The sequence below is a fragment of the Bacteroides gallinarum DSM 18171 = JCM 13658 genome, assembly GCF_000374365.1.
GTDB classification, from domain to species: domain Bacteria; phylum Bacteroidota; class Bacteroidia; order Bacteroidales; family Bacteroidaceae; genus Bacteroides; species Bacteroides gallinarum.
In genome coordinates, this window is the sequence record NZ_KB894117.1 from 1 (window position 1) to 115,343 (window position 115,343).

The 115,343-nt window shown below is 47.5% G+C and carries 110 protein-coding genes and 2 pseudogenes (1 of these 112 running past the window's edge); 72 read left to right on the plus strand and 40 right to left on the minus strand.

What is annotated here, in order from left to right:
- Nucleotides 1–70: 70 nt before the first annotated feature.
- The 10 genes from C233_RS0102825 to C233_RS23980 all read right to left on the minus strand — a co-directional run bounded on the left by C233_RS0102825 (nt 71) and on the right by C233_RS23980 (nt 8,106).
- Nucleotides 71–868, minus strand: a complete 798-nt coding sequence (locus tag C233_RS0102825; protein WP_018665972.1) for a helix-turn-helix domain-containing protein — start codon at nt 866–868, stop codon at nt 71–73.
- Nucleotides 869–931: 63 nt separating this feature from the next.
- Nucleotides 932–1,597 carry a flavodoxin gene (locus C233_RS0102830; protein WP_018665973.1) on the minus strand — a complete coding sequence of 222 codons (666 nt, stop codon included), beginning with the start codon at nt 1,595–1,597 and terminating at the stop codon, nt 932–934.
- Nucleotides 1,594–2,595 (minus strand): aldo/keto reductase, encoded by a 1,002-nt coding sequence (locus C233_RS0102835; RefSeq protein ID WP_025068771.1) that lies wholly within the window; start codon nt 2,593–2,595, stop codon nt 1,594–1,596. The genes C233_RS0102830 and C233_RS0102835 overlap by 4 nt, the downstream gene beginning before the upstream one ends.
- A gap of 3 nt (nt 2,596–2,598) precedes the next feature.
- Complete coding sequence (locus C233_RS0102840; protein ID WP_018665975.1) at nt 2,599–3,174, minus strand: flavodoxin; 576 nt, start codon at nt 3,172–3,174, stop codon at nt 2,599–2,601.
- Between the two features lie 10 nt (nt 3,175–3,184).
- A complete protein-coding gene (locus tag C233_RS0102845; RefSeq protein ID WP_026314706.1) occupies nt 3,185–4,285 on the minus strand; it encodes a carboxymuconolactone decarboxylase family protein in 1,101 nt (366 codons plus the stop codon).
- Nucleotides 4,286–4,597: 312 nt separating this feature from the next.
- Nucleotides 4,598–5,605, minus strand: a complete 1,008-nt coding sequence (locus tag C233_RS0102850; RefSeq protein WP_018665977.1) for an inorganic phosphate transporter — start codon at nt 5,603–5,605, stop codon at nt 4,598–4,600.
- Between the two features lie 15 nt (nt 5,606–5,620).
- Complete coding sequence (locus C233_RS0102855) at nt 5,621–6,268, minus strand: DUF47 domain-containing protein (RefSeq protein ID WP_018665978.1); 648 nt, start codon at nt 6,266–6,268, stop codon at nt 5,621–5,623.
- A gap of 11 nt (nt 6,269–6,279) precedes the next feature.
- Nucleotides 6,280–6,921 (minus strand): DedA family protein, encoded by a 642-nt coding sequence (locus C233_RS0102860; protein ID WP_018665979.1) that lies wholly within the window; start codon nt 6,919–6,921, stop codon nt 6,280–6,282.
- Between the two features lie 92 nt (nt 6,922–7,013).
- On the minus strand, nt 7,014–7,553 hold the full coding sequence (locus C233_RS0102865; protein ID WP_018665980.1) for a hypothetical protein: 540 nt from the start codon (nt 7,551–7,553) through the stop codon (nt 7,014–7,016).
- A gap of 127 nt (nt 7,554–7,680) precedes the next feature.
- Nucleotides 7,681–8,106, minus strand: a complete 426-nt coding sequence (locus tag C233_RS23980; protein ID WP_018665981.1) for a hypothetical protein — start codon at nt 8,104–8,106, stop codon at nt 7,681–7,683.
- A gap of 346 nt (nt 8,107–8,452) precedes the next feature.
- Between C233_RS23980 and C233_RS0102875 the strand changes: the two genes are divergently transcribed.
- From C233_RS0102875 to C233_RS22215, 4 genes are all read left to right on the plus strand, one after another.
- Complete coding sequence (locus tag C233_RS0102875) at nt 8,453–9,259, plus strand: KilA-N domain-containing protein (protein WP_018665982.1); 807 nt, start codon at nt 8,453–8,455, stop codon at nt 9,257–9,259.
- 637 nt (nt 9,260–9,896) lie between these two features.
- Nucleotides 9,897–10,880: a DUF3575 domain-containing protein gene (locus C233_RS23190; RefSeq protein ID WP_241217489.1), complete on the plus strand. Its 984-nt coding sequence runs from the start codon at nt 9,897–9,899 to the stop codon at nt 10,878–10,880.
- Nucleotides 10,877–11,935 (plus strand): DUF6562 domain-containing protein, encoded by a 1,059-nt coding sequence (locus C233_RS0102885; protein WP_018665984.1) that lies wholly within the window; start codon nt 10,877–10,879, stop codon nt 11,933–11,935. Before C233_RS23190 ends, C233_RS0102885 begins: the two co-directional genes overlap by 4 nt.
- 76 nt (nt 11,936–12,011) lie before the next feature.
- Nucleotides 12,012–14,261, plus strand: a complete 2,250-nt coding sequence (locus C233_RS22215) for a DUF6562 domain-containing protein (RefSeq protein ID WP_128081911.1) — start codon at nt 12,012–12,014, stop codon at nt 14,259–14,261.
- A gap of 510 nt (nt 14,262–14,771) precedes the next feature.
- On the opposite strand, the gene C233_RS23985 is transcribed toward C233_RS22215, so the two are convergent.
- A complete protein-coding gene (locus C233_RS23985) occupies nt 14,772–15,101 on the minus strand; it encodes a hypothetical protein (RefSeq protein ID WP_128081912.1) in 330 nt (109 codons plus the stop codon).
- A 461-nt stretch (nt 15,102–15,562) separates the two neighbouring features.
- Nucleotides 15,563–16,768: an ROK family transcriptional regulator gene (locus tag C233_RS0102900; RefSeq protein WP_018665987.1), complete on the minus strand. Its 1,206-nt coding sequence runs from the start codon at nt 16,766–16,768 to the stop codon at nt 15,563–15,565.
- A 272-nt stretch (nt 16,769–17,040) separates the two neighbouring features.
- Between C233_RS0102900 and C233_RS0102905 the strand changes: the two genes are divergently transcribed.
- The 10 genes from C233_RS0102905 to C233_RS0102950 are packed head-to-tail and all read left to right on the plus strand — an operon-like array spanning nt 17,041 to nt 32,229.
- Nucleotides 17,041–17,958 (plus strand): dihydrodipicolinate synthase family protein, encoded by a 918-nt coding sequence (locus C233_RS0102905; RefSeq protein ID WP_018665988.1) that lies wholly within the window; start codon nt 17,041–17,043, stop codon nt 17,956–17,958.
- Between the two features lie 13 nt (nt 17,959–17,971).
- Nucleotides 17,972–19,162, plus strand: coding sequence for an AGE family epimerase/isomerase (locus tag C233_RS0102910; RefSeq protein ID WP_018665989.1), 1,191 nt, complete (start codon nt 17,972–17,974; stop codon nt 19,160–19,162).
- 6 nt (nt 19,163–19,168) lie between these two features.
- Nucleotides 19,169–22,156 carry a SusC/RagA family TonB-linked outer membrane protein gene (locus tag C233_RS0102915; RefSeq protein ID WP_018665990.1) on the plus strand — a complete coding sequence of 996 codons (2,988 nt, stop codon included), beginning with the start codon at nt 19,169–19,171 and terminating at the stop codon, nt 22,154–22,156.
- An 11-nt stretch (nt 22,157–22,167) separates the two neighbouring features.
- The gene (locus C233_RS0102920) at nt 22,168–23,916 is read left to right on the plus strand and encodes a RagB/SusD family nutrient uptake outer membrane protein (protein WP_018665991.1); all 1,749 of its coding nucleotides are present in this window, start codon (nt 22,168–22,170) and stop codon (nt 23,914–23,916) included.
- 36 nt (nt 23,917–23,952) lie between these two features.
- Entirely contained in the window at nt 23,953–25,614 is a 1,662-nt protein-coding gene (locus C233_RS0102925) for a glycoside hydrolase family protein (protein WP_018665992.1), read from the plus strand.
- Between the two features lie 5 nt (nt 25,615–25,619).
- The gene (locus C233_RS0102930; protein ID WP_018665993.1) at nt 25,620–27,338 is read left to right on the plus strand and encodes a glycoside hydrolase family protein; all 1,719 of its coding nucleotides are present in this window, start codon (nt 25,620–25,622) and stop codon (nt 27,336–27,338) included.
- Between the two features lie 7 nt (nt 27,339–27,345).
- Entirely contained in the window at nt 27,346–28,899 is a 1,554-nt protein-coding gene (locus C233_RS0102935; RefSeq protein ID WP_018665994.1) for a PKD domain-containing protein, read from the plus strand.
- 58 nt (nt 28,900–28,957) lie between these two features.
- On the plus strand, nt 28,958–30,478 hold the full coding sequence (locus C233_RS0102940) for a hypothetical protein (protein ID WP_026314707.1): 1,521 nt from the start codon (nt 28,958–28,960) through the stop codon (nt 30,476–30,478).
- 22 nt (nt 30,479–30,500) lie between these two features.
- The gene (locus C233_RS0102945) at nt 30,501–31,733 is read left to right on the plus strand and encodes an MFS transporter (protein WP_018665996.1); all 1,233 of its coding nucleotides are present in this window, start codon (nt 30,501–30,503) and stop codon (nt 31,731–31,733) included.
- 19 nt (nt 31,734–31,752) lie between these two features.
- On the plus strand, nt 31,753–32,229 hold the full coding sequence (locus tag C233_RS0102950; RefSeq protein ID WP_025068773.1) for a NanQ anomerase/TabA/YiaL family protein: 477 nt from the start codon (nt 31,753–31,755) through the stop codon (nt 32,227–32,229).
- 125 nt (nt 32,230–32,354) lie between these two features.
- Here the strand turns inward: C233_RS0102950 and C233_RS23195 are convergent, their stop codons facing one another.
- From C233_RS23195 to C233_RS22225, 4 genes and pseudogenes are all read right to left on the minus strand, one after another.
- Entirely contained in the window at nt 32,355–33,311 is a 957-nt protein-coding gene (locus tag C233_RS23195; protein ID WP_154656050.1) for a hypothetical protein, read from the minus strand.
- A gap of 1 nt (nt 33,312) precedes the next feature.
- Nucleotides 33,313–34,287, minus strand: coding sequence for a P-loop NTPase family protein (locus C233_RS0102960; RefSeq protein ID WP_018665999.1), 975 nt, complete (start codon nt 34,285–34,287; stop codon nt 33,313–33,315).
- Between the two features lie 19 nt (nt 34,288–34,306).
- The gene (locus C233_RS0102965; protein ID WP_128081913.1) at nt 34,307–36,778 is read right to left on the minus strand and encodes a hypothetical protein; all 2,472 of its coding nucleotides are present in this window, start codon (nt 36,776–36,778) and stop codon (nt 34,307–34,309) included.
- Between the two features lie 340 nt (nt 36,779–37,118).
- Nucleotides 37,119–37,778, minus strand: a pseudogene (locus C233_RS22225) (recombinase family protein).
- Nucleotides 37,779–38,549: 771 nt separating this feature from the next.
- Between C233_RS22225 and C233_RS0102980 the strand changes: the two are divergent.
- From C233_RS0102980 to C233_RS22230, 7 genes are all read left to right on the plus strand, one after another.
- Nucleotides 38,550–39,653, plus strand: a complete 1,104-nt coding sequence (locus tag C233_RS0102980; RefSeq protein WP_018666003.1) for a DUF3575 domain-containing protein — start codon at nt 38,550–38,552, stop codon at nt 39,651–39,653.
- Between the two features lie 15 nt (nt 39,654–39,668).
- Nucleotides 39,669–40,529 (plus strand): FimB/Mfa2 family fimbrial subunit, encoded by an 861-nt coding sequence (locus tag C233_RS0102985; RefSeq protein ID WP_025068777.1) that lies wholly within the window; start codon nt 39,669–39,671, stop codon nt 40,527–40,529.
- A 44-nt stretch (nt 40,530–40,573) separates the two neighbouring features.
- Nucleotides 40,574–41,521: a fimbrillin family protein gene (locus tag C233_RS0102990; protein WP_018666005.1), complete on the plus strand. Its 948-nt coding sequence runs from the start codon at nt 40,574–40,576 to the stop codon at nt 41,519–41,521.
- Nucleotides 41,522–41,548: 27 nt separating this feature from the next.
- The gene (locus C233_RS0102995; RefSeq protein WP_026314708.1) at nt 41,549–42,478 is read left to right on the plus strand and encodes a fimbrillin family protein; all 930 of its coding nucleotides are present in this window, start codon (nt 41,549–41,551) and stop codon (nt 42,476–42,478) included.
- A 20-nt stretch (nt 42,479–42,498) separates the two neighbouring features.
- Entirely contained in the window at nt 42,499–43,347 is an 849-nt protein-coding gene (locus C233_RS0103000; RefSeq protein WP_018666007.1) for a hypothetical protein, read from the plus strand.
- Between the two features lie 115 nt (nt 43,348–43,462).
- Nucleotides 43,463–44,470: a fimbrillin family protein gene (locus C233_RS0103005; protein ID WP_051089628.1), complete on the plus strand. Its 1,008-nt coding sequence runs from the start codon at nt 43,463–43,465 to the stop codon at nt 44,468–44,470.
- 14 nt (nt 44,471–44,484) lie between these two features.
- Nucleotides 44,485–46,014, plus strand: a complete 1,530-nt coding sequence (locus tag C233_RS22230) for a fimbrillin family protein (protein WP_018666009.1) — start codon at nt 44,485–44,487, stop codon at nt 46,012–46,014.
- A gap of 336 nt (nt 46,015–46,350) precedes the next feature.
- On the opposite strand, the gene C233_RS0103015 is transcribed toward C233_RS22230, so the two are convergent.
- The 4 genes from C233_RS0103015 to C233_RS0103030 all read right to left on the minus strand — a co-directional run bounded on the left by C233_RS0103015 (nt 46,351) and on the right by C233_RS0103030 (nt 50,941).
- Nucleotides 46,351–47,370 (minus strand): hypothetical protein, encoded by a 1,020-nt coding sequence (locus tag C233_RS0103015; RefSeq protein ID WP_018666010.1) that lies wholly within the window; start codon nt 47,368–47,370, stop codon nt 46,351–46,353.
- A gap of 14 nt (nt 47,371–47,384) precedes the next feature.
- Complete coding sequence (locus tag C233_RS0103020; RefSeq protein WP_018666011.1) at nt 47,385–50,078, minus strand: phage terminase large subunit; 2,694 nt, start codon at nt 50,076–50,078, stop codon at nt 47,385–47,387.
- A 3-nt stretch (nt 50,079–50,081) separates the two neighbouring features.
- On the minus strand, nt 50,082–50,516 hold the full coding sequence (locus tag C233_RS0103025) for a DUF5675 family protein (protein WP_018666012.1): 435 nt from the start codon (nt 50,514–50,516) through the stop codon (nt 50,082–50,084).
- Nucleotides 50,517–50,707: 191 nt separating this feature from the next.
- Nucleotides 50,708–50,941: a hypothetical protein gene (locus C233_RS0103030; RefSeq protein ID WP_018666013.1), complete on the minus strand. Its 234-nt coding sequence runs from the start codon at nt 50,939–50,941 to the stop codon at nt 50,708–50,710.
- A 386-nt stretch (nt 50,942–51,327) separates the two neighbouring features.
- On the opposite strand from C233_RS0103030, the gene C233_RS0103035 reads away from it, so the two are divergent.
- The 24 genes from C233_RS0103035 to C233_RS0103155 all read left to right on the plus strand — a co-directional run bounded on the left by C233_RS0103035 (nt 51,328) and on the right by C233_RS0103155 (nt 72,097).
- Entirely contained in the window at nt 51,328–52,461 is a 1,134-nt protein-coding gene (locus C233_RS0103035; RefSeq protein WP_005807062.1) for a site-specific integrase, read from the plus strand.
- A 205-nt stretch (nt 52,462–52,666) separates the two neighbouring features.
- Entirely contained in the window at nt 52,667–53,359 is a 693-nt protein-coding gene (locus C233_RS0103040) for a hypothetical protein (RefSeq protein WP_008781591.1), read from the plus strand.
- Nucleotides 53,360–53,559: 200 nt separating this feature from the next.
- Nucleotides 53,560–53,934 (plus strand): helix-turn-helix domain-containing protein, encoded by a 375-nt coding sequence (locus tag C233_RS0103045; RefSeq protein WP_008781592.1) that lies wholly within the window; start codon nt 53,560–53,562, stop codon nt 53,932–53,934.
- Nucleotides 53,912–55,012, plus strand: coding sequence for an AAA family ATPase (locus C233_RS0103050; protein ID WP_005807066.1), 1,101 nt, complete (start codon nt 53,912–53,914; stop codon nt 55,010–55,012). The genes C233_RS0103045 and C233_RS0103050 overlap by 23 nt, the downstream gene beginning before the upstream one ends.
- A 105-nt stretch (nt 55,013–55,117) precedes the next feature.
- Entirely contained in the window at nt 55,118–56,005 is an 888-nt protein-coding gene (locus C233_RS0103055; RefSeq protein ID WP_005807068.1) for a toprim domain-containing protein, read from the plus strand.
- A 246-nt stretch (nt 56,006–56,251) separates the two neighbouring features.
- Nucleotides 56,252–56,707, plus strand: coding sequence for a hypothetical protein (locus C233_RS0103065; RefSeq protein WP_005807070.1), 456 nt, complete (start codon nt 56,252–56,254; stop codon nt 56,705–56,707).
- 1 nt (nt 56,708) lies between these two features.
- Complete coding sequence (locus C233_RS0103070; protein ID WP_005807072.1) at nt 56,709–57,032, plus strand: DUF4134 domain-containing protein; 324 nt, start codon at nt 56,709–56,711, stop codon at nt 57,030–57,032.
- A gap of 49 nt (nt 57,033–57,081) precedes the next feature.
- Nucleotides 57,082–57,459, plus strand: a complete 378-nt coding sequence (locus C233_RS0103075; protein ID WP_005807074.1) for a DUF4134 domain-containing protein — start codon at nt 57,082–57,084, stop codon at nt 57,457–57,459.
- Nucleotides 57,460–57,471: 12 nt separating this feature from the next.
- Complete coding sequence (locus tag C233_RS0103080; protein WP_005807076.1) at nt 57,472–57,768, plus strand: hypothetical protein; 297 nt, start codon at nt 57,472–57,474, stop codon at nt 57,766–57,768.
- 104 nt (nt 57,769–57,872) lie between these two features.
- Nucleotides 57,873–60,578 (plus strand): TraG/VirB4 family ATPase, encoded by a 2,706-nt coding sequence (locus C233_RS0103085; protein WP_005807078.1) that lies wholly within the window; start codon nt 57,873–57,875, stop codon nt 60,576–60,578.
- A gap of 11 nt (nt 60,579–60,589) precedes the next feature.
- Nucleotides 60,590–61,069: a DNA-directed RNA polymerase subunit alpha C-terminal domain-containing protein gene (locus C233_RS0103090; RefSeq protein WP_005807080.1), complete on the plus strand. Its 480-nt coding sequence runs from the start codon at nt 60,590–60,592 to the stop codon at nt 61,067–61,069.
- Nucleotides 61,070–61,074: 5 nt separating this feature from the next.
- Nucleotides 61,075–63,612: a hypothetical protein gene (locus C233_RS0103095; protein ID WP_005807083.1), complete on the plus strand. Its 2,538-nt coding sequence runs from the start codon at nt 61,075–61,077 to the stop codon at nt 63,610–63,612.
- Nucleotides 63,609–64,334 (plus strand): hypothetical protein, encoded by a 726-nt coding sequence (locus C233_RS0103100; RefSeq protein ID WP_005807085.1) that lies wholly within the window; start codon nt 63,609–63,611, stop codon nt 64,332–64,334. Before C233_RS0103095 ends, C233_RS0103100 begins: the two co-directional genes overlap by 4 nt.
- A gap of 18 nt (nt 64,335–64,352) precedes the next feature.
- Nucleotides 64,353–65,111, plus strand: a complete 759-nt coding sequence (locus tag C233_RS0103105) for a DUF5045 domain-containing protein (RefSeq protein ID WP_005807087.1) — start codon at nt 64,353–64,355, stop codon at nt 65,109–65,111.
- A 21-nt stretch (nt 65,112–65,132) separates the two neighbouring features.
- Nucleotides 65,133–66,266 carry a hypothetical protein gene (locus C233_RS0103110; RefSeq protein ID WP_005807089.1) on the plus strand — a complete coding sequence of 378 codons (1,134 nt, stop codon included), beginning with the start codon at nt 65,133–65,135 and terminating at the stop codon, nt 66,264–66,266.
- Nucleotides 66,267–66,308: 42 nt separating this feature from the next.
- A complete protein-coding gene (locus tag C233_RS0103115) occupies nt 66,309–66,701 on the plus strand; it encodes a hypothetical protein (RefSeq protein ID WP_005807091.1) in 393 nt (130 codons plus the stop codon).
- Between the two features lie 6 nt (nt 66,702–66,707).
- Nucleotides 66,708–67,322 (plus strand): conjugative transposon protein TraK, encoded by a 615-nt coding sequence (gene traK, locus C233_RS0103120; RefSeq protein ID WP_005807093.1) that lies wholly within the window; start codon nt 66,708–66,710, stop codon nt 67,320–67,322.
- Nucleotides 67,323–67,334: 12 nt separating this feature from the next.
- Nucleotides 67,335–67,724 carry a hypothetical protein gene (locus C233_RS0103125; RefSeq protein ID WP_005807095.1) on the plus strand — a complete coding sequence of 130 codons (390 nt, stop codon included), beginning with the start codon at nt 67,335–67,337 and terminating at the stop codon, nt 67,722–67,724.
- On the plus strand, nt 67,721–68,866 hold the full coding sequence (gene traM / locus C233_RS0103130; RefSeq protein ID WP_005807097.1) for a conjugative transposon protein TraM: 1,146 nt from the start codon (nt 67,721–67,723) through the stop codon (nt 68,864–68,866). Before C233_RS0103125 ends, traM begins: the two co-directional genes overlap by 4 nt.
- 14 nt (nt 68,867–68,880) lie before the next feature.
- Nucleotides 68,881–69,234, plus strand: a complete 354-nt coding sequence (locus C233_RS0103135) for a hypothetical protein (RefSeq protein WP_005807100.1) — start codon at nt 68,881–68,883, stop codon at nt 69,232–69,234.
- On the plus strand, nt 69,231–70,010 hold the full coding sequence (locus tag C233_RS0103140) for a DNA-methyltransferase (protein ID WP_005807102.1): 780 nt from the start codon (nt 69,231–69,233) through the stop codon (nt 70,008–70,010). The genes C233_RS0103135 and C233_RS0103140 overlap by 4 nt, the downstream gene beginning before the upstream one ends.
- Nucleotides 70,011–70,056: 46 nt before the next feature.
- Nucleotides 70,057–70,908 carry a conjugative transposon protein TraN gene (gene traN, locus C233_RS0103145; RefSeq protein WP_032534606.1) on the plus strand — a complete coding sequence of 284 codons (852 nt, stop codon included), beginning with the start codon at nt 70,057–70,059 and terminating at the stop codon, nt 70,906–70,908.
- Nucleotides 70,905–71,417, plus strand: a complete 513-nt coding sequence (locus C233_RS0103150) for a hypothetical protein (RefSeq protein ID WP_005807106.1) — start codon at nt 70,905–70,907, stop codon at nt 71,415–71,417. The genes traN and C233_RS0103150 overlap by 4 nt, the downstream gene beginning before the upstream one ends.
- 8 nt (nt 71,418–71,425) lie before the next feature.
- A complete protein-coding gene (locus C233_RS0103155; protein ID WP_005807109.1) occupies nt 71,426–72,097 on the plus strand; it encodes an Lcl C-terminal domain-containing protein in 672 nt (223 codons plus the stop codon).
- A 48-nt stretch (nt 72,098–72,145) separates the two neighbouring features.
- Here C233_RS0103155 and C233_RS0103160 read toward each other — a convergent pair whose 3' ends face one another.
- The gene (locus C233_RS0103160; protein WP_005807111.1) at nt 72,146–73,138 is read right to left on the minus strand and encodes a nucleotidyl transferase AbiEii/AbiGii toxin family protein; all 993 of its coding nucleotides are present in this window, start codon (nt 73,136–73,138) and stop codon (nt 72,146–72,148) included.
- Nucleotides 73,135–73,854, minus strand: coding sequence for a DUF6088 family protein (locus C233_RS0103165; protein WP_005816027.1), 720 nt, complete (start codon nt 73,852–73,854; stop codon nt 73,135–73,137). The genes C233_RS0103160 and C233_RS0103165 overlap by 4 nt, the downstream gene beginning before the upstream one ends.
- A gap of 151 nt (nt 73,855–74,005) precedes the next feature.
- On the opposite strand from C233_RS0103165, the gene C233_RS0103170 reads away from it, so the two are divergent.
- The 3 genes from C233_RS0103170 to C233_RS0103180 all read left to right on the plus strand — a co-directional run bounded on the left by C233_RS0103170 (nt 74,006) and on the right by C233_RS0103180 (nt 77,432).
- The gene (locus tag C233_RS0103170) at nt 74,006–76,192 is read left to right on the plus strand and encodes a type IV secretory system conjugative DNA transfer family protein (RefSeq protein ID WP_005807115.1); all 2,187 of its coding nucleotides are present in this window, start codon (nt 74,006–74,008) and stop codon (nt 76,190–76,192) included.
- Nucleotides 76,189–76,722 carry a glycoside hydrolase family protein gene (locus C233_RS0103175; protein ID WP_005807116.1) on the plus strand — a complete coding sequence of 178 codons (534 nt, stop codon included), beginning with the start codon at nt 76,189–76,191 and terminating at the stop codon, nt 76,720–76,722. The genes C233_RS0103170 and C233_RS0103175 overlap by 4 nt, the downstream gene beginning before the upstream one ends.
- A gap of 320 nt (nt 76,723–77,042) precedes the next feature.
- A complete protein-coding gene (locus C233_RS0103180) occupies nt 77,043–77,432 on the plus strand; it encodes a WG repeat-containing protein (RefSeq protein ID WP_018666016.1) in 390 nt (129 codons plus the stop codon).
- Nucleotides 77,433–77,497: 65 nt separating this feature from the next.
- On the opposite strand, the gene C233_RS0103185 is transcribed toward C233_RS0103180, so the two are convergent.
- From C233_RS0103185 to C233_RS0103265, 14 genes and pseudogenes are all read right to left on the minus strand, one after another.
- Nucleotides 77,498–77,866: a hypothetical protein gene (locus C233_RS0103185; RefSeq protein ID WP_005807120.1), complete on the minus strand. Its 369-nt coding sequence runs from the start codon at nt 77,864–77,866 to the stop codon at nt 77,498–77,500.
- 33 nt (nt 77,867–77,899) lie between these two features.
- The gene (locus C233_RS0103190; protein WP_005807122.1) at nt 77,900–78,172 is read right to left on the minus strand and encodes a hypothetical protein; all 273 of its coding nucleotides are present in this window, start codon (nt 78,170–78,172) and stop codon (nt 77,900–77,902) included.
- A 7-nt stretch (nt 78,173–78,179) separates the two neighbouring features.
- Nucleotides 78,180–78,458, minus strand: a complete 279-nt coding sequence (locus C233_RS0103195; RefSeq protein WP_005807124.1) for an RNA-binding protein — start codon at nt 78,456–78,458, stop codon at nt 78,180–78,182.
- Nucleotides 78,459–78,989: 531 nt separating this feature from the next.
- Nucleotides 78,990–79,433 (minus strand): JAB domain-containing protein, encoded by a 444-nt coding sequence (locus C233_RS0103210; protein WP_005807125.1) that lies wholly within the window; start codon nt 79,431–79,433, stop codon nt 78,990–78,992.
- A gap of 422 nt (nt 79,434–79,855) precedes the next feature.
- Nucleotides 79,856–81,586 carry a ParB/RepB/Spo0J family partition protein gene (locus C233_RS0103215; RefSeq protein ID WP_005807126.1) on the minus strand — a complete coding sequence of 577 codons (1,731 nt, stop codon included), beginning with the start codon at nt 81,584–81,586 and terminating at the stop codon, nt 79,856–79,858.
- Between the two features lie 45 nt (nt 81,587–81,631).
- Nucleotides 81,632–81,890, minus strand: a pseudogene (locus C233_RS22235) (hypothetical protein).
- A 392-nt stretch (nt 81,891–82,282) separates the two neighbouring features.
- Nucleotides 82,283–82,780, minus strand: a complete 498-nt coding sequence (locus C233_RS0103230; protein ID WP_005807130.1) for a GNAT family N-acetyltransferase — start codon at nt 82,778–82,780, stop codon at nt 82,283–82,285.
- A complete protein-coding gene (locus C233_RS24735) occupies nt 82,777–82,965 on the minus strand; it encodes a hypothetical protein (protein ID WP_244149050.1) in 189 nt (62 codons plus the stop codon). Before C233_RS24735 ends, C233_RS0103230 begins: the two co-directional genes overlap by 4 nt.
- A gap of 230 nt (nt 82,966–83,195) precedes the next feature.
- Nucleotides 83,196–83,735, minus strand: a complete 540-nt coding sequence (locus C233_RS0103240; RefSeq protein ID WP_005807134.1) for a GNAT family N-acetyltransferase — start codon at nt 83,733–83,735, stop codon at nt 83,196–83,198.
- 2 nt (nt 83,736–83,737) lie between these two features.
- Entirely contained in the window at nt 83,738–84,358 is a 621-nt protein-coding gene (locus C233_RS0103245) for a CatA-like O-acetyltransferase, family 2 (protein ID WP_005807135.1), read from the minus strand.
- 22 nt (nt 84,359–84,380) lie between these two features.
- On the minus strand, nt 84,381–84,635 hold the full coding sequence (locus C233_RS0103250; protein WP_005807137.1) for a hypothetical protein: 255 nt from the start codon (nt 84,633–84,635) through the stop codon (nt 84,381–84,383).
- Between the two features lie 7 nt (nt 84,636–84,642).
- On the minus strand, nt 84,643–85,398 hold the full coding sequence (locus tag C233_RS0103255; RefSeq protein WP_005807138.1) for a ParA family protein: 756 nt from the start codon (nt 85,396–85,398) through the stop codon (nt 84,643–84,645).
- Between the two features lie 234 nt (nt 85,399–85,632).
- The gene (locus tag C233_RS0103260) at nt 85,633–86,046 is read right to left on the minus strand and encodes a single-stranded DNA-binding protein (protein ID WP_005807140.1); all 414 of its coding nucleotides are present in this window, start codon (nt 86,044–86,046) and stop codon (nt 85,633–85,635) included.
- Between the two features lie 766 nt (nt 86,047–86,812).
- Nucleotides 86,813–88,042, minus strand: a complete 1,230-nt coding sequence (locus C233_RS0103265; protein WP_227250250.1) for a hypothetical protein — start codon at nt 88,040–88,042, stop codon at nt 86,813–86,815.
- Nucleotides 88,043–88,054: 12 nt separating this feature from the next.
- On the opposite strand from C233_RS0103265, the gene C233_RS0103270 reads away from it, so the two are divergent.
- From C233_RS0103270 to C233_RS0103280, 3 genes are all read left to right on the plus strand, one after another.
- A complete protein-coding gene (locus C233_RS0103270; protein ID WP_005807145.1) occupies nt 88,055–88,963 on the plus strand; it encodes an IS1595-like element ISBbi1 family transposase in 909 nt (302 codons plus the stop codon).
- A gap of 69 nt (nt 88,964–89,032) precedes the next feature.
- A complete protein-coding gene (locus C233_RS0103275; RefSeq protein WP_005807148.1) occupies nt 89,033–89,578 on the plus strand; it encodes a BRCT domain-containing protein in 546 nt (181 codons plus the stop codon).
- 220 nt (nt 89,579–89,798) lie between these two features.
- On the plus strand, nt 89,799–90,623 hold the full coding sequence (locus C233_RS0103280; RefSeq protein WP_004295324.1) for a class D beta-lactamase OXA-347: 825 nt from the start codon (nt 89,799–89,801) through the stop codon (nt 90,621–90,623).
- 202 nt (nt 90,624–90,825) lie between these two features.
- On the opposite strand, the gene erm(F) is transcribed toward C233_RS0103280, so the two are convergent.
- Nucleotides 90,826–91,626 carry a 23S rRNA (adenine(2058)-N(6))-methyltransferase Erm(F) gene (erm(F), locus tag C233_RS0103285; RefSeq protein WP_018666020.1) on the minus strand — a complete coding sequence of 267 codons (801 nt, stop codon included), beginning with the start codon at nt 91,624–91,626 and terminating at the stop codon, nt 90,826–90,828.
- 137 nt (nt 91,627–91,763) lie between these two features.
- Here erm(F) and C233_RS0103290 point away from each other — a divergent pair, with 137 nt between their 5' ends.
- The 4 genes from C233_RS0103290 to istB all read left to right on the plus strand — a co-directional run bounded on the left by C233_RS0103290 (nt 91,764) and on the right by istB (nt 96,305).
- Complete coding sequence (locus C233_RS0103290) at nt 91,764–93,050, plus strand: IS1380-like element IS613 family transposase (RefSeq protein ID WP_005805709.1); 1,287 nt, start codon at nt 91,764–91,766, stop codon at nt 93,048–93,050.
- A 12-nt stretch (nt 93,051–93,062) separates the two neighbouring features.
- Entirely contained in the window at nt 93,063–93,254 is a 192-nt protein-coding gene (locus tag C233_RS24740) for a hypothetical protein (protein ID WP_005816016.1), read from the plus strand.
- 701 nt (nt 93,255–93,955) lie between these two features.
- Nucleotides 93,956–95,536 carry an IS21 family transposase gene (gene istA / locus C233_RS0103295; protein ID WP_005829261.1) on the plus strand — a complete coding sequence of 527 codons (1,581 nt, stop codon included), beginning with the start codon at nt 93,956–93,958 and terminating at the stop codon, nt 95,534–95,536.
- Nucleotides 95,523–96,305, plus strand: coding sequence for an IS21-like element helper ATPase IstB (gene istB / locus C233_RS0103300; RefSeq protein WP_005824105.1), 783 nt, complete (start codon nt 95,523–95,525; stop codon nt 96,303–96,305). The genes istA and istB overlap by 14 nt, the downstream gene beginning before the upstream one ends.
- Before the next feature lie 446 nt (nt 96,306–96,751).
- Here the strand turns inward: istB and C233_RS0103305 are convergent, their stop codons facing one another.
- Together C233_RS0103305 and C233_RS0103310 are read right to left on the minus strand one after the other, a co-directional pair.
- Nucleotides 96,752–97,393, minus strand: a complete 642-nt coding sequence (locus C233_RS0103305; protein ID WP_005816011.1) for a hypothetical protein — start codon at nt 97,391–97,393, stop codon at nt 96,752–96,754.
- A gap of 99 nt (nt 97,394–97,492) precedes the next feature.
- Nucleotides 97,493–97,717, minus strand: a complete 225-nt coding sequence (locus C233_RS0103310) for a DUF7688 family protein (protein ID WP_005807178.1) — start codon at nt 97,715–97,717, stop codon at nt 97,493–97,495.
- Nucleotides 97,718–98,080: 363 nt separating this feature from the next.
- On the opposite strand from C233_RS0103310, the gene C233_RS0103315 reads away from it, so the two are divergent.
- Nucleotides 98,081–98,920 carry a phosphoribosyltransferase gene (locus C233_RS0103315; protein ID WP_005816009.1) on the plus strand — a complete coding sequence of 280 codons (840 nt, stop codon included), beginning with the start codon at nt 98,081–98,083 and terminating at the stop codon, nt 98,918–98,920.
- Here C233_RS0103315 and C233_RS0103320 read toward each other — a convergent pair.
- Nucleotides 98,915–99,583, minus strand: a complete 669-nt coding sequence (locus C233_RS0103320) for a M23 family metallopeptidase (RefSeq protein ID WP_025068802.1) — start codon at nt 99,581–99,583, stop codon at nt 98,915–98,917. The two genes, C233_RS0103315 and C233_RS0103320, sit on opposite strands and share 6 nt — an antisense overlap.
- Before the next feature lie 218 nt (nt 99,584–99,801).
- Between C233_RS0103320 and C233_RS0103325 the strand changes: the two genes are divergently transcribed.
- The 16 genes from C233_RS0103325 to C233_RS0103400 all read left to right on the plus strand — a co-directional run.
- Entirely contained in the window at nt 99,802–100,560 is a 759-nt protein-coding gene (locus C233_RS0103325) for a DUF4099 domain-containing protein (RefSeq protein WP_005816006.1), read from the plus strand.
- 12 nt (nt 100,561–100,572) lie between these two features.
- A complete protein-coding gene (locus C233_RS0103330; protein ID WP_005807182.1) occupies nt 100,573–100,797 on the plus strand; it encodes a hypothetical protein in 225 nt (74 codons plus the stop codon).
- Nucleotides 100,798–100,822: 25 nt separating this feature from the next.
- Nucleotides 100,823–102,322, plus strand: a complete 1,500-nt coding sequence (locus tag C233_RS0103335; RefSeq protein ID WP_005816005.1) for a hypothetical protein — start codon at nt 100,823–100,825, stop codon at nt 102,320–102,322.
- Nucleotides 102,323–102,326: 4 nt separating this feature from the next.
- Nucleotides 102,327–103,478 carry a toprim domain-containing protein gene (locus C233_RS0103340; RefSeq protein ID WP_005807184.1) on the plus strand — a complete coding sequence of 384 codons (1,152 nt, stop codon included), beginning with the start codon at nt 102,327–102,329 and terminating at the stop codon, nt 103,476–103,478.
- Between the two features lie 12 nt (nt 103,479–103,490).
- The gene (locus tag C233_RS0103345; RefSeq protein WP_005816004.1) at nt 103,491–103,979 is read left to right on the plus strand and encodes a PH domain-containing protein; all 489 of its coding nucleotides are present in this window, start codon (nt 103,491–103,493) and stop codon (nt 103,977–103,979) included.
- Nucleotides 103,960–104,655: a hypothetical protein gene (locus C233_RS0103350; protein WP_005807186.1), complete on the plus strand. Its 696-nt coding sequence runs from the start codon at nt 103,960–103,962 to the stop codon at nt 104,653–104,655. The genes C233_RS0103345 and C233_RS0103350 overlap by 20 nt, the downstream gene beginning before the upstream one ends.
- 11 nt (nt 104,656–104,666) lie before the next feature.
- Nucleotides 104,667–105,350: a hypothetical protein gene (locus C233_RS0103355; RefSeq protein ID WP_005816003.1), complete on the plus strand. Its 684-nt coding sequence runs from the start codon at nt 104,667–104,669 to the stop codon at nt 105,348–105,350.
- Between the two features lie 12 nt (nt 105,351–105,362).
- A complete protein-coding gene (locus C233_RS0103360) occupies nt 105,363–106,028 on the plus strand; it encodes a hypothetical protein (RefSeq protein WP_005816002.1) in 666 nt (221 codons plus the stop codon).
- A 24-nt stretch (nt 106,029–106,052) separates the two neighbouring features.
- Nucleotides 106,053–106,883, plus strand: coding sequence for a M23 family metallopeptidase (locus tag C233_RS0103365; RefSeq protein WP_018666025.1), 831 nt, complete (start codon nt 106,053–106,055; stop codon nt 106,881–106,883).
- Between the two features lie 23 nt (nt 106,884–106,906).
- Nucleotides 106,907–107,191, plus strand: a complete 285-nt coding sequence (locus tag C233_RS0103370) for a hypothetical protein (protein ID WP_025068803.1) — start codon at nt 106,907–106,909, stop codon at nt 107,189–107,191.
- A gap of 7 nt (nt 107,192–107,198) precedes the next feature.
- Nucleotides 107,199–108,995, plus strand: a complete 1,797-nt coding sequence (locus tag C233_RS0103375; protein ID WP_005816001.1) for a hypothetical protein — start codon at nt 107,199–107,201, stop codon at nt 108,993–108,995.
- Between the two features lie 25 nt (nt 108,996–109,020).
- Nucleotides 109,021–111,405 (plus strand): MutS N-terminal domain-containing protein, encoded by a 2,385-nt coding sequence (locus tag C233_RS0103380; RefSeq protein ID WP_005816000.1) that lies wholly within the window; start codon nt 109,021–109,023, stop codon nt 111,403–111,405.
- A gap of 4 nt (nt 111,406–111,409) precedes the next feature.
- Nucleotides 111,410–112,960 (plus strand): glucosaminidase domain-containing protein, encoded by a 1,551-nt coding sequence (locus C233_RS0103385; RefSeq protein WP_005815999.1) that lies wholly within the window; start codon nt 111,410–111,412, stop codon nt 112,958–112,960.
- On the plus strand, nt 112,957–113,148 hold the full coding sequence (locus C233_RS22245) for a hypothetical protein (RefSeq protein ID WP_005815998.1): 192 nt from the start codon (nt 112,957–112,959) through the stop codon (nt 113,146–113,148). The genes C233_RS0103385 and C233_RS22245 overlap by 4 nt, the downstream gene beginning before the upstream one ends.
- A gap of 79 nt (nt 113,149–113,227) precedes the next feature.
- Complete coding sequence (locus C233_RS0103395; protein ID WP_005815996.1) at nt 113,228–113,839, plus strand: hypothetical protein; 612 nt, start codon at nt 113,228–113,230, stop codon at nt 113,837–113,839.
- Between the two features lie 5 nt (nt 113,840–113,844).
- Nucleotides 113,845–115,343, plus strand: partial view of a zincin-like metallopeptidase domain-containing protein gene (locus tag C233_RS0103400; protein WP_005815995.1) — the 5' portion only. 190 nt of this gene lie beyond the right edge of the window; only the first 1,499 of its 1,689 coding nucleotides appear in the window; its start codon is at nt 113,845–113,847; its stop codon lies beyond the right edge, outside the window.

The following is a 115,343-nucleotide window of genomic DNA, read 5'->3' on the forward strand; positions in this document are numbered from 1 at the left end:
AAGATTGTGTGAGAAATTACAGGAATAGGACTATAAAAATGGCATATGAAGTGAGTATGCTCTATCATCTTCATATGCCATCTTGATTTTTAGGGACATTTACTGAATATCCCTTCTTGAAACCTACGTCCACGATGACGTCCTTGACCTTACGTCTCTGATGGACGATCATCTCGTGCGCCACTTCCAGCCGCTTGCGGATAATCCACTTCTGCGGGGTATCGTCGCTGACCTTTTTGAAGTCGCGCTTGAAAGTGGTCAGGCTGCGTCCGGTATAATTGGCCAGCTCCTCCAGCGAGAGGTCGTACATGTAGTTCTCGTTCATGAAGTCCAGAATGTCGATCTTCCACGGGTCGGCGAAGTCGAAGAGCGAGGCGTAGACGTTCCGGTCGGTATGAAGCACCGTGTAAAGCCCCTCGATGAGTTTGAGTTTCAGCCACGACTCTTGAGGCTGTTCGTCCGTGTCAAACCACGGATTAAGAGACTCGAACAGGCTCGCCACGTCCGGCCGGTGCGGCATCTTCATCACGCTGACCTTGCTCCTTTTTATCTGCTGCGGAACCTCTGCCGGGTCGAGCTTCTTGTAGAAGTCCAGCAGGAACTTGCGGTCGAAGAAGAGGGCGATGGACTGGTAGGTTCGCGTCTGCTTCGAGCAGTACTTGTTCATCGAGATACGGTTGTCCCGCCGGATGAAGACGCATTCTCCCTCGCGCACCACGGTCTTGCGCCCGTTCTCGAACAGTTCCAGTTCCCCGGAACAGATATACACCAAGTGGTGGGCCTTCACCTTGGCCTCGTGTACCGTGTCCACATCTTTCTTGAGATAAAAAAAGATATTGGAATAGTTTATGATGTCGTTCTCGCTCATGACAAACTCACTTTACAGATTGCAAAAATACTAAAATCCAGCATTATAGACAATCCTGCCAACTCATCTTTCCTTTCCACCTGCCATACCGATCCGCTCCAGCCAGTCGGACAGCAGAGCACGTGCCTGGTTCGTCTGGGACGAATATACCTGCAATGCCTCCGTCAGCAGGGCTTCCGGGCAGATACGGTGTGCGTCCGCAACGGTCTGGTCGATGCCGCTGCTGGCCGTCGAGCAGACAAGTGCCAACGTCTTGCCCGCCAGTTTGTCCCGGTGCTTGTGCAGGAATCCTTGTGTCGGGGTGGACATGCGCGCTCCCCACAACGGGTAGCAGAGGAACACGGCATCATAGTCATCGAAACTTTCGACCGTCGTATCGATTTCCGGGTAGATACCCGAATTTTCGATGGCCGCAAGCTCCTCCCTGTAACGCTGCGCCGTGGCCGAGTAATCGGGATAAGGGACAGCAGGGACGATTTCGACCATCTCCCCGTCCACCAGTTCCGCAAGGTCTCTGGCAATACGCTCGGAATTACCGCTCCATGAGTACCAGACTACGAGATAATTGCCCGTGATTGTTTCGGGATTGTCAGGGTCATCGGAATCTCCCGGCTGCGAAGGAATCTCCGTGTCGGGATTTCCGTTGTCGATTTCCGGTTCATCGCTGTCACAGGCAGCCATACCGACAGCCAGCACGATGGACGCAAAGAATAAAAAGAACTTTTTCATGATTTCTCCATATAATTCCTTAATCCGAACACGATGTCCTCGTCCGTGCGGTTGCCGTGGATTTCAATCCGGGCGAGCGCCGCCTCGATCTCGGCAAATTCGTCGGCGGTCAGTTCCACGCCGGCGGCTCCGAGGTTTTCCAGAATGCACTCCTCCTTGCGGGAACCGGGGATAGGGACGATGAAAGGTTGCTTCTCCAGCATCCACGCCAGCGAGATTTGCGCGGGTGTGGCCTCGTGGCGGGCGGCGTATTCACGGAGCAGGTCGAGCAACCGACGGTTGGCGCGGATGTTCTCATCCGTGTAGCGCGAGATGGAACGGCGCACGTCATCACCCTCGTATTTCTGTCCCTCCGTTATCCTGCCCGAAAGGAAACCTCCGGCAAGCGGGCTGAACGGCACGAAGCCGATGCCCAGCTCCTCGCACACGGGAAGCACCTCGGTTTCCACGGAGCGCTCCATGATGGAATACTCGCTCTGTATGGCCGTGAGCGGCGTCACGGCATGAGCACGGCGGATTTCATCCGGGGTGGGCATGGACTGTCCCCACGCAAGAATTTTGCCCTCGCGTATCAGTTCGCCCATGCAGTCGGCCACCTCTTCCGGGGTGACGACACGGCTGACGCGGTGCTGGTAGTAGAGGTCGATGTGGTCCGTTCCCAGTCGCCGGAGCGACGCCTCCAGGTGCTGCCGGATTTCTGCCGGGGTGTATTCCTGCGGCACCAGCCGGTCTCCCTCTATTTTCGGGCCGCCAAATTTCGTGGCGATGACCACCTTGTTGCGGAAAGGTGCGACGGCTTCACCCAACAGTCTCTCGTTATCCCCCGCGCCGTATCCTTCGGCCGTGTCGAAGAAGGTGCACCCACCCTGCTCGTAGGCATAACGGATCAGGCGGACAACCTCCTGCCGTTCGGGAACGGCCCCGTAACCGTGACTCATGCCCATGCAGCCGTAACCCACGGCTGAAACTTCCAGCTCTCTTAATTTTCTATATCTCATAATTTATTTCTTGTTTAGGTTTATTTGTTCCAACCATTTTCTCACTTCATCATCAAACCCACCGCGGCTGCCGTAGAGCGACAGACCTTTCGAAAACCCGGCACGCGGGGCCAGCTTTTTCATGTCTGTAAAACTGCTTCCTGCACCGCCGCCCCCGTGCGTGACGAACGGAATAATCCGTTTTCTGGAAAGGTCATGACCGGAAAGGAATGTCTTTACCGGCGGGGCGATCGTTCCGCTCCAGATGGGCGAGCCGAGGAAGATGATGTCGTAATCGGCGATGTTGTCCATTTTCTTTTTCAACGGACGTACACGGTTCTCACGCTTGTCGGTACGGTATTCTTCCACGCAGGCGGAATAGTCCGTGGGATAAGGGTTCTGCAACTCGATTTCGAATAGCTCGGCCTGTGTTTCGGATTGAATCTTTTTTGCCACCGCCTCCGTGTTGCCCGACCATGAGTAATAGACAACGAGTATTTTCTGCGGTCTCATGCTCTTTGAAGTGTCTTGTTGCGCAGCGGCTTCACCGTATCCGAATACCGCCAGCACGAGCGATAAAATAATTCCTATAATTCTCATATACTTGTATTCATTTGGTTGCTTCTTTGTATTCGGAATCGGTAACGGGTGTCGTCCATGTCGCGTTGCTGCCGTCCTTCATGTTGGAGATGGCGACATGCACGAACCGGGAATCGGGTGCCGCCCCGTGCCAGTGCTCTACTCCGGCAGGGATGTTGACCACGCTGCCGGCGGTCAGTCTCTGTGCAGCTTTGCCGCGCTCTTGATAATAGCCTTCCCCCTCGGTGCAGAGCAAGACCTGCCCTAACGGATGAGTGTGCCAGTTGGTACGTCCGCCCGGAAAGAATGTAACTTGCGCTATACCGTACAAGTTCTCTATTTCATCCGGCATGACGAGCGGTTGTACCTGTACCTCCCCCGCAAAGTAGGCTCCGGAACCGATGTCCCCCTTTCCGAACATGGCGTCACTTCGTCCCGGAGCTTCGCCTTCGAGTATCTTCAGTGCGTTTTCCGCGCGGGCTATTCCGGCGGCAGGACGGACTGTCTCGATAAGTTGCCGGAGCTGGCTGTCCGAGACGCCCGTGTTCCGGCACATGCTGATATGCGACTGCAGCATCGGCTCCACGCCGGGCATGGCTGTCAGGGCGGCTACCGTGGCCAGTTCCCGATCCGAGTGGCTCAACACGCCCCGGTGGAAAATGTCCGCGAAAAGGTGTTCTTTCAGGAAACTCTCGATGCCCGGAGCGAAGGCATATACGCCGGCAGGTGCTCCGGATTCCGCTTTCGTCAGCTCGCCGAGCGTCGCCCTGCCCAGTTCATACTTGCCTTCCGTGGGGACGGCCCGCGGCTCCTCGCCGACAGGATCGGTGATTCCCGCCGCTTTACGTTCATCCACGACCTGCATGAAGGTCGTCAAGCCCTGAAGACTGCGCGGGAAGCCGCAATAGGCATACATCTGGATAAGAACCTCCTTGATTTCATTGATTGTCAGTCCGGATTCCAATCCCTCGTTCAGTGCCGTTTTCAGCACGTCCAGATTGCCGGTCGCCGTGTTAGCGGCAATAAGAACAATCGAATGTTGTCTCGAATCCAATTTTTCCATTGTCTGTGACCTTAAATTACCGGTACCGAGACTTACCAGCCCCAATACCAACAAAACTATTCCCTTCATAACTTCTGTTTTTTGTTGCAAAGGTAGGGGGATAATTTCCAACGGACTTTGCTGTAAAGACCTTTTTACTTTGCCTTGAAGTCCATTTTCAAATTATATATGCCTATACGGTATTTCAATGGAAAAAGACATGAAGTCACGGCCGGAGAAGATAGCGGCCTTCACGGGAAGTAACGAGAACGGATAATAAAACAGGCTGCCTGAACTTTGCAGACAGCCTGTTTTACTCGTACTGCCATTCGAAACCTTTTCGAATGGGCGGTTCCCTCAAGAGGCAAAAAACTTATCGAACAGCCTCCTTCTAAACGAAAGTTATCCGAACAGGAGATAAATCACCGCGGCCAACAGGGCACTGACCGGGATAGTCAGCACCCAGGCCACTACCAGGCTCCGGGTTACTCCCCAGCGGACCGCCGACAGGCGCTTGGTAGCACCCACACCGATGATAGCCCCGGTGATGGTATGCGTGGTGCTGACAGGGATTTTGAGAAATTCCGTCAAATAAAGTGTGAAGGCCCCGGCCGTTTCCGCCACCACCCCTTCAAGGGGCGTCACACGGGTGATACGGTTCCCCATTGTCTTGACAATCTTCCAGCCCCCGGACATGGTTCCGAGCGATATGGCGGTGAAGCAGGAGAACGCCACCCAGTTGGGCAAATCCTCGATGCTATCGATGCCCATGCCCAATCCCTCGGAGTGGGAGCAGATCAGGGCGGCGGCAATGATACCCATCACCTTCTGCGAGTCGTTCAAGCCGTGCCCGATACTGAACAGGGCGGAGGAAGCGAGCTGCAATCTCTTGAACCACACTTCGGCCGTGTGGGGACGGGCCCGGCGGCACAGGTGGAGTACCAGCAGGGTGAAACCGAAGGCCATGACCATACCGATAACGGGAGCCAGGAAGATGAACGCCGCGATTTTCAGGATGATGCCCGCCTGGATGGACTGGAAACCGCTGGCCATGATGGCCGCCCCGGCAAAACCGCCGATAAGCGTGTGCGAGGAGGACGAGGGGATGCCCTTCCACCAGGTGAACAGGTTCCAGAGAATGGCGGCAACCAGCCCGGAAAGGATGACCGGTAAGGTTATGTATTGCTCGAACACCGTCTTGGAAACGGTGTTGGCAATGCCGAAACCGCCGATGATGTACTTGGCAATGAAGAACGCCACGAAATTGAAGAACGCCGCCCACAGGACGGCCTGGAACGGGGTGAGAACCTTGGTCGAGACGATGGTGGCGATGGAGTTGGCCGCGTCGTGAAAACCGTTGATATAGTCGAACAGCAATGCCAGGACGATGATTATTACTAACAATTCCATAGGAGACCGTTCCGTTTAGGCATATTTGACAATCAGGTTTTTCAGGGCCTTGCCCACACGTTCGGCGGCATCCGTCGTTTTTTCCAGCTCCTGCATCACTTCCTTTATCTTGATAATCTCGATACAGTCCTTTTCTTCCCGGAACAGCCGGGTGATGAACTGCTCGTAAATATCGTCCGCGCGGTTCTCCACCTCGTGCAACCGGAAACAGTAGTCACTCAACCGCTCCGGGTCCTTCCTGAAGGTTTCCAGTTCCTCCACGGCCCCCACGATACACGAGGCGGCCTGTCCTATCAGGCCGGCAAGCTCCTTGCCGCTTTCGGGAATGGTGTCGGGATTGTAAATAGTGATGCGTTTGGAAGAACTGTTGATGTAGTCCGTCACGTCGTCGATGGAAGCGGCAAGGTCGTGGATATCCTCCCGGTCGAAAGGGGTAATGAACGTCTTGCCGAGTTCCTTGAAGATCCGGTTTATCAGCCGGTCTCCCTCAAGTTCCACGTCCTTGATCCTCCGGTTGTATTCAGCCCTTTTCTCCGAGGAAACGTGCCCGAGGCTTTCGGTCAGCAGTTCGGAAGCGGACAACACGGTGTGTGACAAGTCCCGCAACATCGGAAAGAATTTGACCTCTTTGGGGACGAAACAGTTTAACAGCGAATTTTTCATAATCGGATTTTCTATTTGTTATTTTTCAGTTTGACTCTCAATACTTCAATCACTCCCGGCAGCAGGGAAACGACGATGATGGCCACCAGCAGCAGGTGCAGGTTATCCTGTACCACGGGGAGGTCGCCGAAGAAATAACCGGCAAGGCAGAACAGGCCTATCCACAACATGCCGCCGACAAGATTGTACAGCATGAAATAATAGTAATTCATTTTTCCCATGCCTGCCACGAATGGGGCAAAAGTACGCACGATGGGGACAAAACGGGCGATGATAATAGTCTTCCCGCCGTATTTCCTGAAAAACTCGTGTGTCTTTTCCAGGTGGCTCTGCTTGAAAATCCTGGAGCGGGGATTGCCGAACAGCCTTTCCCCGAAGAAACGGCCGATCATGTAATTGCAGGAATCGCCCAAGACGGCGGCTGCAAACAGGATAAGCATCAGCAGCCCGACGCGCAGGGGGACATCGGGCATGGCCGTGACGGCCCCCGCCACGAACAGGAGTGAATCTCCCGGAAGAAACGGCGTCACCACCAGTCCTGTCTCGCAAAAGATGATAAGGAACAGGATGGCATACGTCCAAAGGTGATACTCCTGCACAATGCTTACCAGATACTTGTCGATATGCAGGATAAAATCAATTAGAAACTCCATAATGCTATCTTTCAGTATTGTTATGGCTAATGGTATTTCCTAAATGCCAACAAAATAATGACAATCGATTTTTTCTCGTGATCCGGTGGCAATCAGAAATTGCCGGCCTGCAGGTTGTCGAGGAACGCCTCCGCCTCGTTTCCCGTGTAGTAGAAGATGGAAGATGCGGTCTCGTAAGTGTAAGGGACGTACCGGGACAGTTGCACGGCGGCAAACCTGCGGTCCCGGGAGGCCATGTAATCCAACCTCGCGTTCCCCTCCGTTTTCACCGCTATTCCCTTGGGGGATGCGAAATCTTTCGTTTCAAGTATCGCGCGCAAATCGGACAGCCTGTCCGCGCTCAAGAAACGGCTTCCTTTCTTCACCACGCTGCCGGTCGGTGCGTAAATCAGATGCTTGCTCCCTTTCAGCAGCCGGATAAAGCCGACAATGGCAAGAAGGGAGCCGCAGACCAGTGACAACGGGCCTAAAACAGAGGACGCGTCGTCCGTTTTCAGGGAATAAAGCAGGACAACGGCCCCTGCCACGCAGAGGAAGACGGATACGAGGACGGATGAAATATCGGTAGTTTTCTTAATATCGGGGTGTGCCGTCGAAAACAATGTTTCGGCAGCGGAAGTAACTTGCTCCATAATATGATTGAGTTTTTATTTTTTGCTTGTTTAAATGTTTGATTGTTCGCGGAAAAAAGGGTATGTACCTTTCAATTTCGGGCACAATCCACCCTTTCATAAAGTAAAAACGGCAAAAAATAAAACGCTAAATAAGGATACGCCTCATTCCGAAGATATAATGGTCGCAGGCATCGTTCCAACTGAAACAGCGGGACGTGTCATACACATGGGTATGGCTGCAAGTCAGGTTAGCCATGCAAACCGCCATATTACGTAACAAGAGCCTGAAGGAATGAAATGTTTTGAAGGATGTAAACCGATATATGCTTTTTACCGGCGCGTTAATGCGCCAAGGCATGTGGTGGATTTCGCCGGTGATATCGGACAGTCTTTTCTCTTCACTATTCAGGATATAGACCTCCATATCGGTTTCCCTGTCGGCACCCTCGGTCAGGGCCGGTATGCCGCACTCCCTCTCCGTTGAGACATCGCCGGAGGGGGTATGCACTGACTTGCCGTAAAACAACACGACCGACAGCATCAACAATATGACTGCTATATACCCTTTCATTCTATTCTTTTACGGGGTACAAAATTAGTAATTAGATGGAAAATATTCCGTTTCTTATGATAAATTTAACAAATCTGAAAAACACTCTCTCTGAACATACCTCTTCCGATGGGAAAATGCTCCCATAAGCGGGTACAACTAATTTGTACAAGAACTCCCCAAAAGTATAGTTTTCAACACAAAAAGAGGTGATATCATGGAAACCAAGATAGAGGCGGCAAACCGGATCGCAAGGTATCTTTCAATATTAACATTGGACTTCCAGTCGTAAATAGTTCTTTTCAAGGGAAATAATTTAATGAATTGTAGTACCTTTACAACGAGAATCGAATAATTATCATATAGAATGGCGAAAATCATAGTAAAAGACACAAGTGTTACGGTTATATCAGTTAACGAGAATGACTATATCAGCTTGACAGACATAGCGAAATACAAAAGCGATGATCCGACTGCGGTCATCGGAAACTGGCTGCGTAACCGAAATACGATAGAATATCTTGGTATTTGGGAGAGTTTATACAACCCGGATTTTAAACCCCTCGAATTCGAGGGGTTTAAAAAGGAAGCCGGCCTAAACGCCTTTACCTTGTCGCCGACAAAATGGATAAACGCGACAAACGCAATAGGAATACTATCCAAATCGGGGCGCTACGGCGGAACTTACGCCCATAAGGATATAGCGTTTAAATTTGCGAGTTGGATTTCCGTCGAGTTTGAACTGTATATTATAAAAGAGTTCCAACGGCTGAAGACCGAGGAGCAACGGCAACTCGGTTGGTCTGCGAAGCGGGAACTGTCGAAAATCAACTACCGCATACACACCGATGCCATAAAGCAAAACCTTATCCCGGCAGAGGTTACACCGGCACAGGCAAGTATCATCTACGCCAACGAGGCAGACGTGCTGAACGTGGCGATGTTCGGCATGACTGCAAAGCAATGGAGAGAGGCAAACCCGGATTTGAAAGGAAATATCCGGGACTATGCCACTATCAACGAGCTTATATGTTTGTCGAACATGGAAAACTTAAATGCCGTGTTCATCGAGCAAGGTATATCACAAGGTGAAAGGCTTGTAAAACTCAACCAGATAGCCATTCATCAAATGGGAGTACTGGAGAGCGGCGGCGAACGTAGGCTGTTAAAATAAAACACATGAAAGAATTGTAAACTGGGCAAGCCATTGGACAAGTGGAGATTGGTGCAAAGGAAAGAAAAAGTACACCAAAAATTGTGTCGGGTATGTAATGAATAAAGAACAAAAGAGTTCCTGGCGAAATATAAAGCAGTTTTCCCAAAGACTGGAAGATGCCCAACTATCTCTAAAACGATACTTTAGGAAGAAAAAATCATAAAAAGCCACAGCTAATCCAAATAAAAGCACTATCTTTGCAGTAAGGTATGGCGTATGCTGTACCCGTACATAAGTTTATAAAAAGAGGCGTTATGTCTTCTTCTTGTGTGATTAAAGCTTAGGAAACTGTAAATCACGAATGCAAGAGTTGGCGTAATGGTCTCCACGCATATGGCGTGGGGCTGTTATTACCATATCTTCATTCAAGGGTATTCCTAAGCACCCAATCACAGAGATGTGGCATACAGTTCCACGCTTCTGTGTATAATTAAGAACAAAAAGGTCTTCGAGGAACTGGAACGACTGCATTGACAGCGTATGCAAAAACCATGTTCCTCTAAATATAATAACGGACTCCAGGCAGGGAATGATCGTATTCTTTGCCTGGAGTCCGTTGTTTTATCTCGCAATCATCTACTTAATCAATAAATCCATGAAAATCAATAAAAGAAGTATAATACTATTGTTCTTGTTGTTCAGTATGGGTGTCGTGTATTTTTCGTGGGACTGCCTGAAATCGCGGATAGAAAACTCGGAATTACAAGGTAAGGATGAGGTAATAGCCATATTGGAGGAAGAAAGTAGACGGGCAGCCGATCGCCATTCCGACACGTATCCAGATAACCGTGCCGCAAAGTTGAAACAACTGAATGACGGTAAAGTATGGCAGCAGATGAACAATCTCTTTTTCGACCGTATGCGAAATGCTCATGCCGCGTTCATCACCTGCAAAAGGGAAATACCGCTCGTACCGGAGACTGTAACCGTCATTCCCGACACGGTAGCCATCGAGCCTGAACCCACCATCGAGGCCGTGGCGGTAGTCCCCGATACCGTGACGGTCGCAGAGACCATTGTTCCAAAAGCAGAAGAATGGACGCGCCACCTGCACCTGAAAACTAATATAGCAGGTTTGAGCATGGCTATCGCCAACGTTGCTGTCGAAGTGGATTTGGCGAAACATTGGTCATTCACGCTCCCCGTGTATTACTCGGCATGGGATTATTTCAAGTCCACTATCAAGTTCCGCACGTTTGCCGTCCAGCCGGAGTTGCGCTATTGGCCGTCGGGGGACAACGGCAAATTCTTTGCCGGAGCACATTTCGGGTTGGCATACTACAATTTTACCGCCAACGGCGATTACCGTTATCAAGACCATGACAGAAATACTCCCGCTATCGGCGGTGGAGTAAGTGTCGGCTATCGGCTGCCTATCAGCAAAGATTATCGTTGGAGAGTGGAATTTTCAATTGGAGCCGGTGCATATTCGCTGTATTACGATAAATTCCACAACACCCCGAACACGAAAGACGGACTTATGGTAGAGAGCGTGAAGAAGACCTATTGGGGTATCGACCAGGTGGCGGTGTCATTCTCGTACACGTTTGATTTGAGGGAGAAAGGAGGCAAGCGATGAAAAAATTACTATACCTGATTATATATCTGCCGTTGATATTGTTGACTGCCTGTGACGTGCACGAGTGGCCAGAATTGCCGGAGCGTATGCCTTTGCATTTGAAGTTGAGCTACGAAAAGGACATGACTGTCTGGGAACATTTGCACGACGGGACGGACGTAATTGAACAGGGGCTGAGTGAAATATATGATAATTGTCGTGAATATGGTAAAATACGCTATATCATACGTGCCTATCCCATGTCGGGGCAACAGCGCACGGTGCAGGAGCATACCCAGGAGTTCGTATTTACAAAAGACATCGGAGAAGGTTACGAACATGACGTGACACTTGAATTGACACCGGGCAACTACAACATCATGGTATGGTCGGATTTGGTAGAAAGCGACGACAAAACTCCATATCATGATGCCAGCGACTTTGCCGCAATTAGCTTACAGGGCGACCATGAGGGCTGTAATGACTATCGTGATGCCTTCCGTGGTACCGGCAATATATCGTTGACGGCAAATGTTTCGGAACGAGTTGCCCCCACGCTTGAAATCACCATGCAACGCCCGCTTGCCAAATTCGAGATCGTCACGAACGATTTGGCAGAATTTATTGAAAAACAAACGCTGAGTATGGCCTCCCAGACCAACGGGACAAAACTTGCACCCAAAGAAGAACCGGCTACAAAAGTCCTTTTTGAAGATTGCAAAGTCGTGTTCTATTATATCGGGTTCGTGCCCGACACTTACAGTATGTTCACAGACAAACCGGTGAACTCCTCCACGGGGATAATGTTCCAATCTTCTTTGGAAAGGCTGACTACCGAAGAGGGTACATTGGGATTTGATTATGTATTCGTAAACGGCAAAGCGTCGGCGGTAACGGTACAGATCGGTATTTACGATAACGCAGGTACACAGCTTTCCCTGACAGGGCCGATAGAAGTGCCGCTTCAAAGGAGTCATCATACCGTTCTGCGTGGCAGGTTTCTGATGTCGGAGGCTTCGAGCAGTGTAACCATTGATCCCGGTTTCGACGGAGACCACAACTTGATTTTCCCTTGAATTGAATTTAGAGGTAGAAATGGATTGAAAAACAATTAAATAAACCTTTTTTGTTTAACAATAAACAGTTGAAAAAATGAACAGACATTTATTTTTTGGTGTGTTTGCGGCAGTCGGTATGCTACTGGCAACATCATGTTCGAAAGACGAACTGGGAACAAACCAATCGGGTGGTAATGAAGCGCGAATGACATTCGCAATCGGTCTTGAAAACGGTATAGATGTTCGCACCCGTGCCATCAGCGACGGTACAAGTGCGGACAAATTGGTGTATGCTGTTTACAACGAATCCGGCGAACTGATTGAGGGGCTTACCGGTTTCACTGACGGGCAGGTAACAAAGGAGAACGCATTCAGCAGTGGCAGTCTGACAGAGAACGTGACGCTCACTTTGGCCAAGGGACAGACTTACACGGTAGCATTTTGGGCGCAAGATGCAGATTGCAAGGCTTATAATACGAGTGATTTGACAAATATCACGGTAGACTATACCGGAACGAATAACGACGAGACGCGCGATGCGTTTTTCAAGGCTGAGACGTTTACAGTTACAGGGGATGAAACCATCAATGTAACGTTGAAACGTCCTTTTGCCCAGATTAATGTAGGCGTCACGCAGAACGATTGGGATGCTGCCGTTGCCTCTGGTATTGAAGTCAAGCAATCCAAGGTTGTTATCAAGAATGTTGCAACTACGATCAACCTGCTGACGGGAGCGACAAGCGGTTCACAGGAAATTACATACGCCCTTAATGCAATCCCCGAAGAAGAATTGAAGGTTGATACAGACAATGACGGTGAGAAAGAAACCTACAAATGGCTTTCCATGAGTTATATTCTGGTGGCCGACGAGAGTGGGGACGGTACAAGCCCGGCCACTTTGGAAAGCCTGGAATTCACCTTCAAACCCGAAACAGGAAACGAAATTGTTTTCAGTGAAGGTTTGAATAGCGTTCCTGTACAACGGAACTGGAGAACAAATATTCTCGGCCAGATATTGAGCAGTGATGTTCAATTCAATATAATGATTGATCCTGCCTATGATGACGATAACAACTTTTTCCTTGCGGGCGATGCCGAAACCTTGCGCCAAGTAGCAAAAACTGGCGGCTCTGTTACGCTGACAGAAAATGTGACTTTGGAACAGCCGCTTGTCGTGTCTGATGGAGTGTCGATGGAAATTAACCTCAATGGAAAAAACATCAGTAATGAAACTGGGATATGGAATGATGATAATTCACAGTGGTCGCTTATCGAAGTCAAGGGCGATCTTGTTATCAAAGGGAACGGTACATTGCAGGCTAAAGAAAACGATTGTTATGCCGTGGATGTGAAAGATGGCGGAAAGGTGATTATCGAGGGTGGAAATTATGTAGGGAATATTTCAGCGGTCTATGTCCATACGGGGACGGCAGAAATCAATGGCGGAACTTTCAGCATACAACAGACAGCTTCCGCTGGCAGTGAATATGCATTTGTTATCAATCTCTTCGATAAAAATCGTGAGAATGGCACGGCTTCTGCTGTAGTAAGGGGTGGAACATTCATTAACTTCAATCCTGCCGACTGTGCTGCCGAAGGTGAACATACCAACTTCGTGGCTAACGGTTATTCTTCGGTAAAAGTCAGCAACGATCCGGAGACCTATGAGGTCGTGAAAGGTGTAGCGGTAAGTTCCGTTGAGAATATTTCTGATGCCATTACCCAAGCCCTGCAAACCGAAACGAAGACCATTTATACCACTGCACCTCTTACCTTCTCGAAAGATACTAATATAGATGGACAAGGCGTTGCTATTGAGGGTTCTCCGGTGTATTTCAATGGGAATGCAACGGTTAAGAATATGGTATTTGCCAATGGTAACAATGACCAAGGAAAAGGTTCAGCAGTTTATGTAACTGCCGGAACGAGCAAGAAGATTACATTCGAGGGTTGCACGTTCACAAATGCCGAATGGGATGCTATCCAGTTGACGGATAAAGATATCGAATCGGTCACCATCAAGGATTGCACGTTCAAAAATACGGTTAAAGGCAATCGTTACATTCATCTCGAATTGAGAAACGGCGATCAGTACGCTGAAAATGCTTCTGCTAAATTGACTATAAGCGGGTGTACTTTTGAGAATATAACAAAAGATTATTGTTATGATTCAGCTATCACAATTACCGGGTTCAAATTCACAAACATGACCCTTACAAATAATACAGTAAAAGGTGCTGTTCCCGAAACGTTGAATAGCGATGTTATCTGGATATGTGACGGAAATAATTTCGGCAGCCTAATGTCTACAGATGATATTAGTAAGGCGTTTACTGTAAAGTAATATTACAGTTAAACTGAATTAGAAAATATAAATCAGAAAGTGGCGATCATAAACAATATGGTCGCCATTTTTTGTTATTCTATTATTCAACGTGTTCTGACAGCGACCGTATCCGGCTGTTTTTCTTATTACGACATTATCGTAAGCAATGAAACAGACGGTTGCGATAGTAAACAGCCAGATGCAGAGCAGACATATCCACATGAACAGGCAGCCATGACGGGAACGGTACGCCCACTGTATGCAATATAAAGGTATATCTTTACATACGATACCAGAACTTCCCGAAGTCTCTTTAGACGAACCGGAAATACCTTTTCCCCTCTGTTTCCGACCGAAGACATAGTCCTTCAGCAATAAAACTGCAAAACTGCCTCTTGAAATTCTAATCCTACAGCAACACACCCAGACCGACCAAGGCATGAGTAACTTTGCCGGCTTTTGATCGAGCTGGTGCAGAGCATGATGTGCCGTAACCAAACACGATGTTTGGAACTTTCGTCAGCCCGATTACAACAAAGTAGGCAACCGCCAGTCGCGGTACACGCACTTTTGGCCCTTGGAATCAATGAACACTTCGACGTAGTGGTCAGCATACCCGTGCAGCCAATCTTTGTTTTGTTCGAACCATTCGGGAACAACATAGTCGGATGCTTGACCACTTGGAAGGAAGTATGATAGCACGCCACTTGTGATAGCTCCGAGTTGCGAGTTGCTCATGAACGAGAGCGACACCACTTTGGCGTTGTCCTCCCCACCCATCGTATGCCCATTTGCATCGAGTTTGGGGCGACCTATCACGTATTCATCCGAGGTGGAGGTTATCTGTATGTGGTACATACGGTGATCTTTCCGCGGCTCGTTGCGAAAACCTTGCAACCTTTGTTTGTCGTTATCGTAATAATATGAATAAATTAGCTTGTCTTCTTCGTTACAATACCTGGACGTGAATTGATTGTTGTCATCACTTTCATGTATTCCCTTATTGGGAATCCCCGAGGAACGATAGTATATTATGAATTTAAATTCAAACATTATGACAGATATAGATTTCACAAGAAAACTTGACGAATATAAAAATAAATCAGACGAAGAAGAAATCTTGCAGTTTCTCTCAGATTTCTGGAGTATTAAGCCTGATAGTAATGGTGTGTTCACTTTGGTAGCAAAGTACCAAAAGGCGAAAACAAGATTGTTTCATACTTTTAAACTCATCGGTTGGGGAACGGCCAGCACAAAGGGCGAGGCCGCCCGTCCCGACGAGTGTAAAAATTCAGTAAGCCGATGTAGCGAATCTGTTGTTATAGTACGGAGAGAGGTGTTAGTATACCTAAAAAATTATCTCTTGCTAATAAACATGCTCCAATGACTCCTGCTTTGTCTTTCAAATCTGAAATAATAATATTAACATCCTTGTTCACTAAGTTAAGGGTGTATTTTTTCACTGATGTTTTAAGTGGTTGTAAAAGATAATCATTAGCTTTTGATAATTCTCCCCCAACAATTATAAGCTCCGGATTTAGTAAGTTTATTATATTAGCTAGCTGCTTTCCTAATTTTCGTCCTATATCCTCTATCAAATCCAGGCATAACGGATCTTCATCATTATTTATTGCCGAAATGATATCATTTAATGTAATTGTCTCGAATTTTGATAATATAGAGCTTTTTCCTGATTTAATTTCTTCAATAAATCTTCTATATAATGCGGCACCGGATATTTCTGTTTCAAGGCACCCTTTTTTACCACAGTGGCAAAGAATTTCATTGTTATAGATTTGAAAATGCCCGAATTCTCCTGAAAAACCGGATTTTCCGGTAATAATTGTACCGTTAATCACAAAGGCCATCCCTATTCCCCAACTAATATTAACATATGATACGTTATTGTATTTGTTCATATTCCTTCTATATAGTTCTCCGTACAGCATGGCTCTTGTGTCATTTTCTATTGATACAGGATGACCTAATTTATCTTCAAGGACTTCACGTAATGAATCCTCAAGAAAGGAAAACAGGCTATAACTTCTCCCTTCAAATGGATTTACTCTACCAGAGATATTGAGATTGATTCCTAACAAACGGGTTGTATTGATGTTTGTTTTCTGGATGAAATTTTTTATATGCCAGCATAACTTAATTAGAGAATCGTTTGTGTTTCGTACGGGGTAATCTATGATTTCCTCCTGTAATATTTCTCCACAAAAATCCGATAATCCAATATTTATATTGTCTCTTTTTATATTAACCCCAATGAAAAAACCGGCTTGAGGATTTAAGGTGTACATTACCGGAGGTCTCCCTTCCGCTTTTTCCAGTTTACCTAAACTTATTATATATAGTTCTTCTTGTAGTTTGTTGATAATTTTAGTTGCAGTAGGAAGACTTATATCCAGATCCTTGGCTATCTGCGGTATGGTTATTGTTTTTTCTGAGACTAAATGGACAAGCACATCCCTTAATGTCTCTTTTCTGCATTTTATATTAATTTTATTTAGCTTATCCATAAAAAATGTATTTGTTGAATGCAAAGATATATATTATATAATAAATACAATCATAGAATAGCAAATATTACATTATTTAGTTATAATAATGTAAATAGTTTAATTAATATATTTATTAAATAAACGGTATTTCGCTATTTTTTATGTTATATATCATATTTTCCCTATTTAAAAAAAATAAATGCAACATCGTTGATAAAACACAATAAAGTTTTTTGGTCACTTTTGTTTAATCCTTCACTTTTGTTCCGTAATCATAAATAAAAAATGATATGGAAAAAATTGTTGGATTAATTGATGCGCCTTTTACTCCGTTTTACGAAAATGGAGAGGTAAATTACGAGCCGATTGAGGTTTATGCAAAAATGTTACAGAAGAACGGCCTTCGGGGAGTGTTCATTAACGGTTCTTCCGGCGAAGGGTATATGCTTACGGAAGAAGAACGTATGAAACTTGCCGAGCGTTGGGTTTCCGTAGCACCGGCGGATTTTAAGGTTATTGTCCACGTGGGCAGTTGTTGTGTCAAAGCGAGCCGTATGCTGGCAGAGCATGCGCAGAAGATTGGAGCCACAGCTATCGGGGCAATGGCACCTCCGTTCCCCAAAATCGGCCGTGTGGAAGAATTGGTGAAATACATCGAAGAGATTGCGGCAGGTGCTCCTGAGCTTCCTTTCTATTACTATCACATCCCCGCCTTCAATGGCGCTTTCCTGCCTATGGTCAAATTATTGGAAGCGGTCGACGGTCGGATACCCAATTTTGCCGGTATCAAATATACTTTTGAGAGTATGTATGAGTATAACCAGTGCCGACTTTATAAAGACGGCAAGTATGATATGCTTCACGGACAGGACGAAACGATTTTGCCTTGTCTTGCCATGGGTGGCGCACGAGGAGGAATTGGCGGTACTACCAATTACAATGGTAAAGAATTGGTTGGAATCATCGACGCTTGGAATGCAGGAGAACTTGAACTGGCACGTGAACGCCAGAACTTCTCACAGGAGGTCATCAATGTTATTTGCCGTTTCCGCGGGAATATCGTAGGTGGTAAACGTATAATGAAACTCATCGGACTCGATTTAGGCAAGAACCGGACTCCTTTCCAGAATATGACGGACGAAGAGGAAAAACGAATGAAAGCAGAACTCGAAGCTATCCATTTTTTTGAACGTTGCAACAAATTCTAAAACCTGATGAACAATGAATGTAACGGATTATTTAACCTCATGGTCGGTATCCTATCAGCATGATTTCACCGAGAACATTATGCCTTTTTGGATGAAGTACGGTCTCGACCGTAAGCATGGCGGAGTATATACCTGCATTGACCGTGAAGGCCGTTTGATAGATACCACTAAGTCTGTATGGTTTCAGGGACGCTTCGGGTTTATTGCAGCCTATGCCTACAATAATATGGAGCGGAATCCCGAATGGTTGGCCGCATCCAAGAGTTGCATAGACTTTATTGAGAAACACTGTTTCGATACCGACGGGCATATGTACTTCGAAGTTGCCGGAGACGGTACTCCATTGCGTAAACGCCGTTATGTCTTCTCCGAGTGCTTTGCCTCCATTGCCATGTCGGAGTACGCCATTGCTTCCGGAGATAAGGCATATGCCGAAAAAGCTTTGGCGCTTTTCAAACGTATACAGAAGTTCCTTTCCACCCCCGGTTTTCTGGAACCTAAGTATTTGCCTGCACTGCAAACCCGCGGACATTCCATAACGATGATTCTTATCAATACGGCATCCCGTGTCCGCGCTGCCATTTCCGATCCGATTCTTGACACGCAGATTGACGATTCGCTTACGGCTATTCGTAAGTATTTTATTCATCCCGAGTTCAAAGCCCTGCTTGAAACGGTAGGGCTGGGTGGAGAGTTTATCGATACTTGCAACGGACGCACTATCAATCCGGGGCATTGCATCGAGACAGCCTGGTTCATTCTGGAAGAAGCCCGTTACCGTAATTGGGACAAAGACCTGGTGCAAATGGCTCTTCAAATCCTCGACTGGTCTTGGGAATGGGGCTGGGATAAAGAATACGGCGGTATAATCAACTTCCGTGACTGCCGCCACTTTCCGGCACAGGACTATTCGCAGGATATGAAATTCTGGTGGCCTCAGACCGAGGCTATTATTGCCGCCCTCTATGCCTATCGGACAACTCATGATGAAAAGTACCTTGCCATGCACAAGCAGATAAGCGACTGGACATACGCTCATTTTCCCGATAAGGAATACGGTGAGTGGTACGGTTATCTGCACCGTGACGGTACAGTCGCTCAATCGGCGAAAGGCAACCTTTTCAAAGGACCTTTTCATATTCCTCGGATGATGATAAAAGGGAATATCCTTTGTAATGAAATTTTATCCACAAATTTATTTTAACAAATCATGAAAACACACTTTCTAGTTATAATTGCAATATTCATCCCTATTATAACTTTTGCTCAAGAACAAAGAAACATAACAGGAAAAGTTATTGATTCATTTAATGAGCCTATCATAGGAGCCTCAATTCTTGAAAAAGGAACAGTAAACGGGACTGTTACAGATTTGGATGGCAACTTTAATTTAACTGTATCTCCAAAAGCCACTCTTGTTTTCAGTTACATTGGTTATGAAACTCAAGAAATAGACATTGCTGGTAAATCTTTTCTTAAAATCATATTAAAAGAAGATACCGAACTGTTGGAGGAAGTGGTTGTTGTCGGTTATGGTGTTCAGAAAAAGTCAAGTATGACCGCTTCTGTAGCTTCTATTTCAAGTAAAGAAATTGTTAAACAAACTTCGTCTAATGTAGCCTCTGCATTACAGGGGCGCACTCCGGGTGTCGATGTGATTCAACAAGGAGGTATTGCCGGTGCAGATGTAAACATCGTTATTCGTGGTGCTGCAACATTCGGTTCAACCGAACCTCTGTATGTCATTGATGGTGCTTTCAGCAATGCCGGTCTTTCTTCCCTTAACCCTAATGACATTGAATCCATTGAAGTGTTGAAAGACGGTTCTGCTGCTGCGATTTACGGCTCTCGCGCAGCTAACGGTGTTGTTTTGATTACAACAAAAAAAGGTAAACAAGGAAAGCCGATTATTGAAATTGACGGTTCCTATGCTTTCCAAACTCCTACAAATATTCCTAATTTCTTGAATGCTTCTCAATGGCGTGAATTTGCCAATAAGGTAGCTGACAACAGTGGTCTTGCTCATGCTCCTGAAAATGATAATCCTACAAATCCTAATCAAAATACAGATTGGGCAAGAGAATGGATTCAGTATGCTCCAATGTGGAATTTGAATGCAGCTATTTCTGGTGGTGGTGAAAATGCAACATTCAATACAAGTCTTGGTTATCTGGATCAGACCGGTATGACTATCTATTCAGATTATAAACGCTATAATTTCCGTGTAAATTCTTCTTTCAAGAAGGGTATCTTCTCTTTACAGGAAAATTTAGCCATCACTCATCGTGATAAGACTCCTACAACCGCATTTAATATCTCACTTCCTACTCTTCCTATTTATGATGAACAAGGCCGTTTAGTTTCTGGTGGTGCAGATTATTACATCAATCCAGAAGATGGCCAGTCTCAAAATAAGATTGCTCCTCTTTATTATACAGACCGATACAATAAGGTTACTGACGTGATTGGATCATTAAGTGCTTCTCTGGATTTGTATAAAGGCTTGAAATATAAAATTACATTTAGTGGTAACTATAGTAATTCACATAACTATACCCATACTCCAGAATACTATTCTAAGTGGAACGAAGACGGTACTCCAGATACTGATTATGGAAATACACGTAACAGTATTTCAGAAAGCCGTGGAGAAGAATGGAACTATACTATTGATAACTTGCTTACTTATAATAATACTTTCGGCCGTCATACCATTGATGCGTTATTGGGTACCAGCTGGATGAGAGAATACTATCGTTCTATGAGTTTATCAACCATCAATGATTTAGGCGGTACAGAAATTACCGGTTTCTCAAATGTAGATGGAAAGATTTCGGCAGGTGATACAAATGCCGCACTTCTTTCATTCTTTGCGCGTTTCAACTATGATTATGATAACAGATACTTACTTTCATTGAGTGTTCGTCGTGATGAATCATCCAAGTTTGCCAAAGACTGTAGAGTTGGTTATTTCCCTTCAGTTTCTGCTGGTTGGAATGTACATCAGGAAAAATGGTTCAAGAATAAGGTAATGAGTAAATTGAAACTTCGTGCAAGTTACGGTGAACTTGGTGCTAACTTCCTTGATCCTTATAGTTTTGACAATATTGCTTTCGGCCCTATTCCTCATACATTTGGTGGCGTACGTTTTACCAATGGACGTGCTGCTTATTTGAAGACAGCTGATTTGAAATGGGAAACGGCTAAGACAGCTGATATTGGTTTGGAATTTGGTTTCTTAAATAATGAGTTGACTTTCCAGATTGACTATTTCTACAAGAAAAACGTTGATCTGTTGGCCCAGATTGATTTGAACCTTTCTTCAGGTCAGATTTTTGAGATCAACAGTTCAAGTGAAAAACCTTATGTAAATACAGCTTCTGTAGAAAATAAGGGTTGGGAGTTCATGGCAAACTATCGTAAACAGATTACAAAAGACTTCAGCATTGATGCAACATTCAACCTCAGTACATTGCAGAATAAGGTATTGGCACTAGGTGAAAATGTACAGCCTATCACTTCTGGAGCTATGTCAAGTTACTTCAATGACTCTCCTTCAATTACTATGCCGGGCCATCCTATCGGTTCTTTCTATGGTTATACCATTGATGGTTTTGATGCTGACGGTAATTTCATTTTTACAGATACAGACAAGAATGGTATAGTTAATGCAGAAGATAAAGTTATTATTGGTAATCCTATTCCTGATTTTGATTATGGTTTGAATTTATCAATGACTTATAAGGATTTTGACTTGACAATGTTCTTCCAGGGTGTATATGGCAATGATATATTTAATCAGATGAAATATACTTATTATTTCGACTATTCGAATAACTGCGTAACCGACGTATTAAATGCCTGGACCCCTGAAAATAAGAATACAGGTATTCCTGTTATGAAAACAGACAATACTCGTGGCGGTAACTCTTTACCAAGTACATTCTATATTGAGGATGGTTCTTATCTCCGACTGAAGAATTTCCAGATCGGTTATAATTTCCCAGAGAAGATTCTTAAGAAGATCGGTTTCAACCGTCTGCGTCTGTATGCTGGTATTCAGAATTTGTTCACCATTACTGGATATTCAGGATATGACCCTGAAGTAAGCTCAAATGCTTTGTTCTCTCGTGGTATAGACTCTTCTTCTTATCCTAATGCTAGAACATATACTTTTGGTTTTAACGCTTCATTCTAAATACTGATATTATGAAAATAAACAATAAAATAGCTATAGTTTTATTTGCCGGCAGCCTGATGTTTTCCGGTTGTAGCGATGTTTTTGATGAACTTGCCATCAACCCTAACCAGCCAAGTATGGGAGCATATTTTACCTCTCCTTCAGCTGTAAATGACGCCGTAGTGACAATGTACGGATATATCCAGACACAGCGTTGTTTGGGAGCTTCAGGCTCTAAAACCCAAATTATTCGTTCCGATGAAGCTTCTTCCAATTCGGATTATGCGAAGCCTGGTATGTTCGGTGCAGACCTGAATGCAAGTTACTATACAATCGAACAACCTTATACTCTTATGTATACCACAGCTTCACAAGCAAGCTTTATCATTGAAACAATTGATAATGTAGATTTTGGGAATCAACAGGAGTTAAAGAATGCCTATATCGGTGAAGCATATTTCTGGCGTGCCTTTGCACATTTCTATTTGCTTACCAACTATCGTCAGGTATCTCCTATCAGACACACGCCTCAGGATGCTTCCGATTATGTTCGCCCAACCGAAGTACCATCAAGCGTGTGGGATTTTATAATTGAGGATTTGAAGCAAGCTAAGGCATATCTTCCTAATAAAGGCTTTTGGGGTAGCGATGATGCTGGTCGTGTGACTAGAGCTTCAGCTGCGGCATTGCTTGGTAAAGCTTATCTCTATAGAAGTGGTATTGAACATTTCTATGGTTCTGAAACTACGACTTATTATTCAGAAGCTGCAAGCGAGTTTAATGAGATTATTAAGGGTACTTATGGTACATATGAACTTGCTCCGGAATACTCTTATAATTTTGACATTGCTCACGAAAATGATGCAAATCCAGAATCAATTCTAGAAATCAACTTCTTGGGTGACGTCGACAATGCAGGATTTAATCCGGGTACAGCAACTTCTGGTCTGGCTTTTGATTCACGTGGCCTTTTATTGCCGGGTGCAGGTGTTGGTTATGAAGGTGTAGTTCATAATTGGCTATATAATGAGTACGTTAACTCAATTGATAAGAACGGTTTCACAGATATTCGTATGTTCTCCACATTGATGTTTGATGACCGTAAACCGGAAATCAAGCTACATCAGGATGCGCAAGGCAATCCTATCCGTTTGGAAGGCCCAGGTGGAAAACATTGGGAAGATCTGTATCCTGAGGTTAATGGAAAAGAAGGTTTCCAGACTCAATCAAATACCTTGGCTTATCCGTTTAAAGCCGGAATAAAGAAAGGGGTTGATTTCTCCATGCCTATCCAAACAAATGCTGACGGAAGTGTAAAATTAACGGGTGTAGGTGCCGGAGTTAAGGAATACGTTTACAACCAACCTCGTGCAAACGGTATGAACTGGAGATATATCCGATATGCAGATGTTCTTTTAATGTATGCAGAAGCTGTCATTAATGGTGGTACACAGGGTGAAAAAACACCTTTGGAGGCAATCAATGAAGTTCGCCGTCGTGCAGATATGGCAGACCTGACCAATGTAACTATGGATGACATTAAACATGAAAGAATTCTTGAATTTGCATTGGAAGGCCATCGTTTCTATGACTTGTTACGTTGGGGTGAATTGTCCAGCCGTTTCAAACAGTTGCAGAACGAAGATCTGAACTTTAAGAAGTTTGTAAGTGAAACTGATTTCCAGGGATTCGTTACAAACAAACACGAATGGCTCCCTATTCCTATTAATGAAATGAACTCTAACCCTTATATAGAATCAAACAATCCAGGTTATTAATAATTTATGAAAACACAATATATTGTATCATCTTTAATGCTGGCATTTTGTTTCAATGCCGCTACTCAGGCTCAAACAAAAATATCAGCTAATGGGATAGAACTTCCTGCCCAATGGCCACCCCGTTATGAGGTGCCCGCTAAGGCTCAGGATATGCCGGTGCCATATTTGCAAAAAAAACCGGATGTTATACCGGTTAATGTGGGCAGACAGTTATTTGTTGACAATTTCCTGATTTCAGAAACAAATCTGGAGCAGGTTGCACATCAGCCTAATTTTTATGAGGGCAATCCGGTTCTTCAGCCTGATAAGGAATGGGAAAAAACTATCGAAGGTGCTCCTTATGCTTCTCCATTCAGCGATGGTATCTGGTATGATGAGAAAGATAAAAAATATAAAATGTGGTATCTGGCGGGAGCCGGTTCTATCCATAAACAGGATAAACAGACATTTTATACAGGATATGCTGAATCTGAGGATGGTAAACATTGGACAAAGCCTGTTCTTGATATTTATGAACAAACCAATATAGTAGACACATGCAATCGAGATGCAGCTACTATATGGCTGGATAAATTTGAGAAAAATCCGTCAAAGAGATACAAGATGTTCAACGTTGAACGTCGTCCTACTGACAGACGCTGGCAGTTTGTCCTTAAATACTCAGCCGATGGTATACACTGGTCTGATGGCGTAGCACAGTCTGGTGACCTTTATGACCGTTCATCTGCTTTCTATAATCCATTTAGAGGCGTATGGGCATTGAGTATGCGTTATGGTACTCCTGTTTCATCACGCTCCAGATCTTATCTTGAAAATGCAGACCCGGAACTTGCCGTAAGTTTTGCTCACAGAACGAACAGAACCACAGCTGATAAAAATATTGTATTCTGGTTTACCCCAAGTGATAAGGAGCCTCGCCATCCGAGGTTCCCAGAAGTAGATCCGGGTATTTACAATTTCGATGCAATTGCCTATGAAAGCATTATGCTGGGTATGTATAGTGTATGGCAAGGCCCTGAAAATAATGTTTGTGCCGAGCACGGAATTCAAAAGAAAAATGAAGTATTCCTGGGTTATAGCCGTGATGGATTCCATTTCTCTCGTCAGTCATTCAAACCTTTCATGGGCGTAAATGAAACAGAAGGAGCATGGAACTGGGGTAATATGCAGTCTATTAATGGTGTACCTTTAATTGTTGGTGATTCCCTTTATTTTTATTCCAGTGGACGTCGCTTGAATAAGATAATGTGGGATAGCTATACTTCTACAGGCCTTGCCATATTGCGTCGTGACGGTTTTGTCTCTATGCGTGCGGGTAAGGAGGAAGGATTCCTGACAACAGAGAAACTTTCTTTTGATGGTAAATACTTGTTCGTTAATGCTGATGTGAAGAATAAGAAAGCTTCTTTGGCCGTTGAAGTTTTGGACGAGAATGGAAATCCTATAGAAGGATTTACCCAGAAGGAATGTATTGCGCTTAAGAAAGTGGACAGTACAAAACAGCAAATTGTATGGAAAAAAAATAAGGATCTTTCTTCCCTCGCAGGAAAAAATATCCGTTTGAAATTCTATGTAAAGAATGCTGACTTATATGCATTCTGGATTTCTCCTTGGAAAAGCGGTGAGAGCCGTGGTTATACAGGTGGTGGAGGTCCTGGACTCTCTGCTGATGGCATTGATAAACCAATAAAATAGGTTAAATGAAACTGCTTAAATATTCATGCTTCATTATCGCTACAGTTGTTGCTTACAGCTGTAGTGACGATACTCCCAGCAATACGGAACCGGGAACACCGGAAAGCCTGACTCCTGGTGAACCTGAAGAACCGGAAGTTCCTTCTGATCCGAATTTGCTGTATAATGGTATTAAACTTCCTGAAGCATGGCCTCCGATTCGTTCCTATACATCAGATATAGAAAAAGGTATGTCACCTTTCTATTTGGAGACCAAGCCTGAAGTGATAAACATTTCAGTTGGAAGACAGTTCTTCGTGGATGATTTTCTTATTAAATCAACGACGTTGAAAAGAGTTTACCATTATCCGGAATTGTATGCTGGCAATCCTGTCTTAAAGGCTGATAAGACTTGGGAAATGACAGGAACAAAAGGAGCTTCATTTGCCGCACCTTTCAGTGATGGTGTATGGTATGATGAAAGTGAACAGAAGTTCAAGATGTGGTATATGGGTGGTGGAGGTTCCTATTCAGTTAATGGTGCCGGGGTCATGTGTTATGCAGAATCTACCGATGGTATTAACTGGACGAAACCGGAGTTATCCATTGTGAAAAAGACTAATATCGTAGATTATAATTCAGATCGTGATGCTTCTGTTGTTTGGATTGACAAGCAGGAAGAAAACAGCTCAAAACGTTATAAGATGTTTCTTGTTGAAAGGGTTGATTCCAAATGGAGATATACCTATAAAACTTCTGCTGATGGAAAGACATGGCGTGAAACGGCCAATTCAAAAGATATTGCAGACCGCTCAACGGTGTACAAGAATCCTTTCCGCAACAACTGGGTTTTCAGCATGAGACATAATGTGAGAATCAATGCTTCGAAGCTTGTTCGTGCCCGTGACTATAATGAAAATGACGATCCTGTTGCAGGAACTAAGAATGCAGAAGCAAAATTGGATGCATTCTGGTTTGGGCCCTGGCCAAATGAACTGCATCACCCATCTTATCCGGATGTAGTTCCTGCTATTTATAATTTGGATGCTACTCCTTATGAAAGTCTTATGCTCGGTTTCTTCTCAGTATGGGCTGGACCTGAAAATGATGTATGCGCCAGCGATAATGTAATAAAACGTAATCAGGTTATGGTTGGCTACAGTCGTGACGGATATAGCTGGTATCGAGAAGATATGAATCCTTTCATTCCTGTGAGTGAGAATGTTGCTGCCTGGAATGCAGGTAATGTACAGTCTGTAGCAGGTTCTCCGTTGATTGTAAATGACAAGTTGTATTTTTATGTCAGTGGCAGACGCCTTGAAAATGGTAATGAAATTACGACAACCGGTCTGGCTACATTAAGACGTGATGGATTTGCTTCAATGACAGGTAACGGAGAATTGACGACCAATAAACTTCAATTTGATGGCAAGTATTTCTTTGTCAATGCAAAGATTACCGGCTCGTTAAAAGTTGAGTTATTGAATAAGAATGGTGAGGTAATTAGTGGTTTCTCAAAAGATGATTGTAATCCGATAACAGGTGATAGTACTAAAAAACTCGTGACATGGTCTTCGAGCCAATCACTGGATTCTATCCAAGGAAAAAATATTATTGTTAAATTCTATCTTGATGGCGGTGACTTATATTCCTTCTGGATTTCTACAGATGAAGCCGGAACGAGTAAGGGATATACAGGTGGAGGTGGACCTGGTTTCAACGTTAACGGTCAAGATAAAAAATAAATGAGATATGAAAAAAATATTTTACTTCTTAACAATCGGTCTATTGTTGCTCTCTTCATGTAAAGATGACGATACCGTATATAACACCGCTGCAAGAGCAGCTTTTGAATATGTTGAAAATACGTATATGATTGGTGATGCCATTCAGTTTACAGATAAGTCTGTTCCTTCTGAAGGCAATACTATTGTGGCCTGGGAATGGAAGTTCGGTGATTCTGATGATAGTAAGTCTTCCGAACAGAATCCTTCCCATACGTACAATGCCAGTGGAACATTCACTATTACCTTGACAGTTACTGACAATAACGGTTTGAAAGCTAAGGCTTCTAAGGATATTACAATTTTGGATCCAGATAAATTAATTAATATTACCTGGCAATCTCCATTGTTGGGCGCAATTGAAAGTACGGTTTCTCCGGCTCTTTCCGCTGACGGTAAAACAGTGTACGCTATTGCTGACCAGTCTGCCGATAATGCTTATGACGTGCAGCTAAAGGCGTACGATGTAGCTTCCGGTGCTGTTAAATGGTCATTTAATGTAAATGATGCATTGGCTGCAAACAATTCAGGTGGTGGAGTAAGGTTGATTTATGCAAGTCCGGCTGTAGGAACCAATGGTGATATTTATGTTGTTGCACGTGACTTGAAAAATTCTGGAACAGCCCGTAAGTCATTCTTGTTTGCTGTATCTTCAAACGGCTCATTACATTGGACGTATGGATTTGGTATTGATGCTAACTTAAACTATGTAACACCTGCTGTTGATGCAAACGGTTATATCTATATAGGTCATACAACAAACTCTCCTTATGCTGTTACTGTCCTGAATCCATCTGATGGTTCGTTGGTTAAACAGATAAGTGTTCCCGTAGGTATTACTTCAGGTTTGTCTGTATCGAAAAATGGAGAAGTTTACTTCTGCTCTTCTTCTGCCGGCTTATATGGCTATGACATAAATAGTGGTTCACAGAAATTCAACTATAATCCATATACTGGTGTCAACAGTACTATTACAATAGATTCAGATGGTACCATCTATACTGTAGGTAAAACATCAGCGGGTGGTGCTGTTTGTGCAACTAATCCTGACGGAAGTGAAAAATGGAAAGTAGAACTTCCTTCTCCAGTCAATTATGGCGGTGCCGTTATTGGTGAAGACGGTACAATATATGCAACAGGCGGTAGTGTGATTGCTGACCAGGAAACTGGTGGTATTGTAGCATTGGACAAAGACGGTAATCTCAAATGGCATTTTGCAACTGCTGAAAGTGTAACAAACTGTGTACCTATGGTAGATAGCCGTGGATATATCCATTTTGTTACTGATGATGCGGTTTACTATATTGTTAAACCTGATGGAACGGCTTATGCTTCACTGAAAGTAGGAGAAAAATCAAATTCATCCCCGGTTATGAATGCAGACGGAAATGTTCTGCTGAGCGTGGAAACTGAAGCTGGTGTTTCTGCCGTATTGAACCTTTCTACAGGTGCTTCTTCTGTTGCTAATTCAGCATGGCCTATGAAAGGTCAGAACTGGCAGCGTACAGGTTTACAGAAATAAATTCTATAATATCTTGGTGGGGTAATTTACCTTACCAAGATATATAAACCTAATATCTATGAAATCATTGGTCCTTTTTATAATATCAAGTCTATTATTTTTTAATCCACTTTATTCAAGAGAGGGTAGAAATCTTTTGTTGGATAAATCTCTTGTTTCAGAAACTGATATGCAGTTTAAATATCATGTTCCTGCATATTATGCATTGAATCCGGTTTTAAAAGCTGACAAGGCATGGGAGTTTAATAAAAACGGAGATCCTTATGCAGCTCCTTTTAGTGGTGGGGTATGGTACGATGAATTATCCGGAAAATTTAAAATGTGGTATTCTGCCGGTGGAGGTAAGACAAACGGGCTTGTGACTTGTTATGCTGAATCAAATGATGGGAAGGTCTGGTTCAAGCCTTACTTGGATGTAGTACCAGGTACAAATATAGTTGATACAGTAGAACATGACTGTGTTTCTGTTTTGCTTGATAAATTTGAACAAAAGGCGGAAAGAAAGTATAAGATGTTTCTGGTTGCCTTCAATAATCCAGGCTCAGTAAGCATGAAACTGAAGTATTCTGCCGACGGTATTCATTGGAGTAGTACAAAGGCTGTGTCAGGTGAGTTATATGACAGGTGTGCCGTTTACTATGATCCTTTCATAGATAAATATGTATTATCTTTAAAGACAATAAATGGAGTTTATCGTCGTGCAAGGTGTTTCCTGGCTGATAAAGATCCTGAACTGGCGGTAAGTTTAGCCCATCGTACTTTTATTAATGGAGAAGATAAATTTATATGTTTCTGGTTCAATGCGGACGATGATGACCCCAGACATCCTTTGTTCCCGGATTTGCGTCCGCAGATTTATAATCATGAGGCCATGCCTTATGAAAATTTGCTGCTTGGCTATTTTTCAGTATGGCAAGGTCCGGAAAACAAAGAGTGCGTTGAGCTTAAGGTTCAGAAAAGGAATGAGATTCTTGTAGGATGGACGAAGGACAGTTTTAACTGGAATCGTGAGAATAAAAAGCCTTTTTTGCCTGTTGATGAAAGTCCTGAGGCTTGGAACGCAGGGAATATCCAGTCCGTAGCAGGTTGTCCGATTATAGTTGGTGATTCTCTTTATTTTTATATGAGCGGCAGATATAACAGTCGGCCTGTTCATCCGTCTAACTTTGCCACAGGATTAGCTACTTTGCGTCGTGATGGATTTGCTTCTTATCATTCAGATAAAAAAGAATGTTTTCTCAAAACAGTTGCATTTGAAGTCACCGGTTCTTATTTATTTGTAAATGCTGAAATTAAAGGTTCTTTATACGCTGAACTGTTGGATGCAAATTTAAATGTCATAAAAGGTTTCTCAAAACACGATTTCGAGGTTGTTAAAAAGAAAAACTCGACTAAGTTGCAGCTTCGTTGGAAAAATGCAGACATAAGTTCTTTAATAGGAAAAAAAATATCAATAAGGTTTTATACCAGAAATACGGATATTTATTCTTTCTGGTTCTCAAAAACAGAAAAAGGATTTAGTAGGGGATATACCGCAGGTGGTGGTCCTTTACTGTCTCCTACCGGTATAGACCAATAACTTAAATAAATAATATCATAAAATGAAAAACTCAAAGATTTATCCTTGGATAGTAGTCGGCTTATTGTGGGGTGTTGCACTTCTTAATTACATGGACCGACAAATGTTAAGTACAATGAAAGAAGCCATGCAGATTGATATCGTAGAATTACAGTCTGCGGCAAATTTCGGTCATCTGATGGCAGTTTTTCTCTGGATATATGGACTGATGAGTCCTATATCCGGCATCATAGCAGACCGTCTGAGCAGAAAATGGCTGATTGTCGGCAGTTTGTTCGTGTGGTCTTCGGTCACTTACCTCATGGGAATTGCTTCTACATTCGACCAGATATTTTGGCTTCGGGCAATAATGGGAATAAGTGAAGCACTTTATATACCGGCCGGCCTTTCCCTGATTGCAGACTATCATACCGGCAAATCACGTTCTTTGGCAATCGGTATTCACATGACCGGTCTTTATACTGGCCAGGCTGTCGGTGGTTTCGGAGCGACTGTGGCTGCTGCATTTTCCTGGCATACCACTTTTCACTGGTTTGGTATCATAGGCATTGCCTATGCAATCATCCTTATGCTTTTTTTACGGGACAAGAAATCTACAACTTCCGTTGAGACACCTGCAATTGAGCATAAAGAGAAAGAGAGTGTACTCAGGAGTCTGAAATCTTTGTTGACCAACGTAGCATTCTGGGTTATCCTTCTTTACTTTGCAGCCCCAAGCCTTCCGGGATGGGCCACTAAGAACTGGTTGCCTACTTTGTTTGCAGAGAACTTGGGGCTTCCGATGTCACAGGCTGGTCCTATCTCGACAATCACGATTGCAGTGTCTTCATTCATCGGAGTAATTATTGGCGGTATCTTATCTGACAAATGGGTTCAAAGGAATTTGCGTGGCCGGGTATATACAGGCGCTATTGGTCTTGGATTAACCATTCCATCTTTACTATTATTGGGCTTTGGGCATAACATCATCACTGTCGTGGGCGCCGGGCTACTGTTTGGTATCGGATACGGTATTTTCGATGCTAATAACATGCCAATTTTATGCCAGTTTGTTTCATCTAAACAAAGGGCTACTGCATATGGCGTGATGAATATGGTTGGTGTTTTTGCAGGCGCGTTTATTACGAACCTTTTAGGACAATGGGGAGACAGCGGTAATCTCGGCTTAGGATTTGCACTGTTGGCCGTAATTGTTGCCATGGCCCTTTGTGTCCAAATCATCTTTTTACGTCCCAAAACAGATAATGTAGAATAAAAAAACAATATAAGCTTGTATGATAGTATCTAATTTACAAAACAGTACCCGAATAGAAGCGCTTCACCCTCTATTCAGCAAATTATTTGATTACGTGAAAAGATACGATTTGCTCCATACGGATTGCGGACGCATTGAGTTGGATGGGGACAATCTTTTCATCAACAATGTAAACCCCACCTGTATCGATGAAAAAGAACAGGTCTTGGAAATACACCGTGAATATATCGATATACATATCTTGCTGGAAGGAAAAGAACGAATCGGATGGAAAGCGGAAGAAGAGCTCACAGAAGAAAAACAGTCTTATCAAAAAGACACAGACTGTGCCTTATTCACAGACCGTCCTACATCATTTATCGATTTAATCCCCGACCAGTTCTTAATCGCATTTCCGGAAGATGCCCATGCTCCGGTTATAGGAGACGGGAAAATACGGAAACTGATTGCAAAGGTCAGAGTATGCCCCCAAGAAGAACAAATATCATCTTATTGAAGTAGTAAGTATCAATCGCATATCTCCACAAAGGTTTATAGTTGTCCATCATTCTGCTATCCGCAGGCTTATGGCAACTATAACCTTATATTCATAACTGAGTATATCCGGACTTTTCCCAACGCCTACTTGCAATTATCTTTTATATCATCTATCCTTTTTTGGTGGTCGATTACGTGCAATGTAATTTCTTCTATCTTTTGCAAAAGTATTACATTCATCTCATGCTGGGAATATCCTTTTTCTGCTACTTCTTTTTTACTAGGAACGCAAGGAAGATGCTTATACTTTTTTATATACTTTTCTACTTCTGTCAAAGGAAGTAGTTTATAATTATCGTAAAAAACAAAATCAGCCCAATAGTTATTTGGTCCTATACCAACATCTTCTGCTAATATTCCTTTTTTTACAAAAAGTGAGTAATCTTGTATACTTTCAGGTCCAATAGGAACATTTCCCCCAATTTTTACATATGAATCTTTTATTAAAAGCGTGGGATTAGTATCTTTATAATTCAAATTTCCCCAAAAAGCAATACCTCCTTTGGAGGCTACCCTAAACCATGAATCATAGGAATTATAAATTAAAAAATTATTATCTGGTCCCACAGTGAAATCCAATTTTCCAATTTCAGCCCCATTTATAGGGCTTATTCTTAGACTATTGGTAAGATACGTATTATTATTATCTATAGAAAGAGCATTACTTGCTAATCCCCGTGCTTTAAAATTTATAGTTCTATCTGCGTAGAAATAAAAGCGTTCACCATATAAAGCAAGAGCTGCATAAACCTCAGAGCCTTGTTTGAAATTGAAAATACAAGGGGAAGTGATTTCTCCTCCAAAAGTAAACTTGCCACGTGAAGATATAAAGAAATTTGGGCTTGATGCCGCAATTTTAGGGTCATCTCCTAATGTTGATATCATTCCCTTGTGCTTTTGAGGTTCTCTTGTAAAAATATACTGCATATTTTCAACTTTCCCTACTGTTTTCCCACCGCTCAATTGGTCTGTCCAAGTTCCAATTTGGGCATATAAGCAATATGGTAATAACCCTAAAAATATAAATAGTATTTTTTTCATATTATTTCTCATTTAATAGTTTTTCCAGCTTCTCTATTTCTTTTTGTTGGCTGATAATATAAAGTGTTAATTCTTCAATTTTCTGCAATAATGTTATATTCATTTTATGTTGAGAATATCCAGATTCTGATATATCCTTTTGAGAAGGTACATTTGGTAAATGTTTGTTTTTTTGAATTTCTTTTTCTACTTCATAAATATGTGGCAACTTATAATCTTTTAGAAAGACAAAATCGGCCCATTCATTACTTGGAGCTATTGAAAAGTCCTCTGTTAGAACTCCTTTTCTTACAAACAGGGAGAATTTGTTTATTAACTCAGGCTTGATAGTTGCTTGTCCTCCGATTCTAACATAATTATCACCTATTAATAATGTTGGATTTACATTTTGATATTGATCATTTCCCCATAACGCAATACCACTTTTGCCTGCAATTCTCATCCATTTACTGTAAGTTGCTAACATTAGCATATTATTGTCAATATCACTTTTTATTTGGAAATCTCCTTCCAAAGGATTGGTCCTTGGTTTTATCGTTAAGTCTGTATTTAAATAAGCAAATTTCTCATCTATTTGTAATTGAGGAGTAGGAGAATTTCTTGCCTTAAAAAGAATATCTCTATCTGCAATTATATTAAAGTTCTGTTGTACGGTATTTAGACAGGCATATACATATGTCCCCTGTTTTAAGTTTAAGAATGTAGCATAACTAGGATCTACAGAACCAAACGTCAATTTTCCCAAAGAATGTAATTGAAAAAAAATGTTCTCTTGGCCTGTTGCATTAAGTTTCAATTCTAGTCCACGTCGTTCTTCATACCCCTCTTTTGGAAAAAGGAATTGATAATTGTCATAATGACCAACGGTTCTACTACCGTCCAGTTGTTCATACCACTGTCCTATTTGTGAATATCCTTTGGATGAAAAAAAACAAAATAATGAGATGAAAAAAGAAAATAAAATTTGTACTTTCATAATAGTTTATGTATTTGAATTAATTATTAGGATTGTAAAAATCATCTTTCCCTGATGGTAATTTAGTTGCCAATTCAGCTTTTATGAGTTTCCCCGTAAAAGGCTCTGTATTTGCCTCACTTTCAGCATTGGCTGAGAAAGTTATTTTCTGGCAGTTACCAATAAAAGACGTAAAGTTCAAATAAGCAAACCCTCTTGCATTTGCTTTATCTGTTTCCGTAATTTGTCCTTCAGGATGTCTCCAGTTCCATAATATTTTTTGTTGGTCTGCCTTTTCAAATTTTAAATTGGGACATGAGACATGTAAAACGGTTGCATCTTCCTCAAATTCAGAACCATATTTGCGGAAATTTTTCTTAACAGCTTCTACGGTTACGATAACTTCTTTATTTTGAAAGCCATCTTTGGGGGCTTGAATTTTCATTGAAGCATATTCTTCTCCATGCGTCATAACTCGATATAAGAAATCTCCTTGAGCAGTATAATATAATGTTATATCATTATTGTCATCACCATATATCCTAAATATGACTTGATCTCGACCTGATGGAACAGATGGTACAAGTTTTACTGCAATACTTCCTGTTGTCGCCTTAAGTGGATAGAATTTATTAGGTTCAGTTAGTGTTTGAGAAAAATCAAAAGTCTCATGACTATGCTGTGGGTCTATTGGTGTATATCCCCACCAATTTTTATTATTATAAAACGTTCCTTCTTCGATATTGAAAGGAAAATTTCCTTTTTTATCATCTTCAAACTTTATTCCATAAAGCACTCCTGCTTTTACTCCTGATTCCAAGATAATTGGGATTGAAGATAAATCATATGCCGAAATGATTTTATGTTGTTCTATAGAGTTCTCTTTTAGAAAATTTAAAAGGAGATTTTTGTCATGGATGTTAGTGTTTGAAAATGTACCAACAGACTCATAATTGTCGGAAACCTCTGTTGTACCGGGAATAGAACTCCCCATCGTTCCCCCTAATAAATGTCCTTCACAATGAGGCCTTGTTGGATCATATGAAAACATAAGGACGTATGCGTAGCTTTTTAAATCAGTTATTTTCTTATCTCGTGGATCCTCTGTAACATCTGCTAATATTAAAGGATATGGGCTGGAATTCAGCCGTAAAGCATTATAAATAGAATATAATGGTAATGCTTTTTCTGAAACATCTGGATTATCCTTAGGATTTGCAGAATAATAGATGCCAATATTGCCATTACCTTTTAATCCTGCTAATTTACCTGCTTTACCTATAGCAACAGATATACCAGGATTTCTTCCTGTTACATGTCTTTCCTGAGATGCAGCATAAAAATAATGCCATTCATTGGGTCTTGAGAACTTTGTATTACAGATAGGTTTACCTATGTTTATACATCCATGGTCATCGCTTTGTACTTCTTTCCCATTGTCAAGGAAAGGTACTCCGGGAGCAATGTACATCCAATCCATTCCATTTGTAGAAATTGCTAATTCGGTTCTTTGTAGATGCTGTACGGTAGGATCAACTGCTGTTCCATACATTGTTACTAATCCCCAAAAGATATCTTTTTCAAATCCAGGCATTTGGAAAGGTTGCAGGCTATACGGTTCCCACTGTGGCGTTGACATATCTAACCCTATACTTAAATCTACATCTTTTGAGACTAATTGGGGACCGATCTTAGTAATAGTTTCTCTTCGAAACCTATTTCTGGGATCTGGATGAAAAGGAAGTTGTTCTCCTGTTTTCAATGAAGATCTTTTACCGTTCAATCTTGAACAAAAATAGTATTCTCCATCAAATTTTATATAGTTCATATGAGTATCACCATTAATAAATTTGAATTTATACAGAAACTGATCACTCTTTCTTTTTTCTTTAAATTCCCCAAAACCTTTATAAATTCCTTTTTCTGTTACATCTCGTGTGATTTCATATCCTCCTAAATAAGTATTTTTAGACTCCCTTTGAGGAAGATAAACAAATTTTATCGGTTTCTCTACCCCTTTTTCAAGGTCATCATATATTCCAAAACTCTCTACATCAACAGCAACAATATTAGTTGGGAGAAAGCCTGTTTGCTGTGTTGGTGATATTTTTTCATCAGCAGTTTTTCCATTAGGATTGTACCAAAATAGCCCTGCTTCAGGACGCACCCATTGCAACATATTATCAGTATTATTAGTATATGCCATCACGCCAACCTTGGATGGAGGATTTTCTGAATAAGCGATAAAACTGGAAATATATATAGCTATATTTCCATTGGTGTCTTTAACAACATTAGGCATGCCATTTTCTAATTTATTTTCCCATGGATAAAGTTGAATATTAGGTTTAATAATATTTTTCCCATTGTTATACTTTTGAGGAGGTTGAACGTGAATGTCATCTAAAGTATAGGAGAACAACATTGGATTTAATGAGGAATACTTTTGCTCATTTTGAGCATATAAATTCATTCCTATTAATAAGATTAATGAAGATAGTGTTATTTTCATAGCTGTTTTTTATTTTATATAAAAATATAAATATTTTATCAAAAACACAATAGTACAATCCCAAAATAACATTTATTAAGAAGAATGCTCATAACTCTTAATGGTGTGAAAAAGCACTGTTTTTTATCAGCTTTTCATATAAAGATAGGTAATGATATTTAAAAGAGGTTAGTATAATATACCATTACCTCAAATTCTATTTTATATTTTGGACATAAAATGAGTTTTTTTATCTTTGAGGTAATAAACCAACGATTATTTCGAAAAAAAATAGAGAAAGGACTATACGCCTGGAAAGCAGCGGCATGTTTAGCGGGCACACAGCCTTTCCCAGGATACGTCAACCGTTACCTGGCTTGCGGTTTCGCATGTGGCGTGCTTCTCTTTCGCGGAGGGCTTTGCGCACGGTAGGATATTTGTTGCGGAACTTGGTAAAGGTATCGCGCGACAGGTCGAAATGCCGACAGATATCGCTTATAGATTTACCTTCTTCGAGCATTCACAGAACGGTTTCCCGGTTGGTGACAAGAACTTTCAACTTGGTACAGCTACCTTTTTTGCGTCCCAGAACCGTTCCTTCAGCCAGCCGAAGGGCTAAGGCTTCCTTGGTGCACATGGAGATAAGGTTGCGTTCCAGTTCCGCCACCAGGCCGAAAGCGAAGCACAGTACCTTGCTGTTGATGGAGTCGTCGAAACAGTACCTCTCTTTTGTGGTGTACAGGTTGATGCCCTTGCCCAGGCATTTGCCCATGATGGCCATAAGGTCGGTGAGCGTTCGGCTCAGGCGGGAGATTTCGGTGACGATGATGGTGTCTCCACGTTTCATGCGTCGCAGCAGTCCGCCGAGTTTACGGTCGCTCTCCTTCCGCTTCCCACTGACTATCTCGGTCACCCAATTGTCTACTTTGAGATTCCGGCTTTCGGCAAAGCGGCGGATCTCGTCTTCCTAGTTGGCAAGCACTTGTTTTCCTGTGCTTACCCGTAAGTATCCTATAATCATAATTGATAATAAATTAGATGAGAGCGATATTGCTCTCAACCAGGGGAAGATAGACCTTCTGGATTGGTATGCAGTACGAAATGCCGAAGGTTTGTATTAAAAACATGTAACTTTCAGTAGTAAAATGCTTCGGACACAAACGGGGACTGTCAATACAATGCTGAATAACCGAACACGCGGTTCATGGCATGATAGGTAACAATGATGTTATGAAATGGAGTGGAATGACATGAAAAATAACTATTTTATGTAAAAAAAAGATATGTCTCTTATTAATGTAATGAAAATATTTCTATATATTTGCCTGCATTATAACTACTATACATGAGTACCCTCGACAGAATATGGTCGCCCGTTCTGTCTTTGACCGGGTTAAAGACAGGGACTGGGAGTCCTCTTTCCGAGAAAGAGGGACGAAAACCTGTAAGTTTATTTTCGAACGACACCGTGGAGGGCGGGAAATCTGAAGATTGCATCAGATATTCTGTAGAATCCTTGCGTTTGTGGGGAATTTTTATACTCTCTCTCTCTCTCTTGGTTACGCGCGTCAATATACGCAATACGATTTAATTTTCAAACACTTAGCCGGGATTTTCTTTCCGGATTATCCCTTCTCCTTACCTCGATATTACACGATTCCCCCGCCGTTGTCGGTAACCCGGTGGGGAGAAAAATTTGCGCCTTCCGGCGGTATGCGGTTCATGGATATGCCATGCACGGATGCCGCCGGATTTTTTATCCCCATGCTAAACCCGAAACAGAAATAATAATATGAATGCAAGAAGAATCATACTGACATTACTGCTCGTGCTGTCCCTTTTGCCGTTGTCGGCGCAAGGAGTGGCGGACACGTCTTACGTGTTCCGCTTTGTACCGCGTGAGGACATGTTCTACGTCCCGTTCGGGGAGAACGGGAAAGAACTGCAACGCCTTCTGGAATGCGTGGAGCGGTACAAGACTGACATCCTTGCGGGAAAAATCCCCCTGCATGTGGACGGTTACTGTATTTCTGCATCCACCGAAGCGGAAAACCTCGCCGTGGCGAAGACCCGTTCCAACCGTGTGAAATCCGAACTGATAACCCGCAGCGGACTTGTGGAGAAATGCTTCATCACGTGCAATCATGCCACGGACGGCGATTTCGTCACGGTACGCCTCGCAATACCGGCAGAGAAAGATGCCCCGGACAGTACGCGGGCAAAAGCCGACAGTATAGCTGCAGAGCGTGTGAAAGCGGAACAGGCGGAGAAAGCCCGTCTTGCCGCCGAGGTAGAACGCCTCGCGGCAGAACGTGCCGAACAGGAGCGCAGGACAGCCGAAGAAGCCGTACGCAAAGCCGAACTTGAGCGGACGGAAGCCGAAAGGCTCGCTGCCGAAGAAACTGAAAAGGACGACTATACTCTTTCCCTGCGTGCGAACCTGCTTCGCTGGGCAACATTGACACCCGACTTGGGTATCGAGTGGCGCATCCATCCGTCATGGGGCGTTCTGGTGAACGGCTCGTGGACATCGTGGACGTGGAATGATAAGGACAGACGCTATGCCCTTTGGGAAGTATCGCCCGAAGTGCGCTATTATATAGGTAAAGAGAAACGCGGCTATATCGGTGCGATGTACAAGGCAGGGCAGTTCAGCTACAAGCTCTCTGCGACCGGCAGGCAGGGCGACCTGATGGGTGGAGGCATTGTCGGCGGTTATCAACTGCGGCTGAACAATACCCTCTCGCTTGATTTTAACCTCGGCATCGGCTGCGTGCGTGCCGACTATGAGAAATACGAGGTCATCGACGGCGTGCGTGTACGCAGAGGCACGGAGAGCAAGAACTGGTGGGGCCCCGTGAATGCGGGTGTTACCTTAGTGTGGAAACTGTTCTAACGGAAGGAGGGAAAAATGAAAGCAAAACGATATACGATAATGGTGGGAGTGGGGGTAATGACATTATTGTCCTCCTGCGTGAAAGACGAGCTTTTCAACACGCCGCATCCCGATCACGGCAAGGTGGCAATTACGGCTGAGTGGACGGAACGAGGCGAAGGCATAGCCGTACCGGAAAAATGGACGGTGAACATCGGTGAATACACCGGAGAGGAAACCGCCGAGATCCATGCTCCCGATTACTTGTTCGAGCCGGGCGAATACCGGATAACGGCATACAACCCTGCCGGGAATATTACGGTAAACGGAACAACGGCAACTGTCGTCGTGTCGGACGGTTTCGTTTCCAACGCTCCCGAATGGCTGTTCACCCATGTGCAGGACGTGACCATAGAGAAAGACACCGACCACGAGTTCACGGCGGAAATGAAGCAGCAGGTACGCCAGCTCACGCTCACCATCGAGCCTTCCGGCGATGCGAAAGACCGCATCGTGAGCATTGAAGGCACTCTTTCGGGAGTGGCGGGAACGCTCGATATGGCAACGGGCGAACACGGCACGCCCTCGAACGTAAAGCTGACCTTCACCAAGATAACCGAAGGCGACGACGCGGGTAAGTGGACGGCTACGGTGCGGCTATTAGGTATCGCAGGAGATGTGCAGAAGCTCACGGGAACAATCACTTTCGCCGACGGCAACCCGCAGCCTGTAAATCTCGAAAGCGACCTGACAGCGAGTTTGAAGGACTTCAACGCCGGCAAGACCGAGCCGATCATGCTCGGCGGTACGGTCGCGGAAACCCCGACCGAAGCGGGCGTGTCTGCCACCATCGACAAATGGGATACGGTAACGGGCGACCCTGTGGAAGCCATGTAGAGAGAAAAATAAAAAACAAATAATCAGAAAAACAAAGACATAGTATGAAGAAGATTTTTTTAGCAGTCGGCGTACTCCTGTTTTTCGCCGCCTGTACCAACGACGCAATGAACGACCCGCTGGCCGACGGGCCGGTGGCGATGACTTTCACGGCAGGCATCGACGCGGTGGCGACCCGTGTCAATTCGGAAGGCAAGGCTTTCACGGAAGACGACAAGGTGGGTATCGTTCCCATGAAAGACGGGGACGTGGAAACGGGGCAGTTCAATGTGCTCTACACGTATAGCAGCGACAACCAGTTCACGGCGAATCCTCCCTATTGGTTCCAAGACCGTGAAACGGTGACCTTCAACGCCTATTACCCCTACGATGCCGAACTGTCGACGAATGGTGTAATCACCATCGACACGAAAGCGAAAAACCAGACCGCAGGGGAAGAAACGGTGGCGTCCGACTGGAGAAAGAACGACTACCTGTTCGCCTCAAACACGGCCGACGTAAGCAGTCCGACCGTGAACTTTACCGGAATGGATCATACTTTCAAGCACGTGATGAGCAAATTCACCTTGACGCTGAAGGCAGGCGACGGCATCTCCGATCTTCAGGCATTGACCGGCTATACGTTAGGGAATTTTATCACGACAGGCACTTTCGATATCAAGACAGGGAATGCCGTGCCGGATGCCGAAGCTACCACTGAAGCGATATCGATGTCAGTAACCGGAGAAAATGCCGAGACGCTCGAATGCGAGCCGCTTATCCTGCTCCCGCAGGATATAGACAGTGGCAAGCTGAGCCTCACGGTGCATTACAACAATCAAGACTACCATGCCGAACTCAAGTTGCCGGAGTATACTGTAAAAAAACTTCTCGCGGGCTACCACTACCGCTATACGGTCAAGGTCAGCAACACGGCATTGGAGATAACAAATGCTTCGATAGTGGATTGGACTGAAGCGGATAACTTCGACGGTGAGGCCACATTGCAATAACTTGTAACAATAAATAATAAAAACAATATGAACAAGTATCCTTTATCAATGATTTTTGCGGTAGTCCTCGCACTGGCCGCCTGTACCAATGACAATGAGCCTGCCACACCGGACGACGGCCCCGTGGCGGCACAAGTGAACGCCTCTATCGAGGGAACGATGACCCGCGCCAGCGGTACACAGTGGGCGACAGGCGACTGCATCGGCATTTCCACGGTGAGCGATGGTCTGACGCGGTATGAGAATTTCCCGTACCGATATAATGGCACTGTATTCTCCCCTGCGGATGACGCGATTTATTATCAGGATGCCCAAGAGCAAGTAAAATTTAACGCTTACTACCCGTTCGACGGCACGGCAGGCTTCATTCCGACCTCCATCGAAGCGACCACCTCCGCCGACTACCAGATTGCGGAGAAACAGCCCAAGATAGACTTTCTCTTTGCTGAGGGGGCAATAGCGAGCAAGGCTAATCCGACCGTGAATTTCACCGGCGACAATGCCTTCCGCCACTGCATGAGCCAGATTACATTGACTTTCATCGAGGGTTCGGACATGAGCTTTCCCGGTTCCCTGACCTCCTACACGCTGAAGGGATTGAAACTCTCTGGCGCATTCAATCCGCAGACCGGCATAGCGCAGCCAACAGAAACGGCGTCAGTGGAAAATCTCGGCATCACGCTGTCCGATGTCACAGTAAATGACAAGAGAACATACACCGCCTCGCCCGTTATCCTCTTCCCGCAGGAGATGGGTGGAAAAATCGGAATAGAAGTGACAGTCGAGGGGCAGATCTACAAGGCAACGCTCATCATTCCGGAAAGCAAATCGGCATTGGAGGCCGGCAACAACTACACTTGGCCCGTCACTGTCAGCAAGACCGGCATGAGTGTGGGTCAGGCACAGATAAAGGATTGGACACCGGTACAGGGTGAAGACACTATCGCCACGATGTAACTGGACGAAAGCGAATAAAGATGAAAAAGAATTGTTTTAACCTGAATAATATCCTTTGGGTAGCCTGCTGCCTTGCAGCGATGACTGTCTTCACAGGTTGCAAAGACAGCAATGGCAAGGACAGCGAAGTCGGTATCCTGAGACCCATTGCCGAGAACATCACCGGTAAGTGGAACATGGATGAGAGCCACAGGAAACAGGACGGCAAGTGGGTGGAAGACCCTATCCCCGACGGCGAAGGACACACCTACACCCTCCGCACGGACGGCACGGCGTTGAGTGCGTTTACCGCTCCCGACGGCTACACCAAGCTCAACTCGGGCGAATGGAAAGTGGACGAAGCGACAGGCAAACTGACACTCGGCACGATGACCGTCGATGTGCTCAGTCTGGACGCGACATCGCTTGTCATGGGGCACGACGAAGCCCGCGACTCGGAGACAGGTGAAATAATGGAGGGAGAGTTCCGATGGACGTTTGCCCGCATGGACGAAAGCCAAAAGACATTGGCAGAAAAGTTAGTGGGCAAATGGATTCTCTCCAAGAGCTACGAGAAGAAAGGCGGCGAGTGGGTGGAAAACTCCTCCGGACTGCCTGACGAGGGCTGGCACCTGTACCGCGCGGACGCTACCTTCACCGCCTATTCACGCACCGGCGAACATGAATTTACGAGCGACACGAACTGGGTGGTGAACTGCACCACCGGGACGGTGCGCTGGACGGCAGAGAACGGGCAGTCTTCCACGGCAGACGTGGCCATTGAAGCCGACGGGACGCTCTCCGTGTACTACTCGAACAGTTTCGACCCCGTGACGGGACAGTCTGTCGCCGGCGAATACAAGGACGTGATGGTACGTGCACAGGAATAAATTTCAGCCATCCCGTGCAGCAGCGTAAGCACGGAGAGATACCTATCATATAAGGTGCATCGGGCGGTTTCGCAGCCGTCGGTGGCGCAAGAACAAACAATTAAAAACCGGAAATATGAAACGTAGTATATTACGACACAAGCCAGTTTTATGGTCGTTGATAGCCGCCCTGACTTTGGCCTCGTGCTCGCAGGACGAATTTGCAGACAACGGACAAAACACGCCGCTGCCCGTCGGACAATATCCGCTGGAACTGACAGCCGACGGACTGCAAGCTGTGGCAACTCCGGCGCAGCCCGCTACACGCGGCACTTTCTTCGAGGGCGACTGGGACGGAGTGACGAGTGTAAGAGTAAGAGTGGACGACCAGCAGGAGAAAGAATACAAAGTAGAACCATCAGCAGACAAGAAAACGGCAGACCTTACCCCTGCCGAACCGCTCGAACTGACCGATGAGTCCTTTTGGTGGACAAACACAGGAGATGAAAAGACCGTCACGGCATGGGCACCATCCAACTATGTTCTTGATGAAACTATTGAATTTCCGACAGAGTGGACGAAGGAAAGTTTCGCCAAGTATGACATTATCGGAGTAAGACAAACCGTCAATTTTGAAGACCGGAACGAGCCTTTGGCGTTCCAACACCTGATGGCGAAATTCATTATCAACCTGCGGGGAACGGAGTACCTGAAAGCCGCCAAGAGTGTAAAGGTACAGTTGAATGGTAACTCATGGAGATGTGGAACTATGGACATTAGTAACGGTCAGTTGAAAATTCTCCCTGAATGGAAACTGGGAGAAGGTATTACCCCTTATCCTCTTCCCGAAAAAGAGTATAAGGAAGCAGACTTCGGCGACAGACTGCCGGAGAAGCCTTTTGCCTCTTATACGGCTCTTGTCACCCCGCTGTCCGGTTCTGTTTCGCCTTTGCTGACAGTTGAAGTCGATGGCACCAAGTATAAACTTCTGCAAAGCAGTTTTACTGATGGATCGGTGAATTATAAAGCCGGACAAGTCTATACTTTCAATGTCACCGTCAAGGAGAACGGCTTGAACGTGACTGTCGGGCAAAGCATCGACTGGGATAAGGGCGACACCGGCAACGGAAAAGTAGAACTATAATAAAGGACAACAATATGAACAAGAATATTTTATCAGGAATGATTTTCGGGGCGGCACTCCTGCTGCTCGCCGCTTGTACGCAGGACGAACTGACGGAGCAAGGCGACACCCTGCCCGAAGGCGTGTACCCGTTGGAGATTTCATCCGTTACCCTCGATGCGGAAGTCAGCTCGCAGCCGTGGAGAGCGGACGGTCCGCAGACCCGTGTCAGCGAGAACACAGGTGAGAACAGCAGCAAGTGGGACGGAGGCGACATCTTCTACGCCAAGCCCAATGGCGCAAGCGAAGCAGGTAAATTCCAGATACAAGAGGGCGGCATCGCCGTGCTCACTCCGACCTACTGGACGCAAACCACCGACGACGTAACGGCATGGCACGCCTCGCCCGAAACCGAAAGCGGCACAATCGACCTCTCCGACCAAACGGGAGGACTTGCCTACCTGCTACAAGCCATCGTGTATAAAGCGCCGTATGATAACCCCGTCTCCCTCAAATTCTCCCACCAGCTTTCCAAAATCCGCGTGAAGCTCGAAGGCGACAAGGCAAACGATGTCAGCAAGGTAAGTATTGAGAGCTACACCACCTGCGTCCATACGAACGGCACGATGAATAGCAGTGAAAACAATGACGAAATCAGGATGTACCGGGTGGACAATACTAACATCTACGAAGCCAATGTGGTACCGGGGAAAAAAATAGAAAAGTTCAAGGTAAATAACGGTGATTGGGTAAAATTATCAAATCCCGTCACGCCCGTTGCAGGAAGCTATCACGAGATAACTATCACGGTGAACCTACAAACAACAGATATAGACCTTTCAAGTGGAAATGCAACCATCTCGGAAGATGGAAACTACCGCATTACCGGGAACAACTCAGGCAAGGGATTGGAAATAAACATTCCAGGCAGTGATTGGGGCACTGTTCTCAGAAGTACAATCGTCCTTGATAATACGACCTTAGAAAGTATCAACATGGCAGAAACCGGTTATGCTGGTGCGGCTTATGTCACTTTCATCATCAAGGGAGACGTAACCGTAAGCAAAGGAATTATAGCGAAGTGCGGAGGTGAAATACGCATCGAAGGTACTGCTGGCAGCAAATTGACTATTACATCTCCGGACGGTCACAATCCCGCCATAGGCAATTTGAACACAAAAAGTGCAGGAGTAGCATTGTTCATTGAAGATGCAACCATTGAGGCTACCGGTTCTGGCAGTGCGGCTGTAATAGGGACAAGCAGCGGCTGGCCGGGAAGCGGAAGCGTTGGTGATATCACCATTAAGAATTCAACTCTCACGCTTACTGCCGTTTCAGGTGATTGCGGAAATCCGGCTGTGATAGGAACCGGAGCGACAGATAGTGGTAGCCTTAGCTGTGGCAACATTAACATCTATCTAAAAGAGGGACAGAGCAAAACGGATTTCCTGCAAAATCTGAAAGGCAGTTATAATCAACAGGTGGGAGTAGGCAATGCGTCGGGAGGAAGTGTATCTTGCGGTTCTATCAACTGGTATAACTTCGACGAAAGTCCGGCAAATTGAAAATTCCCCGAATACGGCTCTTTCGAAGTGTAAGGCGAAACAGCAAGAAACGAATATAGTATCAACTAAAAGGAGTACCCGTCTCGTAAACCGGGTGGCGGAATCCGAAAAGCCGACAGAGTAGGAATAGGAAGACACCGACATCGGTAAGACCGTGCAGCCAGTAACTCCCTCCAGCATCCTGGCAGGAATATATTCGAATAATAAAAGCTCCCATTGATTGGGAGCTTTTATATTGTTATTCAGTCTTTTGCCATTTACGGTTGGTCAGGTTATCGGAGTCTGCCATTTCCAACGTACCAGCCTCGATAGGCTTTCTCTATTGTATATAAATAATCATACCATCCACGGGTTACGGTACGGGTCGTAGTCCGTCTGAAAGGTAGCCAGCTGCCAGTCGGTGACCGGCTTTTTCGTTTCATCAAGTTTTCTCGGTATTTGCGGATTAAGCCGCAGCTTGGCAGCATCGTTGAGCCATTTCATCGAGTCCTCGTAGTCACGCACGCGGACGACGGACACATTGTTGGGAGCCACGAGTTTGGTCAATTCATACAGGGCAAGGCGTACCATGTGCTTTTTGAGGTTATAGTTGCGCGGGTCTTGCGGAGAAAGGTTACTGCCGACAACCGGTATGTCCGCATTCACATCCGTTTCCGGGTGGAATACCTTTCCGGCATAGACGACGTACTCGTGTTCGGAAAGTTCATACGTGTTGTATTCCGGGTCGTAATCGGCTATTGCTCCCCAGCACTCCGATGCCATCGGGTCGGAGTTGCTGTCGAAATCATCAAGCGACATCAGCGTGAAGTAACCGCCGTCATATTCCACCACGCTCCACAAGGGATATTCAACGGGTTGCCAGGGGGAGGTTCCCGCTTCCGTCCATCCTTCCACCATCGGGATACGGATGTCATCGAACTTGTAGCCGTTCTCCGCGAGGCAGGTATAGACTGCCCCGTTATGGCTTACCTTGTCTCCGGGATAATATGTATTGAACTGGGAATAGCCGGGCACTTGCCCCGCATCCAGGTCTATTCCGGAATATTCCTCCCAGTGGCTCATTACGGCGGGCTTCCGGTAACCGCTTATGGAGCGTATCACCTCATGGATCTGTCCCTCGAAGTAAATGTGCACACCCACCGGATAGGTAACCCGCCTGTCGTATTCGGCTATGAACTTTCCTTTGGCGAACTCCTTTTCTATCTCGTAGTTTTCCGACAGGTATTCCACGATACTCATTTCCGCGGATTCTTCCGCCTGGATAAAACGCCCGTCATTGCCCCTTGTGAGCTGAGTGAGGGCTTCCGGGGTGATGATCCCCAGGTAGTCGTTGTTATTGAGAAAACGTCTGTACATGTCCTTGCCTCGAATTAGTATGAAAATCCTTCCTGAATCACGGACGTGGAAATCACGTACCCGTTGCCGTCGCCTCCGCTCCTGAACCTGTACCATGTATCGCGCAGGTAATAGCAGAGCAGGTAATCGAGGCAGTCGGACAAGTGTCCGTACCGTTCGTACTTGACCCCTGTTTTCGGGTCTGTCACCTTCTGCTTGCTTTTGCTCCCGTCCTCGTTCCGAAGCTGGTAAATCAGGTCTTGCGTGAGCTTGCGGCACTTGATGTCGATAAGGAGCTGCCAGCCCTCATAGCCGTCGAACACTTCGTTGACGAACTCACACCGGGTGGCTTGGGGCGGTTGTTTGCGCAGCAGCTTCACCTTGGGGCGGAGGATGCCCTTGCCGAAAGTGTCGGTAATGATGGTGTAGTTGTTTACCCCGTCCTCGTTGGCGGTGGAGCGTTGCAACCCCGCCGGATCGCCCGTCACGTCCACGCCACCGATATGCTTGTCCCGGTAGAGTTTCTGGCGGACTTTCCGCGCCAGCGCCGGGGTATTGTTCTCCTTGTCTTCCGGCTTGCCGAGTATCTCTTCCAGTATATAGACTTTCTTGTTGTCGTAGTCTATCTGGGCGGAAAGGACAGACATCTGCGGCGCCACGTTGAAATCCCAGACGGTGATTAACGGCCGTGTTGGGTCATAGACCTTTTCTTTCAGACCGGTAATCAGATGGCGGCTGCCGTCGAAGCCGCGGTAAATCGCCATGTCGTTGGCTTCCACGAAATCCCAGTTGCCGTACAGCAGGCGTTCCTTGGTCGCCTGGTCGCGGATTTTGTTCAGGGCGGCCTCGTACACTTGCCGGAAGGCGATGTTGGGATTGTCGAATACCGAGAACGGGATGTAGGCTTCCCCTTCACGGCAGATGACCCTTTCCCCGTTCTCGTCCTGCACGAAGCGGGAACGTACCCAGTTAATCGTCGGGTTGGTGGTAAGCAGCATCCTCGGGGTCTTGAACGTTTCATGAGTACGCCAGCGGAGACGCGAAAACAGCACCTCTACCGCACGTTCTGAAATCTCAGAAACCTCGTCCACCATGGCGATGGTATATTCGGAAGAACCGAAACGCTCGAAGTTCGGGTCGCTCGGGATATCCGCCATCTCCTTCATAATGATGACGGAGTCGTTCCAGAATGTAAGCGTGCCCTCGAGGTTGTTTATCTTGTAGTTCACGTCCTCTTTCAGGCCCCAGTCTTTCAGTATCGACTTGATGGTGTTCCATGTCGATTCCTTGAGCGACTTGAGCGTCTTTCGGGCAACGACCGCGCGGATATTCTCGAACCGGATGCAGGAGGATACCAGCCACACGCTGCCGATGAAAGAGTTATGCGTTACAGTAAAGTTGTCGGCGACATAAAGGCCGCGGGGATCATCAACCGTGATGCATCGGCCTTCCCGTCTCCCGATGTATTCGACATCAGTGATTCTTTTTCCGAGTTCCGATACACCCCCGTTGAATTCATACCGGCACCTCATTCTTTTTCTTGACAGGCTTACCAGCTCCGGGTTCATACGGGTACGGAAGTACACGTCGTAACTGTCCTTGCATCGGATGAAACCGCCTTCCCTGTCCCTGTATCCGGCGGGGTTCCTTTTGATTGTCGCTATGCCTCCCAAAGAACGGATGACAAACGCGACATCTTCCGCCAGCCGGCTGCTTGTCGTGCTGTAGGACATGTGCCCCCTTTCATCGACGTACCCGTCGGTATCCATCAGCCCTTGAACAAGCTGCTTGCGCTCTTCAACGGGGGCATATTTATATTGCCGGGGAATGAACTTGTCCGAGGAGCCGCACCCTTCCAGGCCGAGTTCCTTTAACGCTTCAACCAAATTGCGGTCATAAAGCACGTAGCTTCTGGCCCTGTTCCCGCTTTTCTCCCGGGAATGACTCATATCATATCCCACGGACATGAATCTTCGGACAATTTCATCATCCATTGTCGTGAAATGCACGGAATTGACCGCCGTCACGGATTTCGTAATACACCCGTCGCCGAGAATGGCCCCGAGGATATAAGGTTCTATGGGTTTGGGATGTCTATACCGTTTCCCCGAGGTAAACTGTACCGGTGCACACAGGGGAATAATCAGGTTGTTCCCTTTATACATCCCGCCCTTTTTACGCTGTATCCAATCGTAAATCATCCGGGTGCTCCAGACCCTCTCGTTATCCCGGTTTCCGCCCGCGTCTTTCCGCCTCGTTCTTTTATGGCTTTGGTGCAGTTGCCACAAGTGCCCGGAAGAACAGTCGAAATGCGTACCGTCAATGAAGTGGACGCGATAGTAATCATGTTCCTCGACAGGATGCAGCCGGATAACCCGCTGCTGTCCTCCGGTTGTGGCGGAGGATATGATGTCGCCGACCTTCAAATCCCGTACCTTACGGAATCCGAAAGGGGTGCATACCGTTGAATCCAAAGGCGCCGCTTTACCCCCGCCCGCCGCTCCGCCACCCAGTATCAACTGTGGCAGATGCTGGGACTTGCATTGCCTGCACCGGGGCTTGTATTGGGGATTGCGCTGCTGGTCATAACCAATCAACACCTGCTCGATTCCTCCCCCGCAATGCGGGCAGCAGTCGGGTTGCAGAAGCTTCCAAAGCTCGTACTGCCGTGGCGACGGGGAGAAATCGATACGGATGTTCTTGGGGGATTTGAGCCTGTTGACAGCCATCCGCTACAGGATTTGGATCGTTATGTCATCCTCTTTTTCAAGCAGGGCATACAGTTGCTTGAATGTAGCGCGGGATTCAAGTACTTTTCCCTTGACGGTATTCTTCCCTACAATGATACAGCCGGCGGAGTCTGTTTCCGTATTTCCGGAGTGAATCAATATCCCGAGAAAATGCGGCACATCGTGCAGATAAGGCATCTTCTTCTTGTATTTGGGACTGTACTGAAGGGTGATTTTGTATGTTCCTGCCGGGATGGCGGTCTTGGAGTACACTTTTTCCTTGCAGGCGCAGTTGTGTCCTTCGGGAGTGTCAGGGCAAGTGGCAGGAAGGTTTCTTACGGTGTCTTCGATGGTGTTACAGAAAAATCTGCCGTCAACGAGCAGGTCGCCTATGGTGTAGGTCTGACCTTTGAATTTGCGATTGAGTGTAAGTTTCATTTTTCGATACGTTATATGTATCGAAAGAGTAGAGATGTAAGTATGGCAAGGTTTATAACCCCGGTTCTGAATACATTGCCGGGGTGTAAAATGGGGCGAGAAAAATTATGCAAGAAAAGGAACCCGGTCGAAACCGGGATCTATACGGGAGGGAAAGGTGTATCCAGTGGTCGAAAATGAAAATAGACACATCAGTACGACATGTCTATTACTTTATATAGCGAGATAAGTTTTCCATCCTCCGCCTGAAACAGGTAGTGTCCATTTGCCAGCCTGCATTCATGGATATTCCGGTCATCAGGATCAGATGCCAGCAAGGAACGTGCCCCGTCTGCATCGATAGTCTGCATTTGTACGCCCCGGACCGTGGCTGTCTGGTCATCAGGGGGAAGCTGCATCAGTTCTTCCAGCAATGTATTTTCCATAACGAACAAATCGCGCCCGATGTCCCGTCAAGCAGTATTGTATTGAAACGAAAGCGTGGGACATAACCCGTAGCACCGAGGTTCTGGTAAACCCATCCGCAAACAAGTTAAGCCCACGCAAACCGTAGGCGAAAACTGTTTGTCTTGCGGATTGTTGAAATTTACCAGATTTATAAAGTAAAGCCCTAAAATGAAAACAAGAGCTAAACAAGTGCAAATAAAACCGCTTATTTACAATTGATTATAGTGTACTTGATGTTTTCAGTTGTTTTCTTTCTTTTCAGTTGATTGGTTCTTTTTCGGTACAATTTTGTTTCTCGTTTGTTTCTCAATATCGACCTTTATTCATATCTTTGCAACAGAAACAAAATTATGAAGGGATCGATATGCCACGAGTAAAGAAGCCTACAAAAGTAAAAGAGCCTGTCCGCCTTCGGACAAAGAAGCTGGCAGATGGAAGCCAAAGTCTGTATCTTGATATATACCGTTTCGGAAAACGAACATACGAATATCTTAAGTTGTATCTCATTCCGGAAACGGATAACAATGCCCGTCGGCAGAATCAGGCGACTATGAATGCCGCCAATGCCATCAAGTCCAAACGTATTATCGAGCTGACCAACGGCGAGGCCGGTATAGAAACCAAAGAGAGAGTTTACCTGCTTGACTGGATGAATACCTACAAGGAGAACCAGGCCAAGCGTGGCAAAAAGGACGGTTATCAAATTGACATCACTATACGCATCTTGAAGGATTATGCGGGAGAACGTATGTTGATGGATCAAATAGACAAGACATTCTGCCAGAATTATCTTGACTACCTTCAGTCCGAATACCGTTCCAGAGGCAAACGAGTGTCGAATTACACACTGCATACTTATTACCGGGTATTGAACGGAGCCTTGAATGCGGCTGTCAGGGCCGAGATCATCAAGTCCAATCCTTTCACGAAAATCAGCAAGTCGGAAAAGATCCGTCTGCCTGAAAGCAAACGGTCATACATGACCATTGAAGAGGTGCGTGCATTGATCGCAACCCCGATGAAAAATGAATCCGTGAAAGGTGCCTATCTGTTCTCTTGTTTCTGCGGTCTGCGAATCAGTGATATAATCAAGTTGCAATGGAAAGATGTATTCGTTGATCGTGGACAATACCGTCTGTCGGTTTCAATGCAGAAAACCAAGGAACCGATTTATCTTCCGCTTTCCCCGGAAGCGTTGAAGTGGATGCCTGCGCGTGGAGACAAAACTCCTGATGACCATGTGTTTGACCTGCCGTCCCCAGCAATGGTCAATATTCTTATCAAACCATGGGCAAAAGCGGCGGGAATAAACAAGCGTTTTACATTCCATACGGCGCGGCACACGTTCGCGACGATGATGCTGACACTCGGAGCAGACTTATATACGACATCCAAGCTGCTCGGCCATGCTGACGTGAAAATGACACAGGTGTACGCCAAAATCATCAACCAGAAAAAGGATGATGCGGTCAACCTGGTCAACGGATTGTTTGAGTGACCAATGATATACCATATCATGTCAAATTTACAAGTAGATATTTTAAGGGCGTCATCGATTGCAGATACAATCGAAAAACGATACCTTTATGATGATATATTATTATAAACCAATAAAATGTAAATCGACATGACAAGAGCTGACAAAGGCCTTCTCTCTTTTTGAGGGGAGCAAACACCCGCATCACATTGAATCGGCACAGGACGTGGCGGAAGAACTTTTCGCCCTGCTTACCGAAGCAAAAACAGTTTATCTCCAGGAGGTCAAAATCCACGGCAAACAGTATCGCCGTTATGTGGAGGATTTTGTGAACAGTCACCGGTATATTGACTGCGATAACGCGGTCTGTCGGAACTGCCACGAAATGAACATCCACATCGTCAAGGGACTGCTGACCGACTGCCCCTACCTTATCCAACCGCTTTTTTCCGCCCCGAGCCTCTCTTTCGAGGAGTGCATGGAACTAAAGCGGAAGTATGACACATCGGAACTGGCATCTTCCGATTGTAATCCGGCAAAGTTTTCATTTCTTTCTTTTGACTGCAGTCTTTCGCGCAAACAACTGGCCGGTATCGTTTCTTGCGCCAATACTTATCATCTGTTCTGTTCTCCCGTAACTATTGACGACATGGAATCTCTCTTCTCCTGCAAGATAGGTTTCTGTCTTCGGGTGAACAGCGTGCGCCGTGTGGCTATCCTGTTCGATGCCCTTCTTGAGAATTCATTCATTCAGCCTTACTGGCAATCAGTCCTCGAAAGAGGGCGTTTCCTGCAATCCAAGGACGGCTCGCACTTCATATCCGCAACGAGCATATCCACCACGCTTTCGTTGGTCAGGAACAAAATGACTTCAACCGCTTACAATATCAGAAAGTTTGTAAGCCAACTGAAGGAATGAAAGGAAGTGCTAAGAAGTCAACCATGTGAAAAGCAAAAGTATGATAACTGATATGCTACCAAACCGGTATCATACTGTCATCCAATGCTTTTAGATATTCACACTCTACCTTTGCCTCTGTATACAACGCGTTACAAACAGAGGTGCATCTCTTATTGTCTAATTTAATCACGAATAATATGTCCAACAGATTGACATTCATGGAAAGGTTGAGCGAACGGCTCACGGCCCTTGAAGCGATTATCCGGAAATTGGAACCGGTCGAGAGCTTTCTGGAACGGGTGGAATTGCTGGAAAAGAACATTTACGCGACCAAAAAGGTCTTTACTTTTTCGGAAGCCTGCATGTACATCGGGGTATCAGAAAGTATGCTGTATAAACTTACGGCCAACAAGGAGATTCCTCACTACAAGCCTCGCGGCAAGATGATCTACTTTGCCAAGGAGGAACTGGACGAATGGCTCCTGCAGAATCATGAACTTGCCGTCGATGATGCCACGCGGATGGCACACGAGGCGGCAGCAGTACAACCCTTCTTAAACGAGAAACGCCATGGAAAACGAAAGAAGAACTGACCAGAAGACGGGAATGGGATTGGAAGAGACCCGTCTGTCAGATATTCTTTCAGCTTCCCAAATCAAGGCGACGGATACATACGAGACCCCGCCGCAAATTATCTGGATTGACAATTCGACCATAGCGACTCTCGGCAATTTCAGTGCATCGACCGGCAAGGCAAAATCCAAGAAGACATTCAATGTCTCCGCCCTTGTCGCCGCTTCCCTGGCAGGTAAGCAGGTGCTGAACTACCGGGCGCATCTGCCGGAAGGCAAACGCCGGATCCTGTATGTCGATACCGAGCAGAGCCGCTATCATTGTCACACGGTGCTGGAACGTATTCTGCGTCTGGCCGGGCTTCCTACCACAGCAGACAGCGAGAACCTTGATTTCATCTGCCTGCGGGAGTATTCTCCGACAGTCCGTATAAGTGTGATAGACTATGCCCTTCGTCAGGGTAAAGGTTACGGGCTGGTTATCATTGACGGTATCCGCGACCTTATGCTGGACATCAACAGCACCAGCGAATCGGTGGAGGTAATCAACAAAATGATGGAATGGTCCTCTCGTTACGACCTGCATATCCATTGCGTGCTGCACCTGAACAAAGGGGACAACAATGTACGAGGCCATATCGGTACGGAGATGAGCAACAAGGCGGAAACAGTACTGGTCATCAGCAAATGCAACGAGAATCCGTCTGTCAGTGAAGTCCATGCCCTGCATATCCGGGAAAAGGAGTTCAAACCCTTCGCGTTCACCGTGGACGACAACGGGCTCCCGGTCATCGCCGAAGGGCACACGTTCGGTGACACCCCGAAGCCCAGGCAACGGACAAGCTTTACGGAGCTGAGCATCGAGCAGCACCGGGAAGCCCTTTCCGCTGCCTTTGACGGCAAACCCATCAGGGGCTTTGAGAATGTACTGCAACGTCTGATCGCCTCTTATGAAAACATAGGCTTCAAACGTGGCCGCAGTGTCATGATAAAACTGCTGCAGTACCTGACGGACAACCTTAAACTTGTTGTCAAGCAGGACAAGCTGTTCTACTATGACATGACCCCCGCGGAAGCAAGGCTTTTTGATGAAGAATGAAGCCGGGCGCGGGCATATATATTTCAGTTTACTTTAGTATGTATATATATAGGGAATAAAACTAAACTAAACCATTTCCGTGTGAACAAGTGAAAGAAAACAGCCATGACTATAGAAGAAGCAAAACAGGTACGCATAGTGGACTTTCTGGCGCAGCTCGGCCACCATGCGCAATACGTTAAATCGGATCAGTACTGGTATCTCTCGCCGTTAAGGGATGAGCAGTCGCCGTCGTTCAAGGTCAATGACCGGTTGAACGAATGGTATGATTTTGGGGCGGCCACCGGAGGCGACCTCGTGGAATTGGGTAAATACCTTTACCAGACTGAAAGTGTAAGCGAGGTACTGGCATACATCGGGCGGCATTCCAGCGATATGCCTTTGCCGAAAGTCCGTTTCCAGGCTCTTCCGCCCCGTCCCGTGGAATCGGATATGAAAAATCTGATTGTCGTCCCGTTACGGCATCACGCGTTATACTCTTACCTTCAGTCCCGGAAAATAGATGCTGACATAGGACGTATGTTCTGCAAGGAAATCCATTATGAATTGCGTGACCGGCATTATTTTGCCCTCGCGTTCGGTAATGTTTCGGGCGGATATGAAATGCGCAACGCCTATTATAAAGGATGTATCAAGAACAAGGACATCTCCCTGATCGGACATCAGTGCGGAGAGATACAGGAACGGGTCTGCGTGTTCGAGGGGTTCATGGACTTTCTGTCTTACCTGACATTGAAGCAGTCATGCAACTGGACCATTTGTATAGACCAGCCTTGCGACTACCTTGTCATGAACTCCGTAAACAACCTGAAAAAGGCATTGATGTACCTGCAGAGATACCTGCATATACATTGTTATCTCGACAACGACCTTGCCGGGCAAAAGACCGTGGAAACCATAGCCGGACTATACGGCGAACGGGTCAGCAACGAAGCTGTCCGATATAGCGAATACAAGGATCTGAATGATTGCTTGCGAGGCAAGAAACGCTGACCTAAAAAAAAGCGAATCTGCCAATGGAAGCCCTCCTGAACGGAGGGCTTTTTTTATGCCCTGACTTCTTCATTTTTCCCGTTCATTAAGGCGATATAGTACGATTTTATAGTACGATTTTCAAAATCGATATAAATCTTGTAAAGAAAACATCCGTTTAATACACAATTATTTCGTAGTTCGAAATTCTCCTTTTTTATTTGTGAAATCAAACTAATACAAAATTCAATATCCATACTAAAAGATATGAGATCATATTTCATTTTTGCCATTGTTCTGACGGTCGCGTACCTCATTTATTACGCGGTCATCATTATGCAGGATCTCTATGGAAAAAGGAGAACCGGCAAGACAGAGGAGGAAGTTTTCGACCTCGGCACACTGGAGGACGAAGAGAGTGTTGCCGTGAGCGAGAGTGAAACCGGGTTCCGTGTCGGCAACGAGCAATACGATACTGAAACAGCATCAGGCGGCGATTCTGCCACCGACCAGAAGCCGGCGGACAAAAAGCCGGAGACAAAGGAGACCCCGGAAGAAAGACTGGAGCGTCTCAAAGCCAAGGCGGAGGAAAAGATGGAGGAAACCACGCCCTACCTGTCTGATGGCTTCAGTGCAGATGAAATGTACAAGGCGATGCTTTCCAGGGGCAAACTGGAAAATCGTCCGGAGATGGCCTGGAAACCAATTAAAGACAAATTGTAGCATGTCGATTAAGCAAAAGATAGTATGCCTGTTAATTCTTGTACCCTATGCGGCTTTCGCCAAGAGCGGCAGCGTGAACTACAGCTGGGGAGCGGATGCGCTGGCCACGATGCACGACTTCGTGGTCACGATGATGCTGTATGTCCTGTATATATGCTACTCCATCGCATCCGTTCTGGTCATCGTGTCCGCCTTCCAGATCTACATCAAGATGAACACTGGAGAGGACGGCATCGTCAAATCCTTTTTATCGCTGCTTGGCGCGTGCCTGTTCATCATCGGGGCCTCCATCGTACTTCCGGCATTTTTCGGTTATCGCATATAAGGCTGTTTAACAATCCAATACATAAATATTAACTCAAAAACGATCAAGTATGTTTCAGAAAGTAAAACAAATGTGCCGAAAGGCAAAAGGATTCATCCAAGGTGTTTCCACCAAAGTGAAGATGCTTGCACTCACTTTGTTCTCTGGTACCACGGCAATGGCCCAGAGTACGGCCGGCGACTATTCAGCCGGTACTACCGCACTATCTACCGTGGCGGAGGAAATTGTCAAGTATGTACCAGTCATGGTCAAGCTCTGCTATGCCATCGCCGGTGTAGTCGCCATTATCGGCGCCATCTCCGTTTACATCGCCATGAACAACGAAGAGCAGGATGTCAAAAAGAAGATCATGATGGTGGTTGGTGCATGTCTTTTCCTGATTGCAGCAGCACAGGCTCTTCCTTTGTTTTTCGGCATTGACGCATAAAAGTACCGAGGGATGAAAAGCAAGGAAACACGTTATCCGGACTATCCGCTGTTCAAGGGGCTGCAACGTCCTCTTGAAGTGATGGGATTGCAGGGCCGCTACATCTATTGGGCGGCAGGAACGGCAGGCGGAGCCATCGCGGGCTTCATAGCCGCTTACTGCCTTGCCGGATTCGTGGCCGGACTGGCCGCGCTGACAGTCATTCTGTCGGTGGGCATCGTGCTAATCATCTTCAAGCAGCGGAAAGGTCTGCACAGCAAGAGAACGGACCGAGGCGTGTTCGTCTATGCCTACTCGCGTAAGGTCTGACAAAATTAAACCATCACAGCAATGTGTGGCTATATTGAATGTTGAACGCGGGTAGGTTCGTATGAGATACGGGCCTACCCCTATTTAATTGAACGTATATTGAAATGACCCTATACATTATCCTGATTTTCGTTGCCTTATGCGCGGGTATGGCCATATCCGTCCATGCGTTCGGTACCGGAGGCAAGCGCAAGCGTATCTTCCAGGACATCTATTTCTCGGTGGAAGACACGGAAGGCGTGGGTGTCCTGTACACCAAGACGGGCGAATATTCCGCCATGCTGAAGATCGAGAATCCGGTACAGAAGTATTCGGCGAACATAGACAGCTACTACGATTTCACGCATCTGTTCTCCGCCCTTGCCCTGACCTTGGGAGAAGGTTATGCCATTCACAAGCAGGACATCTTCGTGAGGAAGCGTTTTGTCAACGAGGATACCGGGAAGCAGGAGTTCCTTTCTGAATCGTATTTCCGGTATTTCAAGGGAAGGGCGTACACGGACAGCATGTGTTACCTGACCATCACGCAGGAAGCCAGGAAAAGCCGCCTTTTCTCGTTCGACAACAAGAAATGGCGTGATTTCCTTGTCAAGATCCGCAAGGTACAGGACCAGTTGCGGGACAGCGGCGTGCAGGCGCGTTTCCTGAACAAATCCGAGGCAAGCGATTACGTGGACCGGTATTTCGCCATGAACTTCAAGGACCGTATTATCTCGATGACGAACTTCAAGTCGGACGACGAGAGCGTCTCGATGGGTGACAAGCGCTGCAAGGTGTACAGTCTCGTGGACGTGGACTGCATCTCGCTGCCTTCGATGATCAGACCCTATACCAATATAGAAGTGAACAACACGGAAATGCCCGTGGATCTTGTCTCGGCCATTGACAGCATTCCGAATGCCGATACAGTGGTCTATAACCAGGTCATCTTCCTTCCCAACCAGAAGCGTGAACTTTCGCTGCTGGACAAGAAGAAGAACCGGCACGCGAGCATTCCCAACCCGAGCAACCAGGCAGCGGTCGAAGACATAAAACGTGTACAGGAGGTGATTGCCCGCGAGAGCAAGCAGCTCGTGTACAGCCATTTCAACCTTATAGTGGCCGTGTCCGGCGATACGGACCTGCAGAAGTGTACGAATCATCTGGAGAATGCTTTCGGTAGAATGGGAATCCATATTTCCAAACGAGCCTACAACCAGCTGGAGCTGTTCGTCGGCTCGTTCCCGGGCAACTGCTACAGCCTGAATGAAGAGTATGACCGGTTCCTGACCCTATCGGACGCGGCGATGTGCCTGATGTACAAGGAACGTGTGCAGCACAGCGAAGACACCCCGGTGAAAGTCTATTACACTGACCGCCAGGGAGTGCCTGTCGCCATCGACATCACCGGCAAGGAAGGCAGACAGAAGCTGACGGACAACTCGAACTTTTTTGCCCTCGGGCCGAGCGGTTCCGGGAAATCCTTCCACATGAACTCTGTCGTGCGCCAGCTGCACGAACAGGGTACAGACATCGTAATGGTCGATACCGGAAACTCCTACGAGGGATTGTGCGAGTATCTGGGAGGCAAGTACATCAGCTACACGGAGGAACGCCCCATCACGATGAACCCGTTTCGTATCCACAAGGAAGAGATGAACGTGGAAAAGACCGGCTTCCTAAAGAATCTTGTCCTGCTGATCTGGAAGGGCACGCAGGGAACAGTCACGAAGACGGAAGACCGTCTGGTGGAAAATGTAATCACCGATTATTACGATGCGTATTTCAACGGCTTCGACGGCTTCACGCCCATGCAGCGGGAAGACCTGAGAAAAAGCCTCGCCATAGACGAACGCAACCGTGACGGGAACCGTGAGGAAAGCGAGCAGGAACGGAACAGCCGTATCGAGTGCATGATAGACGAAATGGAACGCAGGCGCAAGGAGTTGAAGGTGGAAGAACTCTCGTTCAATTCATTTTACGAATACTCCGTCCAGCGTATTCCGGACATCTGTCACGAGAACCACATTTCGGGCATAGACCTCTCGACTTACCGCTACATGATGAAGGACTTCTACAGGGGCGGCAACCATGAAAAGACCCTGAACGAGAACATGGACAGTTCGCTGTTCGACGAGACCTTCGTGGTGTTCGAGATTGACAGTATAAAGGATGATCCGCTGCTGTTCCCGCTTGTCACGCTGATAATCATGGACGTGTTCCTGCAGAAGATGCGAATCAAGAAGAACCGCAAGGTGCTTGTCATCGAGGAAGCCTGGAAAGCCATTGCCAGTCCGCTGATGGCCGAGTACATCAAGTTCATGTACAAGACGGCCCGTAAGTTCTGGGCCAGCGTGGGCGTTGTGACACAGGAGATACAGGACATCATCGGCAGTGAAATCGTTAAAGAGGCCATCATCAACAACAGCGACGTGGTGATGCTGCTTGACCAAAGCAAGTTCAAGGAGCGTTTCGACACCATCAAGGCCATTCTCGGGCTCACCGATGTTGACTGCAAGAAGATATTCACGATCAACCGTCTGGACAACAAGGACGGCCGTTCGTTCTTCCGGGAGGTATTCATACGAAGGGGAACGACAAGCGGCGTGTATGGCGTGGAAGAGCCGCATGAATGCTACATGACCTACACGACCGAACGTGCTGAGAAGGAAGCCCTGAAACTCTACAAGAGGGAGCTCCGGTGCAGCCATCAGGAAGCCATCGAAGCCTATTGCCGGGACTGGGATGCCAGCGGCATCAGCAAGTCCCTGACATTCGCCCAGAAGGTCAACGAGGCCGGACGGGTACTGAACCTGAAAGCAAAACAATAAAATCAGATACAATGGGAAAATTTGATATAGACCGACCTATAGCGGAACTGTTCAGTGTTGAGCCTTACGCTCTCCGCATCCGCAACGTGTGCAACAGCCACGATATTGCCACCATCCGGGAACTGTGCCTGCACAGCAACTGGGACTTGCTTCATTTCCGCCATTTGGGGGAAAGGAGCATCGCGCACATGGAAGAAATGCTGGGCAATTTCGGATTGCGACTGGGCATGACCGAAGAGGATCTGGACGCATATATGAGATTTGAAACCGAGGATGACAAAGACGTCACTACCATCATGCGTTTCGAGGAATCGGAGGAGGTCAAGTGGGACCAGCGCCGGTATGAAGTAGCCAGAGACCTGTATGTCAGATACAGGGGTCTGTCCCCATACGAGGCTATGGAGGAAGCAGAGAAGCTGATACTGGCCCTGCAGGGAGTACCTGAGAAGAACAACCGCAGCAAGCGGAGAGGTAATATTTTCAACCGTTGAACAGAATGAACATGAAGCGACTGTCACTTGTCTTTGCAGTTCTGCTGCTTGCCTTCACGCAGCATGTCCACGCCCAGTATTACAGCGTGAACTATGACGCACGTACCGTGGCGGCAATGGCAGCCGCGTTCGGTACGGAGGTCGTGGCTGAAAGCTACTACCGTGAGCAGGTCGATGACATCCTGAAGCACTATACGGCGGCGGAGGTGGCGGCAGCCGGAATTTTCTCTTCCAAATTTCTGGAACACAAAGCACTCTCGGACCTCGGTATCTGGTGTAGCAGCACGGAAAACTACTATTACCGCCGTATCTACCACATGGTGGCCGACAAGATCATACCGAAAATCTGGGTGGTGGCAAAGCAGATGCTTCACTCCCCGCAGACAGCGATCCACTGGGGTAGCTACCTGATGAAGGTGTGCGATGAGACGAAGAGCCTGTGTATGCAGTTCGAAAGCGTTGTGACAAACAGTACACTTTCGTTCTCGGACATCGCTTTTCTGGAGATCAACAGCGAGGTCGTGCCTCTGCTGAAACTTTCGGAACTGGGCGGTATAGACTGGCAGCGGATGCTGGACGATTTTTCCCGGATTCCTGACCGCTTTACACGGGAGAACCTGCAAAGCGACCTTGACAATCTCTACAATCTGGGTGTCGGTCTGGCAACGGCCGGTGCGGGTAATCTCGGCGATGCCCTGCTGCCTGAAAGTATGTTCCATAACCTGCTTTCGGGCAAGGTCAGCGAGATTGCCAACCTGTACGACCATTACTCCGGCCTGTTCGAGGAAGCGGAACAAGGTATCGGGAACCTGCTGCTGGACAAGATCGGCGGTCCTGACAACGTGGCCGGCCTGTTCGAGTTCGGGGATTACGACCTTGCCGGCTGGATCAGTGACTATATAGACGACGAAGCCGGGACTTATTACACGCAGCGCTGGTACATCGCCAGACGTGACCAGGGCAGCGTGTCATTGTGTGACTATTACCCGCCCACGGACGACAACAGCATCCTGAACGGCGGTGAGTGGACCCGTTTCGAAACGAGCGACCCCGGTTTTTATCCCAATGCCTCGCAGCGGGAACAGGCTCTCTCCAACTCGGAACGATATGCCGGATGGTCGAGAAACCGTGTACAGCAGCTCAACAACCAGAATGACGGCAACACTTACAGCATCAACTACTGGCAGAACGCCTACATCATCAGCCGCGGCGGCAAGCAGACAAAGAAGGCTTACGCCTACGAGATACATGTCAAGAAAAGCTGGAACCATGAGGAAATCGTGTATGAAGAGATATTCGATTCCTACACTATGGATCTGGAGACCTTCAAGGCGCAGCTCAATGCCCGTCTGTCGGAATTCAACGAAAACGAGGACGGCTATGTCTATTACATAGCTTCCGACGCGTGGAACTACTATCAGGCAACGGATGCCGCCAAACTTAAAGGATGCGAGAGCGTGACCATCAGCGTCACCTGCTCGGACGGGGCTACTCTGGGCCAAGGTTCGACCCAGTACAAATGCAGGAAATGCGGCGGTTCACCCAATGCCCATACCAAGGATTGCTCCATGCAGACCTCCGTGACGGAAAATGAACTTGACTTTTCGGAATTGGATGAGCTGATACGGGAGGCAGACAACCAGGTAGCCATGCTTCAATCACAGATCAAGGCACTGGAGGATGAGAACAAGGAGCTGCTGAAGAAAATATCCGAGGCCAGTGTGGAGGATGCTGCCGTTTACAGGCAGCAGTACAACGCCAACCTGACGCGTATCGGAGAGTTGAAGGCAGAACTGGCCGAGTGGCAGAAGAAACAGAAGGAATACGCGGATGCGAAGCAGGAAGCGGCAAACGACAATGACGTGCCGACGGACGACTACTACCGTATCCCGGCCATCATGCAGGACTGCAAGACTGCCTACAGTCTGTCGTGGCAGGACGGCGGTTCGTGGAACGGATACACGTTCGTCCGCAAGGCGACCATGCCGAATATAGACGGCGAGATAACTTTCAAGGCAACCATCAGCATAGCACGCAAGCCGAAATACTTCCTCGGCATCAAGATTCACCGTGCCATTGTACAGATCAGCTGGGAACTGACCTCGCAATACACCGACACGTATGTGGCCGACGTGCTGACATTCGACCCGGACCTTCCGGAAGAAGAAAAAGAGCGGATCGTGAATGAACGTATCGCGGAAATCGCCCGGGAGCATCCGTCATGCAAGATCACGACGGAATATGCCCGTACCACCCCGATGGAAGATACCTCTACCGGAGAGGTGTACCACCTGCTGTGGTCAAGTGACCGTCTTGAAATCGCGCGTGAAGTGGATTCCCGGATTACGCAGATATACGCCGACCTGGTATCCCTGGAAAAGATGATGCATTACAAGCGCAGCATCATCGACGTGCTGAAGGATGTCCTTCCGGATCTGAATATGGACGAAGGGCGACGCCTCACTCTCGTGGAAGAATGCCATGACCGTTGGGTGGAAAACGCCCGTAGCCTGCGAAGCGGGAGAAAGGAGGAAAGACCATGAAACGGGCCTTGCTGATAACCATAGTGCTGCTTGCACTCCTGCCTGATGTCGTCAAAGCACAATGGACATTCGACGTGGTGTCCGTTGAAGCCTATATCAATGACCATAAGAAGCAGCGTAGCTTGTTGCTGGCCCGAAGTACCCTTGAGTACAGCAACCAGCTGCTGCACGAATACAGCCGCAAGGAGGTCGGCGAATACAAGGAACTGAATATCGACCTTGACCGGTACACCCGTGCCTTTGATGTCATTGATGTGATGTACCAGTCGTTACGCACGGTATTGAACGCAAAGAACACCTACAATACGGTAAGTGACCGGATAGCGGACTACAAGTCGATGCTGGAGGCATTTCACGAGAAGGTGCTGAAACGCGGACGCATCGAACCCTCCGACGCCCTGCTCATCACCATCAACGAGAAAGCCATACGGGATATAGCCCATGACGGGGAGCAACTCTACAAGTCGGTCAGCGACCTGGCGCTGTATGCCACGGGAGCGGCGGCCTGCTCCACTTCGGATCTGCTGATGGTGCTGGAGGCCGTGAACAGGTCTCTGGACGACATCGAACGGCATCTGAACCGGGCCTATATGGAGACCTGGCGATACATACAGGTAAGAATCGGCTACTGGAAGTCGAAGATATACCGTGAACATACCAAACAGGAGATAATTGAAGGAGCCTTCGGACGTTGGCGCAACTCCGGAAGGCTGGATTACTAACGATAAAAGGGAAAAAAGATGAACAGAAAACTCATGCTCATGACGGTTGCGATCATTGCAACAGCAACGGCACAGGCGCAGTATGTGACCTATAACCACGACTCGCCGAAGCAGAACCAGATTACGGTCATGGAAACCGGTGCGGGCTCCCTCACGCCGGAACTGTACTACTGGGCATTACACAACAAATACAAGAAATCGGCAGCGGCAAAGAACAAACTGGGGTTCCGCACGACAGCCGGCATCAACCTCTATAACCAGACGGACGAAGCCGAATCCATCGATTCGGCATTGGTGAGCCGCGCGAAAATAGAGGCCCTGAACGTGGCAGACCGACAGGCTGATATCGCCTGGCTTGCCGAAGGTGACAAGATCAACGGCCAGATGGAAAGGATGAAGCGTAACATCGACCGTATCCTTCCTGCCGGGGGCACCCCGGAGGACAGGGAACGCTGGACGGAATACTACCATGTTTTCCAGTGCGCCATTGATGCTACCAGGGATGCCTATATGCCCAATGCGCAGCGGAAGAAAGAGTATCTGCGAATCTACGAAGACGTGGTGCAGCAGAATGAGATTCTTGTCAGCTATCTCGCCAAACGGCAGAATGCCACCCTGACGAGCAACCTGCTGAACGCGACCTCGGACCGTACCTTGGACAAAGGCAGCGTCATCAGGGAAGCCATGAGCCGCTGGAACGAATCGCGTCTCGCGGTGCGTGGCTCACAGTCGGGCGGCAGTTCCGGAGGTGACGGTGAAGAGAGTGTAAACAGGTGAAACTAAAAAGACAGACGGCAAATGGCAGACGGAAATATACTCACTGATTTCGGTATCAATCTTCTTGAGGAGGAGATTGACGATGTGATTTTTCAAACGAACGAGTTCCTCACGGACGCGACGTTTACGGGTTCGCAGGGGCCGTTCTGGTGGATACTGCAGATGTGCATGGCTCTGGCCGCCTTGTTCTCGCTTGTCATGGCGGCAGGTATGGCCTACAAGATGATGGTGAAGCATGAGCCGCTGGATGTGATGAAGCTGTTCAGACCGCTGGCTGTTTCCATCGTTCTCTGCTGGTGGTATCCGCCTGCAGACACGGGTATGGCCGGCAGCGGAAGCAACTGGTGTTTTCTGGACTTCCTATCCTACATCCCGAACTGCATCGGTTCGTACACGCATGACCTGTACGAGGCGGAAGCCACACAGATAGCGGACAAGTTCGAGGAAGTGCAGCAGCTCATCCACGTAAGGGACACGATGTACCACAGCCTGCAGGCACAGGCGGATGTCGCCCACACGGGAACATCAGACCCCAACCTTATCGAGGCGACCATGGAACAGACCGGTGTGGATGAAGTGACCAGCATGGAAAAGGATGCGGCGGAACTGTGGTTCACCTCCTTGACGGCCGGTGTCGTCGTGGGAATAGACAAAATCATCATGCTGATTGCCCTTGTCGTGTTCCGCATAGGCTGGTGGGCGACGATCTACTGCCAGCAGATATTGCTCGGTATGCTGACGATATTCGGCCCGTTGCAATGGGCGTTCTCTCTGCTGCCGAAATGGGAAGGTTCCTGGGCAAAATGGCTGACACGTTACCTGACGGTACATTTCTACGGGGCCATGCTCTACTTCGTGGGCTTCTATGTATTGCTCCTTTTCGACATCGTGCTGTGCATCCAGGTGGAAAACCTGACCGCAATCACGGCCAGCGAGCAGACAATGGCGGCCTACCTGCAGAACAGTTTCTTCTCCGCCGGTTATCTGATGGCGGCAAGCATTGTAGCCTTGAAATGTCTGAACCTTGTACCTGACCTTGCGGCGTGGATGATACCGGAGGGCGACACGGCCTTCAGTACGAGAAATTTTGGAGAAGGCGTGGCACAGCAGGCCAAGATGACAGCGACAGGCGGTATCGGGGCAATCATGAGATAAGATAAAAAACATATAAACAACAATCCTTAAAAATAAAAAAGTATGAACGTACAAGAACAAATCAAAGAATGGTATCAAGACAGACGGTTCGTGAACTATGTGAATATGCGCGTACAAGAAGAAATCCGTCATGTATCGGAACAACGTCCCGACCAGAAGTACAAGGAACTGGACGATGCCTTTGACCTGGATGATCGGTATTTCGTCCCACTGACGACTTATCTGACCTATCGCCTGCAACTCGCCAAGTTGCAGAAAAACAGATCGAAACGCAGGCGTGGCATCTGGTGGGTGTTTGTGCAGATAGTCATACTGAGACTTTATACGGAAATCACCACCAAGGAGTTTGAGAAACTCCAAAAGGAGTCATACGGAGCAATCATACCGATGCTGCACAATGAATATGTAATGAAGTTGAATAGAATAAGACAATAAACCGATATGATTATCAAGCATCTGGAAAACAAGATACGGCTGGTGGGCATTATCTGCACGGCTTTTCTCGTGGGATGTGTCATCATCAGCGTATCGAGCATCTGGACAGCCAGGACAATGGTGTCGGATGCACAGAAAAAGGTGTACGTGCTGGACGGCAACGTGCCCATTCTTGTCAACCGCACCACAATGGAGGAAACGCTCGATGTGGAAGCCAAAAGCCATGTGGAGATGTTCCACCACTATTTCTTCACCTTGCCGCCTGATGATAAATACATCAAATACACGATGGAAAAGGCGATGTATCTGGTGGACGAAACAGGTCTGGCGCAATATAACACTCTTAAGGAGAAAGGTTTTTACTCCAACATCCTCGGCACGAGTGCCGTGTTCTCGATTTATTGTGACAGCATCCGCTTTGACAAGAGCACCATGGAGTTCACCTATTACGGCCGCCAGCGAATCGAACGCAGAAGCAACATCCTGATGCGTGAGCTGGTGACAGCCGGTCAGCTCAAGCGTGTACCGAGAACGGAGAACAACCCTCACGGTCTGCTGATAGTGAACTGGCGCACTCTCCTTAACAAGGATATAGAACAGAAAAGCAAGAGCAACTATTAAACAATCAAGGATATGAACATCAAGGGATTCAGACGGATGCTGCTGGGCGAAAAGATGCCTGACAGGAATGATCCGAAGTACAAGGAACGCTATGAGCGTGATGTGGAAGCCGGACGCAAGTTTGCCAAGGCGACCCGTATAGACAAGGCGGCAGCCAAGGTGCAGGGCTTTGCCAACGTGCACCGTACTCTTTTTCTGGTCATCGTGTTCGCTTTCGTGCTGGGCGGGCTGGCATGGAACATCTACCGTATAACAGTGGTATATCGTCACCAGCCGGCGGAGAGGACAGCGACAGAGATGCAGGATTCGGTATTGAGGGAGCGGCACAGGATGTTGCAGGAAGAGGAACTGAGGGAAACCGGGACAGGAAATACAAACCGTAGCAAAACAGACTTGCCATGAAAAAGATATTTGAGAAAATCAATTTCAGACAGCCGAAGTACATGCTCCCTGCCATTCTTTATATCCCTCTGCTCGGTGCGTCCTACTTCATATTCGACCTGTTTCATACTGAAACGGCGGATATACCGGACAAGACGCTGCAGACAACGGAATTCCTGAATCCGGAACTGCCGGAAGCGCAGATCAAGGATGACGGCATTGGCAGCAAATACGAGAACATGGAGAAATCGTGGGGCAAGATACAGGACTACTCGGCGGTCGGCAACATAGAAAGAGACGAACCTGATGAAAACAAGGAAGAATATGAATCACAATACACGCAGGATGACATCGCCCTGCTCGATGAGCAACAGCAGGAAAAAGCAGCGGCAGCGGAAATTGCCGCCGCCAAAGAGCGTGAACAGGAAGCACTCGCGGAGTTGGAAAAGGCCCTTGCCGAAGCACGGCTGAAAGGACAGAACATGGTGATGCCCCCTGAAGAGGCGGATACCACGGACACCGTTCCGCCGCAGAATGTACCGGAGGCCGGCACCATCGACGAGGAGAAACGTCCGGTGCAAGCACCGTCGGCAGACGAACCGCCCAGCGCGGTAGTCCGCAAGGTGAAGACCACCTCGGACTATTTCAACACGCTGGCGAAGGATGCCCGTGAACCGAAGCTGATCCAGGCCATCATAGACGAGGACATCAAGGCTGTGGACGGCTCGCGCATCAGGCTGCGCCTGCTGGATGACGTGGAAATAGACGAGTGCGTAGTGAAACGGGGTACGTACCTGTACGCCACGGTAAGCGGCTTCTCGTCCGGACGTGTCAAGGGAAACATCAACAGCATCCTTGTGGACGACGAGCTTGTGAAGGTCAGTCTCGCGCTTTATGACACGGACGGTATGGAGGGCCTGTATGTACCGAACAGCCAGTTCCGGGAAACGAGCAAGGATGTGGCCAGCAGTGCCATGTCGGGCAACATGAGCATGAGTACCGGAACTACAGGGAACAGCCTCGCCCAATGGGGAATGCAGGCGGTGAACAACGCTTACCAGAAGACGAGCAACGCCATCAGCAAGGCCATCAAGAAAAACAAGGTCAAGCTGAAATACGGGACTTTCGTCTATCTGGTCAATGGTCAGGAAAAAAGGAAATAAAAAGGTTCGAGACAATGGAAACAGATATTTCAAAACTACATGAGGGAACGGACGGCTTTTACTACGATGACTTCCTCGCTCCCGACAAGGCCGAAACATTCGTCGGGCAACTCGTGAGTACCCAATGGTGGCAGAAAGGTGGACGCTTCGCCCTAATATGCAACTTTCTGGCAGAGGACGGGCGGAAAATCGCCTTGTTCGCCTTCCAGAAATACACCGGCTTTTACGGGCCGGGAGACGGGGCGGTCAATTTCAAGCACGCGGAGATGAATACCTTCTGGGAGTGTGAGGTCCGGGAAAACCGGAAGGGACGTTGTACTTGGGCGAGTGCCCTGCAGCTTGGAGGGCCGAAAAACAACGCGATATGATAGAGACGGACAAGATATACAACATGGACTGCCTGGAAGGCATGAGCCGTATGCCGGAGGGAAGCGTCGATGCCATCATCGCCGACCTGCCTTACGGTGTATTGAACCGCGGCAACCGGTCAGCATGTTGGGACAGGCAGATACCCCTCGGTCCGCTGTGGGAGCAGTACCGTAGGATTATCAAGCCGGACAGTCCGATAATCCTGTTCGCCCAGGGAATATTCTCCGCGCATCTCATGCTTTCCCAACCGGGAATCTGGCGTTATAACCTCGTATGGCAGAAGGACCGTGTTACGGGCCATCTCAATGCCAACCGGATGCCGTTGCGCCAGCATGAGGACATTCTGGTGTTCTACATGAAGCAGCCCGTGTATCATCCGCAGATGACACCGTGCCCTCCCGAAAGGAGAAACCATGGACGCAGCATGACGGAAGGCAGTTTCACGAACCGGTGCTACGGGGAGATGAAGCTGGTACCGGTACGCATGGCGGACAACAAATATCCGACATCGGTCATTTTCATCCCGAAAGAACACAAGACAGGGGCATTCTATCATCCGACCCAGAAGCCTGTGGCACTGGTCGAGTACCTGATACGCACCTACACCGACGAGGGGGACACCGTGCTGGACAACTGCATCGGGTCCGGAACGACTGCCATTGCCGCAATCCGTTCGGGACGGCACTATATCGGATTCGAGACCGTGAAGGAGTACTGCGACATCGCCGAACTCCGTATCCGGGAAGAACTGGAGCGAATACATACGACGACATAAGGGTAAAAGAAAAACAAATGGAATATAAACAATCAACGACATGAATATGAATCTCAAGAAAATCGGAACGGTATTTCTTCTGACAGCCGGACTGCTGGGAACGCGGAATGCACAGGCGCAGACGACCTACGAGGAAATGGAACAACTGACGGTCAACGAACAGGTGACGACCGTCATCACGGCATCGGAGCCGGTACGCATGGTGGACATTTCCACCGACAAGGTGGTTGGCGACCAGCCTTTGGACAACATTGTACGGCTGAAACCCAAAGAAGCCGGGCACGAGGACGGCGAGGTGATTGCCATCGTGACCGTCATCACGGAACGCTACCGCACGCAATACGCGCTGGTTTACACCACACGGCTTAAGGAAGCCGTAACGGACAAGGAGATACTCCCTCACGAGCGCAACGCCTACAACAATCCGGCAGTATCGATGTCAACCGCCGAGATGACGCGCTTTGCCAGACGGATCTGGAACTCTCCGGCGAGAATCAGGAATGTGGCCACCAAGGCACACCGTATGGTGATGCGCCTGAACAACATATACTCTGTCGGGGACTACTTCTTCATAGACTTTTCCATAGAGAACAAGACGAACATCCGTTTCGACATCGATGAGATCAGGGTAAAGCTCGTTGACAAGAAACTCGCCAAGGCCACCAACGCCCAGACTATCGAGCTTACTCCGGCGATGATACTGGAACCGGGAAAGACATTCCGACATGGCTACAGGAATGTGCTTGTCATCAAGAAGATGACCTTCCCGAACGACAAGCTGCTGACTGTCGAAATGACGGAAAAGCAAATCAGCGGCCGCAATATCAGCCTGAACATCGATTATGAGGATGTGTTGTCTGCCGATTCGTTTAACGCTGACCTGCTGGAGGAGGAATGATTATGAGAAAGACTCTGATTCTGATGTTTGCCTGCATGTGCCTTGCCTTCAGCGCGAACGCACAACGCAACAGCGGCCGTCTTTCACTGGGGGTCGGGCTGCTTTACAGGAACGGTATGGACGTGACGTTTTCATACGAACATGAAATGAACTACCGGCACGCGTGGGAGTTCTTTGCCAACGGCTACCTGCAGTGGGCCGAATGCGGCCCGTGCGGCCATATCTGTCCGGAATCCTTCTGGCGCAACTACCGCACCTATGGCTTTGGCGTGGCATACAAGCCTTGCGTGGTACGGGGCCGCAATCATTACGGCAACCTGCGTATAGGAGCTTCGGCAGGAAGCGACACGAAGAAGTTCCTGGGCGGCCTGCATTTCGGTTACGAGCACAATTACGTGCTGCGGTCCGGATGGACGCTGTACTGGCAGGCGAAGAGTGATTTGATGATAAAGGGCGCGGATCTGCTTCGGGTAGGTGTAGCCCTTGGTGTGAAACTACCGATAAAATAAGGGAAAAGATGAAACAGAACATTTTCAGAAAGGTGAGCCGGTTCGTACCGGTACTTGTCGCAGCAGTCGCCGTGACAGGTTGTGACGCGCATATAGACGTACCGGACACGGCTGTCCGCCCGGGACATGTCCTGTGCGAGGACGGAACGGCCTTGTCCTACACGGAATACCAGCAATCCGGGAAAAAGGCTGTGGCCGTCGTGTTCGACACCCGGCAGCATGAGGGTGCGGAAGGAAACGGCTACGCGGTTTACCTGTGGGACATCACCCCGCAGGCATTTGCCGACAGCCTCGGTATTGCCCAAGGCACATCTGCGGACCTCGCGGCACATGACGGCAATGCCAATACATTCGCTCTATATGAAACGAAGGAAACGGCTTCGCCGATGGCGGAAGCGGTCTTTGACCTCTGGTGTTACGGGCAGAGCGCATACGTTCCGTCGGTGGCACAGATGCGTCTGCTATATACTATCCGGGAAACGGTAAATCCTGTCATCGAACAGTGCGGGGGCGATCCGTTGCCCCTGACCGACGGCGACTGCTGGTACTGGACATCCACGGAAGTGGCCGAACAGGAAACGGCAAAAGCCTGGCTTTACTCGATGGGCAGCGGAGCCATACAGGAAACACCCAAGACACAGGCGCACAAGGTACGCCCGATTATAACCATCAACCGGTAAACCAGAGATATACGATTGCGTTCTTTGACATTGTTGGACAACATACGATTACAAACCAGAGCCGAATTCACGCAGTAATGCCATCAAGCGACGTATGCTTTCCTCGACATCCGAGGGGGCCGGAATGGCACGATATGCCAAATCCGGGAGTTCACCCATGTAAACTGTCTGCAAGTTGCCCCAAACCTGCGGCAGATCTGTCATCAACGGGGACTCCTCCAGTCGCCGGTCACGCCAGCCTTCGGGCTTGTCAAAGCTCTGCCGGTCGTGTTCGAGCAGTGACCTGAAATCTTCGGGGAAAGCATCGCTATGAAGATACGTGAGGCACTCTTCATCTTTCAGCAGATGATGCAGATCGTAGAAATGACGGATTTTGGCCGTCAACTGCGGCATATACAGATTGGCCAGCGAGCATCGGATGAGTGACACCAATTTCTCGGTCAGCGTGCGGCGACGGTCAAGCACATTGACCTCGAACGGCTGCATCCCGTATTCCTCTATCATACGGTTGTTGCCGGTAGCCTGCAGGAACTCTGTCAGGAAACTGCAGAGAGAACGCCGCTCGAAAGGATATGGATTGGCAAAACTGTTGATTTCTACCAGGAGTTGCCCAGCCCGGATTGCTCCGACCTGTTCCGTATCTATGGCCCGTGGATAGGTGTAAAACGCCTTGTGGTAATGCGATCCCTTGCTTGTCATGCCGGGGATGACCAGTTCCTCCAGTCCGGCTGTCATATTCTTCGATGTACGGCGTATGAGGTTCTTTAGCTGGTTTCCGCTCAGTGTCCATGCTTCGGCGATGGCCACGTCAATGTCCTCGGAGAAACGTGCCCCGATGCCGTAGGCCTTGGTCAGGGAAGTTCCGCCCTTGAAAATGGCACGATTATCCTTGTCTCCGGTAGCCATAAGCGACAGCGAACGACAGATCCAATAGTCTTTCTCGATAAAGATACTCTTGATGCCGAGTCCGCCGTCCTGTACCGGACGTGCAGCCGCTTCTATGGCATCGGCAAACAGTTGCTGATTCTCGTGTAGTCTCATACGATGTTCCATTTTAATTTGGTGGGTAAAGCCTGTGCGGTGACAGGAAGTTTGTAGGTCGTGACCCCATTGAGTGTCGCACGCAATTGTCGGGTGTCAGCTCCAAGACTGTCCAGAATGGCACCCAGCAATGCCCGGACATACGGCTGGTAATTTTCGGCCAGGTCCGCCAGTTTCTCCAGATCGCCTTCGGACAGAGCGGCTATCAGCCGAGCAACGCCCCGCACACAATCGTCAGGTGATGTTGCCGGAATCTCACGGAGCAATTTGAGCGCGTCAAGGATCAGCAGCAGAGGAATGTTCTCCCGTGTGATTGCATTAGGCTGTACAAGGAAGGACACGCTGTATTCGCCCCGTTTCATAGGCCGGCGGTATTTGTTCGTGCCTATCGTAATGGCCGATGTGATCTGTGTCGTCAACCCCAACTGCGCAAATGCTGCCGTACCGGTCATATAGCCGATTGGCTTGCCGTTACGTTCCAGAAGGTCCTTGACCACCTCTGCCACCGGAGGCTTCAATGTGCCGAACACCGTCTGTTTAGGCTTGTAGTACCGTCCTTTGGCAATCTTGCAGATAGAGCCTTCTGCCACCAGACGGCTGAGTGCCTTGACCAACGCAGGCTGGTACTCCGGCAGCACATTGAAATCGGCAATGGTAAGCACCTTGCCCGGAGGCGTGGCGTCCAGTATTTCCTGTACCTGTTTAGTAATCACCATAATCGAATCGTTTTGTTCCGGATGCAAATATAAGAAAAGTCTTGTTTTTTACTGCAAAAACATGACATTTATTTTCGTCTGAATCAAAATAATCAAGTCCAACAATATCCGAGGCGATCAGAACCACAACCCAATAAAAAAGCTATAAAAAATGGAAGAAAGCAAAGAGTTACAAGGATTCTACAAGATATTCCGTGCAGTCGTCTATGTGTCGGTTCTGCTGGAGTTCTTCGAGTATGCCATTGACCCGGCAGTATTCGACCAGTGGGGCGGCATACTGACTGACATCCACGGACGTATCAAGCGATGGACGATCTATCAGGACGGCCATCTCGTGTACAGCAAGATAGCCACGATACTGCTGATCTGCATCACCTGTATCGGTACGAGGAACAAGAAGCATCTGGAGTTCAACGCCCGCAAGCAGGTGATTTTTCCCCTGACCGGCGGACTGCTTCTGCTTGTCCTGTCCGTATGGCTGTTCGGACATCCGATGGAAATGCGGCTCTATACGCTGCCGCTGAACCGTATCCTATACATGGCGGCTTCGCTCGTGGGAGTGATACTGGTACATATAGCCCTGGACAATATCTCCAAGTTCATCAAGGAGGGCCTGATGAAGGACCGCTTCAACTTCGAGAACGAGAGTTTCGAGCAGAGCGAAGAGATTCAGGAGAACAAATACAGCGTGAATATCCCGATGCGCTACTATTACAAGGGGAAGTTCCGCAAGGGATGGGTCAGTATCAGCAACCCTTTCCGCGGGACGTGGGTCGTGGGAACTCCCGGCTCGGGTAAAACATTCAGTATCATTGAACCGTTCATCCGTCAGCACAGTGCCAAGGGGTTTGCCATGGTTGTATATGACTATAAATTCCCGACACTTGCCACGAAGCTTTACTACCATTACAAGCTGAACGAGAAACTTGGAAGAGTTCCCAAGGGGTGCAAGTTCAACATGATCAACTTCGTGGACGTGGAATACAGCCGTCGTGTCAATCCTATTCAGGCAAAATACATCAACAACCTGGCGGCAGCCAGTGAGACGGCGGAAACCCTGCTCGAGTCATTGCAGAAGGGCAAGAAGGAAGGTGGCGGCGGAAGCGACCAGTTTTTCCAGACATCCGCTGTGAACTTCCTTGCTGCCTGCATCTATTTCTTTGTCAATTACGAACGGGAGCCGTATGACAAGGACGGAAACATGCTGTATGCGGAGAAACGTCAGGACCCGGAAACCAAATTCTGGAAGCCGACCGGAGTCGTGCGTGACAAAGAGGGCGGCAACATCGTGGAGCCGGCCTACTGGCTGGGAAAGTATTCGGACATGCCGCACATATTATCGTTCCTGAACGAAAGTTATCAGACCATCTTTGAGGTACTGGAGACTGACAACGAGGTGGCACCGCTGCTCGGGCCGTTCCAGACTGCCTTCAGGAACAAGGCCATGGAGCAGTTGGAAGGTATGATCGGTACGCTGCGTGTCTATACGTCCCGTCTGGCGACCAAGGAATCGTACTGGATATTCCACCGTGACGGGGATGACTTTGACCTGAAGGTGAGCGATCCGAAGAACCCGAGCTACCTGCTCATCGCCAACGACCCGGAGATGGAGAGCATTATCGGTGCGCTGAACGCCCTTATCCTGAACCGTCTTGTCACCCGAGTGAATACAGGCCAAGGGAAGAACATCCCGGTGAGCATCATCGTGGACGAGCTGCCGACGCTGTATTTCCACAAGATAGACCGACTGATAGGAACTGCCCGAAGCAACAAGGTGAGCGTGACCTTGGGATTCCAGGAGCTGCCGCAGCTGGAGGCCGACTACGGCAAGGTAGGTATGCAGAAGATCATCACGACCGTGGGTAACGTGGTCAGCGGTTCGGCCCGCTCGAAAGAGACACTGGAATGGCTGTCGAATGACATTTTCGGTAAGGTCGTGCAAGTGAAGAAGGGCGTGACCATTGACCGTGACAAGACCAGCATTAACCTGAACGAGAACATGGACAGTCTGGTGCCGGCATCAAAGATTTCCGATATGGCAACGGGATGGATATGCGGGCAGACAGCGAGGGACTTCGTGAAAACCAAGACCGGCGTAGGCGGCTCGATGAACATTCAGGAGTCGGAAGAGTTCAAGACCACAAAGTTTTTCTGCAAGACGGACTTCGATATGGGAGAGATAAAGAAAGAGGAAGCCGCGTATGTGCCGCTGCCGAGATTCTACACCTTCAAATCGAGGGAGGAACGGGAACGCATCCTGTACAAGAACTTCGTGCAGGTGGGTCAGGACGTGAAGGAGATGATCAAGGATGTGTTGAACAAACGGGGTGCGAAATGAAGCACGTAAGGATGTTTGTCATCATACTGCTGGTATCTGCAGTGGCAACAGTCTATGGGAAGGAAAGGCATGGGACAGAAACGGGAACTGCCCAACTGTCCATATACAAGCTGCCACCGCTGGAGAGGGCAATCAGATGCACGAAATACTATGAGGGTTGGCATGGTGAGAAAAAACATTGGCCCTATGTGGGATGGGGTCATAAGGTTCTTCCCGGAGAGAGTTTTACCAACGACATCACAAAAGCTCAGGGAGACTCCATCCTGCGAGCGGACATGATGAAACTTTGCCGTCTGTTCAGCAGATTCGGGCGTGATTCTACGTTGCTCTCGTGTCTTGCCTACCAGGTAGGCCCGTACCGGCTTTTAGGTAGCAAAGACTTTCCCAAAAGCAAGCTGATACAAAAACTGGAAGCCGGAAACAGGGATATTTACAAGGAGTACATTTCCTTCCGCTGCTATAAAGGCAAGGTAGTTCCGAGCATCGAGCGGAGAAGGAAGGTGGAATATCTGCTGCTTTTTGAAGAGTAAAAAAGAAGGGAGAATCTTTCGGTGTATTTCCGTCAATTTTCCAGGATAGAAAAGAAATATTTCACAAAAGCGAGAGAACAAGCCTATTACCGCCGATATCCTGAAAAAAAAGGATAAAAAATATTTCTGGCTTCAGTTACTATTGCCGCTTGGTCTGTGGCTGATTGATTTGTGTTTAATCTTCTGGCTTTTTACTTGGTATCATTGAATGGAATATGGAGAAAAGAAGACATGAATATAATCAGGGAAAGAAGGATGCTGTTCTGCCGTTTCAACATGCAGTTCCTGCTGCCTTGACATTAACAAATACAGATTATCAAATGAAAACAACCCGCATCATGAACAAGATTATCATTTATCTGAGTGCCGTATTGCTGCTGTGCAGTTGCGGCAGTGCAAGACATTATGCAGCGTTTCAATATGACAACGGAGACGACTATGTAAGTGAAGGACTGTACCGCATAGTGGACCGGAAAGGGCGTATCGGTTACGCAGACGAGACAGGCAAGACCGTCATCCGTCCTCGTTTTGCCTTCGGCTATCCATTCGAGGGTGGCAAGGCGAAAGTCACCGATTCGGGGGAACGGAAAGAGGTGGCAGGCTCCGGCAGCGAGCACTGGTATTGGGAAAGTGATGACTGGTACTACATTGACAAACAAGGGAACCGGTGTGAGAATCAAGATACAGACAAGGACAAAACACATCCATAACACAGCAATAACCCCGGAGGTTCAGACGCGAGCCTTCGGGGTTAGCCTATAAGTACAGTACTTCCTCAATTGCCAAATCCGAATGACATGGCTGCCTGTTCACAGAAGCGTGCATATTCCTCTTTGTCAGTTCCGCTTTCAATATGGCGGTCTATCAGTTCTCCCAGTTCATCGAAGCAGACTTCGTCACTGAGGCACTCTATGTCTGTCCCGTTCCGGAGATATACTTCATAATAGTCCGAGCCGTTCAGACAGATCAGCACTTCCCCTTGGAAGAGTCTTCCGTTTACATGGAATTTCAGTCCCGGCAGGTCATTGAATACTGTTGCCATAAACTCCCCGATGCCCCATGACATAAGGACCGGCGTGTCGGTCATCGTTACCAGCTGTTCGCGAATTGTCGCAGCCACTCTCATTACATACTCTTTATCCATAATCTTGATTTTTAATAGATTTATATATTCATTTTATTCAAACCATTCCGGGTTGTCTTCTTTCAGCATCTCAACCAGCTCGTCATCCGGCAGCTCAAGACTTCCGGCATCGGTGAAGAAAAAAATCTCATCGTATAATTTCTCAGCCTCCTTACTCGCAAAGCCCTCGTTCTCGCTGTCGAAACTACCGGGCTGGAGTGCGTCAAGCAAACCTGTTGAGCCGATAAGGAGTTCTTCACCTTCATTTGATTTCACCACACGGCAAGAATAAGTTCTGCCGGCAAATTCCACCTCTTTCTTTTTCATCGGTCTATCACTTTAATGGTATGTTTCTCCCGTGTTCTTTCAGGTACTCCATGATACATTTCGCTTCCTCGTGCGAAGCCATATTGCGTTCGTCGTACCTGCGGCTGTCATCCGCCATAACCTTGATGCACTCTTTAATCAACCTATACAGGCTTTGCTGCAGTGTCGGGTGCATGGTCGGTATTGCTGCTGCAAATCGAGCCGGATTGAAACTGTAATTGTTGACTGCCATTTCCCAGTCTTTAGCGAGACGGTACTCTCTGCTTTCTTTGATGTCCTTGTCCATAATTCTGATATTTAACGATTTTGTTTTTCTTCCCTCTGTTCGGCCTCCTTTTCGGAGGAGCCGCTTCGGGATTTACGGTGCATCGATAGACGGTCGTCAAAGCCTCTCCCGATGTTTTTTCCTGCCAATTACTCTTTCAGAGAAAGGAAGAATTTGCAGGAAATGCACTTCAAAACGGAGGGAACAGGCTCGACCGCCTACATTCGCACCAGTAAAGTCCACGCGGCGACGGGAAGGACGACGAAAGAAGAAATGACTCTCATGTCAATACAAGAGGGAAAATAGAAAGGGATAAGGGTGGTGGCGGGGGCTTATGACGGACGGCGTTAAAACAGGTGCCGCTATAAAGGTTCCCGGAGCGGCCGATGGCAGAATACGGCCCGTGCCGGATTCCGTCATCAGCCACAGATCCGGACCGGAGTGCTTACAGCAGCCCAGGGCTGCCGTCGTGCATGAAGGTTTTATAACAGTCTCCGCCTGGCGCACATGAGGGCGGCAGTATAACGGGATTTGCCGTGAAAAGAGATGCTGTCAAAGCATCCCTTCGTCCGCGTAGCTCAGATAGCCTGTATCCGAGAGGATGATATGGTCAAGGAGAGTGATGTCAAGGATTTCGCAGGCTTTCTTGAGTTTGCTTGTGATGGCATTGTCACTGGAGCTGGCCACCATGTTGCCTGACGGGTGGTTGTGGCTGAGGATTATGCCCGAGGCATGGGCCAGAAGAGCCGTCTGCAGGATGATACGGACATCCACAACGGTCTGGCTGATGCCGCATTTTGATATGCAGGAGAGTCCGAGAAGCCTGTTGGCTTGATTGAGGAACATCACCCAGCATTCCTCATGATGCTGCATACATTCATCGTATGCCTCCTTGAAGATGTCGTAGCTCACTCTGGAGGAGTTTACCAAGGTACGTTTTGCAGCATCGGCATCCTTGTAATTTACTGAAATCTGAGGGAAAGAAAATGTATTCATAATAACGAAGATTTAAGGTGAAACAATTTTTTTCGCCCGTGCACAGCTCTGTCTGGACTTCGTGCAAGATTTTGGGAAAGAATACTATCCGCAGGATTGGAGATTGTTTCCCAAATTCACCCGGATCTTGCGTTTGTCCGGAAAGATGCTGTAACTTCGCTGAAAACAAATGTTGAGACTACCGGGGTATTATAAGAGGTCCGGCTATAAAGGTTATCCGGGCCGGCCGATGACGGAAGACCGCCCGTGCGGCCTGTAGGAATCAGCCAGAACCCGGTCCGTACTGTTTCAGCAGACGGAGACTGCCGAAAGACAGGGAGGTGTATAAAAAAGGTCAGGCGGCGCCGGTCTGCCTCCGGCACTCAACAGAAAAGCAGGACGGATTTCTCCGCCCTGCATCTGAAATCAACTATGAATTATGGTCAAGCAGCAACCTCTTGGGATTGAGGTTGTTTTTCGTTGTCCGCATCGGCTTCAGTCTGCTCTGCTTCCTGTTTGGCCTGTTCCTGCACCAAAAGGACGGCTTTCTTTTCTTCGATGCGCTGATGTCTTTTTTCGTAAACTTCATTATGTCCGTTCTCGATGTCGGCAAGTCTTTCCGGCATGTGTTTTCCTGCAAATTCAAGCAACATGTCGGCTATGGCGTTGCTTCCGTATGCGTTCTTGAAATTCTCAATCAGGAAATCCCTGCGGATGACGGCTTTTGCCTTTGGGGTAAGATTGGCCACAATATTTGTCTTGTCCTCGTTGGACAGATAGGGCGAATGTTCTCCCTCTATGCCAACGGCGGCAAAGTGTTCCTTTCTCAACGATGAAAGCAGGAAGAAATAAATCATCTTTTCTTCGTCAGCCCCGAACTTGGTTTCGGTCATATCCACTTCCAAAATCTGTTTTTTGGTATCTTCCACGGTCTTTTCCCTGGCAATCTCCTTGTTTCGCTTGTCCTGCTTGTCCAGTTTTTCAATCGGGGAAAGCTGTTCCTGTCCTGCCTGTTGTCCACTGACGGCATTCATCATGGAATTCTCCACATAACATTTGACAATGTCTTCGTTCCCAATCCGTGCGAAGAGCGATATTTCGCCTACTTCTGCCCTGCGTACAAGTTCCTTGCCCTCTTCCATATAATCGTTCATATCCTGCTCATACTCAACCTTAGCTTCCTTATATTCGTCTTCCGTATCATATTCTCCGGCTTCAGGCTCTTCGGGAAGTGTCGGGTAGTCTTTGTATCTGCATTGCAGTGCCACAACCTCATAGCCCATTTCCTTGAGGCGATTAACCGCATCCGCATTATAGCAATATGCGTCATGGCTTAGAGATAGTGCAGGATAAGCCTTAATGGTCTCTATTGCCTTTTCCGTCAAAAATGCGGCATTCATTTCATCAAGACAGCCTTTGTTGGCGCATTTTCCGCATGTTCCCTCACAGAACAATGTCATGTTGTTGGTATTATGGGGGCATGACAGGCAAAGGGTCTTGTCAAAGTTGTAGCGTTCAAGGTCTGTCGTGAAGTGGCGCTCGATGTTCTTTGCCACCTCGGTCGCTTTCATGCCTCGCCAACTGCCAAACATGATACCCTCTTTCAAGTGCTTGTCGAAAACCTCTCTCTGGATGTCCTCGCCATATCGGCAAATTTCGCTTGCCACGCTGATAGTGATTTCATCCTTTTCCAACAATTCTGCTATTTCGGGGATAAGGGAGACGAACTTCAGTCGGGTGCGGATATAGGTCTCGTTCTTGCCGAACTGCATGGCCAAAGACTGAATGTCGTGCCGTCCGCTTTCTATCAGCCTCTGATAGGCGTTTGCTTCCTCGATAGGGGTTACATCCTTGCGTTGCAGGTTTTCCGTCACCGCCATTTCTTCGGCGGTCTCGTCCGAAACATTCAGAACGATTGCCGGAATTTCTTCCAGTCCTGCCATGAGTGAGGCACGATACCTGCGTTCCCCGAATATGATTTCAAAGCGGTTCTCCGCAATGGGACGCACCCCGATAGGCTGGAGGACGCCCTGCTGACGGATGCTTTCCGCCAATTCCGCAAGGCTTGCTACATCAAAATTCTTGCGTGGGTTATAGTTACTCGGCTGAATATCTGCCAAAACTACTGATACGATGTTCTTCTCTGCTACTGATTGAATGTTCATTGTTTCCATAATTCATAAATTTTGATTTGTTATACATTGATTTTCTGATTACTGCTATTCCTGTTGGTTGGTGTCATACTCGTACATTTGCGTATTGTCGTACCCCCCCGAACGATAGCCGGAACGTGTCGAAGTCTTTCCTGCCGGCCAGCCTTACGGTATCGTTCTTTCCGATGAAATAGGGTTCAAGCATTGTCCGGAACGGTGCGCCGAGCGTAGTCCTGTCTGCCAATGTGCAAACCTTGTCGGGTTGTTGGGGCATGATATAGCCCAGTGCATATTCGTTGTAAACTACCAATCTTATTTTATCCATGTCGATGTCAATTTTGAATTGTTTTTTTATTTCCCTCTGGTCGGTTCTTTTCCCGTTTGAACCGCCTTGGGGTTTTATGGATGCGGTTTACAGCTGTCGGTACAGCTTCATACGACGGCTTTTCCTGCCAATTACTCTTTCACAGAAAGGAAGAATTTGCAGGAAATGCACTTCAAGCCGGAGGATCAAGCGCGACAGCAGACCTTTGCATCTGATAAAACCAAGGCCGGTGCGGCGGGAATGAAGCCGGAAAGCGGTAAAAGATGAATTATAAAAGAAATGTTCTATGGAACTATAAAAGAAAAAGATTACCGATAATTTACCGGTAATCTATAATATAATAGGGAGATGTCTTCTTGAAGAAGATGACATATATAAGAGGTTGTCCGTCTTTAGTAGGATAGTGAGAGATCTTTAAGCATGACAAACTCCTCTTCAGTCTCATGGATGATCTTAAATCCAAGTTTTAGATACATTCGGACGGCATAGTTCGCCTTTTGTACGGACAGAGAGACGCGACTATATCCTTTGCTCTCAAGTAATCGAAACATTTCACGCATAAGATGGCTTCCTATGCCTTTACTCCTGTATTCCTTATATAGGGATATGGAGAGCGATGGGGTCCTGTCATCCACATGTCCGTAATCATTCATAATACGTACCCATACTGCACCGACCACTTTCCCTTCACAGTCTGCGACCAGACAAAAGTCATCTTTTTTCTTTCCGAAGTCCTCAATATACAGTTTCAGTTCAGGTAAATCCACCACGTCCTTTGAGGGCGGTTTGACTCCTTCAGGGATATAAATCGCTTCGTAAAGAAATTCTCTTAGCAAATGGTTCTCACTACCTTGCAAATGGCGTATTATATACTTGGCCGATCCGTTCATTCTTGTTCACATTTTCTTTTCAGGTCAGCTATATACCGTTTCTGCTGTAATTTCAAATACAACAATGCAAAAGGATATAACCACCATTTCTTTAGGCTAATTGACTCTGTAAAAATCACTTCCGTTCCATTTTCAGCCTGTCTGAAATGTCCCGTCCACTCCCCGGAAAAGTTCACATTATCCATAAGAAATGAATATTTTAGAAAAGGCTCTATAACAGTAACAGTAAAACAGGTGACATAGCCTTCATTACTTATCTCCCTGAAATGGCGCTCGTCGGAAACTTCTATGTCCTTTATGTCACTTCGCCATGAATAGTCGTAAAGTGAAGTGACAGAATGCCAGACAGATTCCAAATCAGCCTGTATAAATGATTTTATCGTAGTTCTTATCATGGGACATTTTTATATTTCTCTTACCGTTTTTTCCAGTCCTCTCTGGTAAGCAAAGTAAAATGTTCTGTACGGATATCTCCTAACGGAGAAGTCTTTCCTTCTTCTGTGTGATGGTACTTGAATCCACATTTTTCCATTACCCTGCGGGATTTGATGTTTCCGTCATAATGTCCACACCAGACCCGTTTCACATCAAGTTCGACGAAGCAACGCTTCAACAAACGTTGTACGGCTTCCGGTATAAGTCCCTGTCCCCAATAAGGAACACCTATCCAATATCCTATTTCTGCATCTCCATCCTGCATATCCGCACTGTGTACGCCATCAGCGAACATAATTCCGACACTGCCTATCGGTTCATTGGTTTCTTTCAATACTACAGCGTATGTCTCGGGTGCAGAAAGGATATCGCGTATTATTTCTCTGCTGTTTTCCACAGATGTATGAGGAGGCCACCCGGCAATGGGGCCGATAGCAGGATCTTTGGCATAATTATAAAGAGACTCTGCATCGTTTTCTGTCCAGGGACGAAGTATCAATCTTTGTGTTTCCATATTCATCGCTATACAAGTAATTTATTGATTTCCTGCTGCAAGCGATCCAGGAACTTTGCAGCATGTGCCCCATCCATTTGAGTGTGATGGAATTGGAATGAAACCGTCAGTGTCGTCCTGAAGAACCCCTTACGGTACTTGCCCCATATTATAAACGGATTGTTGAAGATACCGCTGTACATACCTACCGCACCGTCAATTTCATATTGGGCCAGTGCGGAAGTTCCTATTACCATGCTTTCAGTCAAGTCGTGGTTCTCACAGCTTTGTGCTACTTCCGTTGTCAATTTCAGATAATCTTCATTGAATAGCTGCAAATCATCAGAAAAGGGCACATCGCATGAACTGACCTCATTGTCCTTGTTCATAACAATGGTATTAACCGCAATGGCATCATATTGCATCAATTTGTCTCCGACAGGCAGCATATAAAATTCCTTGATACCGCTTGCCGCCTTGCCGATGCACCAGCACATCAGCATATTGAATTTCATACCTGACTTTTTGCTGATTTTGACCAGACGACTGACATCCAAAGTCTTGAAAAATGTAACCATCGGCATCGGGGCTTTCATCCAAAGCTCAAATGCGTATGCACGGGTGGTTTCTTTGGGATTTATTTCTCTCATAGTGCGTCTTTCAAATTTTCAATCATTTTTCATGCTTCTCCAGATATTCTCTCATGGCCTCGTTGACGATGTCACGGAGAGACATGTTCTTTTCGATGGCCAGGTATTTCATCCTGGTATGAATGCTCTTGTTAATGACGAAGTTGCAATGCACCGCCGGTTCCTTTTCCGCCTTGGCCGGAACCGTTTCTTTTTTCTGCGGGGATTTTTTGGTTGATGAAAGCAGCCCGTCAAGGCCGCTTTTCATACCGTCTTTCAATAAATCGCTTTTGCCCATATTGTTTTTACTTTAGTTTCAGTACCTCCAGCGCCAAGTCCATATAATCCTTGGCCCCGTTGCTGTTTTTGTTATACTCGAAAATGTTCAGACCCTTGATAGGAGCTTCCGCCAGAGCCACGTTGTCCCGGATGACGGTCTTGAACACCTTGTCGCAGAAAGAATCGTTGATGAGCTCGGACACGCTTTTGTTAAGCGTCTTGCGCTTGTCGAACTGGGTGATCACGATACCTCCGATGCTCAGTCCCGGATTCAGGCGTTCCCTGACGATTTTAACCACATTCGTAATCTTTGCCATACCGCGCATGGCGAGGAACTGTGCCTGTACCGGGATAATCAGGAAGTCCGATGCGGTAAGCGCATTGAGCGTGAGCAGTCCCAGCGATGGCGGACAGTCAATCAGTATATAGTCGAATTTCCGGCTGTCAAGCAGCTTCGCAATCAGCCCTTTCAGTATCAGTTCCCGGCCAGGTTCGTTGATAAGTTCCGATTCGGCAGCCGACAGGTCAAGGCACGAGGGAACGATGGCAAGGCCGTTGTTCAGTTCGACCAGCGGCAAAGGGTATTCGCCCTTCATCGCCCCGTACACGGTCTGTTCTTCCTCGATGGACAGGCCGCAGGATTCCGTGAGGTTTGCCTGACCGTCCATGTCGATCAGGAGCACACGTTTTTTCTTCAGCTGCAGTGCGGCAGCGAGATTTATGGTAGTGGTTGTCTTTCCGACCCCACCTTTATGATTCAGAACTGCTATAATTTTTGTCATGATTCAGAGTCTTAATGTTCTGGTACAAAGATAATACTATTTTTAGTCTTCACTACAATTAGTATTTACTATTTTACTACTATAACATATTTTAGTATCGTAGTATTTACTACTCTACTAAAAGACTTAGCCACTAAATGTAGTATCTACTATTTTTCGTAACCCGGGATTTACTAATCTCCTAAATTACTACAATTAGTAAATACTACATCCGTGACCGTTTTCCGGAAGATGTCAGAACGGAAGGTCTTCCTCCCCGTCCTGTGGCATGTCCGCCGGAGGAACTGGTGCGTTATCGGCAGCTGCGGCTTGGCCGTCGGCTTCGGAGGTTGTACCTTCCCGTTTACCGGTATTGATGAACTCCAGGGCATCCGCCGTGATGGAGAGCTGGATCTGGCTGTCGCCGTTTTTGTCCTTCCACAGTGAAGTTGACAATGTTCCCCCGACAAGGACCATGCGCCCTTTGGTGAGGTATTCGGAGAGGCGGATATGGTTTTCCTTGTTGCTGCGTACCCTTACCCATGTGGTAACGGCGTTTCCGTGCGAGAAGTCATCTACTGCCATGTCAAAAGCAATAAACGAACCGTGTGTACCCTCGATAACCTGACAATCCTTTCCGATGCGACCGATAGTGTGAATGTATAGCATAATTTGAAAATGTTTTGCGGCAAGGTGGTTAGTCCTGCCATTACCTGTGACTTTGTTTTTTTCTTCCCTCTGGTCGGATCCTTTCTGCCGGACCGCCTTGGGGTTTTATGGTGCATGACAAGGATGTCGGTACAGCCCATTCGACGTTTTTTTGAAGCAAAATACTCTTGCCCGGCAAGGAAGATTTTCCTTCAAAATGCACTTCAAAACGGAAGAATCAGGCGCGACAGCCTACATTCGCACCTGATAAAACCTACGCGGCGGCAGGCAAGGTATGACGAGAGAAGGTAATCCCGATACAGATATAAAAGGCAGAATTGTCCCGTATATATAAGGGGATGTTTATAAAAGTGATGAATGACGGCTTGGGCGGGTAAAAGAAACGGTCTGCCGGGCAAACAAAATGGGGACTCTTTCTGCCTGTGACATGCCGGAGGCACGACGGACGGCACAAGCAGAATGTGTCACCGTTTGCCCACGACGCCGTCGGCCCGGAAAGAAAAGCTACGGACAGAAGGCGGAATGTGCCGGAGCAACAACCAGGCAGGATGCCCATATAGCGGAATACCGGTTGTTTCGACAGGTCGAAGCTCCGGCATGAAGCGGTATGATGCAGACTGCCGTTGATCGGGCACAGCCTTCCGTACCTTGGAGTGGAGGGCGGACCGCGGCACAGACATCATACCTTAATTTTCGGGTGGGGAAAGCCGGATAGAAAAGGATTCAATTTTGAAAGATGTAGATCTTGATGTAATAACACATGTATTTACAATTGTTTTATCATATTTGAAATAGCTGTTGCACCGAGCGATAATACATTATTTGAAACCGACTGGGAATTTGATTTATCTTCATTTAAGCCGAAATACTCAAAAGCCCTTTTTTTGTCTTTATCTAATTTCTTACTATTTCGATGAAGCATATAGGAACGTAAGGATTGAAGATTCCTGAGAAATACAATAAAATTGTAGCCTTCAATATTGAGTGTTTCTAAAATTCTATCAAGATGTGATAAGGGTTTTTCTTTAGTTGATTCCTTAGTTTTTTCACCATTTACTACTTTTTCTTTGATTTCAGTTTTAGCAGGAATAATCATTTCCATCATTTCCAAATCAAGGCTTTCTTGTAGCAATAGTGATAAATATTTTACAAGGTCAGTAAGAGCTTCATAATCATCTCTATTTAGAATACAAATTTGATTGAAATATTCTGCCTGGATTCCATTTAATGACTTAAACAGTTTCCAACCATACTTCTCCTCCCATTTAGCGACAAAGGTTTTATACAAATCTCGAAAGACAAAGTCTATAGACTGTGCAACACCATTCCATTTGCCTTCAATTATCGTTTTTTGAAAAAGTTTGCTAAATGTTCTGCCGTCAGGAGTAATATTAAAACCTTTCCATATACATTGTTCGCGATAAGGAAGGTCTTGAATATCACGTAAAAACACCACCACATAATCATTATGGTCATTATCGCACCTTAAGGTGAAGTTAGGACTTATGATACGTAATTCTTCTATACGGCATCCTTGATAATTATAATACGCTTGTACTTTTTTATCAAAAAAAACAGGAGTATAAGGATCTGTTGCAACCGTAGAAGCTATCGGAGCACCATTAACATCTGTTCCTATAATATAGTTGACACTTGTCTTCATCCGTTCAATAATACTTTTCAATGATTCATGGTTAAATATGATCTTACCATTAAACCAGCTTTGAATTTTAGCAAAGTGTGGTGATATACAGATTTGATAGTTAGATTTAGCATTTGGGCTGATATCCTTAAATTTACCATTTGTACATTCTATTTCGAATGGCAAATCAATAGCTCCTAAATCAAATTCAATTTCTGACTGGCAACAACATATCAAATCCATTCTTTTAGCGGCCATAAATTCTACAAGATATTGATTCAATATTTTTACAGAATCTTTGTTAATCTGATTCTCCGCAAACACACCTAATATTTTTAGTATATTAGCGCTCAAAAAGCAGGGATTATGAACATATTCAGTTTTACGGCTCATTTCGGTTCGGAGGAAGATTGTCGTTTGCATTTCAAGGAGCAGCGTGATAAGGAAGGGGTTGTCTGCAAGCGATGCGGGGGCACTTCCCATTATTGGTTACAGGGTAAATGGAGTTATGAATGCAAAGGTTGCCGTTTCCGCACCTCGTTGCGCAGCGGTACGATCATGGAGAGCTCCAAGCTGCCGTTTCTGGTGTGGTACAAAACGATGTTCCTGATGAGTTGCACAAAAAAGGGATTCTCCACCAACGAACTCCAGAAGCAATTAGGATTGAAGCGTTACGAACCGGTATGGGCGATGGTACACAAACTCCGCAGGGCGATGGGCAACCGGGATGCAAGGTATACACTGGAAGGGATGATAGAACTGGATGAGGGTTACTTTTCGGTGGCCAGTAAGGAAATCGAGCGAGGCAAGGGTACACGTGGCCGGGGAGCCGAGGGAAAGCAGAACGTTGCGGTGATGGCCGAAAGCACCCCGTTGGAAGATATCGAAACGGGCAAAAAGGAGAAGCATGTGCGTTATTTCAAGGCCAGGGTACTGGATAGCCATCAAAGTGAAGGAATCAACGGCGTGGTCAGGGACTGCATGGAGGATGATGCCATCGTATTTTCGGACAAAAGCACTTCTTACGTTGACATCTCCGATCTGGTGGAATTGCACGTCACCGAGAAATCAGACGCCAAAACCACCAAGGAAACACTCAAATGGGTGCATATCGCAATCAGTAATGCAAAACGGACATTGCTGGGCAACTACCATAAAATCAAAAGGAAATACTTACAGTTGTATCTCAACGAGTTTATTTACAAATTAAACAGACGGTATTTTGGAGACAAACTCTTTGACAGACTAGTAATTGCGAATATAACAGGTGCATAAACGGATAATCAGAAAAATCTATATGAACATTATAATTTAAAACCATATGTCATAAGTTATATTGACACAATGTTATTTGCAGATAAACTTGGGATGCCTAAAAAAATAAAAGATTTAGCAGAGAGTTTGGACTTAGAAGTAACAAATCATCACGACCCAGAATTCGATGCAAAACTTTGTGCTTTAATATTTGGCGAATTGACTGACAAGTATCCAAGTTATCAAGAACTAATAAGAAAAATTGATGACCAGCCTAAAACAAATAATAATTATTTCAATCAACCAAGTGAAGATGTTTTAGAAGAAAATGAAGAGCATTTATCAAATTATCAAATAACTCAAAACGAACTTGAAAACATTGATTTAATAGGAAAAGGAATAGTTATTACGGGCAACTTTTCAATAGAAAGAGAAGAAATAAAAACTTTTCTAATGAAAATTGGTGGACAAATAAAATCAGGAATAACAGGTAAAGTAGATTTTGTTTTTGCAGGTGAAGATTGTGGTTGGTCAAAAATCCAAAAAATAAACGACTTAAACCAATCAAAAAAAGCAAACATTAGAATTTTAAACGAAGCTGACTTAAATTATCTTATCAAAAAATACGGCATATAACATCGCATTGGCAAAATGGCGGGTTAAGTGCCAAACTCAACTTTTGTGCATTTTATTCCGCCGAATGTGTTCCACATTCAGCTTTTTTTAATAATTTAGCTTCTGTGGAAACACATCGGCTACGTCACTGCTAAATTGAACTTTTTGTCCAATTTATCCGCCACTTCGCCAATGCGTTTCCCGTTAGTGGCAACAAAAACAAACGATAATTAGACAATAAATGAAAAATATTTTATTTGTAGTTTTTATTTCAATGATATTTTTATTTGTTTGCTGTAACACAACAACGAATAAAAACATAATTGAAACAGAAATTTCTGATTTTGACAAAATTTTAGATAGTTTTCAAGTAAATGGTTCAATTCTAATTTATGATAACGACAAGAATACTTTTTACTCAAATGACTTTGATTGGGCTAAAAACGGAAAATTACCTGCATCAACATTCAAAATTCCAAATTCTATAATTGCTGTTGAATTAGGCATTATTGAAAATGATACAACTATTTTAAAATGGAATGGCGAGCAGAGAAAAATGGATATTTGGGAAAAAGATTTATCATTTAAAGATGCTTTTAGAATTTCCTGTGTTCCTTGCTATCAGGAAATTGCAAGGAAAATCGGAACAATTAAAATGAAAGAATATTTAGAAAAATTTGAGTATAAAAATATGATTTTTGACAGTTTAACGATTGACAATTTTTGGCTTGAAGGAAATTCAAAAATATCTCAAAAACAACAAATCGACTTTTTAAGGAAATTCTATTTTTCAAAATTTCCAATTTCTGATAGGACAATAAAGATTGTCAAAAATATTATGGAAATTGAGCGAACTGAAAATTACATTTTAAGCGGTAAGACTGGATTAAGTTCGATAGAAGAAAAATATAATGGTTGGTTTGTTGGTTATGTTGAAACAAAATCTAATGTTTATTTTTTTGCAACAAATGTAATTCCGACAGACGGATTGAATGTTGATGATTTTATTTCATCGAGAATTAATGTAACAAAAAATGCGTTAAAGCAAATGAATATAATGAAATGATAAATGCCACTAACATATGGTAGCCGATAATTGCCGGCTTTCGTGCCAACTTGATACTTTGGTGCTTTTAACGAACCGAAGTGCTAAATTGATACGAAAGTGCTGTAAATCCGGCAACTACGGCTACCATTTTTCGTTATGCGGCAGCTTAAAAGACGACACCAAACCAGAAAAATCATCTTGACAACCACCCGACTTTGAACTACGAAGGATGAAATTTTTCAGGGACAACTTCCAGCATTTCCAAAAAACAGTTTACCCATTGACTTGGAGACAAACAAACAATTTGAGCATTAAGGTTTAAACCGAATTTTTCCGAAATTGACCTGACCTGACTTTTCCTGAAAATCGACTTTAAAGCTGTTTTTACAGATAAATCAGGTTTCTCTAACAGACAGGAAATAAATGCTAAGTATTTGGCTTTAAACTTAAAATCAAAAAATAACTGTTTTCTTTTAATGTTTAACAGGGCTGATTTGACAGTTGGCGGTGGAAAGAAACTTTCAGGACCTACCTCATAGACAAGTTTCAAATCAAAAAAAGTATGATAGAAAACGGTATATGGATTGTAAAGCTTCCTCGAAAATAACTTTTGTGTAGGTTCTAACTGAAGGACAATGGAACCTCCCAGAAAATTTTCAAGACTCTCAAACATCAGGATTTTGAAAATATCGGAAGTAATGCCATAAGGAATATTTGACACCACTTTGAAAGGAAATTTCGGAACTGCAAAATTCCTAAAATCACAACCGACAACTTGAACATTTCGGGCATCAGAAAATAATTTTCGTAAATGTTCAACCAAAGCTGTGTCGTTTTCAATAGCAACAACATTGTTGGCGATTTTTAATAAATGAACAGTAAGAAACCCCTTGCCTGCCCCAATATCTAAAACCGTATCCTGATTACTTATATTTGCTTGTCTTATTGCATCTTTTATTAGCACTTTATCAATAGTAAAGTGCTGACCCGTAAAACGAACGGGCAATTTCTTTTTTGTCATCCTTAATTCCGCAACACTATTATAAAATATTTTTTTTAAGTACCTGAGCAACAAAAAGTTGCTCAGGATTTTGCCATGTCAGAGGATTCACTTAACTTAGTGTTGCAAAAAAATAATCAAACAAAACCTCATCAGGCATGGCAAAAATACAAATAAAATCCGAGAAGCTCACTCCTTTTGGAGGAATATTTTCAATCATGGAGCAATTTGACTCCACATTGTCATCTGTAATCGACTCGACACTCGGTCTAAGGTGTAGCTCGTTCGGTTATCAGTACAGTGAAATCGTCCGTTCCCTCATGAGTATCTACTTCTGTGGTGGCTCATGCATTGAGGATGTCACTACTCATTTGATGAACCATCTCTCGCTCCATCCGACACTTCGTACTTGTAGTTCTGATACTATCCTCAGAGCGATAAAGGAACTGACGCAAGGAAACATCTCATACACATCAGATACGGGTAAGAACTACGATTTCAACACGGCTGACACACTCAATACCTTACTGCTCAATTGTATGTTTGCATCCGGCCAACTGAAAGAGGGCGAGATGTATGATGTTGATTTCGACCATCAGTTCATAGAGACTGAGAAGTATGATGCAAAGCCTACATACAAGAAGTTCCTTGGTTATCGCCCTGGCGTGGCGGTTATTGACGACTTGATTGTTGGCATTGAGAATAGCGATGGTAACACCAACGTTCGTTTTCATCAGAAGGACACGCTGAAGAGATTCTTTGAGAGATTTGAGCAGAACGGACTTACAATCAATCGTTTCAGAGCTGATTGTGGATCATGTTCCGAGGAAATCGTGGAGGAAATAGAGAAACACAGCAAATCCTTCTATATCCGCGCAAACCGCTGCAGTTCGCTCTACAATGACATCTTTGCTCTTAGAGGCTGGAAGACTGAGGAAATCAATGGCATTGAGTTCGAATTGAACTCTATTCTTGTTGAGAAGTGGAAGGGTAAAGCATACCGACTTGTGATTCAAAGACAGAAACGGATGGACGGTGTGCTGGATCTTTGGGAAGGAGAATACACATACCGTTGTATCCTGACTAACGACTATGAATCTTCCACAAGAGAAATTGTCGAGTTCTATAACCTTCGTGGAGGAAAGGAACGTATCTTCGATGATATGAACAATGGTTTCGGGTGGGACAGATTGCCCAAATCCTTCATGGCAGAGAACACTGTGTTCCTTCTTCTTACGGCACTTATCCGTAATTTCTACAAGGCCATTATCCACAGACTTGACGTAAAGAGGTTCGGACTCAATGCAACAAGTCGCATAAAAGCGTTTGTCTTCAGGTTTGTCTCTGTACCAGCCAAGTGGATCAGAACATCAAGGCGGTATGTGCTGAATATCTATACCTGTAATAATGCTTACGCAGATATTTTTCAGACTGATTTTGGATAACGCCTACAACTTATGGGTATGATACTGCGTATTGCCTCAAGTCGCATAGTGGGGCAAGGGGATATTGTGGGCAGAAGTGGGTATTTCAGCCTCAATTTATCTGCTAATTCAGTGATGAGAGGACGTTTAGACGCAAGAAGGACGCTGAAGAGCTTAGTTGCGGATTTGAGGGTCATTAGTAACTTCTTACAGGTGAATACTTGAATTCAAATCGTGGAGAAGTGAATAGACAGTATTACCCGACAGAGCAACTATGACAACGTAACGCCTTTACAAAAAAGTCGGTACACGAAACCCATAGACTAATTGTCTTGACCTAAAAGAGATTGGAATTTTCAGGACTGCCTATCACTTAGATAGAAGTCCAAGGTCTGCTGAAATACATAATTCAAAAATTGAAATTGCTTGACTGCAAATTTAGTAACTTTGCAGCGCGAAGTTACGAAAAGAGTGTAATTTATTGGAAATGAGCATTGGGTAATCGCTCATAATAGTAATAGGTTACGAATTAGTTAGTTATCTACTGCATTATTCTTCTGTGCGTTGCGTAACCTTCAAAGAACTCTTCGTATGCAAAAGTAACAATAAAACGGGAGATTTAGAAATGAATCTCCTGATTTTTTCTTCTCACACAAGTTTTTCCGTAAAAGCGATTTTATCCGTCAGCACACCATCGCCCAAAAAGATTTTGAACGAACGTGTGCCGACTGCCGCATAAGCGGAGAAAAGGGTGGAAAATCCAGTGTAAGCTGCCCCCTAAAACCAAGCGATTCTGCCCCCTTGTGCTAAAATAATCCTACCCCCTTGATTCCAATATAAAAATACCCCTGCTTGGCAATGCCCGGCAGGGGATTTTTCGTAGATTTGATTCCCGTCTTGACCGGTGGGATAAAATCATTTCTACTATGACAACAAAGATAGCAAACATCCTCCAATGTTACGCATTGGGGATGGGGATAAAGCAGATAAGCAGGAGCTTTGAGCTTTCCCGCAACACGGTGCGCAGATATGTGCGCCTGTTTCAAGAGTGTGGTATACCGATAAAGGAGTTGGCCGCCATGCCTTCCGCTCGCATCCAGGAAATGTTCTCTGAAGGTGTTGGCCGTAACAGGGAACCGTCACAACGCCAGCTTGAGCTTGAGGCACTCCTTCCTGAGTATGCTGCCCGGCTTAGCCGCCGAGGCGTAACAGTGAAAACCCTGTACGAAGAGTACCGCGAGACCCATCCTGACGGATACAGACATGCCAGTTTCGGCAACTATCTCATGCGTTACCGTATGGTGACACATGTCGTAGGCCATGTCGAGCATTATGCCGGAGACCAGATGTATATCGACTTCGCCGGTGACAAACTGGAAGTCGTTGACAGTGAAAGCGGTGAATGTCGCAGCGTTGAAGTGTTCGTGGCCATACTTCCGTGCAGCCACTATACCTATTGTGAGGCGGTCTGGTCCCAGTCAAGACAGGACTTGATTAAGGCGTGTGAGAACGCGCTTCATTTTTACGGCGGGGTTCCGATGGCGATCGTACCAGACAACCTCAAATCGGCGGTAACCCGCAGCGACCGTAACGAGCCGGTAATCAACGAGGAGTTTGCGGCATTTGCCGAACACTACGGATGTACCGTATACCCCACACGGGTACGTCATCCAAAGGACAAGGCCTTGGTGGAGAATGCCGTGAAGCTACTTTACCGATCCGTCTACGCTGACATCGAGGGTCTTGTATTCCACTCGCTGGAGTCTCTGAATGCGGCCATATCCGAATCGCTCTCGGCCTTCAACGGACGCAGGATGAGCGGGCGTCCCCAGTCCAGACGGGAACAGTTCGAGCAGATTGAGTCCGACTGCCTCCGCCCGCTTCCCGCCATACGCCATCAGATGAAAGAGCGACGCTCCGCAACAGTAATGCGTAACGGCTATGTCACCTTCAGGCTTCACCATTACAGCGTACCGAAAGAGTATATAGGCAAACGTGTCGAGATTGTCTATGATGCGGACACGCTGGAAATATATCATGGCCTGCGTCTGGTGACCACACACCAGCGCGATGACACGCCATACTCCTATACGACCAAGGATGCCCACGGACTGCCCGGACGTCATGGAAGTTATGAAAAGGATCTGGAACAGATTTACGAACGGGCCGGCCAGACAGATAACGTCCTGCTGCTGTATCTGCGCAAGGTGGCGGAACTCAAGAAGTATCCTCCCGCGGCGTTCCGTTCATGCAGAGGCATCATGGCGTTGGAGAAGACCTTCGGGCTGGAACGGTTGGTGGCGGCAAGCGCATGCGCCACGCAACTGCGCCTATACGGATATCAGGAGATAAGGCGGATCCTTGAACGCGGGGATGATGCAGACTTCCTGTCAAAAGACGACATTGACGATGAGGTCCCCGTAACATCTATCCACAAAAACATCCGCGGAGCAGCCTACTTCGCACAATTAAAACATTTAAATAGAGACAACAATGGAAACAAATAATCTTACCGCACCGATAGCTGTCGAAAAAGACCGCAACACGTTGACAATCGAACTGATGAACCGTATGAAGCTGCACGGCATGGCCGCCGCCTTCACTGAAAGCCTAACCTCCACTATGGCAGAAACAATGACAATCGACTCTTTCCTGCACATGTTACTTGCCAGGGAATGGGACTACCGTGCCAATGCAGCCATCCAACGCCTTATACGCGGGGCGGCGTTCCGCTACAAGGCCTGCCTCGAGCAGATAGACTATGCAATCCCGCGTGGCCTTGACCGCAATCAGATGGAGCGGCTTGCATCGCTGGAGTTCATCCGCAAGGGACAGAACCTCTTCATCACAGGGTCATCCGGTACCGGGAAGAGCTTCCTTGCCACAGCAATGGGGTATGAAGCCTGCAAGAAGGGCATACGGACATATTATGCGAATGCTCCGAAACTTATGGGTACGCTTAAGGTGGCAAAAGTAAAAGGCACACTGGAATCGGAACTCAAGAGAATCGAACGGAGCACGCTGCTCATATTGGATGACCTCTTCCTTGTGAACCTTGATGCCAAGGAACGACCCATCCTGCTCGATATAATAGAGGACCGACATGGGCGCAAGTCCATCATCATCACCTCGCAACTGCCAACGGACAATTGGTATGATGCAATCGGAGACCCTACAGTAGCAGATGCCATTATGGATCGTATTATACATACGGCGCACCGGATTGAGCTGACAGGAGAAAGTGTCCGTAAAATGGCTGCATACAGAGGGAAATAAACTAAAATAATAATAACCCCATCGGTCAAGACTTTTTAAGGGGGCATTGTTGAATGTTTTAAGGGGGCAGAATCGCTTGGTTTTAGGGGGCAGCTTACACTGGATTTTCCAGCCGGTAAGGAAAAATACGCTCGACAGCCGGAGAGGAAGATTTTTCCGAGACCCCACGGGCAGAATGCCGGCATTGGCAGGAATGGAAACCGGCGGTTACCTTTGCTGAAAAATCCAATCCCCCGAGGTCGCACGGCGGAGAACGGAAGAGCAGCTACAAGAGGGATGGATAGAAAAGGATTGAAAACAGGCGGATGGAAAGATAGAAAAGGAAGATCTGAGGTATAAAAGGCCGGTGCATGGCAATGCCGTCGATAAAAAGGGACTTTGCCGTCGGCAGACCGAAGCTGGAACAGACCCTGCCGGGGCCCCCGGTAAGGTCTGTCCGTGGATTATCAGTCAATATCGTAACCAATCATGAACTCGTCATTGATTAGCAGATAGTAATAGCCGTTGCCGCAATTCCGGTACTCCTTGCTGAATCCGGCAGCCATGTCACCATTGTCCCGCGGCTCGCACCAAAGCGTACCGTCATAACCGCAAAAGTCGAAACGAAGCGTCGAGAATTTCTCCTTATTCTTCATGGCCTGGCGGAACCGCTGCATGTCCCAGCTTCCGCAATACTTCTCAATCGTGGAGAGTCGGATGCACTTTCCGTCAATAGCCGTTCCCGTGGTGATACGGTTTTCGTACAGGGACTTCTCAAGGTCTGCTGCTGCAATCTTGCGGAGCCAGTCGTTGGTATGCGTGGCAAGGCGTGCGAGCTTCTGGTATTTGAGAATCATTTTCCTGTCCATATCCTTTTCGTCTTCCTTTTCCTGTGACGGATAATAGATTTTTTCGATGCTGTTCCAATCTGAAAAAATGTAGCCATGCTTGCGTTTTCCTTTCGCAATAATACCGACGACGTTCTCCCTGCCTCGGTTGATAAACAATTTCCTGCGCTCCCCGTAAATTCTGACATACAAGACCGGTGGGTTCTGTTCGTTACGGAGATATTCTTCTGCCGGATGCATTGTTGCTGCTGTTGTGTCCATACCTGTATTTTTTAGTTGTTCATTCTTTTAGCCGGAACCGCTTGGGCTCCCGTTTATAAGTTATCCTCACGAAATTTGACTTTTGCCCCTGACTGCAGTTCAGAGTTCGGGAAGTGTGCCTGTCCTGACTTTCTTCCCGTCGCAATAGAGTTCGATTGTTCCCGGTCTGAATCCCATTTCGCCGAAGGCTATGTTCCTGACATAGTCCCGGTACTCCTTTCCGGAAAAGTTCTTTCCGCTCAGGTTGTTGAAAAACATGCGGATGCTGAATCCGTCTTCGCTTGACAGTATTGTCCTGCCGTCCTGTCTGATTTCTTCTTTCATTTCTTTCCGTTTTAATTGTTTGAAAATCTGTTTTTTATTTCCCTCTTTTTGAACTGAGGGCTGTATTTTCAACTTTTTGAGGCATAAGGAGGATGAAGCAGCTGGTATCATAAGCCAAATCCGGATAGAAAACCGATTGTGCAGCAGTCTGTTTTCGTCATCCGAATGGAATGCGGTTTGGCATTGATACGCTTCGTCCTATATTCGCCGACGAAAAGAGAAAGGAAGCCCCATAGGAAAAAGGAAGAGACTTGTAAAAGGGGACGGCAAGAAGGATATATAATGGGATCGAACAAATTACCGGTTCCATTTCAAGGCCAGCACCGATAATTTGCTTACTTTGCAAAAGTAAAAAGGTTCAATATGAGTGAGAGACTTGTGCTCCTGGTGTTGCTCGGCATAGTGGTCGGGATGTTGCATGTCATCGCTTTCTGGCGACGGAAAGCCGGTGAAGCGGCGTATGCAGCAGCACGGAAGGCAAGCCTGGAAGACGAAAGGGACCGCTATTGCCGTATGGCAGTAATGGCCGGACATCGAGACGCCTGCCGTATGTTCTGCTGCATGTATCCCGACCGGTTCGACGACAGGCATCCGCTCAAACCGTTCAAGTTCCGTGGAATCCGGATTGCATTTTACGACTATTACTATCCGTCACGGTACAATGATTTTCTCAATGAAGCACAACGGACATTCTGCCGTTCCATCTACGGGTTCAAGCAGGGAGAGATACACGGCATCGAGTTCTTCAAGGCATGTATGACCGCCATACAGGCGGACGGCAAGCCTTATCATATCATGTTCATGCCGTGCAGCAACTGGATAAAGTATGAACAGCGGTTCAAGCGGCTGAACTGGTATATGGGCAAGCACAGGCCGGATCTGACATCAGGATTGTACGATACGGTGATCTGCGATGCCCGGGAAAGCCTACATGAAGCGGACGGAGCGGACAGCCGTGTCCTTGAGCGGAATTACGAGATTACCGGTGATATAAAGGGAAAAGAAATCATTATCATTGACGATGTGCTGACGACCGGACAGAGTGTGTCCGACTACAAGGAGGAAATAGAAAGGCACGGCGGCAAGGTGGTGGCCGCCATTTTCTATGGAAAGACGTTTTCCATGCCGCCGATGTCCGTCGTCCGGATGTCGGTATGGGGCGACAGTATCAGCCATGCAATCAAAGGGAGAAAAAAGTCATAGTTCGGCCAGTGCCGAAACACATTCCTGCTGTACTCTCCTGACATGTTCAAAAAGGATTGCGGGATCGACACTCTTGCCATTGAGGCGGCAGGTGATATGCAGGTGTTCTCCCGTGCTGCGCCCTGTAGAGCCGGTAATACCGACCGCATCACGCGGCCGGACGGCTGTTCCCCTGGCTACGAGAATCTTTGAAAGGTGGCAATAGCTGATCATGCAGTTCCCGTGCTGCAGCGTAACATACTTGCCGGAAGTCTTGTCCTGCCCGACCTTTACGACAGTTCCCGCCATCATCGCCAGCACCTTGTCGCCACGTGCCTGCAAATCGATTCCCCCATGAAATTTACGCTTGCCGGTAAAGGGGTCTTTCCTGTAACCGTATGGAGAAGTTACCTTGATTCTCGGTAACGGATAACTGACACTCAGGTAACGCTCAACCACCATCTGCCTTTGCACATCGCCGCGAGCTCCGGATTTGCCGGTGTTTTCCGATACACCTTTCCCGGAACCCGTATTGTCTGAAGCTGTTTCCTTGTCCTTGGTGGCCGCCTGCACACTTTCCTCCCGATAGTGATCGGAAGCGGAGGAAACTGTATTGAATTGTGCCATTGCCGGTATCAGACTGAGCGAAATGCCTGATATAATCATCCATAAAATTTTTCTCATGCTGCAAAATTAGCATGGTCTGTCTATGTTGGACATGAACGGCCATACATTCTGCTATTAGTTTGCATATTTTATCGCAATTAGTACGATTATTCAAAGAAAATCGTACTAATGTTATAAAAATGGTATATTATAATCATTTATATATCTGTGTTTTTGTTTGAATTTACAAGGTCATACTATATTTGCCGAACATAATTTTACAAACTTGATATAGTATGAAAAAGGCGCATTTTGAATTTGAAGAGATTCCCTTTTCGACGCTTGCCCGATTCGGGCTCACGCAGGAGATGATCGAGGATCTGCCGATGCACGTCCTTGATGATATTTACAACGGACGCCATTCGCCCGTTCTTCCCGTGCGTGTCACCGACGAGCACGGAGAAACGGTGGAAAGCCGTACCCGATTCGCTCTTATCCGCATGGAGGGTGGCCAGACGGACGTGGTCTTCTATCCGGCATTGAAATCTTCGCCGCTGGAACGCTTTGACGAAACGCAGCAGAAACAGTTGCTTGAGGGCAAGGCCATCATCGCGGATGTGGAAACTGCTGACGGCAGGCACAACAAGGCTTTCGTCCAGATTGACACGGGGACGAAGCAGGTCATGTATGTTCCCACGCCCATCATCGGGCGCAATCTGCAGGTGCTGGCCGAGGAGCTGCATCTCGGTGCAACAGAGGTGAACGGAATGCAGCACGGAGATCCGCTGACGCTGGTCGTGGACGACGAGCCCGTCACGGTAGGTATTGACCTTCATTCCAAGACCGGTATCCGTTTCTGTTCCGGCGACGAGCAGCGATGGAGGGAACAGTCCAAGCGTGAATGGGACAAATACACGTTCGGCTGTTACGGTTGCTGGGTCATGGATGATGACGGAAACCTCGACTATGTTCCGGAAGAGGAATATACCGAAGAGTTGTGGAACGAACAGAAAAAAGCCGGGGAACGCAACCGCTCGGCAGCTATTCACAAATAAAAACCGATTGATATGGCACAGCACCAGTATTATCCCGAAGAGGTATTGATAGAGAAAATGCAGAGCGGCGAATACGGCTGGCTCGACTATGTGAACCATTTTTCCGCGGAGTGGCAGGAGGAATATGCCCGTTACTGTGAGGAACGCAACCTCGTTATCGGGAATGATTCTGCCGCCGAATTTGTCCGCTACAAGGACGAACAGCTGGAAGCGGCGATGGAGGAAGGAAACGCATAGCGGATAACAATCATAACATCAGACTATGGCAATACGAACCAATACAAACCCCAGAGCGATGGACTTGCAGCCTGAAATGCGCGACATACTGATGCGCAACGGGCTTCAAGCCCATATCGCATTTGACGGTGGCGGCTACAAGCTGATCGTACAGGGACACGATTCGCCGCTGCTGACCTATCCGATTACCGAGAAACAACTGTTGGCGCTTACGGACTGGGGAACGAACACCGCCAACAAGAAAGCCTACAATGTGCTCACGAGCATCCTTGCAAAGGATTTCTATCTGCCCAAGAACTTTGTCCATGCCCGCAATGCCAACGGACGTGTGGCGATGGGTCTGCACGGCTACCGTATCGGAATGGGTGAATACGGGCGTACAGGCCGTTGGGGGCTGTTTCCTCCCATACTCGGATGGACACCGCGCCAGCAGGGCGGTTTTCATCTGCGCAGGGTCGGCGGACAGCTCTTTTTCCCCGGAGCGCCCATTGTCCCCGAACGTCCTGACGGACGCATGAAGCCCGGCGAGCTGCAGTCCGGAGGCTACGGCTTTTATTACAAGGGAGGACAGCCGGAACAACCCGTACAGCCCCGTGATGTCCTGCAGGACTTGCAGGCAGCCATTACACCGATGGTCAGCCGTCCCCGCAGCCAGGAACCTGCCCGCCCGTACAGGGAGCTTGTCGCTTCGCCAGTCTATTTCTCGAACGAAAAATGGTCGGAGTGCCTTGCTTCGCACGGGCTTATTGTCGATGCGGAGAACAGAACCCTGACCGTGCAGTCCGAGAATGTCAACGCGGACATGGTCTATGACCTGACGGAAGAGGAAATCAAAACGCTTACATCGAATTCTCTTGAAGAGCATTCCATTGAGCAACGTCTGGAGCTCCTGAACGGGGTCATTGCCGGAGATTTCGCGGATAAAGTGACCTTGGATGATCTGAACAGTGACAGGCATATCGCCATCGGCCTCCATCCTGAAGTGCACGAGGAACTGGCCGCCAGACATTACCAGGAATACGCACTGGCGAACGGGCAGACGGAAGACTATGGCAACAGCCTGCAGCTGTCGGATGAGATCGGCGGGCATGGAACCGAGATAAGCCGGATTGCCGTGGAACCCGGACCGGAAGAAGGAAAGTACAGGATGACCGCCGTCATCGACGGGCAGACCTACAGCCACGAGATTACCCAGAAGGAATACGACAAGTTTCTCGCCACGGACGATTACCATCGGACGAAACTTTTCGCGAAGATCTTCAGCGAGGCAGACCTGCGCCCCCGTCCGGAAACAAGCAAAGGACTGGGCATAAAGATTCTTGCGGCCCTTTCAGCAGGTGCCGTGGTGGTTTCCGAGGTCGTGCATAATCTCAGATGCCATCACGGGCCGGAGTGTTATGAGGAACATTACCATGGGCCGCGTCCTTATTTCAAACCCGGTGTTGACACTCCGAGGGATGTTGCCATCCGGAATTTCGAGGCACAGATGAACCGGGAAATCGGTGATATGAGAATGGGGAGGTAAACTTATGAGGAACGGAGACCTTACATACGATGATTTTCTACAGAGACTGAACATTCAGGACATACTCATTGACGCGGGCTATCATCTGAACAAGCGTGACGGTCTGCGTTATCCGTCGTATGTGCGTATGGACAGCGAAGGCCGTCGTATCCGTGGCGACAAGTTCATCGTGATGCCGAACGGCAAGTGCTGTTTCAAGGCACAGGAACAGAAAGTCTATAACATCATATCCTTCATCAAGGAATACCCGCAGTTTTTCGCGGAATACCGGGCAGGAGTATCTCCGGACCGGCTTGTCAATCTCGTGTGCAACCGGTTGCTGAACCATCCCATCGAGGAACGCAGTACACGGATTATCCAGCCGAAACGGGACGTGAAACCGTTCGACATAACGGATTACGAGATTCACAGGTTCAACCCTCAGGACAGGGATACGCAGAAGAAGTTCTATCCTTTCTTCAAACACCGTGGAATCGACCTCTACACGCAGTATGCCTTCCACCGTGATTTCTACCTGGCGACAAAAGTCCGTGAAGACGGGACCCGATACACGAACCTTGCCTTTCCGATGTCTTTGCCCAAAGACCCGGGGACGGTTGTCGGCCTTGAGGAACGAGGCCGCCCGCGTCCGGACGGCAGCGGCAGTTACAAGGGCAAGGCTGAGGGCAGCAATTCAAGCGAGGGGCTGTGGATAGCCAACCTTAAGGGTGACCTGGATTCCGTCGGCGGAGTGGCATGGTTTGAAAGTGCCTATGACGCGATGGCCTTCTATCAGCTCAACCGGGAACAGATCAAGAGCAACCCGGACCTATCCAGGAAGAGCGTGTATGTATCTACCGGCGGTACCCCTACAGAGGGTCAGATCAAGGGTATGCTTGCCGCCACACCGGAGGCACACCATTACCTCTGTTTCGACAATGATGCCGCCGGACGGCTGTTCGTGGAAAAGTTCAAGGCAATAGCCGGACAGATGAACATTTCCCCGGAAAATATCAGAGAATTTCCCATTCTGCCTTGCTACAAGGACTGGAACGATGCGTTGCTTGGCAAGACCAATCCCGAGTACCTCAAAGAGACCGAGGGGCTGGTCAATCCGATTGAAGTACGGCATTCAGGACAGGACGAGGAAGAACGGCAGACCAGTTATCACAGATAAAACGAAAACATCATGCAGACAGACCGTTTATTCCGCACTCATGTGTTTGTGCCCCACACCGGACAGTTCGTCATCAACGAGCTGCCCATTCTTGTGTTATGCTGTGCAGGATGGGTCTTTGGCGGAATTGACGGCTTGCCGTTCACGACTCTGTCCATGTGGGTCGCCCTTCTGCTTTCCCTGTTCCTGGTGTACAGGTTCATCTATCTACGACGCATACGCTATCGCATCGGGTCCGAACAGCTCGTGTGCGAGCATGGCATCATCTGGCGTAAGACAGATTATATGGAATTATACCGTATCGTGGACTTCACGGAAAATCAAAGCCTGCTGCAGCAGCTTTGCGGGCTGAAGACGGTGAGCATTTTCTCGATGGACCGGAATACCCCCAGGCTTGATCTGACCGGTATCCGGCGCAGGGATGACATAGTAACACTTGTCCGCGAACGGGTGGAATACAACAAAAGAAAAAAGGGAATATATGAGATCACGAATCATTAACTGGAGTCTGGCCCTCGTTGCCGTCCTGCTTCTGCCGCAGGTGTCCAAAGCCCAGATAGCGGCTTCCAATCCGCTGGAGTGGATTGCTCTGGCGGAGGGCAACGAGCTGATAAACGGCCAGATTGAAAAACAGATCAAGGGACAGACGCAGACGGCACTCCTGCAGAACAGCATCGCCGCCGAATTCAACCGCATCCATGAATGGCAGAAACAGTACAACGGCTACCTGAAGACGGTGAACGGATACGCTTCGTCACTGAAAGCCTGTACGCATCTCTATAACGACGGGGTCCGGATCTTCCTGACTCTGGGTAAACTGGGCAAAGCGATAAAGGACAACCCGCAGGGTATCGTTGCCAGTATGGGCATGAACAACCTTTATATCGAGACGGCCACGGAACTGGTCTCCGTATATACACTGCTGAACGATGCCGTTGCCAAAGGCGGTGAAGAGAATATGCTGACCGGTGCGGAGCGCAGCACTACGCTATGGGCGCTGAATGACAGGCTGTCGGCTTTCAGCCGGAAGCTGCATCTGCTCTACCTGAGCATCCGGTACTATACTTTCAATGATGTATGGAGAAATGTGACGGCAGGTATGCTTGACCGCAACAACGGTGAAGTGGCCCGCATGGCCATGTCACGCTGGCGCCGGGCAGCCTCCCTGACACGATAAAGAATGACGCGATGAAACGGACGATTTTGATAGTTATGCTGCTGACGGGCATCTGTATCGGCAAGATACAGGCACAGAACGATCCGGTTCTGGCCGGAATGATACTGCTCTACACGGACAAGGCGCAGAAAGAGCTGAAAAACCAGGAGAAGGTGATGATGCTGCAGACTACCGGACATATATGGACGAAAGAGGAAGTACAGGCTACGGCCGACCTGCAAAGGGAGTTCAACAAGTATCTGGATTCTTTCCGGTCCATCGTCTGCTATGCCGCACAGATTTATGGCTTTTATCACGAAATCTCAAGGCTGACGGACAATATGGAAGATTTTACCAGGCAGGTTAGCCGGAGCACGACCAACGCATTGGCAGTAGCCCTTTCCACGGAGCGCAACAGGATTTACCGGGAGCTGATGCTTGGCAGTGTGGAAATAGTAAATGACATACGAATGGCCTGTCTTGCGGAAAACAAGATGACGGAAAGGGAACGCATGGAGATAGTCTTCGGGATCAGGCCGAAGCTCAAGCTGATGAACACCAAGCTGCAACGGCTGACCAAGGCCGTGAAATATACGACTATGAGTGACATCTGGTATGAAATCGACGAAGGCGCACGCCCTGTTGCGGACAAACGCGACATTGTGGAAGCCGCCAAACGAAGATGGAAGCAGATCGGAAAAAATGTAAGACCTTAAAAAGAACGAGATATGGGAGTATGGAGTACAATATTGAAGTATGGCGGCAAGGCGGCCAAAGGTACCGGCAAGGCTGTTTTGGCAACCGGGAAAAACGTGGGTGAAGCGGCACTTCATCCGTCGCAGACGTTACGGGGCGCCGGACAAGCCGTCAAGACTGCCGCCGTCGGAGGTGCGATCGGTTATGTCGGCTGGGAAAAGCTGACGACAGACAAGAGCGTGGTGCGTATCGTGAGCGATGCGGTCATCGGAGAACCGGCCACGGATGCCTTGGCAGATACCGCCGAGGATGTACGGGGACTGACGGACAAGGCCGGAGAAGCCGTCGGCACGTTAAGCGGAGCTGTGGCGGGAATAGATTCCAAACTTGACGGGGTATCCAATTTCCTGCGGCAGGCTTCGAGTGGCGGAGGCATGAACATGCTCGGCAATTTTGTCCGTAACCTCGGCCATGGCAACGTATCTGGATTGAGCATCGCGGGCCTTATAGCCGCCGCTTTTCTCATTTTCGGACGTTTCGGGTGGTTGGGCAAGATCGCCGGGGCTTTCCTCGGCATGATGCTCATCGGCAACAATGCCGGCGTCTTCCGTGACACGAACACGGAGAGCGTGGCAAGGATACAGACTTCCCCCGGCCAAAGCGAGGAACAGACCTATAACGGAGGAATGAGAAGATAACATTATGAACCAATACAGAACGAAATGAAATATACAGAAGAAATGATACTTCACTCCGAGAGCGGCTACTGTATGCCTTTCGAGGAGCCCCAGGGCAAGGAGGTGGAAATGACTCTCGGTTACGGCGAACAGACCGACCCGGGAACGGGCAAGCCGTTTTTCCACCATGGCATTGACTTCAACGCCCGATATTACAGGCTGTCTGCCGTCGCAAGCGGAATCGTGTCAGGGGTCGGCAATGATCCGGTACACGGGATATGCCAGACTATCCGGTACGGGGAATATGAGGTGACATACGGACACCTGTCAAATGTCTTTGCGCAGTTCGGGCAACGCGTGAAAGCCGGTCAGACTGTGGCCTTGAGCGGTGACAGGCTGCACGTCGAAGCCCGGTTCAAGGGAGAGGAACTGAACCCGCTGGAGTTCCTGACCATGCTTTACGGCAACATCCGTGCGCTTCGTCAGGCGGGAGGACATGAAACGGCGGCATTCCCGGATCTGGAAATGACCGTGAAGACCGATTACGACAAGGACAAACGGGAAATCGAGGAACTGATGCTGCGTTTCCTGCCGTACTACATGGAGGATCTGCAACGCGGAGCCTACGTGTTGCCCGAGCACACGGAGCAGTCCCTGCGCCACATCTTCACCATGGGGGCGATGAGAGAATATTTCTACGAGAACATGCCGAGCATGGCCAATCCTCTCGGACTGGGACATAAATCCATCCCGCTGGTCAGCAAGGTACAGAACCTGCTCATCGCTGATTTCCTGCATTACCTGGCCCTGCGTCACAACGTGTACCTCTCCACCATGAGCGGAGACATAAAAAAAAACTCCATGACGAAGCCGTAAGCTACAGCGGCATCATTGATCCGCTGGCTGAACTCGACATCGACATCCAGAGCTTCGACATACCGCGTATCGTGTCCGTATATCCGGACCGGGCCGGTGTCCGCTGGTGGACAAAGGCATGGTTCAACAACCGGGAGGAAGGTGAAGCCTCCGTGGAGATAGAGCGTGAACAGGCGATACGCTTCATCCATGACAACATCGAGAAAGACGCATGGCTGGAGGAGTTCTTCCCCAAACAGATGGAAGTGTACCACAATGCGATTGAACAGACAAAAGAACAACTGTTGAAACAGATAAATATGATATAGGATACTTATGGACGGAACTATAAAACAAAGCAGACGATTCGCGGAACTGGAACGTCTTTCGGATGACTATTTCCGTTACCACCTTGCTTCCGTCATGGATGAGACAAGAGATTATCTTGCCCGGAAACAAGGTGAGGAAATGAAGGAATATTCCACCTCCCTTGGCGGGGTTCTCAGCATGATGGCTTCTTCAGCCCTACCTTTGAACGACCCGTACCAGCTGCTCAAAGTTACCGGCGAATGGAACTCCAAGACAACGGAAGATTATGTAGAGATGTGCAAGGAGAAAATCGCCGCATCGGAAGACATACAGCACGACCTTGCGTATATGGCCGGGCAATGGCGTGATGCAGTCGTGAAGGAAATCGGCCGCGAACGGTACGACGAACTGTCGGAACAGCTTGGCGGCGATCTCGCCTATGCCTACATGGACTATCGTCTGGAACAGCAGATGATAGACAAACTGGTGAAAGACCGTATGCCCAAGTCTTCGGCTGATTATATCATCCGCAAGGCCGCGGAATCAAGCCTGTTCGGCCTGCCGCAGATGTTGAGCCGTTCCCCGCTTGCCGAGGAGATCGAGAAGCGTGGCGAGGCCGCTTACCGGCCGAGCAAGGTCGAGCAGGGTGCGGGATGGCTGTTGGGTGCCTCGGCGGATACCGTCATGCTGGGCGGTGCCGGTTCGTGGGCGGCATTCGCCAGATTCATCGGTGTGGATGCTGCCGTCTCCGCCACCATGGCGCATTTGGAGCCGGAAGACCCCAAGTCGATTTCAGTCGAACAATGTATCAGCCAGGGTGTATTCGGCAGCGAACACAATGTGTTTGAAGATTTCCGGCGTGAAGCAGCCACCATGACCGCAGACAAGGACAGTTTCACGGCGACCGCCAATGAGCAGCTGAAGAAACAGATACCGGTCTGCAATTTCAACTTTACGGACTGGATGAAGAAGCAGCAGCCGTTCCCGTTCCTGAAAGGCTTGCAGGACAAGCTGAAACAGGAACGGCCGGAACGCTACAAGGATGTGCCGCTGGTCGTCGCACCGGGGCAGGAAGAAGCCTACCTGAAAAGTCTGGAGGAAAAGAACCAAACGGATGCGGAAGAGCCGGAACAGGTACATCAGGAATCGGTACAACCGGAAAAAGAGCCGGAGGTCATGCAGGAAACAGGGGTACATCCCGTGAATGACCTGTCTGAAACGCCGGCATCCAACGGCAACACGGGCGGATGGGAAGATCTGCTCGGCACCCTTGGACTGAGCGGCATGGGAGACATTGCCGGCAATCTCGGCTATGTAATGGCGATGCTGCCGGATATTCTGCTGGGAGTATTTACAGGCAAGACACAGTCCCTGAACATCAAGGACAACCTGCTGCCTATAGCCAGCATAGTGGCCGGTATGTTTGTGCGGAATCCGCTGCTGAAGATGCTCCTTATCGGTCTCGGCGGGGCGAACCTGCTGAACAAGGCCGGGCATGAAGTGCTGCGTGAACGGTCAGAAGGCGAAATGAACACGGCCAATAGAGGCGCAGCCCAATACCGCCATTATCCTGACGAACCGCTCAATCCCCGCATCACGAATCCCGTACTTCAAGGCAACATGCTTGTCGCGACAATTGACCGTGTACCCTGTACTATCCAATTATCGCAGACCGTGACTGACGCTTACCGGGCCGGAGCCTTACCGCTCAACACGCTGGCAAACGCCGTACTCGCCAGAAGCGAACAGCTCCGTCAAAGGGCCTCGGACAATTACGACAACGGACAACAGGAGACTATCGTGCGTACACGAGGTATCCAGTAGCATATAACCCCAAAACATATACTGTATGAAAGAAAAATCCAAAATAGAGAAAAATGCAGAGGAAAGGCAAATCAGTCTGCTTTCCACTGCTTTGGGAGAGGCTTCGAAGGCCAATGGTTACTGGCTCAACGCTTCTGGAAAGAGGTATCCGAGGCTATACCCGCACGGCGTGTCGGCCAGCCCGTTCAATGCACTGTTCATGGCATTGCATTCCGATCGGAACGGATGCAATACGAACCTGTTCACCTTGTTCAGTGATGCCAAGGCCCGCGGCACGTCGGTACGTGAGCATGAACAGGGTGTGCCGTTCCTGTACTATAACTGGAACAAATATGTCCACAGGAACAATCCTGAAGAGTTCATCAACCGGGGAACCTACCTCACATTGGACGATGAGCAGAAGAAACAATATAAGGGAGTACATAACAGAGAGATACGCACTCTGTTCAATATAGACCAGACGACATTTCCCCATGTGGACGAAGAGGCTTACAGGGCCGTTCTGCAACAGGATGGGAATGCCATGGAACGAGGATATTCGGAGGCAGACACACGGCGTATGCATATCCGCTTCAATGATTTCTTGCTGAAAATGCGTGACAACCTTGTGCCGGTCCGTTACGATGGCAGCGGAATGCCCCATTATGAAACGGACAAAGATGCCGTCTATATGCCCCGCCAAAAGAACTTTGACCATTACAACGATTATGTGCAGGAAACCCTGCGCCAGATAGTGAGTGCCACCGGACATCAGCAGCGGCTTGCCCGCGAGGGAATGGTGATGAAAAACGGTATGCCGCCTTCCGACGATGCCGTCAAACAGGAACGGCTGGTCGTGGAAATAGCATCGGGAATCAAGATGCTGGAGCTGGGACTGCCAGCCCGCTTGTCCGACGAAAGTCTCAGTTTGGTGGAATATTGGGACCGGGAACTCAAAGAGAACCCGAATATGATAGATGCCCTCGAGAGTGACGTGAACAATGCTCTCGAAGTTATCCGTAAAGCGGAACGTGGAGAGAAAATCGAATATGCCACCTTGCGGAACAGGAAACAGACATCTGACATGCAGGACCAGCTGCCCAAGCATTATTTCGTGGCCGATGAGTTACGGAAACGTCCGGACAAGGACAAGAAAACCATTGTCCTTGTCATAGATCCCGTATCAAAGTCGGCTGATGTGATCCTTCCCGCCGGGGCATCACCGGAGGTGGACAACGAGATTCCCGGCATGAACAAAGCCCGTATCGGACGTGCTTTACGTCGGGAAGGCATCGAGACTGTGCGTTTCTTCAATCCGGACGGAGCCTTGGGTTACAGACCTGATGACAAGTATTTTGCCGAGAAGCAGGTCTCTCTGGCACGGTTGAACAACTGGGCCCTGGAAGTGCTTTCGACCCTGAACGTGAGCCCTGCAGTAAAACGGGCCAACGAAGTAGGATTTGACAAGATCCAGATGATTCAGGACGACAAGAACAGATGGGCTCTCTATATAAAGCCGGAGCATCAGAGAGGTTATAGCATATACCCCGACAAGGAAGACATAAACCGCTTCTTTTCCACACTCAAGCAGTCCATGGATAATATAGACAAGGTCCGCATGGAACTGGCTCATAAATATTACGCGCTTGCTGAAATCAAGCCCGACCTGAAAGTCGATCTGTTCAACAGCGGAACACAGGACGTGGACCTGAACCGGATACAGCGTGTATCCGTGTTCAAAACCAAGCAGGACGGTGTACTGTGTGCCGTAACGATTGACGGGCAGAAACTGCAGCCGCGCAGTGTATCACCGCAACAATGGCAGCGCATGTGGGTGGCGGAAGACCGTGACAGCTACAAACGGCACCTGGCTGCCTCGCTGTTTGCCGATATACTGCAAAAGGGACAGTCGCAGGAGGAACACGCCGGGGAAAAGCAGGAGAAGGAAACCGAGATACGGCAGGGAGAAGCTGTCAGCCGACAGAATGGAGAAGAGCGTACCGTTGAATCCGTCAGTCCGCAGAGAGAGGCTTGGGACAAGATAAAGGCCAAACACCCGGACGCTATCCAATTTGTAAGAACCGGTGACAACTATACGGCTTATAACGAGGATGCCGTCAAGGTAACGGAAACGCTTGCCTTGAAAATGGAGAAGCACGAGGCTGACATGAAAAAAGGCTTTACGGCTTCCGTGACATTCCCAGTCAGCCAGCTCGATACTTTCCTTCAGAAACTTGCGAGAAGCGGTGCAAGAGTGGTGATACGGGATGCAGAAGGACTCGCGGATGCCCGGAACAGAACAACGGGCATAACAGAAAGGACAGCCGGAAACGGCCAGACACGGACTCTCTTTGATACGGCACAGGAGAAACAGTCCGAACGCAGGATTGAGCCGGAAGAAAATGAACAGCGTTCAAGCATGAGGAGGTAATGATATGGCAGGAAAAAATAAAGAATATGCAGACAAGTATGCGGAGTACGCCATGGAGCAGATGCGCCGGTATGGCATCCCCGCTTCGGTAACACTTGCACAAGGAATCCTTGAGAGTTCCAACGGACAGAGTGAACTGGCCCGCAAGGAAAACAATCATTTCGGCATCAAGGCCACACAGTCATGGATTGCGGAAGGCGGCCGGTACAACCTGTATTCGGATGACAAGCCGAACGAGAAATTCTGCAGCTATGATAACGTAGGAGACTCCTATGAACACCATTCGAGGTTCCTTAAGGAGAACAGCCGCTACGCGGAATGTTTCAATCTCCGTCCCGATGACTACAAAGGATGGACGGAAGGTATAGCCAAAGCCGGTTACGCGACCGGGGGCAACTATGCCGGGACTCTGCAGAAGATCATCGAGCAGAACGGCCTGGACAAATACGACCGTCAGGTCATGCAGGAAATGGCCGCGCAGGGCAAGCAGTTCGGTCTGGAAAGCAATCCTCTCCAGGAGAAAGAAAAGGCAGAAGCCTATTCATTTCCGGTGGAACGCAAGGAGTTCCTCTTTGTCACTTCCGCTTTCGGAATGCGTCAGGACCCGATGGACAAAGAAAAGCAGCAGATGCACAAGGGGCTTGACATACGATGCAAAGGCGATGCGGTGCTGGCCACGGAAAACGGCGGAAAGGTCGTTTCGGTAAACGGCAATGCCAACTCTGCCGGAGGCAAGAGTGTAACCGTCGAATACAGCCGCCCGGATGGAAGCAAGGTGCAGTGTACCTATATGCACCTTGGCGATATCGCAGTCAAGGCGGGAGACAGTGTCAAGGCAGGACAACGCCTTGGAACCTCGGGCAACACGGGAACACGGACCACGGGAGAGCACCTGCATTTCGGGGTGGTGAACATCCATTCGGACGGGACGCGCCGTGACATCGACCCGGCTGCATATCTGGCCGAGATTGCGCAGAAAGGCAATATCAAGCAGCAGGTGCTGTACAACGGCAATGACCTGCTCGCGAAATACCGCAGTACGGAAGAACCGAAAATCGAGAAACCTCTTTCTACCGAAGACTGGATGAAAAAGCTGCTGTCCTCGGAGGACAGTGGCGTCGGCATGTCCGGATGCAATGACCCTGTCATGGAGATGGCCATGACGGCCTTTACCTCACTGATGGTGCTGGCCGTTCAGATTGACAGCAAGAACGAGGAAGAGCAGAAAGCCGCCGTTTCGGGGGCCATGGATAGCGGAAAGATCGACTTGAAACCACTGCTGCCTGACATGAAAAGCTGTAGTCTGACCATGAAAGAGAACGGGAAAGCCGTCCTTCAGGCGGATAACGGCGAACAGCATATATCGCGCGAGTTGAGTTCCGCAGAATTGAGCCGGCTGTCGGCCGTGCTGAACAACAGTAGCCTTACGGATGAAGCCAAGCGGATGCGCGTGACGGGATTGCTGAATACTGCCATCCTTTCGGAAATGGCTTCACAGAATTTCGAACAGGGCATGTCCGAGCAGCGAGGACAAACGGAAAATCTGAAAAGATGAAGCATGGCGATATGATAAAATGCGTGATGATACAGCTATGCAAGTATCTGGCAGGATTATCCTACCTGGCTTTGTATGTCCTGTCCTGCTACAAGCTGTTTGGCTTGACGGCAACATTCCTTATCGTGGGAGTGCAGCTGCTCGTTGCCGGATGGCTTGTCTGGGCAATGATCCGTGCGCCCGATTAGAATATGCTCTCAGACCTTCAACATCAATATAACCAGCATTTGCCGGATGATATGTACCATTCTAAAAACAAAACGAGTTATGATTAAATGTAATGTTACTGTATGCGGTATTATCAACCGCGATGCTACTACACGCACAAACAAGGATGGAAAACCGTTTTTTACGTTCCCTCTTCAGATAATGGTTCCTGCAACTGACGGTCAGGAAAAGCCTGTCGAGATCGATGTGAGCAAAGATGGCGGTCAGGAGGAAGCCTCCTGCTACAGGAAAGGCTCACGTGTCGAGATTGACGGTACGATGTACCTGAAGCACAGGGGCGACAGGACCTATTTCAACCTTTTCGCAAACGAGATCCGCGATGTGGCTGCCGATGCGGCCAATACTCTCAAAGGAGAGATGGTTTTCTGTGGAAAGGTCGGAAAGAACATCGAGGAAAAGAAGGACAAGAAAGACCAGTCCTACACGATGTTCTCGGCATTCAGCACGGAGAAAGTCGCTGACGGCTTTGAGTACCAATGGGTACGTTTCTTCTGCTTCAACAGGCAGCGTGAAGAATGGCTCCAGCCTGGTGTGAAGATCGATGCCAAGGGCGAGATGGGCCTGACTGTCCATAACGGTAAGCCTAATGTATCCTGCCGTGTAGAGGAACTTACACAATGTGTCGCAGATTCGTCTAACTCCAATCAGTAACGGTTATGGCAGGCTACAGGAGACAAAATACAGATGGGCCGAACAGCGAAGACAAGACTCTCGACCTCTTTGCGGAAATGATGATTGAAAAGCTGGAGAATATCAGCAAGGACTGGAAGAAGCCCTGGTTCACCGAGGGCAGCCTTCAGTGGCCACGCAATCTGTCCGGACGCGAATACAATGGTATGAATGCGCTTATGCTCATGCTGCACTGCGAAAAGGAAGGATACACTATTCCGAGATTCTGCACATTTGATTGCGTGCAGAGACTGAACAAACCGGGCAAGAACGGCGAGGAACTGCCGAGGGTATCGGTACTGAAAGGCGAGAAATCGTTTCCCGTCATGCTGACCACATTTACCTGCATCCACAAGGAGACCAAGGAGAAGATCAAGTATGACGATTACAAAAACTTGTCCGAGGACGAAAAGAAAGAGTATAACGTGTATCCCAAGATGCAGGTATTCCGCGTGTTCAACGTCGCCCAGACGAATCTGAAAGAGGCTCGTCCTGAACTGTGGGAGAAGCTGGAAAAGGAAAACGGCCGTCCATTCGTCCATGAAGGTGAAATGTTCAGCTTCGAACCGGTGGAGAGGATGATACGCGACAATCTATGGATATGTCCCATCAACGTAAAACATCAGGATGATGCCTTTTATTCGATTAGCAAGAATGAAATCACCGTACCGGAGAAGGTGCAGTTCAAGGACGGGGAAGCATTCTACGGAACACTGTTCCATGAGATGGGACATTCGACTGGAGCGGAAGGTGTGCTAAACCGTTTCCAACCGACCTCTTTCGGTTCAAAGGAGTATAGCGATGAAGAACTTGTGGCCGAATTGTGCGGTGCATTGATCTCCCAACGCTACGGAATGGCCAAACATATAAAAGAGGACAGTTGTCCGTATCTGAAATCGTGGCTGGATAACCTGAAGGAGTCACCCCAGTACATTAAGACCGTACTTATGGACGTGAAGAAGGCATCATCCATGATCACGCAGAAAATAGACCAGATAGCCAGGGATATAGAAAGGGAAAAGACCGAAAATCAAGAACGGACGGAAACCCCGAAGGAAAAGGTATATTATGCTTCTGTAGCCTATCTGCAAATGGCGGACGATACCAACCGACTTGACGCACTGAAAGACAAAGGGGACTACAACGGGCTGCTCACTCTTGCGAAAGAGTATTACGACGGGAACGGAATGGATGAACAGTACACCTATGCCTCTCCTTTGCAGAACCGTGGCGATGATCTGCTGATTGAAGACCAGCATTTCGCTGTCGTGTATAACGGTAGTGTAGGAGGAACTTATGACGTGATGCTGAAATACACCGAACAGGAAGTACGAGACCATATCCGAAGATATGGAGTTGACAGGGCCAGCGAGGATGTGAAGGCATTGGCGAGGGAGATGGCTGCGGAACAGTTTGCGGAAATGACGCGGCACAAGATGCCGGTCTTCGAAATGCCGAACGGTGACGTGCTGCATGTCAATTACAA

Excerpts from the sequence above, each read along its gene's own strand:
- C233_RS0102825 (WP_018665972.1), bottom strand. The coding sequence starts at position 868 with ATGAGCGAGAACGACATCATAAACTATTCCAATATCTTTTTTTATCTC.
- C233_RS0102830 (WP_018665973.1), bottom strand. The coding sequence starts at position 1,597 with ATGAAAAAGTTCTTTTTATTCTTTGCGTCCATCGTGCTGGCTGTCGGT.
- C233_RS0102835 (WP_025068771.1), bottom strand. The coding sequence starts at position 2,595 with ATGAGATATAGAAAATTAAGAGAGCTGGAAGTTTCAGCCGTGGGTTAC.
- C233_RS0102840 (WP_018665975.1), bottom strand. The coding sequence starts at position 3,174 with ATGAGAATTATAGGAATTATTTTATCGCTCGTGCTGGCGGTATTCGGA.
- C233_RS0102845 (WP_026314706.1), bottom strand. The coding sequence starts at position 4,285 with ATGAAGGGAATAGTTTTGTTGGTATTGGGGCTGGTAAGTCTCGGTACC.
- C233_RS0102850 (WP_018665977.1), bottom strand. The coding sequence starts at position 5,605 with ATGGAATTGTTAGTAATAATCATCGTCCTGGCATTGCTGTTCGACTAT.
- C233_RS0102855 (WP_018665978.1), bottom strand. The coding sequence starts at position 6,268 with ATGAAAAATTCGCTGTTAAACTGTTTCGTCCCCAAAGAGGTCAAATTC.
- C233_RS0102860 (WP_018665979.1), bottom strand. The coding sequence starts at position 6,921 with ATGGAGTTTCTAATTGATTTTATCCTGCATATCGACAAGTATCTGGTA.
- C233_RS0102865 (WP_018665980.1), bottom strand. The coding sequence starts at position 7,553 with ATGGAGCAAGTTACTTCCGCTGCCGAAACATTGTTTTCGACGGCACAC.
- C233_RS23980 (WP_018665981.1), bottom strand. The coding sequence starts at position 8,106 with ATGAAAGGGTATATAGCAGTCATATTGTTGATGCTGTCGGTCGTGTTG.
- C233_RS0102875 (WP_018665982.1), top strand. The coding sequence starts at position 8,453 with ATGGCGAAAATCATAGTAAAAGACACAAGTGTTACGGTTATATCAGTT.
- C233_RS23190 (WP_241217489.1), top strand. The coding sequence starts at position 9,897 with ATGAAAATCAATAAAAGAAGTATAATACTATTGTTCTTGTTGTTCAGT.
- C233_RS0102885 (WP_018665984.1), top strand. The coding sequence starts at position 10,877 with ATGAAAAAATTACTATACCTGATTATATATCTGCCGTTGATATTGTTG.
- C233_RS22215 (WP_128081911.1), top strand. The coding sequence starts at position 12,012 with ATGAACAGACATTTATTTTTTGGTGTGTTTGCGGCAGTCGGTATGCTA.
- C233_RS23985 (WP_128081912.1), bottom strand. The coding sequence starts at position 15,101 with ATGTACCACATACAGATAACCTCCACCTCGGATGAATACGTGATAGGT.
- C233_RS0102900 (WP_018665987.1), bottom strand. The coding sequence starts at position 16,768 with ATGGATAAGCTAAATAAAATTAATATAAAATGCAGAAAAGAGACATTA.
- C233_RS0102905 (WP_018665988.1), top strand. The coding sequence starts at position 17,041 with ATGGAAAAAATTGTTGGATTAATTGATGCGCCTTTTACTCCGTTTTAC.
- C233_RS0102910 (WP_018665989.1), top strand. The coding sequence starts at position 17,972 with ATGAATGTAACGGATTATTTAACCTCATGGTCGGTATCCTATCAGCAT.
- C233_RS0102915 (WP_018665990.1), top strand. The coding sequence starts at position 19,169 with ATGAAAACACACTTTCTAGTTATAATTGCAATATTCATCCCTATTATA.
- C233_RS0102920 (WP_018665991.1), top strand. The coding sequence starts at position 22,168 with ATGAAAATAAACAATAAAATAGCTATAGTTTTATTTGCCGGCAGCCTG.
- C233_RS0102925 (WP_018665992.1), top strand. The coding sequence starts at position 23,953 with ATGCTGGCATTTTGTTTCAATGCCGCTACTCAGGCTCAAACAAAAATA.
- C233_RS0102930 (WP_018665993.1), top strand. The coding sequence starts at position 25,620 with ATGAAACTGCTTAAATATTCATGCTTCATTATCGCTACAGTTGTTGCT.
- C233_RS0102935 (WP_018665994.1), top strand. The coding sequence starts at position 27,346 with ATGAAAAAAATATTTTACTTCTTAACAATCGGTCTATTGTTGCTCTCT.
- C233_RS0102940 (WP_026314707.1), top strand. The coding sequence starts at position 28,958 with ATGAAATCATTGGTCCTTTTTATAATATCAAGTCTATTATTTTTTAAT.
- C233_RS0102945 (WP_018665996.1), top strand. The coding sequence starts at position 30,501 with ATGAAAAACTCAAAGATTTATCCTTGGATAGTAGTCGGCTTATTGTGG.
- C233_RS0102950 (WP_025068773.1), top strand. The coding sequence starts at position 31,753 with ATGATAGTATCTAATTTACAAAACAGTACCCGAATAGAAGCGCTTCAC.
- C233_RS23195 (WP_154656050.1), bottom strand. The coding sequence starts at position 33,311 with ATGAAAAAAATACTATTTATATTTTTAGGGTTATTACCATATTGCTTA.
- C233_RS0102960 (WP_018665999.1), bottom strand. The coding sequence starts at position 34,287 with ATGAAAGTACAAATTTTATTTTCTTTTTTCATCTCATTATTTTGTTTT.
- C233_RS0102965 (WP_128081913.1), bottom strand. The coding sequence starts at position 36,778 with ATGAAAATAACACTATCTTCATTAATCTTATTAATAGGAATGAATTTA.
- C233_RS0102980 (WP_018666003.1), top strand. The coding sequence starts at position 38,550 with ATGAATGCAAGAAGAATCATACTGACATTACTGCTCGTGCTGTCCCTT.
- C233_RS0102985 (WP_025068777.1), top strand. The coding sequence starts at position 39,669 with ATGAAAGCAAAACGATATACGATAATGGTGGGAGTGGGGGTAATGACA.
- C233_RS0102990 (WP_018666005.1), top strand. The coding sequence starts at position 40,574 with ATGAAGAAGATTTTTTTAGCAGTCGGCGTACTCCTGTTTTTCGCCGCC.
- C233_RS0102995 (WP_026314708.1), top strand. The coding sequence starts at position 41,549 with ATGAACAAGTATCCTTTATCAATGATTTTTGCGGTAGTCCTCGCACTG.
- C233_RS0103000 (WP_018666007.1), top strand. The coding sequence starts at position 42,499 with ATGAAAAAGAATTGTTTTAACCTGAATAATATCCTTTGGGTAGCCTGC.
- C233_RS0103005 (WP_051089628.1), top strand. The coding sequence starts at position 43,463 with ATGAAACGTAGTATATTACGACACAAGCCAGTTTTATGGTCGTTGATA.
- C233_RS22230 (WP_018666009.1), top strand. The coding sequence starts at position 44,485 with ATGAACAAGAATATTTTATCAGGAATGATTTTCGGGGCGGCACTCCTG.
- C233_RS0103015 (WP_018666010.1), bottom strand. The coding sequence starts at position 47,370 with ATGTACAGACGTTTTCTCAATAACAACGACTACCTGGGGATCATCACC.
- C233_RS0103020 (WP_018666011.1), bottom strand. The coding sequence starts at position 50,078 with ATGGCTGTCAACAGGCTCAAATCCCCCAAGAACATCCGTATCGATTTC.
- C233_RS0103025 (WP_018666012.1), bottom strand. The coding sequence starts at position 50,516 with ATGAAACTTACACTCAATCGCAAATTCAAAGGTCAGACCTACACCATA.
- C233_RS0103030 (WP_018666013.1), bottom strand. The coding sequence starts at position 50,941 with ATGGAAAATACATTGCTGGAAGAACTGATGCAGCTTCCCCCTGATGAC.
- C233_RS0103035 (WP_005807062.1), top strand. The coding sequence starts at position 51,328 with ATGCCACGAGTAAAGAAGCCTACAAAAGTAAAAGAGCCTGTCCGCCTT.
- C233_RS0103045 (WP_008781592.1), top strand. The coding sequence starts at position 53,560 with ATGGAAAGGTTGAGCGAACGGCTCACGGCCCTTGAAGCGATTATCCGG.
- C233_RS0103050 (WP_005807066.1), top strand. The coding sequence starts at position 53,912 with ATGGAAAACGAAAGAAGAACTGACCAGAAGACGGGAATGGGATTGGAA.
- C233_RS0103055 (WP_005807068.1), top strand. The coding sequence starts at position 55,118 with ATGACTATAGAAGAAGCAAAACAGGTACGCATAGTGGACTTTCTGGCG.
- C233_RS0103065 (WP_005807070.1), top strand. The coding sequence starts at position 56,252 with ATGAGATCATATTTCATTTTTGCCATTGTTCTGACGGTCGCGTACCTC.
- C233_RS0103070 (WP_005807072.1), top strand. The coding sequence starts at position 56,709 with ATGTCGATTAAGCAAAAGATAGTATGCCTGTTAATTCTTGTACCCTAT.
- C233_RS0103075 (WP_005807074.1), top strand. The coding sequence starts at position 57,082 with ATGTTTCAGAAAGTAAAACAAATGTGCCGAAAGGCAAAAGGATTCATC.
- C233_RS0103080 (WP_005807076.1), top strand. The coding sequence starts at position 57,472 with ATGAAAAGCAAGGAAACACGTTATCCGGACTATCCGCTGTTCAAGGGG.
- C233_RS0103085 (WP_005807078.1), top strand. The coding sequence starts at position 57,873 with ATGACCCTATACATTATCCTGATTTTCGTTGCCTTATGCGCGGGTATG.
- C233_RS0103090 (WP_005807080.1), top strand. The coding sequence starts at position 60,590 with ATGGGAAAATTTGATATAGACCGACCTATAGCGGAACTGTTCAGTGTT.
- C233_RS0103095 (WP_005807083.1), top strand. The coding sequence starts at position 61,075 with ATGAACATGAAGCGACTGTCACTTGTCTTTGCAGTTCTGCTGCTTGCC.
- C233_RS0103100 (WP_005807085.1), top strand. The coding sequence starts at position 63,609 with ATGAAACGGGCCTTGCTGATAACCATAGTGCTGCTTGCACTCCTGCCT.
- C233_RS0103105 (WP_005807087.1), top strand. The coding sequence starts at position 64,353 with ATGAACAGAAAACTCATGCTCATGACGGTTGCGATCATTGCAACAGCA.
- C233_RS0103110 (WP_005807089.1), top strand. The coding sequence starts at position 65,133 with ATGGCAGACGGAAATATACTCACTGATTTCGGTATCAATCTTCTTGAG.
- C233_RS0103115 (WP_005807091.1), top strand. The coding sequence starts at position 66,309 with ATGAACGTACAAGAACAAATCAAAGAATGGTATCAAGACAGACGGTTC.
- traK (WP_005807093.1), top strand. The coding sequence starts at position 66,708 with ATGATTATCAAGCATCTGGAAAACAAGATACGGCTGGTGGGCATTATC.
- C233_RS0103125 (WP_005807095.1), top strand. The coding sequence starts at position 67,335 with ATGAACATCAAGGGATTCAGACGGATGCTGCTGGGCGAAAAGATGCCT.
- traM (WP_005807097.1), top strand. The coding sequence starts at position 67,721 with ATGAAAAAGATATTTGAGAAAATCAATTTCAGACAGCCGAAGTACATG.
- C233_RS0103135 (WP_005807100.1), top strand. The coding sequence starts at position 68,881 with ATGGAAACAGATATTTCAAAACTACATGAGGGAACGGACGGCTTTTAC.
- C233_RS0103140 (WP_005807102.1), top strand. The coding sequence starts at position 69,231 with ATGATAGAGACGGACAAGATATACAACATGGACTGCCTGGAAGGCATG.
- traN (WP_032534606.1), top strand. The coding sequence starts at position 70,057 with ATGAATCTCAAGAAAATCGGAACGGTATTTCTTCTGACAGCCGGACTG.
- C233_RS0103150 (WP_005807106.1), top strand. The coding sequence starts at position 70,905 with ATGATTATGAGAAAGACTCTGATTCTGATGTTTGCCTGCATGTGCCTT.
- C233_RS0103155 (WP_005807109.1), top strand. The coding sequence starts at position 71,426 with ATGAAACAGAACATTTTCAGAAAGGTGAGCCGGTTCGTACCGGTACTT.
- C233_RS0103160 (WP_005807111.1), bottom strand. The coding sequence starts at position 73,138 with ATGAGACTACACGAGAATCAGCAACTGTTTGCCGATGCCATAGAAGCG.
- C233_RS0103165 (WP_005816027.1), bottom strand. The coding sequence starts at position 73,854 with ATGGTGATTACTAAACAGGTACAGGAAATACTGGACGCCACGCCTCCG.
- C233_RS0103170 (WP_005807115.1), top strand. The coding sequence starts at position 74,006 with ATGGAAGAAAGCAAAGAGTTACAAGGATTCTACAAGATATTCCGTGCA.
- C233_RS0103175 (WP_005807116.1), top strand. The coding sequence starts at position 76,189 with ATGAAGCACGTAAGGATGTTTGTCATCATACTGCTGGTATCTGCAGTG.
- C233_RS0103180 (WP_018666016.1), top strand. The coding sequence starts at position 77,043 with ATGAAAACAACCCGCATCATGAACAAGATTATCATTTATCTGAGTGCC.
- C233_RS0103185 (WP_005807120.1), bottom strand. The coding sequence starts at position 77,866 with ATGGATAAAGAGTATGTAATGAGAGTGGCTGCGACAATTCGCGAACAG.
- C233_RS0103190 (WP_005807122.1), bottom strand. The coding sequence starts at position 78,172 with ATGAAAAAGAAAGAGGTGGAATTTGCCGGCAGAACTTATTCTTGCCGT.
- C233_RS0103195 (WP_005807124.1), bottom strand. The coding sequence starts at position 78,458 with ATGGACAAGGACATCAAAGAAAGCAGAGAGTACCGTCTCGCTAAAGAC.
- C233_RS0103210 (WP_005807125.1), bottom strand. The coding sequence starts at position 79,433 with ATGAATACATTTTCTTTCCCTCAGATTTCAGTAAATTACAAGGATGCC.
- C233_RS0103215 (WP_005807126.1), bottom strand. The coding sequence starts at position 81,586 with ATGGAAACAATGAACATTCAATCAGTAGCAGAGAAGAACATCGTATCA.
- C233_RS0103230 (WP_005807130.1), bottom strand. The coding sequence starts at position 82,780 with ATGAACGGATCGGCCAAGTATATAATACGCCATTTGCAAGGTAGTGAG.
- C233_RS24735 (WP_244149050.1), bottom strand. The coding sequence starts at position 82,965 with ATGGATAATGTGAACTTTTCCGGGGAGTGGACGGGACATTTCAGACAG.
- C233_RS0103240 (WP_005807134.1), bottom strand. The coding sequence starts at position 83,735 with ATGAATATGGAAACACAAAGATTGATACTTCGTCCCTGGACAGAAAAC.
- C233_RS0103245 (WP_005807135.1), bottom strand. The coding sequence starts at position 84,358 with ATGAGAGAAATAAATCCCAAAGAAACCACCCGTGCATACGCATTTGAG.
- C233_RS0103250 (WP_005807137.1), bottom strand. The coding sequence starts at position 84,635 with ATGGGCAAAAGCGATTTATTGAAAGACGGTATGAAAAGCGGCCTTGAC.
- C233_RS0103255 (WP_005807138.1), bottom strand. The coding sequence starts at position 85,398 with ATGACAAAAATTATAGCAGTTCTGAATCATAAAGGTGGGGTCGGAAAG.
- C233_RS0103260 (WP_005807140.1), bottom strand. The coding sequence starts at position 86,046 with ATGCTATACATTCACACTATCGGTCGCATCGGAAAGGATTGTCAGGTT.
- C233_RS0103270 (WP_005807145.1), top strand. The coding sequence starts at position 88,055 with ATGAACATATTCAGTTTTACGGCTCATTTCGGTTCGGAGGAAGATTGT.
- C233_RS0103275 (WP_005807148.1), top strand. The coding sequence starts at position 89,033 with ATGTTATTTGCAGATAAACTTGGGATGCCTAAAAAAATAAAAGATTTA.
- C233_RS0103280 (WP_004295324.1), top strand. The coding sequence starts at position 89,799 with ATGAAAAATATTTTATTTGTAGTTTTTATTTCAATGATATTTTTATTT.
- C233_RS0103290 (WP_005805709.1), top strand. The coding sequence starts at position 91,764 with ATGGCAAAAATACAAATAAAATCCGAGAAGCTCACTCCTTTTGGAGGA.
- C233_RS24740 (WP_005816016.1), top strand. The coding sequence starts at position 93,063 with ATGGGTATGATACTGCGTATTGCCTCAAGTCGCATAGTGGGGCAAGGG.
- istA (WP_005829261.1), top strand. The coding sequence starts at position 93,956 with ATGACAACAAAGATAGCAAACATCCTCCAATGTTACGCATTGGGGATG.
- istB (WP_005824105.1), top strand. The coding sequence starts at position 95,523 with ATGGAAACAAATAATCTTACCGCACCGATAGCTGTCGAAAAAGACCGC.
- C233_RS0103305 (WP_005816011.1), bottom strand. The coding sequence starts at position 97,393 with ATGGACACAACAGCAGCAACAATGCATCCGGCAGAAGAATATCTCCGT.
- C233_RS0103310 (WP_005807178.1), bottom strand. The coding sequence starts at position 97,717 with ATGAAAGAAGAAATCAGACAGGACGGCAGGACAATACTGTCAAGCGAA.
- C233_RS0103315 (WP_005816009.1), top strand. The coding sequence starts at position 98,081 with ATGAGTGAGAGACTTGTGCTCCTGGTGTTGCTCGGCATAGTGGTCGGG.
- C233_RS0103320 (WP_025068802.1), bottom strand. The coding sequence starts at position 99,583 with ATGAGAAAAATTTTATGGATGATTATATCAGGCATTTCGCTCAGTCTG.
- C233_RS0103325 (WP_005816006.1), top strand. The coding sequence starts at position 99,802 with ATGAAAAAGGCGCATTTTGAATTTGAAGAGATTCCCTTTTCGACGCTT.
- C233_RS0103330 (WP_005807182.1), top strand. The coding sequence starts at position 100,573 with ATGGCACAGCACCAGTATTATCCCGAAGAGGTATTGATAGAGAAAATG.
- C233_RS0103335 (WP_005816005.1), top strand. The coding sequence starts at position 100,823 with ATGGCAATACGAACCAATACAAACCCCAGAGCGATGGACTTGCAGCCT.
- C233_RS0103340 (WP_005807184.1), top strand. The coding sequence starts at position 102,327 with ATGAGGAACGGAGACCTTACATACGATGATTTTCTACAGAGACTGAAC.
- C233_RS0103345 (WP_005816004.1), top strand. The coding sequence starts at position 103,491 with ATGCAGACAGACCGTTTATTCCGCACTCATGTGTTTGTGCCCCACACC.
- C233_RS0103350 (WP_005807186.1), top strand. The coding sequence starts at position 103,960 with ATGAGATCACGAATCATTAACTGGAGTCTGGCCCTCGTTGCCGTCCTG.
- C233_RS0103355 (WP_005816003.1), top strand. The coding sequence starts at position 104,667 with ATGAAACGGACGATTTTGATAGTTATGCTGCTGACGGGCATCTGTATC.
- C233_RS0103360 (WP_005816002.1), top strand. The coding sequence starts at position 105,363 with ATGGGAGTATGGAGTACAATATTGAAGTATGGCGGCAAGGCGGCCAAA.
- C233_RS0103365 (WP_018666025.1), top strand. The coding sequence starts at position 106,053 with ATGAAATATACAGAAGAAATGATACTTCACTCCGAGAGCGGCTACTGT.
- C233_RS0103375 (WP_005816001.1), top strand. The coding sequence starts at position 107,199 with ATGGACGGAACTATAAAACAAAGCAGACGATTCGCGGAACTGGAACGT.
- C233_RS0103380 (WP_005816000.1), top strand. The coding sequence starts at position 109,021 with ATGAAAGAAAAATCCAAAATAGAGAAAAATGCAGAGGAAAGGCAAATC.
- C233_RS0103385 (WP_005815999.1), top strand. The coding sequence starts at position 111,410 with ATGGCAGGAAAAAATAAAGAATATGCAGACAAGTATGCGGAGTACGCC.
- C233_RS22245 (WP_005815998.1), top strand. The coding sequence starts at position 112,957 with ATGAAGCATGGCGATATGATAAAATGCGTGATGATACAGCTATGCAAG.
- C233_RS0103395 (WP_005815996.1), top strand. The coding sequence starts at position 113,228 with ATGATTAAATGTAATGTTACTGTATGCGGTATTATCAACCGCGATGCT.